Origin of the sequence: Streptomyces sp. NPDC058619, from assembly GCF_042717785.1 — a bacterium.
GTDB lineage: Bacteria > Actinomycetota > Actinomycetes > Streptomycetales > Streptomycetaceae > Streptomyces.
Genome location: NZ_JBHXQN010000005.1, coordinates 122415 through 236839, shown reverse-complemented (window position 1 = coordinate 236839; position 114425 = coordinate 122415). Strand labels below are relative to the sequence as shown.

The window sequence follows — 114425 nt, the reverse complement described above, 5'->3', positions numbered from 1 at the left end:
GCCGCCGTCGCCGTCTTCTACGGCGCCGTGGTCGCGGCCGACATGTTCACCATCAAGTGGGCGCTGTACCCGATCACCATCGCCGGTCTGATCATCCCGGTCGCGGTGCTCGTGCGCATCAAGCGGGACAAGGACCTCTCCGCCGGTGAGCAGACCCGGATGAGCGCCTACATCTGGTTCTTCGTGGCCGCCGCCGTCTTCTGGATGATCTACGACCAGGGCGGTTCGACCCTCTCGCTGTTCGGTGACAAGAGCTCCGAGCGCAACCTGCTCGGCTGGGAGGTTCCGACCGTCGTCTTCCAGTCGCTGAACCCGCTCTTCGTCGTGGCCCTGGCCCCGATCTTCGCCGCCGTGTGGGTGGCCCTGGCCCGCCGCAACCGCGAGCCCAGCACCATCGTGAAGTTCTCGATCGCCCTGGTCATCGTCGGCGCCTCGTTCTTCGTCTTCGCCGTGCCGCTGAGCCAGGTCGCGGGCAACGACACCAAGGTCACCATGTGGTGGCTGGTGCTGATCTTCCTGATGCACACGATCGCCGAGCTGTTCCTTTCGCCGGTCGGCCTGTCGGTCACGACGAAGATGGCGCCGCAGAAGTACGCCTCCCAGATGATGGGCGTCTGGTTCCTGGCCGTCACCGCCGGTGACTGCATCACCGGTCTGCTCAGCCTGGCCGACGTGAAGCTGAACGGCGTCGGGGTGATCCTCTTCCAGGCGGCCGCCGCCGTGCTCGCCGGTGTCGCGATCTACATGTACCGCAAGAAGGTCAACGCGCTGATGGGCGACGTGAACTGACACGTCCCCGCCCCGTGGGACGAACGGCCCGGCACACCGGAAGGTGTGCCGGGCCGTTCCCGTGCCGTGACCGCTCCTACCGGGTGCCGCGCAGGCGGCGCCACGGGGTGAAGGTGAAGACCGCCGCGCCGAGCAGGACCACCGTGCCGGCGACCAGGGCCAGGGCCTTGATGCCGCCCTCGTCCTCCGCGCCGGTCTCGGCGAGACCGCCCGAGGCGGCGGCGCCGCCGGAGCCGCCCGAGGTGGACGGGCCGCCCGAGCCGCCCTGCTGGGCGGTGGTGTCCAGTTCCAGCGAGACGGCGCTGGTGGCCGCCTTGCAGGGGACGCTGAGCGGGGTGGACCCCGCGACCATCGTGACCTCGATCGTCATGTCGGACGGGCTGAGGCTGACCTTGCCCGTCTTGCCGGGCTTGTAGGTGCCCGTCATGTCGCTGAGGCTGACGCCCGCGCCCTGGCCGATCGGCTCGGCGTTGGCCGGGCCGGTGACCTTGACCGCGCCGCTGTCGGCGCCGCCGAGCTTGATCTGCATCGAGGGCTTGAGCGCGCCCTTGGGCAGGGGCACCGGGGCCTTCATGGCGTCCTTGGCCGTCTTGACCGTCAGGTCGTAGCTGCCGCCGTTCTTCTTGGCGTTGACGGTGACCGGGGTGGTGATGCCGCCGGGGACCGTCTCGCCGCAGTCGAACTTCACGTCGACGGCCTTGCCCGGGAAGTCGGTCTGGCCGCCGCCCCCGGCGGTGGCGCCGCCGTTGGTGGCGCCTCCGTTCGTCGCCCCGCCGTTCGTGGCGCCCCCGTTCGTCGCGCCGCCGGTGGAGCCGGCCGACACGTCGATGGTCGCGCCGACGCCGACCGCGCCCGTCGGCGCGCACTTGGTGACGAACGTGCCGATGGAGAAGGTGACGGCGACGTCGTACTTGCCGGGGCTCAGGGTGATCTTCCCGGCCTTGGTGAGCTTCAGCTTGCCCTTCATGGCGGACATCACCATGGGGGCCTTCTTGGGGATCTCCGGGTTCTTCTTCTCCCCGACGACCTTGAGCTCGCCCATCCCGCCGCCGACCGCGATCCAGCCGGTGGGCAGGACGGAGTCCTTGGGGATCACCATCAGGTCGGTGTTGTTCGAGGCGGGCTTGACCGTCTCCCAGACCACGTCGACCTCGTCACCGACCTTGGCGGTGGCCGGAGCCGTGATCCTGGCCGTGGTGTCGCCCTCCACCGGGCTGCCACCGCCGGCCGGCGGGATGCACTTGACCTTGTACGTGGTCTCGGCAGCCAGGGCGGGAGAAGCCGCCAGGGCGATGCCCGCGCCGCCGAGCAGCAGCGCGACCGCGGCCGCGCTTACCCTCCGTTGGGTCTTCACGAATGTCCCTTCGTCGTCGAACGGTTCTCAGACGGTGCGGACGTCTGTGGTGCTGTCTCCGGCGCGCTGTCCGGGGTGAACCACGGCAGGACCGCCGTGGTGGTCTGTGGGGGCGGGGCGGGCGGCGGCTCCGGCTCGCCGCGGTCCGGCCGCGCGGGACGGCGTACGGCCGGGATCCGGGGCAGCCGGGCCGTGACGGCCGCGTCGGCGGCGCCGGCGCCGCGGTGGCGTCCGCCGGCGGGGGCGGCGCGCGGCCGGACCCTGTCGACGACGGCCATGCCGACGCGGAACACCGCGGCCGGGACCACCAGCAGGAGCAGGCCCCAGAAGAGCAGGACCCCGTACGGGCGGTCCACGCCCCAGGGCTGGGCGGCCACGACCGTCTCCCCGTACTTGAGGGAGATCGTGTAGTCCCCGTACGCGCCCGCGGTGAGGGCGACGTCCAGGGCGATCTCGGCCTTCCCGCCCGGCGGGATGGTGCCCTTCCAGCGGGCCTCCTCCCACAGGGGTGCGAACACCCCGTGGGCGATGCCGAGCTGGAAGACGGGGTCCTTGACCGGGGCGGAGCCGAGGTTGCCGACGGTGACCTTGAACTTCCGTGAGGGCGGGGAGCCGAACCAGGTCAGCACCCCGTCCCCGCCCTCCAGTTCCACCCCGGTGAGCATCGCGAGGCGGGCCGTGCCGGAGGCGGCGGGCAGCTCGGCCACCGGATGGTCGGTGATCTCCAGCGGGGCGGCGACGGTGGACTGGTCGCCGTTGACGGAGGTGACGTTCACGACGCACGGGCAGGGCTTGGGCGGGGCCACGACCGGCAGCTGGGCGGCGAAGCGGCCGTCGTCGGCGACCGCGACGGCGACCCCGTCGGCGTTGGCGCAGCTGTTGGTGCCGCCGATCATGTTCTCGCCGCAGACCAGCAGCATCACGAGCGTCTTGGGCCGCCAGCCGGTCCCGGTCACGGTGATCTCGGTGCCCTTCGCGGCCTCCTGGAGCGAGAGCGCCACCGCGGGCTTGCCCTCGTCGGCGACGGCCGGGGCCGCGGGCAGCAGCGCGAGGGCGCAGGCCGCCAGCCCGGCGGCGAGGAGGGCCGCGAGCCGGGCTGCGGCGCCGGGCGTGCGGGCGACCATGGCGCTCACGTGGAGGCTCCCGTCAGTTCGTGTTCCGGTGCGCGGGCCGTGCCGGGCCCGCCGGGCGTCCCGCCGTCCGCCGTTCCGCCGCCGCCCGCACCGCCGTCCGCGCCCCGCCCCGGGACCCGCTCCCGGGTCCCCCGGCCGCGTACGAGGAACAGCGCGGCCAGCGCGGTCCCGCCGAGGAGGAGCAGCCCGCCGCCCGTCCAGCCGGCCACCCGCCAGGGCACGAACCACGCGGAGGCCTCCGCCGTGGCCCGGGCGCCGCCGGGCGCGGTGGCGGTCAGGGTGAGGCGGACGTGGTCGAGGGCGGGGGCGCCGGGCCAGGGTTCGGTCAGCTCGACCCGCTGCCCCGGGAGCAGTTCCAGCGGCAGGGCGCGGGCGGTACGGCCGGGGACTTCGCCGAAGCGGCCCTCGGCGCGCAGGGACACCTCGGGGGCGAGGGCCACGTTCCCGCGGTTGACCAGGGTGTACGCGACCTCCGCGGCGGCGCCCCGGCCGCGCACGGACACGTCCTCGACGGTGAGGGCCGCCAGCGTCGGGCCGCTGACCCGCAGGTGGACCCGTACGCCCGCTTCGCGGCCGCCCTCGGCGGCGACCACGGCGGCGGGGTGGTCCCCGGGCGGGGAGGCGGGCGGCACGGTGACGGTGAAGGGGACCACCGCGCGGGTGCGGGGCGGGATCCTCACCGCGGAGCCGGCGCCGAAGCTGATCCACGACCCGGCTCCGGTCGACTCCCGGGCGGGGCGCACGGCGAAGGCGCCGTCGGCGGTGTTGTAGGCGTCGGCCCCGCGCAGGGTGACGGTCAGCTCCCGGTCGGTGGTGTTGGCGAGGGCGAGGCGGTCCTCCAGCACGGTGCCGGGGGCGCCGGCCAGGTAGTGGTACGGGCGCGCGCCGCCGGGGCGGGCGGCGCTGCCGGCGGCGGGCTCGGCGGTCCAGCCGGGCTCGTCGGCGGCGGCCGGGTGCGCGGAGCCCGCGTACAGGGCGGCGGCGGTGAGGAGGGCCGCGCCGAGGCGGGCGGTCCTCCCGGGGGTGTGGAGCACGGGCATGGCCGGGGTGCTCCGTTCAGGACCGGGCCCGCTGGCCGCGCCGGGTCAGCCAGAGCACGCCGGCGGCGCCGGAGAGCAGCACGGTGCCGCCGAGGGTGCCGAGGGCGAGGGCGGAGTCGGTGGGACCGGTCTGCGGCAGGGTCTCCTCGTCGCCGCCACCGGACTGGGGGGCGCTGCCCGCGGGGGCGGTGACCTCCAGTTCCAGGGAGGGTCCGGGGCTGTTGCCGGGGGTGCAGGTGGTGGTGGTGCCCATCGCCTTGATGGTGAGCACGCCGGCGGTGAAGGTGGCCTTGCCGCTCTTCTTGGGCGTGTAGGTGCCCGACAGGTCGCTGATCTTGATGGGGGTGTCGGCGGGCGCCGCCTCGGCGTTGGGCGGGCCGGCGACCGGCACGGACACCTTTTCGGCGCCGCCGACGAGGATGACCGCGCTGGGCGTCATCGCGCCCTTGCCGAGTTCGATGGGGCTGGACGAGACGCCCTTCTGGAAGGACATCGTCAGCTTGTAGGCGTCGCCCTCCTTGACCGCCTTGATGTCGATGGGTGACACGGCCGACTTGTCCCCGATGGGGGTCTTGCAGTCGTAGGCCACGTCGACGACGGCCGCACGGGCTGCGGGAGCGGCCAGCAGTACCGTCGATCCGGCCAGCGCGGAGGCCAGCGCGAGCGCGGTGGAGCGTTTCCGGTTGGACACCTTCGTCTTCCCCTCGGGCCACAAGTTACTGACGACACATCAGATTGGTGGCTCAAGGTACGCCGGGGGCCTTGCGGAGGGAAGACGCAGGACGACCCGGATCAACGGGCTTTCGGCCGCGCGGTTTCGGCCGGTCCGGCGGGGGGTGCGGTGACCGGCTCGTGCGGTCGGGGCGGGGGCGGCCGACCGGCTCGGCCCGCTCTCCCGGAGCCGGCCGGCCGTCCCCCGTGCGGTTCAGGAGGCGCGGACCCCGCGCTGCCAGACGGCCGAGACGAGCGGGACGCCCGGGCGGTACGCCAGGTGCACGTGGCTGGGCGCGTCCAGCAGCGCCAGGTCGGCGCGGGCGCCGGGGGTGAGCGTGCCGACGTCGGTGCGGCGCAGGGCGCGGGCGCCGCCGGCCGTGGCCGACCAGAGGGCCTCGTCGGGGGTCATCCGCATGTCCCGGACGGCGAGCGCGATGCAGAACGGCATGGAACTCGTGTAGGAGGAGCCGGGGTTGCAGTCCGTGGACAGGGCCACGGTCGCGCCCGCCTCGATCAGCCGCCGCGCGTCGGGCCACTGGGCGCGGGTGGAGAACTCGGCTCCGGGCAGCAGGGTGGCCACCGTCGTGGCCGCGGCCTGGCCGAGGGCGTCGACGTCCGCGTCGGTGAGGTGGGTGCAGTGGTCGGCGGAGGCCGCTTCGAGCTCCACGGCGAGCTGCACGCCGGGGCCGTGGCCGAGCTGGTTGGCGTGGATGCGCGGGATCAGCCCGGCGGCGGCGCCGGCGGTGAGGATCGCGCGCGCCTGGTCCCCGTCGAAGGCGCCCTTCTCACAGAAGACGTCCACCCAGCGGGCGTACGGGGCGCAGGCGGCCAGCATGTCGCCGGTGACGAGGTCGACGTAGCCGGCCGGGTCGTCGGCGTAGTCGGGGGAGACGATGTGCGCGCCGAGGTAGGTGACCTCCTCGGTGTGCGCGGCGGCGATCCGCAGGGCGCGGGCCTCGTCGTCGACGGTGAGGCCGTAGCCGGACTTGGTCTCGAAGGTGGTGGTGCCCTGGCGGCGGGCCTCGCGGAGGTGGCGCAGCAGGTTGGCCTCCAGCTCGGCGTCGGTGGCGGCGCGGGTCGCGGCGACGGTGGTGCGGATGCCGCCGGCCGAGTAACTGTGCCCCGACATACGGGCGTTGAACTCGGCGGTGCGGTCGCCCGCGAAGACCAGGTGCGAGTGGGAGTCGACGAAGCCGGGGATGACGGCGCGGCCCTGCGCGTCGTAGGTCTCGTCCGCGGGCGGGGCCTTGGCGGTCGGGCCGACCCAGGCGATGCGCTCGCCGTCGATGACGACCGCGGCGTCAGCGATCAGCCCGAGGGGGGAACCGTCCCCGACGGCGGGGTCGTTGGTGACGAGGCTGCCGATGTGGGTGATGACGGTGGTGGTCATGATTCCTCTCGGGGGTTGTCTGGGGCTCCGCCCCGGACCCCGCGCCTCAGACGCCGGCGGGGATTTTCGGCTGGTCAGGCGCGCAGTGCCGCGATGGCGTCGGCCAGGGCGGACGGGACGTTCTCGACCAGGGTGTGGTGGCCGTCGCGGACGACGTGGCGGCCGCCGACCACCGTGTGGCGGACGTCGGCGGCCGTGGCGGCGAAGACCGCCGTCTCGGCGCCGAGGCGGGGCAGGGTTCCCGCCGTCCGTACGGAGTCCAGGGCGACGGTGGTGAAGTCCGCGAGCGCACCGGCCTCCAGGCGCCCCGCGTCGGACCGGCCGAGGGCCGCGTGCCCGTCCTCGGTGGCGGCGGTGAGCAGCGCGTTCGCCGTCCAGTGGCCGCGGGTGCGGCTGCTGAGGCGCTCGTTCAGCTCCAGGGCACGGGCCTCTTCGAGCAGGTCGACCACGGCGTGGCTGTCGCTGCCCAGGGACAGCGGGCTGCCCGCGTGCTGGAGGCGGACGGCCGGGCCGATGCCGTCGGCGAGGTCGCGTTCGGTGGTGGGGCACATGCAGGTGCCGGTGGCGGCGGCGCCGATCAGGGCGATGTCGGCGTCCGTGAGGTGCGTGTTGTGGACGCCGGTGGTGCGCGGGCCGAGCACCCCGTGGTCGGCGAGCAGCTGGGTCGGCGTACACCCGTGGGCGGCCCGGCACGCGTCGTTCTCGGCGGTCTGCTCCGACAGGTGGACGTGCAGCGGGGCGCGGCGCTCCTCGGCCGAGCGGGCGACGGTGGCCAGCTGGTCGGCGGGCACGGCGCGCACCGAGTGGATCGCGGCGCCGATCAGGGCGTGCCCGCGGGGCTTCAGGGCGGAGGTCCGCTCGGCCCAGGCGTCGGCGGTGCCGTCGGAGAACCGCAGCTGGTGCGGGTTCGGGGCCTCGCCGAAGCCCGCCGCCAGGTACGCCGTGTCCAGCAGGGTGATCCGGATGCCGGCCGCGGCGGCGGCCTCGATCAGCGCTTCGCCCATGGCGTTCGGGTCGGCGTACGGGACGCCGCCGGGGGCGTGGTGGACGTAGTGGAACTCGCCGACGTTCGTGATGCCGGCCAGCGCCATCTCGGCGTACACCGCGCGCCCGAGCGCGAAGTACGTGTCGGGGGTGAGCTTCTGGGCCGCCTTGTACATGAAGTCGCGCCAGGTCCAGAAGGTGCCCGAGCCGACCTGGACCGTTCCGCGCAGGGCCCGGTGGAAGGCGTGGGAGTGCGCGTTGGCCAGACCCGGGAGGGTGAGGCCGCGCAGCACCTCCGCGCCGGGCGGGGGCGTCGCCGCCCCGGTGCCGAGAGCGGCGATGCGGCCGTCGGCCGTCACGTCGAGGGCGACGCCCGGCTCGACGTGGGTGCCGAGCCAGGCGTGCTCCAGCCAGTACGTCGTCACGGCGTGCGGGTCGAGCGGCATGCGAGGCCTTCCAGTACGTCGGCGAGGGCGAGGACTCCGGCCACGCAGTCGTCCTCGGCGGCGAACTCCCGCGGGGAGTGGGAGACGCCGGTCGGGTTCCGTACGAACAGCATCGCGGTCGGGACGGCCGCGGAGAGGATTCCGGCGTCGTGTCCCGCCCCCGTGCCGAGGACGGGCACGGACCCGCCGAGGATCCGGTTCATCTCGTCGCGCAGGGCGTGTTCGAACTCGACGACCGGGGTGAAGGACTCCCGGACGACGGCGAGGTCGATGCCGTCCTGGTCGGCGCGCTCGCGGGCGGCCTTCTCGACGGCGGTGACGACGGTGTCCAGGGTCGCCTGGTCGGCGGCGCGGGAGTCGAGCCAGCCGCGCACCAGCGAGGGGATGGCGTTGACCCCGTTGGGCTCGACTGCGATCTTCCCGAAGGTGGCGACGGCTCCGGCGAGGGCCGCCTCGGTCCGGGCGGCCAGCACGGTCGCCGCGTACGTGAGCATCGGGTCGCGGCGGTCCGCGAGGCGGGTGGTGCCGGCGTGGTTGGCCTCGCCGCGGAAGTCGAACCGCCAGCGGCCGTGCGGCCAGATCGCGGAGGCGATCCCGACCCGGTCGCCGGACAGGTCGAGGGCGCGGCCTTGTTCCACGTGGAGTTCGACGAACGCGCCGATCCGGGCGAGGCGTTCGGGGTCGGCCCCGATGGCGTCGGGGTCGTACCCGGCGGCCTCCATGGCCCCGGGCAGGCTGATCCCGTCGGCGTCGCGGAGCTCGTACGCCTTCTCCTTGGTGAGCTGCCCGGCCGCGAGCCGGGAGCCGACGCAGGCGAGGCCGAAGCGGGCCCCTTCCTCGTCGCCGAAGTTGGTGATGGCCAGGGGCCTGGCGAACTCCGCACCTCTCTGGCGGAGTTCGTCCAGGGCCGCGAAGGAGGACACCACCCCGAGGGGGCCGTCGAAGGCCCCGCCGTCGGGGACGGAGTCCAGGTGGGAGCCGGTGACGACGGCGTCCCCGGCGAGGGGGTCGCCGAGCCAGGCCCACTGGTTGCCGTTGCGGTCGGTCTCGTACGCCAGACCGCGCGCCTCGGCCTGCTCCTGGAACCAGGTCCGGCAGTCGGCGTCGGCGCCGGTCCAGGCGTAGCGGCGGTAGCCGCCGCTGCCGGCGTCCCGGCCGACGGGCGCGAGCTGCGCCCACATGCCGTGAAAGGTGGAGGCCTCGCTCACGCGTCGTCACCCTCGCGCATGGGGATGCGGACGTCGCGCTCGTCGGCGACGGTCTCGGCGATGTCGTAGCCGGCGTCGACGTGGCGGATGACGCCCATGCCCGGGTCGTTGGTGAGGACGCGGCGGATCTTCTCGCCGGCCAGCGGGGTGCCGTCGGCGACCGTGACCTGGCCCGCGTGGATGGAGCGGCCCATGCCGACGCCGCCGCCGTGGTGGATGGAGACCCAGGAGGCGCCGGAGGCGACGTTGACCATGGCGTTGAGCAGCGGCCAGTCGGCGATGGCGTCGGAGCCGTCGAGCATGGCCTCGGTCTCGCGGTACGGGGAGGCCACCGATCCGCAGTCGAGGTGGTCGCGGCCGATGACCAGCGGGGCGGCCAGTTCGCCGCTCGCGACCATGTCGTTGAAGCGCTCGCCGGCCCTGTCGCGCTCGCCGTAGCCGAGCCAGCAGATGCGGGCGGGCAGGCCCTGGAAGTGGACGCGCTCGCCGGCCATCTTGATCCAGCGGTGCAGGGACGCGTTCTGAGGGGAATCGGCCTCCGGGAAGAGCTCCAGCATCGCCTTGTCGGTCTTGTGGATGTCGGAGGCCTCACCGGACAGGGCCGCCCAGCGGAAGGGGCCCTTGCCCTCGCAGAACAGCGGCCGGATGTAGGCGGGGACGAAGCCGGGGAAGGCGAAGGCGCGGTCGTAGCCGGCCAGCTGGGCCTCGCCGCGGATGGAGTTGCCGTAGTCGAAGACCTCGGCGCCGGCGTCCATGAAGCCGACCATGGCCTCGACGTGCGTCGCCATGGACGCGCGGGCACGGGTGGTGAAGCCCGCCGGGTCCTTGGCCGCGTAGGAGGCCATGTCGTCGAAGTCGACGCCGACGGGGAGGTAGGCGAGCGGGTCGTGGGCGCTCGTCTGGTCGGTGACGATGTCGATCGGCGCGCCTTCGGCCAGCATCTGCGGGAGCAGGTCGGCGGCGTTGCCGAGGAGGCCGATGGAGAGCGGCTTGCGGGCGTCGCGGGCCTCGACGGCGAGCTGGAGGGCGTGGCGCAGGTTGTCGGCCCTGACGTCCAGGAAGCGGTGCTCGATGCGGCGGTCGATGGCGCGCGGGTCGACGTCGATGCAGATCGCGACGCCGTCGTTCATCGTCACGGCCAGCGGCTGGGCGCCGCCCATGCCGCCGAGGCCGGCGGTGAGGGTGATGGTGCCGGCGAGGGTGCCGCCGAACTTCTTCGCGGCGACGGCGGCGAAGGTCTCGTAGGTGCCCTGGAGGATGCCCTGGGTGCCGATGTAGATCCACGAACCGGCCGTCATCTGGCCGTACATGGTCAGGCCGAGGTTCTCCAGGCGGCGGAACTCCTCCCAGTTGGCCCAGTCGCCGACGAGGTTGGAGTTGGCGAGCAGGACGCGCGGCGCCCACTCGTGGGTCTGCATGACGCCGACCGGGCGGCCGGACTGGACGAGCATCGTCTCGTCCTGCTTGAGGGTCTGGAGGGTGCGGACCATGGCGTCGTACGAGCGCCAGTCGCGGGCGGCCTTGCCGGTGCCGCCGTAGACGACGAGCTTGTCGGGGTGCTCGGCGACCTCGGGGTCGAGGTTGTTCTGGAGCATCCGCAGCGCGGCCTCCTGCTGCCATCCCAGGGTGCTGAGTGCGGTACCGCGCGAGGCCCGTACGGGGCGAGGTCCTGACATGGCTGTGCCTCCTCCGATGTTGGTCAATCCATTCACATCCTGTCCCCATGAATAGATTCAGTCAACAGCTGCGGGCGGGTCGGTGTGGTGGTGGGATGGCGCCATGGCTGCCGACGGGAACGCGGAGACGGGCACGGAGGCCGGCACGGGACCGGGCGGGGACGCCGGTCCGGGGGCGCGGCCGGGCGCGGATGCGGGTGCCGGTCCGGGCGCGGCGGCGGGCGCGGGACCGGGGGCGAGTGCGGGTGCCGGTCCGGGCGCGGGGGCTGGCGCGGGGGCGGGCGCGGGCGCGGATGCGGGGCTGAGCGCCGCGTGCGCCGGTCCGGGCGCCGGGGCAAGCGCGGGCGCGGGTGCCGGTCCGGGCGCGGGTGCCGCGGGGGTCCGGGGCCGGCGCCGGGACCTGGCCGTGCGGGCCGCCGTCCGGCAGGGGCTGCTCGACTCCGAGCCGCTGGTCTGCCTGCTGGATACGGCCGGCATCCGGGCCTCGGCGGCCGCCCTGACCAGCGCGTTCGCGGCCGTGCTGCCGCCCGGCACGCCGGTCCTGCACGCCTTCGCCGTCAAGGCCGCCCCGCTCGTACCGGTCCTGCGGCTGCTCGCGGACTGCGGGCTCGGCTGCGAGGTGGCGAGCGCCGGCGAGCTGGCGCTGGCCCGGGCGGCCGGGGCCCTGCCGGAGCACACCGTCCTGGACTCCCCCGCCAAGACGACCGCCGAGCTGCGGGAGGCCCTCGCCCTCGGGATCGCCGTCAACGCCGACAACCACCAGGAGCTGGAGCGCCTCGACGCCCTGGTCGCTGCGGCGCCCACCTCGTCCCCGATCGGCGTCCGGATCAACCCCCAGACGGGCGCGGGCACGATCGGCGCCCTCTCCACCGCCACCGCCACCTCGAAGTTCGGCGTCGCCCTGCGCGACCCCGGCGCCCGCGCCCGGCTCGTCCGGGCCTTCCTGCACCGGCCGTGGCTGACGCGCCTGCACACCCACTCCGGCTCGCAGGGGGTCCCGCTCCCCCTGCTCGTGCAGGGCGTGCGGGAGCTGCACGAGCTGGCCGAGGAGATCAACGCGGCGGCCGGGCGCCGCCAGGTCGACACCCTCGACATCGGCGGCGGGCTGCCGGTGGACTTCACCTCGGACGAGGAGGCCCCGGCCTTCGCGGGGTACGCGGCCGCCCTGCGCGAGGCGGTACCCGGGCTCTTCGACGGCTCGTACGGCCTGGTGACGGAGTTCGGCCGGGCCCTGCTGGCCAAGCACGGGCTGATCCTCGCGCGGGTCGAGTACACCAAGACCACCGGGGGCCGCCCGATCGCCGTCACGCACGCCGGGGTCCAGCTGGCCACCCGGACCGTGTACGCGCCGGCCGCCTGGCCGGTCCGCGTCCTGGCGTACGACGCGAAGGGCGTCCCGAAGACCGGCGACCCGGTCGCCCAGGACGTCGCCGGGCCGGCCTGCTTCGCGGGCGACCTGCTCGCCACGGCCCGGGAGCTGCCCCTGCTGGCCCCGGGCGACCTGGTCGGGGTGCCGGACACGGGCGCGTACTTCTTCACGGCGCACTACGGCTACAACAGCCTTCCCCGCCCCGCGGTCCACGGGTACGCGGCCGGCCCGGACGGCGGCATCCGCTTCGCCCCGGTCCGCCCGGCGCAGGACCTCGCGGCCGTCGTCGCGGAAGCGGGCGCCGCCCACCGGGACGCCCTGCTCTGACGCCGCGGCTCGCGTGTCAGGGCGGCCGCGAGGGCCGGGGCGAGGCCCGAAACCGAGCGCGCCACCGACCGCCCCGCCGCCAGCCGCCGCGCCCCGCCCCCCGCGGCCGGTTCACTCCACGAACAGCCCCCGCGCCGCGGCCCGCGCGTCGAAGGCCTCCAGCCGTGCCTGCGCGTCCGGCAGCGCGTCCGCCATCGCCTCCAGCAGCACCCGGCCCAGCAGCATCGGGGCGCAGGCCGTGTCGAACGCCAGGCCGGTGCCGACGGGGGCCGGGATCAGCAGGTCCGAGTGGCGGGCGACCGGCGCGAACGCCGAGTCCGCCACGGTGACGACCGTCAGCCCGGCTCGCCGGGAGCGCTCCAGGGCGTCCACGACCTCCCGGGGGTGGCGGGGCAGCGCGAAGCACAGCAGCGCGGTGGCGCCCTCGTAGCGGGCCGCGTCGATGCGGTCCTCCAGCATCGAGCCGCCCTCGTCGAGCAGCCGTACGTCCGGGTGCACCTTGCCGGCGAAGTACGCGAACCCGCGCGCCTGCGAGGACGCCGCCCGCAGCCCGAGCACCGGCAGCGGGACCGAGGCGGCGAGCAGCCGGCCGGTCTCCTGGACCGGCGCGGGATCGGCGAGCATCGCCGACAGCTGCCGCAGGTTCTCGATCTCGCCCTGGACGGCCTGCTGGTACTCGTTGTACGCGTCCCCGTCCTCGGCCCCGGCCCGCTCGGCGGGGGCCACCTCGCGCAGGTGCCGGCGCAGCGCCGGGTACCCGTCGAAGCCCAGCGCCACCGCGAACCGGGTCACGGAGGGCTGGCTCACGCCCGCCAGTTCGGCGAGCTCCACGCTCGACAGGAACGGCACCTCGGCCGCCCCGCGCACCATGCAGTGCGCGATCCGCCGCTGGGTCGGCGTCAGCCGGTGCCCTTCGAACAGCGCCTGCAGCCGTGCGGCCGGGCCGTCGCTCATGGCCGTCCCCCTCCATCCCGTCCCCGGTCGAATATTCAGTCACGGAGCACTCTGCATGCGGTTATGCAGCGGGGCAACCCGCGCCCACGATGCGGAGGGGGCGGAGCGGGGCGGACGGGGTCCGCGGGGGGCCGGCGGGCGCGGAACCGGGGGGATAGCCCCAGTGCCGGAGCGCGGGCCGCTGCCTACCGTGGGGGGATGGACGCGCATGCCCGAGAGTTGAAGAAGGAACTCGACGCCACCCTGGACGCCCGGCGGGAGCTGGGTCCGGAGTACGAGGCCGAGCTGGTGGACTCGTTCGTCGAGAAGGTCGACACACAGGTCAGGCGCCGGCTGGCCGAGGAACGCCTGCGGGCGGCCCGCGGCGGGCCGGACGGCGGCCCGGCTTCGCCCGGGGCCGCGTTCGGGGAGCGGTTCGGCTTCGCCGTCATCACGCTGGTCCTGGCGATCCCGCTCTCGGCGATCGGCGCCGCGCACGCCCGCCTGAGCGGGCTGCTGGTGGTCTGGGCGGGCATCGTGGCGGTGAACTTCGTCCACGCCCACAAGTCCTTCGGCGGCCGCGGGAGCCGCGATCCGCTGGACTGACGGAGGTCGGCGGGGCCGATGGGCCGACGGGCCCGGAAAAGAGTTGGGCGGGGACCGCCGCACCCCGGTTGCCCGGGGGCGGGACGACGGCGGTCCCCGCGAAGGACACGGGCCGGGTCAGGGCCGTCCGCGTCCATGGCGCACACGGTCCGGGAGCCGCTCCGGAGTCGCGCAACGCCGTTCGTGGTGCCGGCCGGGTTTGGCGGTCTCCCGGTCTTCCCTGCCGACGACCACCACTGTGCCGGAGCCGTGTTAAGCCGGTGCTGCGCCCACGTGTCGGGCCCGTACCGGTTGCGCGTCGGACGCGCGGCACGGCCGGGGCAGCGGTGCGCGGCTGTAGTAGCCGCGCACCGCGGCGGTTACTTGGAGCCCTTGGCCAGGAAGGCCAGCAGGTCCTGGCGGCTGACGACGCCGGTCGGCTTGCCCTCGACCAGCACGATCGCCGCGTCGGCCTCGCCGAGCACGGACATCAGCTCGGAGACCGGCTCGCCCGAGCCGACCTGCGGCAGCGGCGCGCTCATGTGCTTCTCCAGCGGGTCGCCGAGCGAGGCGCGCTGCGCGAACAGCGCGGACAGCAGCTCCTTCTCGACGACGGAGCCGATGACCTCGGCGGCCATGACGTCGGGGTGGCCGGCGCCCGGCTTGACGATCGGCATCTGCGAGACGCCGTACTCGCGCAGGACCTCGATGGCCTGGCCGACGGTCTCCTCGGGGTGCATGTGGACGAGGGAGGGGATGCCGTCCTCCTTGTCATTCAGCACGTCGCCGATGCGCGCGGAGGGACCGGCCTCCTCCAGGAAGCCGTGGCCGGCCATCCACTCGTCGCTGAAGATCTTGCTGAGGTAGCCGCGGCCGCTGTCCGGCAGCAGGACGACGACGACGTCGTCCGGTCCCAGGCCCTCGGCGGCGCGCAGGGCGGCCACGACCGCCATGCCGCAGGAGCCGCCGACGAGCAGGCCCTCCTCCTTCGCGAGACGGCGGGTCATCTGGAAGGAGTCCTTGTCGGACACCGCGATGATCTCGTCGGTGACGTTGCGGTCGTAGGCGGTCGGCCAGAAGTCCTCGCCGACGCCCTCGACGAGGTACGGGCGGCCCGAGCCGCCGGAGTAGACCGAGCCCTCGGGGTCGGCGCCGATGACCTTGACCTTGCCGCCGGACACCTCCTTCAGGTAGCCGCCGGTGCCGGAGATCGTGCCGCCGGTGCCGACGCCCGCGACGAAGTGGGTGATCTTCCCGTCGGTCTGGTCCCAGAGCTCGGGACCGGTGGTCTCGTAGTGCGAACGGGGGTTGTTCGGGTTGCTGTACTGGTCGGGCTTCCAGGCGCCCGGCGTCTCGCGCACGAGGCGGTCGGAGACGTTGTAGTACGAGTCCGGGTGCTCCGGGTCGACCGCGGTCGGGCAGACCACGACGTCGGCCCCGTAGGCGCGCAGGACGTTGATCTTGTCCAGGGACACCTTGTCAGGACAGACGAAGATGCACTTGTAGCCCTTCTGCTGGGCCACGATGGCGAGTCCTACACCCGTGTTGCCGCTGGTCGGCTCCACGATGGTGCCACCGGGCTTGAGGGCTCCGCTCTGCTCGGCGGCCTCGATCATCCGTACGGCGATGCGGTCCTTCACCGACCCGCCGGGGTTGAAGTACTCGACCTTCGCAAGGACGGTGGCCTGCAGGCCTTCGGTCACACGGTTGAGCTTCACCAGCGGGGTGTTGCCGACGAGGCTGATCATCGAGTCGTGGAATTGCACCATGTTCTCCAAGGAGGGGACTCCACGGGTTCTCCGGGAGGTCTGGCCAGGGTATGCCGAAAGGGATTGGACGACCGTACGTACGGGGCAGGTAGGTCGTCGAGGGACGAGGAGGTGGCCTGAAGCGTGTCGAGGGCGAGAACGGCCCGCCGGATCGCGGCGGGAGCGGCGTACGGCGGAGGCGGCCTCGGACTGGTCGGGGCCGCGACGGTGGGCCTGGTGCTGGCGGAGGTCCAGTTCGCGAAGCGGACGGTGGGGACCGGGCTGCCGGATCCGCCGCGCGCGGACGGGCTGTACGGGAGCGAGTTCGGCGGACCCGAACAGAGCCCGGGGCCGCTGCGCCTGGGCATGCTGGGCGACTCCACGGCCGCTGGGCTGGGCGTACGGCGGGCCCGGCAGACGCCGGCGGCCCTGCTGGCCTCCGGGCTGGCGGCGGTGGCCGAGCGGCCCGTGGAGCTGCGCAACGTGGCCCTGTCGGGGGCGATGTCGGACGACCTCGACCGGCAGGTGGGCCTGCTGCTCGACGGGCCGGAGGGGCAGGAGGTGCCCCCGCCGGACGTCTGCGTGATCATGGTCGGCGCGAACGACGTGACCCGGCGGATGCCGCCGACCCACTCGGTGCGGTGCCTGACCTCGGCCGTACGCAGGCTGCGGCTGGCGGGCGCCGAGGTCGTCGTGGGCACCTGCCCGGACCTGGGCACGATCGAGCCGGTGTACCAGCCGCTGCGGTGGGTGGCCCGGCGGGTCTCGCGCCAGCTGGCGGCGGCCCAGACCATAGGCGTGGTCGCGCTGGGCGCCCGTACGGTCTCCATGGGGGACCTGCTGGGCGCCGAGTTCGCCGCGAACCCGCGCGAGATGTTCGGCCCCGACTCCTACCACCCGTCGGCGGAGGGGTACGCGACGGCCGCGATGGCGGTCCTCCCCACGCTGTGCGCGGCGCTCGGGGTGTGGCCCGAGTCGGACCGGCTGGACGTGTCCCGGGACGAGGACATGCTCCCGGTGGCCAAGGCCGCGTCGGCGGCCGCCGGCGAGGCGGGCACGGAGGTCACCGCGGCCCGCGGGCCCTGGGCCCTGCTCAAGCACCGCCGCCGCCGTCGGGTCCCGGGCGAGGACCTCGCCGCACCCCCGCCCGCCACCACCCCGAACCCGGAAACGGTCACGCGCCCGACCTGACGACCGGCGCCCACGCCCCCGGGCCGTCGACACGTACACGACGCGCGGCGGGGCAGGCCGGGCCGGTCAGGCAGGCGCCGCAGGGCGAGCCGGGCCCCCGGCAGACCAGCATGGCGCCGGGGGCCGCGGGGCAAGGCCGGGCCGCCGCCCCACGGGGGCCCTGGGGGAGGCCCGGGGGCCCTGCCCCAGGCCTCCGTCCGGCCGGGTGCCGGAGGCGGCTGCGCGCCGCCCCGGCACCCGGCCGGACGCCGGCGCCCCCGCGGGAGCGACCGGCATCACACCGCAAGGCCGGTGACCTCGACCGTACGGGGCGGTAACTTCGCTTGCGGTCCCGCAACGACGCACCCCATGGAGTCCCGATGCCCGAAGCCGTCATCGTTTCGACCGCCCGCTCGCCCATCGGACGCGCCTTCAAGGGGTCCCTCAAGGACGTCCGCCCGGACGACCTGACGGCGACGGTCATCCAGGCCGCGCTCGCCAAGGTTCCCGGGCTGGACCCGCGCGAGATCGACGACCTGATGCTCGGCTGCGGCCTCCCCGGCGGCGAGCAGGGCCACAACCTGGGCCGCATCGTCGCCGTGCAGATGGGCATGGACCACCTGCCGGGCTGCACGATCACCCGCTACTGCTCCTCCTCGCTCCAGACCTCGCGGATGGCCCTGCACGCCATCAAGGCGGGCGAGGGCGACGTCTTCATCTCGGCGGGCGTCGAGATGGTCTCCCGGTCCGTGAAGGGCTCCTCCGACGGCCTGCCGGACACGCACAACCCGCTCTTCGCCGACGCGGAGGCCCGTACGGCCGCCGTGGCGCAGAGCGAGGGGGCGTCCTGGCACGACCCGCGCCAGGACGGCCTGGTGCCGGACGCGTACATCGCGATGGGCCAGACCGCGGAGAACCTGGCCCGGCTGAAGGGCGTGACCCGCCAGGACATGGACGAGTTCGGCGTCCGCTCGCAGAACCTGGCCGAGGCCGCGGTCAAGAACGGCTTCTGGGAGCGCGAGATCACCCCGGTCACGACGCCGGACGGCACGGTCGTCTCCGCCGACGACGGCCCGCGCGCCGGTGTGACGCTGGAGGGCGTGCAGGGCCTCAAGCCCGTCTTCCGTCCCGACGGACTGATCACGGCCGCCAACTGCTGTCCGCTCAACGACGGCGCCGCCGCGCTGGTCATCATGAGCGACACCAAGGCGCGGGACCTGGGCCTGACGCCGCTGGCGCGGATCGTCTCCACCGGCGTCACCGGCCTCTCCCCCGAGATCATGGGCCTGGGCCCGGTCGAGGCGTCCAAGCAGGCCCTGAAGCGGGCCGGCCTGACCGTCGGGGACATCGACCTGTTCGAGATCAACGAGGCCTTCGCGGCGCAGGTCATCCCGTCCTACCGGGACCTGGAGATCCCGCTGGACAAGCTGAACGTCAACGGCGGGGCCATCGCCGTCGGTCACCCGTTCGGGATGACCGGTGCCCGGATCACCGGCACCCTGATCAACAGCCTGCAGTTCCACGACAAGCAGTTCGGCCTGGAGACGATGTGCGTCGGCGGCGGCCAGGGCATGGCCATGGTCATCGAGCGCCTGAGCTGAGCCGCAGCGGAGGCCCGGCTCAGCGCGACCACGAGAGGGAACGGCTGAGCCGAGCCGCCGCCGGCGTCCGAAACGGGCGCCGGCGCTCTGGGCTGGTCGTAGCGGAGGGTAGGGGCAGCGTCGCTCGTCCGATCGGGTGGGGCCGGGGCGGGGGGCGGCCCCGACGCCGTGGACCCCGGGCGCCGCAAGGGATCCGGCGCGGTCCCGCGTCCCGTACTGACGCCGGTTCTAACCCCGTCGCGGCCGACCTGTGACCGAATCTCCCCCAGGATGTGACCTTTGTCCTGGGGGATCGCCATATGCGCAGGTCAGCTGCTGTGCGGTCGGGACCTTCAGGACGAAAGCCCTGTCCAATTCATGACGTAATGCACTGCACGCCATTCCCAGGTCGGGACACTCTGATGTAGGAAGTCGGGGGATCGAAACAATCAGGAGTTAGCCAGTGAGCGCCATGTCTCTTGCCCTGCTGCTGACCACGGCCGCTGCCACGGCCGTGGGCGCTGCTGCGCTGCACGCCGTCCACGGCCTGCGCAGGCAGGTCACGGCCCTGCGCAGTGAGCTGTCGGCCCCGGTCCACCCCCGCGGTGTGACCGTGCCGCACGCCCGCAGCGCCGTGGAGTCCCCCGCCGCGGAAATACGAGCCGCCGTCGCCGAGGCCCTGGCCGAGGAGCGCGAGCGCGAGCTGGCCGAGGCGCGCGCCTTCTGGGCCGCGCAGGAGGCCCGCGACGCCGCCGACGCACCGTCGCTGCTGGGCGGCCTGCCCGGGCTCGGCGAGGACAGCCCGGTCTTCCTGCCCCGGCAGGCCGACCTGGTGGGCCTGGAGGCGGTGCTCGGCGAGGAGTCCTACGAGGAGTACACCGGCTACCCGGAGGATTCGGCCGAGCTGGCCGCCGCCCGCCGGCGCCACCCCTCGCACCCCGACTTCGTGCCGGCCCAGGCCGCGCACCCGGGCGCCGACCACGAGCGCACCGTCAGCCGCCTGGAGGAGCTCGCGGAGGCCCGTACGGCCCTCGCGGACGTCCGCCCGGGCCCCCTGGGCACGCTCGACGTGTACGTCTTCACCGACGGCACCACGCTCTGCATGACCCCCGGCCACCGGGAGACCGCGGAGCGCCTCGCCGAGGCCCTGCGCTCGGGCACGGCGCCGGTCCTGCTGGGCGGCTCGGGCATTTCCGGGGCGTACGCCCTGACCTTCTCCTGCGGCGACGCCGAGGACGCCGACAGCAACGTCTACATCCTCGCGGACCGCGTCATCGCATCGCTCTGACGTCCGCCTGCTCCACCAGCCGCACGGCCTCGTCCAGCACCACGGACGGGGCCTTCGTGCCGTCCCCGGCCCCCGCCCCGGCTGCCGCGGCGCCGCGCAGTGCCTCGGCGAGGTCCAGCCCGGCCACGGCCACCTGGTCGCCGACGACGAAGATCCCCGCGTCCGGCATCTCCCGCGCCGGGCCGGGCCCCTCCAGGACCTGCGCCCGTACGGAGAGCTCGCGGGCCAGTTCGAGGGCCACGGCGGCGGCACCCTGCTGCAGCCGGCTCTGCGGCGCGGCCCGCAGCCGGTCGGCGAAGCGTTCCACGACGGCGGTCAGGGGCGAAGTATCAAGCACCCGGCCGACCTTACGTGCCGCCGGGGCGCCATTGCCAACGGGCGGACTCTGCGGCACGGTGTCGTGAAGAGAACAGCACGGCGATACCTCCGGAGGCGCCCATATGTCCGTAGAGTTCTCCGAGCAGACCCACCGCAACATGATCGACAGAATCCCCCAGACCACCGGTCGTGACCTCTCCGACTGGCTCCGCACCGTCGACGAGGGCCCCTCCCTCGTCCGGTTCGAGGAGAAGGTCGGCTGGCTGCGCGGCGCGCACGAGCTGTCGTACGGCCAGGCCAAGGCAATCATCCACGAGTACGACCTGCGCAGAGCGGCGCGCCGCTTCGGCTGAGCCCTGAGGACACCGTTCCCGACCCCTGTCCCCCGCCGAACGCGGGGAGGCCCCGCGAGCACGGTGCTCGCGGGGCCTCCCCCTGCGTCGTGGACAGCCGGGACGGCTGCCGGTCCCGCTAGTCGTCGCCCGAGAGGATCGAGAAGATGCGGAGCATCTCCAGGTAGATCCACACGAGGGTCATGGTGAGGCCGAAGGCCGCCAGCCACGCCTCCTCGCGGGGGGCGCCGTACGCCACGCCGTCCTCGACCTGCTTGAAGTCCAGGGCGAGGAAGCAGGCGCCCAGGATGACGCCGATGACGCCGAACAGGATGCCGAGGCCGCCGCTGCGGAAGCCGAGGCCGTCACCGCCGGCGAAGACCGAGAACAGCAGGTTCGCCAGCATGAGCAGCATGAAGCCCATGGCGGCGGCCATCACGAAACCGGTGAAGCGCCGGTTCACGCGGATCCAGCGCATCTTGTACGCGAAGAGCACGGCGGCGAAGACGCACATCGTGCCCATCACGGCCTGGATGACGACGCCGGCGCCCAGGTAGGTGCTGACGGCCGCGCTGATCACGCCGAGGAAGACACCCTCGAAGGCCGCGTAGGCCAGGATGACCGGCGGCGAGGCCTTCCGCTTGAACGACTGGACCATGGCCAGGACGAACGCGACCAGGGCCGCGCCGATCGCGATGCCGTAGGACGTGCCGATGTTGGCCGGGTCGACGGGCAGCAGGACCCAGGCGAGCGTCGCCGTCAGGATGACCGTGCCGAGCGTCATGGCCGTACGGCTCACGACGTCGTCGATGGTCATCACATCGGTGCGCGCCGGCGCCTGCGGCATACCCGTGGCCGGGTCGGTCGCATACGGGTTCGTCGCGTACGGGTTGGTCGCGGCCCCGGCCTGCTGGTGCTGCTGGGCGTCGAAGCCCGCATGACCACCGTTGTCGCGGCTGAACCCCCGTCGCGAGAAGACCGGGTTACTGCTCCTCATCTCACTCCTCCGTGGCCACCGAGCGCGGCCTTGACTCAAGAGTAATGCGCTCGCAAAGAAAGCACCCTACTGCTGGAGGAGGATCTTAGGAGAAGGCATGGCGAAGCGCAGGAGATAAACGGACGGGGCTTCGCCACAGCGCGGAAGCGCCCGGAGCCGGAGTTGATCCGGCGATGACACTGGGGCCGACCTGCGGCGACACCTCCACCGCATGCAAGCCCCCGAAACGGATCCGGATAACCGGGCATCGGATCCGGATAAGGGGAGTATCAGCGGGGCCGTGCACCCGTAGCGGGCGCACGCGGACAGAGGCGCGAAAAAGGGCCGGCAGCAACTGCCGTGCCCTGCAAGGGAATTCACCCCGCTATGCGCACGCGGCAGGGCTTCTCGCTTCACCTTCCGCCCCCCGGCGGGGCGGTCCGTAGCGCGGGCCGTGATCATGACCTGCTCCGGCTGCGACCCTCACCACGGATATATCGCCCGGGCGGAGGGAGAGACATTCGTCCACTGGTGTCCCAGGTGCCCCCCGCCGCCCCTCACGGGCTGCTCTCCGGGCACGGCGGCGGCTGCGGGTTCGGCCGAGACGGCGTGGACCCGTCCCCCGCCCACGGATCTTTTCCCGGGGCGCGGCCAGCCATCGCCAGCCGTCGAACGTCCCGCCCTGCGGGGACCCGGGCAGGTCCACGACCGGCCCGGTGTACCCGTACGCACGCCAATGGATCATAGAGTTGACTTCCGTCGAGGGGAAGGGTGAAAGCTGCGCAGCACGACCCAGGCCCGCTGCTAGGCTCCGGCGCCATGCCTCCCGTGACCGCGGTGCGCCCCCGGAATCCTGTCGCTCCCCGCCACAGGCTGACCTTGCAGCCCTCCCGCCTGCCGGACGACGACCTGGCCGACGACGCGATGATCCGCAGCGTGGCGTACGACGGGGACGTGTTCGCCGGCCTGAGCGTCGAGTGCGCCGAGGTCGAGCAGTCCAGCTTCGAGAACGTCCGCTTCACCGGCCTGCGCACCCGGCAGGTGATCTTCTCCGACACCTCGTTCGGTACGTGCGACTTCGCGCAGCTCCGTGCAGAAGACACCTCACTCGTGCGGTCGACGGTCACCTCCAGCCGCATCACGGGCGCCTCCTGGTCCAAGAGCCACTTTGCCGACGTCACGTTCGAAGCCTGCCGCAGCGACATGTCCCTGTGGCGGCATTCCAAGTTCAAGGGCGTCGTCTTCACCGGCTGCAACCTCGTGCAGGCCGACTTCCAGTTCGCGGAAATGCGCGACGTGCTATTCACGGGGTGCGACCTCACGGGCGCCCAGTTCGCCCACCTCAAGGCGCAGCGGGTTCGCTTCGAGGAGTGCACGCTGATCGACGTTGGCGGGGCCGAGCACCTGAAAGGCGCCACCGTGCAGGGGCCCGGGGCGATGGAGCTTGCCCTGGCCCTGGCACGGGACGCCGGGATCAAGATCGAGCCGTAGAGGTCAGGCCGCCGCGCGCATGTCGTAGCTGGCGAACCGCGCACCCGACACGGACTCGGCTACGAGGTCCATGTCGTAGGTGTCGGTGAAGGCGCGCAGTTCCTGTACGAGGAGCTGTCCGTACGGCGTGAACAGGTCGAGCTTGTCGAGGAGGCCGTCCGTGCACTCCCTCAGGGAGCCGCGGAACTTGTCGACCAGCTCGGTTTCCCCGCGTCGGGACTGCATGAGCATGAGGGGCGGCGCGACCACCGCGGAGTGGAACGCTTTGTCGAGCGGGCGCATCTGCCCGAACTTCACCGCCGAGACGACCCGGTACTCCTCCGCCTCCAGCGCGGCCGCTGGCTTCGTGTACATCCCGTACGCCATGTCGGCGAGGAACACGTTCAGGTGCACCGCCTCGTGCACCACGCTCTCCGCGAAGTCGTGAACCTCCCACGCGTCCCCGGGGCTCATGGACACGAGGCCGGGCACGTGGCTGGCGGACCCGCCTCCCTTGTTCTTGCTGCTGAACATGACCACGTCGGTGACGATGAGGTCCACGAGCGCCCCGAGGTCCGGCAGGAGCTCACGCGTGTAGTCCACCGCGCGCTGGATGTCCCGGCCCCATGAGATCCGCTGGTCTGACGGGGTGTGGGTGAGGCCCTCCAGGATGTTCTCGAACACCTGGTTGTTCTCCAGGTGCCGGCCCCATGGGTCGTCGCGGAACGACACCCGGATGCCGGCCTGCGGGGCGTCGAGCGGTCGCCACTGGCTGATCATGCGCCGGTATGCGTGCGCAAGGTCCTCCTCTGCATGCCTCTCGCCGATGATGGCGGGGATGAGGCGGCCGATGGTCTCATGGGCGTGGTGGATGTTCAGGAGACGCACGGGTGCTCCTTGGTGGTGAGGACTGCAAGCAGGAGGGCCCGGAGCTGCCGACAGCTCCGGGCCCTGATGGTTCAGCGCGGACGGCCCGGTGCTACTCGGTCCAGCCGCCCATCATCGACTTGTTGCCGGCGGTGAAGAACGCTTCGACGTTGCCCTTGACCTCGCTGGTCTCGTTCGGCTCCTCGGTCTCGGCCTCCTGGTCGCCGTTGCGGTCGGCGGACAGGACCGCCTGCGCCGGGGTGATCTTGCTTCCCATGAGTGCCTCCTCGTACTGGACCCGCCGGGATCTCCGGCGGGGTGCTGCAAGCGGCGTCCCCCCAAGGGCGCCGCTTCCCGCCCGTCCGGCCAACGCGGCCGGTCCGGGCGGAAGCCTGTGGGCGGGGGATCCCGCCTAGGGGTGGAAGATCGCGAAGCAGAGAGAGGTGAGCAGCGCGGCGAGGGCCAGGCAGTAGACGACCTGCACGGCACGCTCACTCATCGGGCTTCGCCTCCGGGACGGTGAGCTCGCCCCACACGCGTTTCCCCCAGCGCAGCGGGTCCGTTCCCCACCGGCCGTCGCAGAGCGCGGCCACGATCGCCAGGCCCCGCCCGTGCTCGTCTGCCGGCCCGGAGGTGCGCGGCTCCGGCAGCGCGTGGGAGAAGTCCACGGCGGCGATCCGTACCGTGCGTTCCCCGGTCTTTGTCATGGTCACCCGGACCACGTCCCGGCAGGCGTACGCGACCGCGTTGGACACCAGCTCGGTGACGACCGCGGCCGCCGCGTCCTCGGCGTCGGCCAGGCCCCACACGTGGAGCGCGGCCGCCGTCAGCTGCCGGGCCGGGGACGCCGACGCAGCCTCGCGCGGCATCACCTGGGAGTAGGAGGGGTCACCGGTGCCTGCGGTCTCGATCATCCTCATGCGCGCGCCGTTCATCACGGGCCGGGGTGCAGCGCCTCCGGCCGCCTCCGGGCTTTCAGGTGCGGGGGTTTTACCCGGCAGCGTGCGGACGCTTACCTCGTTCACCTCAGGCACCGGCCTTACCTGCGGACGCGTCGCGGCCGAGGCCGACCAGTGCGGTGAGGCGGTCGGGCGGGCAGAGCAGCCCGGGGCGGTCGACGGGGACGACCCACCAGGGCAGTGCCGGCTAGTTGCCTGGCTCGCACCGCTCGGGAGCGGGGACCAGCAGGAGCGCCCGGTAGGGGTGCGCCACCGACGGGTGGACGCGCCACTGCAAGCCGGTGCTCGCCGGGACCAGCGCGGTGTACGCGGCGTCGGGGCCGTCATGGTCCGGCTCGTAGAAGAGGGGCCCGCCTTGCAGGGCCTCGGCGAGGGGCGCGGCGCACTCCTCGGGGCTGCTCACGCCGACGGCGGCGTGCACGAGGCTGGCGGGGATGGACACCGCGCCGAACAGGACGCCGGGCCGCAGCCAGGCGACGCCGTCGTCCCGCCACGCCGCAAATCCCTGAGCCATCGTCGGGGCGGCCGGCAGCAGCCAGTACCCGGAGGCACGCTGCCGCTCGGCGCGCGTCGTGACCGCGGAGGCGGTCAGGGGCTCGGTCGGTGTGGAGGCGGATGTCCCGTCATCTCGGGTGCGCATGCTCGGCATTGCTCTGCACTCCCCAGGGTGATGGCCTACGCGTCGGCGCGCCGGCTCCCTCTGCTACAAGCCAACTCCTCCCGGACGGTGCGCGGCGGACATTCAGCCGGACATTGGGCCGGACATTCGGCAGGACTTTTCGCTACGTCCGGTCTTCCGCATCCCGTGAATCTCGCTACCGTCAGGTTCGGTTAGATCACCGGAGGTGACGGGGTGCCAGAGCTGACGCCCTTCGAGCACGCGTGTATCGCACACGGCTGGGACTCCCCGGCCGCGTTCCTGCGGGCTTTTCAGCGAACCGCGGACGCCATCGGCGAAACGGTGACAGTGACCGACCGCCATTTCCGCCGGTGGCGCGTGCCCGAACCGGGCAAGCCGAGGCCGCGCGCCTGGCGGACATTGCACGCCATGTTCGGCTTCTGCCCAACCGAGTTGGGATTCCCCGGACCCCCGCCGAGTGCCACGGTGGGAGGTGCACCACTCCCAGCACAGAGAGGCACCTCCGTGGACCGACGCGCCTTCCTCACCGACTCAGTCGGCGTAGCAGCAGCGATGAGTCTTCCGCCTCACGTGCGGCCGCTGAGTCCGCCAGGAGCGTGCGGCTCGGTCGGCACGATGCACCTCCTCGAACTCCGTCAGGGCCTGCGGTCGCTGTTCCAGCTCGATGACGCGTACGGCGGCGGCGACGTCCGCTCGCTGGCCGTGCGACATCTGCGGCGCGTACGCAGAGTCGTCAATGGGGGGAGGTACCCAGAGGCCATCGGCCGTCAGCTGCAACTCCTGTCCGGGGAGATCGCAGAACACTGCGGGTGGCTGTACTACGACGCCGACGACCAGGACAGCGCCCGCCGCTACTGGGGTGAGGCACTGACCACGGCGACGATGCTGCGGGACTCCAACCTCGAAACCCTGATCTTCTCGTCCATGAGCTTGCAGGCCTGCCACGAGGGCCGGGCCCGTGACGGCCTCGACCTCGCACGGGCCGCGCAGGAGCGGGCGACGCGCCTGGGCTCGCCCGTCCTCCAGTCGGTCATCGCCGCCCGCGAGGCGCGCGCCCTGGCGCTACTGACCGATGAGAGCAGCGCCGGGGGCCGGATGTCCGCCGCGCTAAAACTGGTGGACCGCAGCGGCCGCAGCCGGCCCTCCCCGGAGTGGACCGCGTTCCACGGGCCGGCCGAACTCGACTACGCGCAGGGCCTGCTCTACACAGAGCTCGGCCACCACAGGGCGGCGACCACGTTCCTACGGGCCGCGCTCGCGCACCAGGAGCAGAACTACGGCCGCAACCGGGCGCTCTACCGGATCACCCTGGCGAAGGCGCTCGTCGCAGCCGGGGAGGTGGACGAGGGAGCAGCGCACGCCGTCGGTAGCGTGGAGCACCTGGAGGAGGTGGAGTCCGGGCGGGTCCTGCGCCGCCTGGGCGAGGTGGCCGACGCGCTCCACGACGTGGATGCCATGTCCGCCCGGGAAGCCGTCGAAAAGCTGACGGAGTACGCGCGAGCGAAGGGGGCGGCGTGATGCCCGCTGAGGTGACATACGAACGACACGACGAGGGGGCGGCGGCCGTACGGCTGGACGAGTTCCTGCCGGCGTACGAGGAGGTGTACGCCGACCCGCCGTACAGCGAGGGCCCCAGCGACGTCGCCGCGTTCATCGACCACTACCGGCTGCACGCCGAAAGGCCCGGCATGCGGCTGGTCCTTGCCCGGGACGGGGACGAGGTGGTCGGCTTCGCCTACGGCTACTACCTGCCGACGGGCACGGGCTGGTGGGACAGCATCACCGACCGGACCCTGACGGAGGATTTCACCCGCGAGGACGGCGCCCGCACGTGGGTAATCCTTGAGCTCGCCGTACGCAAGCCGTGGCGTCGGCGGGGCGTGGCGGCCGCACTGCACGCCGCGCTGCTGGCCGGGCTCGCTGCGGAGCGGGCCACACTCACCGTGCGCCCGGAACCCGAGGCCGCGCCCGCTCAGGCCGCGTACGAGGCGTGGGGGTACCAGCACGTCGGCACGGCGCATCCGTGGGACGGGGCCCCGCTCTACCGGGCACTGGTCCTGGACCTGGCCGCGGCTGGGAACGCTGCCTGACCGGGCGCGCTACGGTCCTTCGGGGTCCGTGTGCGCGGCGCCCACGTTGGCGGTGAGCACGCCGTGACGCGTCCCCAGAACTCGGTTGCCCGGGCTTCGGCGTTCGCAGAGATCGCGCGGTATATGGCCGCCGTCGACCCGATCGGGATACGAGCGGGGCGGCGGGCTCGGCGTCGGTCCGCCCCTCGTCCAGCCAGCCGCACCCGGGGAACCATCGCGGGCGCCGTCGGCCCGCCACTTCACCGGTAGCTGGAGACGTCGCCCTCCTTGTTCTTGTGCCCCACGATGTACGCCTGACCGAAGAGTAGGGGGGCGTGCACCCGTGGTGCACCCGTTCCACGCAGCAGGTCGGACCAGATCAGGCCGTTGTCGCAGTGCGAACACGGGTAAGCGCGGAGTGCCCGGAGCCGGACTTGAACCGGCACGGCCCGAGGGCCAGCGAGGTTTAAGCTCGCCGTGTCTGCATTCCACCATCCGGGCAAGGCGCGGCGGCCCCGTGAAAAAGCCTTGAACGCTGCGCCGAGCCTATCCGGAAGACGATCGACGCCAACGGGGCGTCTATCCGATGTTGTCTGATTTTATTGGCGCTTGAGGGTGCGTCAGACCCCAGAACGCACGGTGGGCACCTTCCGGAAGGCCGTCACGGGCCGTGTGGGAATGACGGGATTTCGATGGCATCCGCCACCCCGCACGCCACCCCCCGCCACCCCCGGACCGCCCCGCACCGGGGCCGGGCCGCGCGCCGCGGGTCCGTCGCGCGGCGGGGACTCCCGTCATACCAGAGGAGGAGTCCGGCGGCCCCGTGGTCAACCTGCGGTGGGCCAGGGAACGGGCACCACGGCTGATCCGGAGCGGGGGTGGGCCCGGTGAGGATGGGAACGTCCTTCCGATCCGTAGACCGCAGCCGGTCCGCAGCCCCAGGAGTCGCTCCCGTGACCACCATGAACTACGCCCCGCACACCACCCAGGCCGTGGCGGCCCGCGCCACCGGCCTCTCCAAGGTGTACGGCCAGGGCGAGACCCGGGTGGTCGCCCTGGACGACGTCAGCGTGAACTTCAACCAGGGCGAGTTCACCGCGATCATGGGCCCCTCGGGCTCCGGCAAGTCCACGCTGATGCACTGCGTCGCCGGACTGGACACCTTCTCCTCCGGCTCCGTGCGCATCGGCGACACGGAGCTGGGCTCCCTGAAGGACAAGCAGCTCACGCAGCTGCGCCGGGACAAGATCGGCTTCATCTTCCAGGCCTTCAACCTGCTGCCGACCCTGACCGCCCTGGAGAACATCACGCTCCCCATGGACATCGCCGGCCGCAAGCCCGACAAGCAGTGGCTGGACACCGTGATCGCCATGGTCGGCCTCTCCGACCGCCTCGGCCACCGCCCGACCCAGCTCTCCGGCGGCCAGCAGCAGCGCGTGGCCGTGGCCCGCGCCCTGGCCTCCCGCCCCGAGATCATCTTCGGTGACGAGCCCACCGGAAACCTCGACTCGCGCTCCGGCGCCGAGGTCCTGGGCTTCCTGCGCAACTCGGTGCGCGAGCTCGGCCAGACCGTCGTGATGGTCACCCACGACCCGGTAGCCGCGGCCTACGCGGACCGGGTCGTCTTCCTCGCCGACGGCAGCATCGTCGACCAGATGACGGCGCCCACCGCGGACGGCGTACTGGACCGCATGAAGGCGTTCGACGCCAAGGGCCGCACCAGCTGAGCCAGCTGTCTCCCCCGCCCGGCCTCCGCTGACCGCAACCGAACCCCTGGACTTTCCCTCATGTTCCGTACCGCCCTGCGCAACGTCCTCGCGCACAAGGCCCGGCTGCTGATGACGGTGCTCGCCGTCACCCTCGGCGTCGCCTTCGTCTCCGGCACCCTCGTCTTCACCGACACCCTCAAGAAGTCCCTCTCCGGCCAGTCCGCCAAGAGCTACGACGGCATCGCCGTCTCCGTCACCTCCTACGGCCAGGGCCGCGACGACGAGGGCCGCCCGGCGGGCGAGCCGGGCATCAGCCAGGCGACCCTCGACAAGGTCCGGGGCCTGGGCGGCGTCGACGCCGTCTCCGGCCGCGTCCAGGGCTTCGCCGGCGTCGGCGACGAGAACGGCAAGCTGATCGGCTCCGGCTGGTCCAACAAGGGCTCCAACTACGCCCCCGTCAAGGACGGCAAGGACCCGCGCTACGCCTTCACCACCGGCGCCGGCCCCGCCAAGGCCGACGAGATCGCCCTCGACCGGGCGACCGCGGACGCGGGCGGGTACGCGGTGGGCGACAAGGTCCGCGTCGCCACGAACGGCCCGGTCAAGGAGTACTCCCTCGCCGGTGTCTTCACCACCGAGGACGGCGCCGTCCAGGCCGGCGGCAGCCTGGTGCTCTTCGACACCAAGGTCGCCCAGGAGCTCTACCTCAAGCCCGGCTTCTTCCAGGAGCTGTCGGTGTCCGCCAAGGCCGGCGCCTCCGCCGACCAGCTGCTCACCGAGATCAAGCCGCTGGTCGACGGCGAGCGCACCAAGGCCCGGACCGGCGCCGAGCTCGCCCAGGAGCAGGCCAAGGACATCGAGCGGGAACTGAGCGGCATGAGCACCATGCTGCTCGCCTTCGCCGGCATCGCCCTCTTCGTCGGCGTCTTCCTCATCTACAACACCTTCACCATGCTGGTCACCCAGCGCACCAGGGAGCTGGCCCTGCTGCGCGCCGTCGGCGCCAACCGCGGCCAGGTCATGCGCTCGGTCCTCGCCGAGGCCCTCGTCGTAGGCGCCGTGTCCGCCGCCATCGGCCTGGTCAGCGGCATCGGCCTGGCCGTCGGCATGCGGTCCGTGATGGGCTCCTTCGGCGCCAAGCTCCCGGGCGGCGACCTGGTCATCGCCCCGGGCACCGTCGTCGCGGCCCTCGTCATCGGCATCCTGGTCACCACCCTGGCCGCCGTGCTCCCCGCCTGGCGCACCGGCCGGATCGCCCCGGTCGCCGCCATGGGCAGCGCCCACCTGCCGGCCAGCTCCAAGTCCCTGGTCCTGCGCAACGTGCTCGGCTCCGTCATCAGCCTCATCGGCATCGGCGTGGTCCTGCTCGGCGTGTCCATGGGCGGCGACGGCCGCATGGTCATCGGCGCCGGCGCGTTCTTCATGCTCATCGGCATGATCGTGCTGCTGCCGCTGCTCTCCAAGCCGGTCATCGCCTCCGTCCGCCCGGCCCTGCAGAAGCTGTTCGGGGTCCCCGGCAAGCTGGCCGCGCAGAACGCGGTGCGCAACCCGCGCCGCACCGCCGTCACCGCCGCCTCCCTCGCCATCGGCCTGACCCTGGTCACCACCCTGTCGGTGCTCGGCGTCACCATGGGCAAGGCCGTCGACCGGATGAGCACGGACAAGCTCAAGGCCGACTACAAGGTCTCGATGTCCGGCGGCTCGGGCTACCTCGACAAGTCGGTGCCCGAGACGCTGGCCAAGGCCCCCGGCATCAAGGCGGTCTCCCCGCAGATCGGCGGATCGCTGCGGATCGGCGGCGAGTTCGCGTCGACCTCGGGCGTCACCCCGGGCGCCATCGGCCAGCTGCTGAACATCGAGGTCCTCAGCGGTTCGCTCGACAGCCTCGGCAAGGGCGAGGTGGCCGTCGCGGAGAAGACGGCCACCTCGCAGAAGCTCGCGGTCGGCTCCCCGCTCCAGGTCCAGTACGAAGACGGCGAGAAGGGCTCGCTGAAGATCGGCGCGGTCTACAAGGACATGGAGGGCCTGCTCTCCCCGTACGTGATCGACGAGAAGATCCTGAACGCCCACTCCGACGAGCCGTTCATCAGCGAGGTCTACGTCAACGTCGACGGCGGCTCCTCCAAGGCCGCCCAGCAGACCGTGGTCGACGCCCTCGGCAAGAACCCGGCGATGACCGTGGCCACCCGGCAGGACATGCGGGACGAGATGGGCGGCATGATCAACATGGCGCTGAACATCATGTACGGCCTGCTCGGCATGGCCCTCATCATCTCCGTGCTCGGCGTGGTCAACACGCTGGCGATGTCCGTCTTCGAGCGGACCCAGGAGATCGGGATGCTGCGCGCCATCGGTCTCGACCGCAGCCGGGTCAAGAACATGATCCGCCTGGAGGCCGTGGTGATCTCGCTCTTCGGCGCGGTCCTCGGCATCGTCATCGGCGTCTTCCTCGCCTGGGCCGTCGGCACCACCGTCTCCAAGACGGTCCCGGACTACGCGCTGGTCCTGCCGTTCGACCGGATCGGCATCTTCCTCCTGCTCGCCGGCGTGGTCGGCGTCCTGGCCGCCATGTGGCCGGCCCGCAGCGCCGCCCGGCTGAACATGCTCACCGCCATCAAGACCGAGTAGCCGGTCCCGCGCCAGGTACAGCACGGGAGCACGGGGCGAGGGAGGGCCCCGGAAGACCGAACGGTCTTCCGGGGCCCTCCCTCGCACCCGGACGGACGGACCCCCTAGGCGGGCCCCGCGCCCCAGGTGCGCAGCCGCAACGGCAGTCCCGCGTCGCCGCCCGGCCCGGACTTCACGGCCAGCACCTGGTTGACGCCGAGCCGGCCGTGCTCGAAGGCGAGCGCCGAGGCCGCCATGTACAGCTGCCAGACGCGGGCCCGTCCCGGCGAGGTCAGCCGGACCGCCTCGTCCCAGCCGGCCTCCAGCCGCGCCACCCAGGCCCGCAGGGTGAGCGCGTAGTGCTCGCGCAGCGCCTCCACGTCCCGGACCTCGAAGCCGGCCCGTTCCAGCTCGCCGACGGTGGTGCCGAGCGGGGACAGCTCCCCGTCGGGGAAGACGTACGCGTCGATGAACTCGTTGATCCGGTACGCCTCCTCGTCGGGCTCCGGCCGGCGGGCGATCTGGTGGTTCAGCAGCCGCCCGCCGGGCCGCAGCAGGGCGTACAGGGTGCGGGCGTAGTCCCGGTAGCGGTCGGCGCCGACGTGCTCGGCCATCCCGATGGAGGACACGGCGTCGTACGGTCCGTCGTCCACGTCGCGGTAGTCCTGGATCCGGATCTCGACCAGGTCGGCGAGGCCCTCGCCCGCGACCCGCTTGCGGGCATAGGCCGCCTGTTCGCGCGAGAGGGTCACGCCGGTGACCCGGACGCCGTACTCGCGGGCGGCGTGCAGGGCCATCGAGCCCCAGCCGCAGCCGACGTCGAGGAGCCGGTCGCCGGGTCTCAGGGCCAGCTTGCGGCAGACGAGGTCGAGCTTGTCGTGCTGGGCGTCCTCCAGGGTCCCGCCGGGGCTCCAGTAGGCGCACGAGTAGACCATGGAGGGGCCGAGGACCCGCTCGTAGAAGTCGTTGCCGACGTCGTAGTGGTGGCTGACGGCCTGCCGGTCGCTGCCCTTGGAGTGGCGCGCGCCGCCGCGGCGGCGCGCCTCCTCCGGGGGCGCCGCGGGAGCCGGCCAGGGCCGGGCCAGGGCGGCCAGCTCCCGTACGGCGGCCCGCGCCCGAGGGTCGCGCAGCAGCGCGGCGGTGCCGGCGGCCCGGGAGAGCCGGTCGGGCAGCCGCGGGCGCCGCGCGACCGGCCCCCGCGGCCGGGACGCGGGGGCCGGGAGCACGGGGGCCGGGGGCGCGGGCGGCGGGGACGCGGGCGGCGGGGACGCGGGCTGCGATCCGTTCACCCGCAGCGGGACGGCGGCCACGGGGGGCCCGGGGACGGGCACCCGTGCCCAGAGCACGCCCCCCACCCGGTCCAGCAGCTCGAACAGGTCGCCGTCGACCGTCAGCTCCCCCGCCACCCAGGCCCGGGCCAGGCCCATCTCGCCGGGCTTCCAGAGCATGCGGCGCAGCGCCCGACGGGTGTGGACGACGAGGATCGGGGTCCCGGACGGGCCCGCTTCGCTGCCGTCCCACGCGCGCACGCGCACCGGCAGGGGGGTGCCCAACAGGGTCTCGGCAACAGCGGCCAGCCGCGGCGCGGCGTCGGTCATGGCGCACCTCCACAAAGCTCCGACGCCCCGGTCTACCCAACCCGGACCCTGCGTAAGCGGCCGGGCACGCCGAAGGGGCCGTCCGCACCACGGATGGCGGACGGCCCCTTCGGGTCGTACGGGTACTGCGGGTCGCGCTCAGCGCCTCACCGGCGGTGCCGGGTCAGGACGCCTTGGCCTTCTCGGCCGGAGCCGTGACGGCGGCGGCCGGAGCCGGCGCCGGCTTGGCGGCCTCGTAGAACTCCTCGCGGGGGGTCTCCAGCGCACCGAGGGAGACGACCTCGCGCTTGAGGAACATGCCGAGGGTCCAGTCGGCGAAGACGCGGATCTTGCGGTTCCAGGTCGGCATGGCCATGCCGTGGTAACCACGGTGCATGTACCAGGCGAGCCGGCCCTTGAGCTTGATCTTCATCTTGCCCATGACGATCATCGCGACGCCCTTGTGGAGGCCGAGGCCTGCCACCGCACCCTTGTTGGCGTGCGAGTACGGGCTCTGCGGGAAGCCGCGCATGCCCGAGATGACGTTGTCGCCGAGGACCTTGGCCTGGCGCAGCGCGTGCTGGGCGTTCGGCGGGCACCAGGCGTTCTCCACGCCGGCCTTGCGGGCGGCGAGGTCCGGCACCTGGGCGTTGTCGCCGGCGGTCCAGATGTAGTCGGTGCCCTTGACCTGGAGGGTCGGCTCCGCGTCCACGTGACCGCGCGGGCCCAGCGGCAGGCCGTAGCGGGCCAGCACCGGGTTGGGCTTGACGCCCGCGGTCCAGACGATGGTGCTGGAGTCGACCTCGAGGCCGTTCTTCAGCACCACGTGGCCGTCCACGCAGGAGTCCATGGAGGTGTTGAGGTAGATCTCGATGCCGCGGGACTCGAGGTGCTCCTTGCCCCAGGTGCCGAGCTTGGGCCCGACCTCGGGGAGGATCTTGTCGGCCGCGTCGACCAGGATGAAGCGCATGTCCTCGCGCTTGATGCTGGAGTAGTACTTCGCGGCGTCGCGGGCCATGTCCTCGACCTCGCCTATGGTCTCCGCGCCGGCGAAGCCGCCGCCGACGAAGACGAAGGTGAGGGCCTTGCGGCGGACGTCCTCGTCCGTCGTGGACTCGGCCTTGTCGAGCTGCTCGAGGACGTGGTTGCGCAGGCCGATGCCCTCTTCGACGCCCTTCATGCCGATGCCCTGTTCGGCGAGGCCGGGGATCGGGAAGGTGCGGGAAACGGCTCCGAGCGCAATCACCAGGTAGTCGAAGGGCAGCTCGTACGCCTCGCCCACCAGCGGCGTGACGACGGCGACCTTGCGGTCCTGGTCGATGGTCGTGACCCGGCCGGTGAGAACCTCTGCCTTGGGCAGCACGCGTCGCAGCGGGACGACGACGTGCCGAGGCGAGATGCTGCCTGCGGCCACTTCGGGGAGGAAGGGCTGGTAGGTCATGTACGAGCGCGGGTCGACGACCGTGACGGTCGCCTCGCCGTAGCGCATCTTCTTCATGATGCGCTTGGCTGCGTACAGGCCTACGTACCCACCTCCTACAACGAGGATCCTGGGACGCTCCGTGGTGCTCATGGAACGAGTATCCAGCACCCTCAGGGGTGACGCTCGTGAGCCCCTTCACAAGGTGTCCGGGACCCTCTGCTACACTCCGCCGCCCACGTGACCGAGGTCATGGTCCGCGACGGGAACCAGCGCGCAACGGGAATCGTTGTCCACCCGTCCTGAACTGGCCCGTAGGCCCTGAACCGGACTGGACCACCGGACTTCGTCCATTGCTCCGACACGGAACCCGTCGCGTCCGCTATTCGTACGAACGGGCACCCAAAGGGGCCCGGAGGCCTCCGGAGTGCCCCGGAAGGCCCCTCCGTTCGACCAACGGACCCCTTTTCCTTGTGAAGAACTTCACGAACTTCATGTGGATCACGGGATCGAAGCCCCCTCCAGACCCCTGTTCGACCGGCCGAAGGGACCCGCTCGCCTGGGAATCACGGTCCGCGGCCGCCAGCGCCGCGGGATCTGACGACGAAGGCGGCGCTCCGGTCGGATGACCGGGGCGCCGCCTCCGCGTGGGGTGCGGGTCAGGACCGCCGCTTGTCCGCCTCGACCGCTTCCGCGGTCTTGATCGCGATCCCGTCGAGGATGTCGTGCTCCGAGACCACGACCTCCCGGGCGCCGGTCCGCTCCATGATCGCCAGCAGGACGAGCACGCCCGCCCCGATCACGTCGACCCGGCCCGGGTGCATGGAGGGGATCGCGGCGCGCTCGGCGTGCGTCGACGTCAGCATGCGCTCGCTGATCTCGCGGACCCGGTCGTAGGAGATCCGGGAGTGGTGGATCGCCGCCGAGTCGTACTCCGGCAGCCCGAGCGCGATCGCGGCGACCGTGGTCACCGAGCCGGCCAGGCCCACCAGGGTGCGCGCCTCCTCCAGCGGGACCGTCGCGGCGGCCTGGTCCAGCGCCGCCTCGATGTCGGCCCGTACCGCCGCCACCTGCTCCCGCGTCGGCGGGTCGGTGACCCGGCCGTCCACCACCAGGTGGCGTTCGGTCATCCGGACGCAGCCGACGTCCACGGAAGCGGCGGCCCGCACCCGGTCGTCGCCGACCACGAACTCGGTCGAGCCGCCGCCGATGTCCACCACCAGGTACGGCGTGGCCAGGTCGTCCCGCCCGGTGAGCTCCTTCGTGGCTCCGGTGAAGGAGAACTCCGCCTCCTGGTCGCCGGAGATCACCTCGGGCTCGACGCCGATGGTCTCCAGCACGCCCCGGACGAAGTCGTCCCGGTTCTCGGCGTCCCGGGAGGCCGAGGTGGCCACGAAGCGCACGCGCTCCGCCCCGAGCTCCTTGATGACCGCGGCGTACTCGCGGCAGGCCGCGAAGGTGCGCTCCAGGGCCTCGGGGGCGAGCCGCCCGGTCCGGTCCACGCCCTGCCCCAGCCGGACGACGGTCATCCGCCGGTCCAGCTCGACCAGCTCGCCGGTGGCCGGGTCGACGTCGGCGACCAGCAGGCGGATGGAGTTCGTACCGCAGTCGACGGCGGCGACCCGGGTCACGGGGACTCCTCCCCGGCCTTCCGCTCCCCGCACGGGGTGACGCAGGCGCCCTTGGCCCACCACTCCGGCAGCATCGCGAGGGCCTCGTCGCCGAACGGGTTCACGCCCGGGCCGGCGGCCAGGGAGTGCCCGACCAGGACGTGCAGGCACTTCACGCGGTCCGGCATCCCGCCGGCGCTCGGGAAGTCCCGGAGCACGTCGATGGCGTCGCGGCGGCGGATGTAGTCCTCGTGCGCGGCCTGGTAGGCGGCGGCGAGCTCCGGGTCCTCCGCGAGCCGGGCCTGCATCTCCTTCATGACGCCGTTGGCCTCCAGCGTGCCGATCGCGGAGGCCGCGCGCGGGCACGTCAGGTAGTACAGCGTCGGGAAGGGGGTGCCGTCGGGGAGCCGCGGGGCGGTCTCCACCACGTCCGGCTGGCCGCAGGGGCAGCGGTGCGCGATGGCGCGCAGCCCGCGCGGCGGGCGGCCGAGCTGCTGCTCGAACGCCTCGATGTCCGCGTCGGTCGGCTCGGTCCGGTCGGTCTGGGGCGGGGGCGTCTGCATGCCTGGAGGAAGTCTCTTCGTTCGCGGTTCGTTGACGGGTGGTGCTGGCCGGTCAGTCGCCGGGCCGGTCGGCCTTGTCGACGCCGTCCCAGACGTTCGAGTACCAGGGCCGGTCGGAGCCTGCCTGGCCGGTCCGGGGCCGTTCGCGGCCTGCGGCGCCGGGGTCGCTCATGATGTAGCCGATCTCCCCCGGGCGCAGGAAGTGCAGGTGCTTGCGCGCCTGCTGCTCCGCGTACGCGTCGTCCTGCCAGCGGGCCTTCTCGTCGCGGAGCCGTTCCAGGCGGAGCCGCGCGGAGACGGCCGCCTTCTGCTGCTCCGCGATCTCCGAGCGCTGGGACACGTACTGGCGCATCGGATACGCGAGGGCGACGACCAGGGTACAGAGGACCAGTACCAGCAGTGCGGCCCGGCCGGTGAGCCGGCTGCGGCGGACCTGGCGGCGCGACTGCGAGCGGTAGACGTGGGCCGCGGTCCGCTCGCCGAGCTGCTTGAGCCTGGTCGCGGTGGAGAAGGTGGAGAACCGATCCCGGTTCCCGGCCATTGATCCCGCCTCCCCTATATACGCACTACGCAATACGTCCCCGCACACGGTACGGGACCGAGTGCGGGGACGTACGGAGGCGGGCGCCGCAAAAAGCGGGGGCGGCGGTCAGCCCCGGCCGCGCGGATCAGTTCGCGGGGCGGAAGCGCGGGAAGGCGGAGCGGCCCGCGTACACGGCGGCGTCGTCGAGGATCTCCTCGATGCGCAGCAGCTGGTTGTACTTGGCGACGCGGTCCGAGCGGGCCGGGGCGCCGGTCTTGATCTGGCCGCAGTTCACGGCGACGGCGAGGTCGGCGATGGTGACGTCCTCGGTCTCGCCGGAGCGGTGCGACATCATGCACTTGAAGCCGTTGCGCTGGGCCATCTCGACGGCGTCGAGGGTCTCGGTCAGCGAACCGATCTGGTTCACCTTCACGAGCAGGGCGTTCGCGGAGCCCTCTTCGATGCCGCGGGCCAGGCGCTCCGGGTTGGTGACGAAGAGGTCGTCGCCGACGATCTGGACCTTGGAGCCCAGGCGGTCGGTGAGGGTCTTCCAGCCGGCCCAGTCGTCCTCGTACAGCGGGTCCTCGATGGAGACCATCGGGTATGCGGAGACGAGCTCCTCGTAGTACTCGGTCATCTCGGCGGCCGAGCGGGACTGGCCCTCGAACTCGTACTTGCCGTCCTTGTAGAACTCGGACGCGGCGACGTCGAGCGCGAGCGCGATGTCCTTGCCCGGGACGTAGCCGGCCTGCTTGATGGCCTCGACGATGAGGTCGAGCGCGGCGCGGTTGGACTCCAGGTTCGGGGCGAAGCCGCCCTCGTCACCGAGGCCGGTGGACAGACCCTTGGTGTGGAGCACCTTCTTGAGGGTGTGGTAGACCTCGGCGCCCCAGCGCAGCGCCTCGGAGAAGGACTCCGCGCCGATCGGGGCGATCATGAACTCCTGGATGTCCACGTTGGAGTCGGCGTGCGACCCGCCGTTGAGGATGTTCATCATCGGGACGGGCAGCAGGTGCGCGTTCGGACCGCCGAGGTAGCGGAAGAGCGGCAGGTCCGAGGCTTCGGACGCGGCGTGCGCGACGGCGAGGGACACGCCGAGGATGGCGTTGGCGCCGAGGGAGCCCTTGTTGTCGGTGGCGTCCAGGTCGAACATGGCCTGGTCGATCAGGCGCTGCTCGGTGGCGTCGTAGCCGACGAGCTCCGGGCCGATCTGCTCGATGACGGCGAGGACGGCCTTCTCGACACCCTTGCCGAAGTAACGGTTGGGGTCACCGTCACGGAGCTCGATGGCCTCGAATGCACCGGTGGAAGCGCCGGACGGGACGGCAGCACGGCCGGTGCTGCCATCGTCGAGGCCCACCTCGACCTCGACCGTGGGATTGCCTCGGGAGTCCAGGATTTCCCGGGCTACGACGACGTCGATGGACGGCACGAGCATCTCCTTCTGGGATGTGACGCTGGGTGTGCGGTGGCGTGTCAGGCCGTGGGATGGCCTTGCCGCCTAGAGCCTAACCGGCTCCGGGCGCGAGGCCGGACGACCGCCCGGGTCCTGGGACGAAAAAGGGCCCGAATACCCCTCTTCCAGGACATAGGTCTCGCGATCGGCACGCCGTCAGCGCACACGACACCGCCCGGCGCGCGGAGGGAGGCGCGCCGGGCGATGGGGACCCTGCGTGGTTCAGCGGGTGGAGCGCGGGGGCTCCGGCGGCGGTTGCCGCGGGGTTCAGCTGAGCTTGAGCTTCTGGCCCGGGAAGATCAGGTCGGCGTCCGGGACGATGTCCTTGTTGAGCTCGAAGACCTTCTCCCAGCCGCCCTGGACGTTGTTGGCCTCGGCGATGGTGCCCAGCGTGTCACCGGACTTGACCTCGTACGAGCCGTTGCCGGTCTTCGGGGCCTGGGCCTTCGGCTTGGCGACCGGGGCCGGGGCCTCGGAGCGCTCGGAGCGCGTCGTCGGGGCCTGGGACCGCTTGGTCTCGACCTTCGGCGCGGTCTTCTTGGTCTCGGTCTTCTTGGTCTCGGTCTTCTTGTTCTGCTTCGGGGTCTGCGTCGAGCCGCCACCGGTGTAGGAGGAGTTCGACAGGCCCACGCCGCAGGACGGCCAGGCGCCCTTGCCCTGGCCCTTGAGGACCTTCTCCGCGATGGCTATCTGCTGCGACTTCGTGGCCTGGTTGGCCTGGGCGGCGTACGTCTTGCCACCGAACGCGGCCCACGTGGAGGACGAGAACTGCAGGCCGCCGTAGTAACCGTTGCCCGTGTTGATGGCCCAGTTGCCGCCCGCCTCGCACTGCGCGACCTTGTCCCATTCGGACGCGGTGGCGGCGCTGGCGGTGCCGGCGGCCATCAGGGGGGCGGCCACGGCCACACCGGCGACACCGGCGAGCGTGACGAGACGGACGGCCTTGGAACCGCGGCGGTGCTTGCCCTTGCCGGAAAGCAGCATGGAGTTTCTCCTCACCGACGCCTACGAGGTGAGCTGTCGGGTTCGGGCGAGTGAGTTGCCCGGCCGTGCGACCTTGCGCACGTCTTAACCCCTAGCCGGTGGCGTGACCGTCTCTCAACGGCCGCTCCCGGCGCCTACCTTGGTTCCCCCGCTCCTGCCTTCGGCGCTTGCGCGACGACTGTTCCCCCCGTCCGCCGGCAGGATTCGGCGATGCGGTCGAAGGAGCCCGCGGTGGCGAGCGATTCAGAAGGTAGACGGCTCCCTCCCCGATGTTCAACGAGCGACATCGGGGAGAAACGCCCCTACTTGCGTCCCTCCCGGGAGCGTTTGCGCAGGTGAGGACGGGGTTTGCGCGAGCTCCGGGGCGGGACACGCCAGTTGATGGGAAGAGACACATGTCTCACTTACAGAAAACGGACAATCAATCCTTTAACGGGTGCCCGAAGTGCCCCTATTTCGCGCTTAGATCCAGGTTCTGGCCGGGCTTGATCAGGTTGGCGTCCTCGCCGATGACCTGCTCGTTGGCGGCGTAGAGCGCGTTCCAGCCGCCCTTGAGTCCGTTGGCGTCCGCGATGGCGGTCAGGCTGTCGCCCGACTTCACGGTGTACGAGGGCTCCGACGCGGCGTCAGACGCCCCGAGCGCCTCGACATCGGGCGTTCCGCGGTGCTTGCCGTTCCCCTCCGCCGGAAGGGCGGGCGGGACCGACGGGTCGGTGGAGGCGCCCCGAGTGGTCTGGGGCGTCGGACCGGTGGACGCGCCGGGAGCGGGGCTCGTCGGCGCACCCGGGGCGGCCGGGGCCGTCGGGTCGGCCGGGGCGGTCGGCGCGGTGGGGTCGACGGGGGCCGTCGGGTCCACCGGGGCCGTCGGGTCGGCGGGGGTCGTGCCCGGGCCGCCGGGCGTCACGGGGGCCGTCGGGGCGGCCGGGGCCGTCGTCGGGTCGTCCGGCGCCGGCATGACGGGAAGTCCGCCGGGCGGCGCGAGCGGGCCGTCGGGGATGGTGAACGCCGGGGTGCCCGACGGGGTCGGGGTCGGCGCCCCGAAGTCCCTGGCGGGGTCGGATCCGTGGACGGGCACCTCGGCGTCCGGGCGGTTCGGCGTAGGCGACGCGGACCCGGCGGGGCCGGGCAGGCCGGGGTCCACCTCCGCGGCGGGGCTCTGCCGGGTCAGCCCGGCGGAGGCCCCGCACAGCGGCCACGCCTCGGGACCCTGGGAGGCCAGCACCCGCTCGGCGACGGCGATCTGCTGGGACCGGCTCGCGAGGTCGGGCCGCTCGGCGAAGTCGAGTCCGCCGGCGCCGCGCCACTGGTCCTGGGTGAACTGCAGCCCGCCGTACGCGCCGCCGCCGGAGTTGGCGCTCCAGCTCCCGCCGCTCTCGCACTCGGCGACCCTGTCCCACGTGGAGGTGTCGGCGGCCGTGGCGTTGGTGGCCGCGAGCAGCGGCAGGGCCAGCGCTGAGCCAGTGACTCCGGCTGTGACTACCAGCGCGGGGACCTGGCGGGGGCGTCTGTGGCGGCCGTTCCCGGAACGCATGTAGGTGCACCTTTCGCATAACGGCGGGGTAACGGCAGAACTTAGCGGCCTTTGCGCGATTGTCACAAGTTCCGACCGCAGCCGACTATGCGTCAGGTGTTCCTCCGATGTTTGGGGCTGCGAAGCGGACGGGAAGCGTGCGCAGGCCACGCATGATCAGTCCGCCGCGCCAGCGCAGCTCCTCGGGCGGAACGGCGAGTTCCAGGTCCGGCAGACGCGTCAGCAAAGTCGCAAGCGCGGTCTGACCCTCCAGCCGGGCGAGCGGAGCACCCAGGCAGTAGTGGATGCCGTGCCCGTATCCGAGGTGCTGGTTGTCGGTGCGCGAGAGGTCGAGCGCGTCCGGGTCGGCGAAGCGGTCGGGGTCCCGGTCGGCGGCCGCCAGGACGACCAGTACCGGGTCCCCGGCCTCCACCGGCCGGCCTCCGAGGGTCAGCGCCTCGGTGGCGAACCGCCAGGTGGCGAGCTCCACGGGCCCGTCGTAGCGCAGCAGCTCCTCGACGCCGGTCTCCAGCAGGCCGCGCTCCCCGGCGGCGAGGGAGCGCTGGAGGCGCTCGCGCTGGTCCGGGTTCATGAAGAGGGAGTGGACGCCGTTGCCGATGAGGTTCACGGTCGTCTCGAAGCCGGCGAACAGCAGGATGAAGGCCATCGCGGTGGCCTCACCCTCCGTCAGGTGGTCCCCGTGGTCGCTCGCCCGGATCAGGTCGGAGATCAGATCGTCGCCCAGATCGTCCCTTTTACGGTGGATGAGCTCGCCGAGGTACGTGCGCATCTGCTTGACCGCACGCCCCACGCCGCCGCGCGGGCCCCCGCCGTGCCGGATCATCATCCCGGCCCAGTCGCGGAAGTCGTCCTGGTCCTCGCGCGGGACCCCGAGCATCTCGCAGATGGCGTAGATGGGGAGCGGGAAGGCGAACTCGTGGATGAGGTCGGCCTCCCCCGTCGCGGCGCCCCGGGACTTCTCCACGATCCGGTCGATGAGGTGGTCGGTGAGCTCCTGCACGCGCGGGGCGAACTCGGCCACCCTGCGCGGGGTGAACGCCTTCGACACCAGCCGCCGCAGCCGGGTGTGGTCCGGCGGGTCGATGTTGAGCAGGTGCGTCATCAGCTCGGCCTTGCGCTCGCCCGGAATGCCCGTCTTGCCCTTGGCGTGGGGGGATTCCGCGTGGTGCGCCGGGTTCTTGCTGAGCCGCTGGTCGGCGAGGGCCTGGCGGGCGTCGGCGTAGCGGGTGACCAACCAGGCCTCGACTCCGCTGGGGAGCGTGGTGCGGTGCACCGGGGAGTGCTCGCGCAGCCAGGCGTAGGCCGGGTACGGATCGGTCGCGAACTCCCAGTCGAACAGGGTCGGGCCCTGGGCGGGCGGGGTCTCGGCTGGCGTTGCGGGGGTCTGCTCATGCACCCGACGACCGTATCCCGCGTTCACCCGCCACCCCATATGGGCGCTTCGTCGCGGCTGTCCGTAGATCCGCCATCACTTGACCTCAGGTGCGCGGACATTCCTACTTTCGGTTTTGTGGACGTGAGGATCTTGAAGAGCAGTTTCGCGGTGGTGGAGAGAAGGGCCGAGCACGCGGTCAAGTTCTTCTACTCCCACCTGTTCTGGCACAACCCCGGGATCCGCGCGCTCTTCCCCGCGTCCGCCGAGGACATGGAACGCCAACGGGACCGGCTCTTCGCCGCGCTCACGCACGTCGTCGCCGAGCTGGAGAGCGAGGCCCTCCTCCCCTACCTCCGCGACCTCGGACGCGACCACCGCAAGTTCCTGGCCGGCCCCGAGCACTACGCGGCCGTCGGCGCCAGCCTGATCGCCGCGCTCGCCGAAACCTCCGGCAGCGCCTGGACCCCCCGGGCGGAGAAGGCCTGGACCGAGGCGTACCAGATGATCGCCGACGCGATGGCCGAGGGCGCCGGCGCCGACGACGACCCGCCCTGGTGGGACGCGGAGGTCGTCCGCCACCTCCAGTACGGGCAGGACATCGGCGTCGTGACCCTCAAGCCGCTGCTCCCCTTCCCCTACCTCCCCGGCCAGTACGCGAGCGTGAGCAGCGAGCGGGTGCCGACGACCTGGCGCACGTACTCCCTCGGCAACGCGCCCCGCCCCGACGGCACCGTCGACCTGCACGTCAGCCGGATCGAGGACGGCCGCCTCAGCACCGCCCTGGTCCGCGACACGCGGCCCGGCGACATGCTGCGCCTCGGCGCCGCCGGCGGGCAGCTCGTCCTGCGCCGCGAGGACCGCCCCGTGAGCCTGATCGCCGCCGGTACCGGCTGGGCGCCGGTCCGGGCCCTGCTGGAGGAGCTCGTGGAGCATCCCCCCGATCAGGACGTACGCCTCTTCGTCGTCGCCCGGGACTCCGCGCACCTCTACGACCGGCCGCTCATCGACGCGTACGCCGAAGCGTGCGCCTGGCTGGGCGTCACCTACATCACGCCCGCCCCCGGGCAGCACCGCAACCAGGCCACCGACCGGCTGGCCACCGCGCTCAGCAACCGCGCGCTCTGGCCCGACCAGGACGTCTACCTCGGCGGACCGGCCCCGTTCATCGAGGAGACCGCGTACCTCCTGGAGGAGCTGGGCGCCCGGCCCGGCCGGATCTTCCACGACACGGTGCCCGGCGCGGGCCGGGGCAACGGCCCCGGCGGCCGCCCGCTGGGCTTCGGCGAGTGGTTCCTGAACCGCCCGGCGCCGCACTGGCACAACCCCTCGGGCCGCGCACCGCGCCCGTGAGCGGGCTCCCCCGGCACTGCCCGGCCTACGGTCCGACGCCCTCGGCGGCCCGGATCGCGTCCCGGTAGGCGCGGGCCGCCGCGCGCAGGGCGGTCTCGGGGTCGGTCCCCGCCGCCTCGGCGCGCGCCGCCAGTTCCAGCAGCTCGTACCCGATGCCCTCGCCGCGGGGCGGCTCCACGGCCAGCCCGGCCGTACGGACCCGGCCGGCGAGCTTGGCCGCGAGCGCGAGGCCCGGCTGCCCGAGCGGGATCCCGTCGGTGAGCGACTCCCGCTGCTTCTCGACCGCCTTGGTCCGCAGCCAGTGCGCCTTGACCTCTTCCGGGGTGTCCGCCCTCGCGTCGCCGAAGACGTGCGGGTGGCGGCGGACCAGCTTCTCCACGAGCGTCCCGGCGACGTCGTCGATGGAGAACGGCCCCTCGGCGTCTTCGCCCTCTTCGACCTCTTCGCCCTCCGCCTCCGCGCGGAACTCCTCGGCGATGCGCGCGTGGAAGACGACCTGGAGGAGCACGTCGCCGAGCTCCTCGCGCAGCTCCGTCCGGTCCCCGTCCTCGATGGCCTCGACGAGCTCGTACGCCTCCTCGATGCCGTACTTGGCCAGGCCCCGGTGGGTCTGGCGGGAGGACCACGGGCACTCGCGCCGGATCCGGTCCATCACCTGGACCAGGTCGAGCAGGCGCGCGCCCGGCAGGTCGTACGAGCCCGGCAGCAGTTCCAGGTCCGGCATGGAGACCCGGCCCGAGCCCGCGAGCCGGGCCAGGCCGTCGGTCAGCCGCCGGTCGCCCTCGCCGCCCGGGAGCACCACGACGGTCCGCCCGCCCGCGCAGGCCTCGACCAGCGCGGGCGCGTCCGGGGCCGCCTGCTCGACCTCGACGCCCGCGTCCCGCAGGTACGGCAGCTGCGGGTGGGCCGGATCGGCGCACAGCACCCGGTCCGCGGCGTGCAGGACCTGCCAGGCGGGCCAGGACAGCACGCCCGGGGCGACGCGGTGGCTCGTGGTCAGCAGGACGATGCGGCCGGTGGGCTCGGCGGGGGCGGGCTCGGCGGGTACGTGGTCGGTCACCCGGCGAACCTACCTCCGGCGGCCGGGGTCAGGCTCCGGCGGGGGCCTGCTCGGGGCGGGTCTTCTGGGTGATCCAGGGGGTCTGCGCCTCGCCGAGCTGGACCTGCGCGGCGTCCCACGCCCCGTAGCGCGGGTTCACCTCGATGTCGAGCGCCTTCGCGGCGGCCGCGGCGGGCTCGGCGAGCTTGCCGTTGCCGTACTTGGCGTTCAGCTTCGCGAGCAGCACCCGGTCGTTAAGGAACCGGTCCGACTGGCCGGGGGCGGTAGCAGCCTTCTGCAGGAGCAGCGCCTCGAACTGGGCGGCGCCGCCGTTGCCCTCGGCGAACGCCTTGCGCTCGTCCTCGATCTCCTTGGTGGTGGCCGTGAGACCGGCGGAGCCGGCCATCTTGTCGATGATGCGGCTCTGGAGCATCGAGCCGAGCTTGAGCCGTTCCAGGTTGGGGGTCGCCGCGATGAGTTCGGCGGCGGCCTGCCCGGAACGGTTCTGCGCGGCGCGCACGTCGTTCACCTGGGCCTGGAGCGCGGAGGTGGTGATCCGCTCCCCGCCCACGACGGCCGCGGTGCCCGCGTGGGGCTGTCCATCCGAACAGGCGGACAGCAGGGGGGCCGCCAGGAGCAGGGCGGCGGAGACGGAGAGCGCTGCGCGACGGTGCAAAGGAGCCTCCAGGGCCGGGAGATTGTGCTTCGGTGCACAAGCCTTGCGGTGATCGATGGTATGCAGTCAGGGTGGTCCGGGCCACCGGTTCGACCAACGATTCCCGAGGTGTTGGGGTGCGTGTTCACCCGGTGGCCATCCTTCGGACCTCCGGCGCTGCCAGGGTCGGCCCACCATGTCGACACCGCACCGCTCGCCGCGCCGCCGGAGCCTGCTCGGCTCGGCCGCCGCCGCCCTGCTCACGGCGGTGGCCGTGGGCGCGGGGGACGCCGTCGCCCGCGTCTTCCCGTACGGGCCGCGCCACCGCAGCGTCAACGACCTCGGCAACCAGTTCGTCCCCTTCCACGCGCACCTGTGGGACCTGCTGCACGGCCGTGCCCGGGGCGGGCTGCTGTTCAACTGGCAGTCCGGGTACGGGACGAGTTTCCTGCCGGACCTCGGCACCTACCTGACCAGTCCGTTCGCCCTCCTCGTCGGGGTCTTCCCGCGCGACGGCATCGACCTCGCGGTGTACGTGGTCACCGTGCTGAAGACGGCCGCGGCCGCGGCGGCGATGGCCTGGCTGCTGCGCACGCAGGCCCGCGGCCCGTGGTGGGCGGCGGGGCTGCTGGGCGCCTCCTACGGGCTGTGCGGCTGGTCGGTGGTCGAGGCCTCGTGCAACCCGATGTGGCTGGACGGGCTGATCGCCTTCCCGCTCCTGTGTCTGACGGGTGAATGGGCCCTGCGGGGGCGCCGGCCCGTCCTCGGGGTGCTGGTGGTGGCGGTGTGCTGGACGGCGAACTTCTACACCGCCTACATGGCGACGCTCGGCGCGGTGCTGGTCCTGGTCGTACGGGTGGTGCTGACGCGGGAGGGGGCGGGGCCCCGGCTGCGGGCCGTCGGGCGGGCCGCCGCGACGGCCGCGCTGGGCCTCGCGCTCGCGGCGCCGGTCCTGGTCCCGCTGTTCCTCAGCTCCGGGCAGGCGTACCCGGGGTGGTCCCGGGAGTTCCGGCCGGTGCCGTGGGCGGACGTCTTCGCGCGGCTGCTGCCCGCCACGTACTCCTTCTCCTCCCCCGCGGTCTTCGTCGGCACCGGCACGCTGCTGCTGGTGGCCGCGCTGCCGTTCCACCGGGGGGTGCCCGCGCGGACCCGGTGGGGGTGGGCGGGGCTGACGGCGACGGTGGCGCTGTCCCTCCAGTGGGCTCCGGCGCACCTGGCCTGGCACCTGTTCGCGACCCCGAACGGGAGCCCGTACCGGCAGACCTTCGTGCTGGCCGGGATCGCCGTGATCGCCGCCTGGACCGGGCTGGCGGCGGGTCCTCCGCCGCCGCGGGCGCTCGCGGCCGGGGCCGGGCTGCTGGCGGCCGCGGCGCTGTGGGCGCGCGGCAGCGCCCTGACGACGGCGTGGGGGTACGGGCTGTTCTGCGGCGGGCTGGCGGCGGCGGCCCTCGCCTGGTGGGCGCTGCGGCGGCCGCGGTTGCTGCTGCCGGCCGCCGGGCTGCTGGCCGGCGTGCTCCTCGCGCAGGCGGCCGCGACGGGGGCCCAGGGCCACCGGGGCAAGCTCGGCGGGCTGGACGACTACCCCGCGTGGGGCGCGGCGCACACCGCGCGCGCCGCGGCGCTGTCGGCCGCGGGGGGCTGGCCGGCGTACCGCACCGACGCGGGGCGGCCCGCCCTGTCGGGCAACGACCCGATGCTGCTGGGCGGGGAGGGCGGCGCGTACTACAGCAGCCACACGCCGAAGGTCTTCACCGACACGATGGCGGCGCTCGGGGCGGGCTGGACCTCGCGCGGGCGCAACGTGCAGAGCATCGACAACCCGGTGACGGACGCGGTCTTCGCCGTCGGGGCGCGGCTGCGGCCGGACGGCACGGTCGGCCGGGCGGAGGTCCCGCCGCTGGTCACCGTGCGCCCGCCGGGCCCCGCGCCGGTGTACGGGGACTCCCCCTTCGCCAACCAGGAGGCACTGCTGGGCGCGCGGGTGTACGAGGACCCCCTCGCGCCCGGGGTGTGCCGCGCGGGCACGGAGGCCTTCCTCTGGGCCCCGGAGTACAACGCGACGGCCCGGCGCGCGGACGGGCCCCCGTTCCGGCTGAACGGCGCGGCCCCCCGCAACCGGGCGGCCGTGCAGCCGCTGGGCGTCTCCCGGGGGGCGTCCTCGGCGCTGGTCTTCGACGCGGCCCCGCCCGCCCGGTGGTCGCTGTCCTGCCTGGACCGGGCCCGGCTCGCACCGGCGGTGGCCGCCCTGCGGGCCTCGGGGGCGGTGTCCGTACGGGTGGGTTCCGCGGACGTCCGGGCCGTGCTGCCCCCGGGGAGCACGGGCACGGCGGTCCTCTCCGTGCCGGCGGTCGCGGGCTGGAGCTGCAACGGCCGTCCGGCGGCGGCGTACCTGGGCCTGGTGGCCGTACCGCTCGACGGCCGCACCGGGGCGTTGGCCTGCTCCTTCCGCCCACCGGGCCTGGTCCCGGGCGCGGCGGTGGCGGCTGCGGCGGCGCTGACCCTGGTCGCCCTGGTAGGGCGCTCGCGGCGGCGCGGCAAGGCCCCGGTCACTCGTTCGGACGAAAGCACCCTTCCGGCGTAGAACGCGGCGTTCTACGCTGGCAGCATGGACCGCATTCCCGTACGTGAACTCAACCAGCACACCAGCGCCGTGCTCGCACGGGTACAGCGCGGCGAGTCCTTGGAGGTCACCGTGAGCGGAACAGCCGTAGCCCGGCTCGTCCCCGTCACAGCGACGCAGTCCCTGCTCGACCGTCTGATCGCGGAGGGGCGTGCCACCGCGCCTCTCTCCAGCGGCCCCGTTCCGCTTCCCCCGGTCCTGGGCGACCCTGAGATCGATGTCGCCGCAGAGCTGTCCGCCGTGCGCGACGAGGAGCGCTGGTGATCTATCTCGACTCCGCGGCCGTGGTGAAACTGGTGCGCCGGGAACACGGCAGCGCCGAGCTGGTGGCCTGGCTCGCCGAACGGCCTGATGAACCCCTGGTCTCGTCCTCCCTTGTCGAGATCGAGGTTCCGCGCGCCCTGCGCCGTTCTGCTCCGCAGGCGCTGGCCGGGGTGCCCGGCGCTCTGACCCGTCTGTACCGGCTGGAGGTCGACCACGCCGTACGGGCGACGGCCGCTGCTTACACCGATCCGCTCCTGCGATCGCTCGATTCCATCCACCTGGCCACTGCACAGCTCCTGGCCGGACAGCCCGGCGCCGAGCAGCTCACCTTCGTGACGTACCACCAGCGCCTGCTCAAAGCCGCCGACTCGCTGGGGCTGGCCATTGCCGCACCGGGCGCCTGAGCAGGCCCCGTCAGCGGACCTGACCGAGCCAGTGCAGGGTGCGGCGGACCTCCGTCGGGAACGGGTGGGCCGGGCCGTGCAGCCGGTCCGCGTCGAAGAGCAGGCGGACCAGGGTGGCGTGGGCCGCGGGCCGGTCGCCGAGGGAGAGCAGCAGGTGCGCTATCCGGCGGCGGACCTCCAGGGGGAGGCCGGGGTCCGGGTTGGCGTAGTGGTTCTCGAACAGCGGCAGCAGGGAGCGGTACTCCGCCAGGGCGGCGGCCGGTTCGCCGAGTTGCTCCAGGCACTGCGCCGAGTCGTAGCGGAAGCGCAGGGACTGGGGGTCGCCGGCCGGGAACTGGTCGGCGAGGCGGCGCAGTTCGGGCAGGGCCCGGCGGTACTGGCCGTCGTCCATCAGCGTGGCCGCGTACTGCTTGCGCAGGGAGCGGACCACCGGGGAGTTCTCGCCGTGCTGGGACACGGCCGCCGGGAGGATGCCTCCGAGGATGTCGACGGCCTGGGTCAGCTGCCCCTGGTCCAGGAGCGTGCGGGCCTCGTCCACCGCCCCGGGGATGTCCGGCCGCGGGGGCGTCGGCGGGTCGGCGGGCCGCGGCGGGATCACCGTGGCCCGGTCCGGCCAGGGCGCGTGGGGGCGCAGGAAGGGGCGCGTGGGGTCGAGCGGGCCGGAGGGGGCGGCGCTGCCGCGCGCGGGCAGCAGCGGCACGAGGGCCTCGTACACCTCCTGGGCGGACGAGGGGCGGTCCTGGGGGTCCTTGGCGAGGAGGCGCAGCAGGACGGCCTCCAGCTCCGCCGGGACCTCCGGGCGGAGCTGGCGGACCGGGAGCGGGGGCTCGTACAGGTGGCGGTGCAGGACGCCGAGCGCGGTGGACCCCGCGAAGGGGACGTTCCCGCTGAGGAGTTCGTACAGCAGCACGCCGAGGGCGTAGAGGTCGGTGTACGGGCCGACCGCGCCGCCCATGGCCTGCTCGGGGGCCATGTAGGCGGGGCTGCCGATGGGCGATCCGGTGCTGGTGAGGCGGGTGGTGTCGGTGTCCATCACCGAGGCGACGCCGAGGTCCAGGACCAGGACGGTGCCGTCGGGCCGGACCATGACGTTGCGCGGCTTCAGGTCGCGGTGGACGATCGGCACCGCGTGCACGGCCGACAGGACGGCGCACAGCTGCGCGACGATCGCGACGGCCCACGGCCAGGGGTACGGGTCGTGCTCCGCGAGGTGGTCGGCGAGGTCGGCGCCCTCGACGTAGCCCATGACCAGGTAGAGCTCGTCGCCGTCGCTGCCCGCGTCGTGCACGGTGACCAGGCCGGGGTGGTCCACCTGCGCCGTGACCCGGCACTCGCGCACGAAGCGGCGGCGCAGTTCCTCGGCGACCGTGCCGGGGCCGGCCACCTTGTCGGGGCGCAGCAGCTTGACGGCGACCCGCCGGTCCAGGCGCTGGTCGTAGGCCGTCCAGACCTGTCCCATGCCGCCCTGGCCCAGGATGGTCGCAAGCTGGTAGCGGTCTCCGATGAGCCGTTCGGTCACCTGGTCGGATCCTCGTCGCGGGGCGGCTGGTTGCGCAGGAGCTCACTGAGCTCGTCGAGTTCGGCCCGCACCTGCCCGATCCGCGGCGGCGAGGTGGCGTGCGGCGGCTGCTGGGGCGGGGCGGGGTTCTGCGACTGGGCGGCACGGGAGGCCTGCGCCTGGTGCGGGTAGCCGTATCCCTGGGACTGCTGGGGTTGCTGCGGCAGGTGCGGCGGGAGGTAGGGGGCGGGCTGGGCCCCGTACCAGTGCGCGGACTGGGCCGCCGACTTCGCCTCGTAGTGCTTGATGTCGGCGACCAGGAAGTACACGCAGACCGCGAAGGCGGTGAGGATCGTGCCGCCGGCGCCGAGGTTGCCCTGCCAGCCGTTGGTCTCGGCGGTGGGGTCGAGCTGGATCAGCGTCATCCAGAGCACGGCGAGGCCGCCGCTGACCAGCAGCAGCACCCAGTCGCGGGTTTTGCGGGTGACCAGCGCGAGCCGCAGCATCGACCCCCAGGCGAGGAAACCGCAGCTCAGGATGGGCAGCAGCGCGAACAGCACGCGCAGCGTCACGACACCCCCGGAACTGGGTTGGTGACCGTGCTGCGGCGGGAGGCCGGGGCCGTGCATCGCTGCTCCTGACGGGCCGTGCGGAAGAAGATTCGGATCGAAGGGTATACAGCCTTACCGGCCACCGGTGAGGGGATGGGCCCAACCGTTGCAGGGTCGCCGCACAGCGGGTGCTACGGCGTGACAGTGCCGTCCGAGAGGCCGTCGTAGAGGCCCTGTACGAGTTGCTCCCCGAGCCGCCCGGCCTCGCGCAGCGCGTCCTCGAACTCGGCGAGCGCCCGGAAGCGGTCGCCGTAGCGCTGCTGCTGCTCCGGCGGCAGCCGGGGCAGCCGGAGCCGGCGGACGTCGAGGCGGGTGGCCGTGGAGGCGTGGCTGCTGGCCCGGCGGTGGTTGGCGGTGCCGCGCAGGAATCCGGCCAGGAACCAGGGGTCGAGCTCCCCGGGGTCGGGACGCAGCAGCTGCAGGCCCCGGCCCGGCACCGCGCCTGCGGTGGCCGCGTCCACGACCCGGGCGACGGAGGCACCGCCGGCGACGGGGACGAGGACGTCGCCGGGGGCGGTCAGCAGGGGTGCGTCGGCGGTGGGGGCCAGGGTGCCGGAGGGGCCGCGTCCGGCGTACACGTCCCGCGCGGTGAGGACGGGCGCCGTCCCGGTGCCGCTGCCGGTGCCGGTGTGCAGCGACAGGGCTCCGGCGCGGGCGAGTTCGCCGACGGTGGTCAGCGGCGGCCGGCCGGTCGGCCCGGCGGGCGGGTCGGCGGGCCCGTCGGCAGGCGGATCGGCGGGCGGATCGGCGGGCGGATCGGCGGGCGGCGGAGCGAGCCGCGCCGCGCGGGCGAGGGTCTCGTCGAGCCGGCCGCGCACGGCGCCGAGTCCGGCCGCTCCGCCGCCGGCGGCGGGCGGCGGGAGGTGGCGGGCGGGGGTGAGGTCCACGTCGTCGTCCAGCAGCTCGATGACGGGCACGACGCGGCTGACGCCCGGCACCTCCTCGACCGTGCCGGTGCGTTCGTACGCGGTCCAGGCGGCCTCCGCCGTGCCGTGCACGGCGGGCCACGCGGTCCGGGAGCGCCCGTCGGCGGCGGCCACGGCGGTGTCGACGAGCAGCAGCCCGGCGGGGGGCGCCGCGACCGGGGCGGGGCGGCGGAGCACCCACAGGTGCAGGGGGATGCCGTACGGCGGGGCCGCGCCGGCCGGGAGGGCGACGACCGCCCGCAGCGCCCCGCGGCGCAGCAGGTCGGCGCGGATGCGGCGGCCCGAGCGGCGGGCGGCGACGGCGGGCGGCATGAGCAGCACGGCGGTGCCGCCCTCGCGGAGGTGGGCCAGGGCGTGCTGGACCCAGGCGAGTTCCGACTCGGTGCGGGCCGGGAAGCCGTACTCCCAGCGGGGGTCGTAGGCCAGCTCCTCGTGGCCCCAGTTGCGTTCGTTGAACGGCGGGTGGCAGAGCACGGCGTCGACGGGCGGCCGCGGATGCGCGTCGGCGCGCAGGCTGTCGGCGGCGGCGGCGCGGACCTGGGCGGAGCCGTGCAGGGCGAGGCGCAGCGTGGCCAGGGCGGCGAGTTCGGGCGAGGAGTCCTGCGCGTACAGGGCGGTGGCGCCGGGGACGGCCCGCAGCAGGGTGCCGGTGCCGCAGGCGGGGTCGAGCACGGTGCGGGCGCCGGGTCCGGCGAGGGCGGCCATGAGCTCGGCCAGGCCGTCGGGGGTGAGCGTGTACTGGCGGGGGCTGGCGTCGAGGTGCCGGCGGAGCAGGAACTCGAAACCCTTGCGGGCGCCGAGTTCGGCGGCGAGCCGGGCGGCGGCGCGCAGCAGCGGCATCGCGGCCGGCCGGGGCGCCGCGGCGGCGAGCGGGTGGCCGGCGCCGAGCCGCGCGGCGAGCACCTGGCCGAGGACGGGCCGCAGCAGGACGGCCATCCGCGCGTCGGAGACGGCGGTCAGCTCCAGCCAGTCGGTGGGCCGGTCGCGTACGACGAGCAGCGCGGCGCCGGCTTCGACGAGCGCGGGCACGGCCCCGCCGGGGTGGGCGCAGATCTGCTGCCAGACCCGTTCGCGCAGCGGGACCTCGGCGAGCTTGCCCTGGGCGCGGAGCCAGTCCTCGACTTCGGCGAGGGCGAAGGAGGGACTGGTCTCGGTGCCGCCGGCGGGCTTGGGGAAGTCGGCGTGGCGGCGCCGCCAGTTGCTGACGGCGGCGCGGCCGACGCCTGCCAGGCGGGCGACCTCGGCGGCAGTGACCTCGGCGCCTGCGGCGCTCTCCTCAAGCATGCGGGGAGCATACCTCTGCGAACAGACCCGTTCACAGCGTGAACCGCACATCCCCCGCGAAGCGTGTTGACTCGATTCACGGGTCCACCGGGCCGGCGGAGGCCGGGAGCCCGTCGGGCTGTCGGCCTCCGCCGGGCTCAGGACCCGAGGATGGTGGTGAGGAACTCCCCCGTCCAGGCCAGCAGTTCCCGTCCGACCAGCGGCTTCCCGCCGACCCTGCCCGTCTTCGGGCGCGGGATCAGCACCTGCGAGGTGGCCGGCTTGAGGACCGCCCCGGGGTACAGCCGCTTCAGCCGCAGCTCCTGCGACTCGCGCAACTCCACGGGCCCGAAGCGGATGTTGGGCCCCTGGAGGGTGATGTCACCGACGCCGCAGGCGCGCGCGAGCATCCGCAGGCCCGCCACCATCAGCAGGTTCTCCACCGGCTCCGGCAGCTTGCCGTAGCGGTCGGTCAGCTCCTCCCGTACGGCCTTGATGTCGGCCTCGGAAACGGCGGCCGCGATCGACCGGTAGGCCTGGAGACGCAGCCGCTCGCCGGGCGCGTAGTCGTGCGGGACGTGCGCGTCGACGGGCAGCTCGATCTTGACCTCCAGCGCGGGCTCCTCCTCCACCCCGCCCTCGACGGCCGCCCGGTAGTCGGCGACGGCCGCGCCGACCATGCGGATGTACAGGTCGAAGCCGACGCCCGCGATGTGGCCGGACTGCTCGCCGCCGAGCAGGTTGCCGGCGCCGCGGATCTCCAGGTCCTTCATGGCCACGTACATGCCGGCGCCCATCTCGGTGTGCTGGGCGATCGTCGCGAGCCGCTCGTGCGCGGTCTCGGTCAGCGGCTTCTCCGGCGGGTACAGGAAGTAGGAGTACCCGCGCTCGCGGCCGCGGCCCACGCGGCCGCGGAGCTGGTGCAGCTGGGAGAGGCCGAAGGTGTCGCCGCGCTCCACGATCAGCGTGTTGGCGTTGGAGATGTCGATGCCGGACTCGACGATCGTGGTCGACACCAGCACGTCGAACTTCTTCTCCCAGAAGTCCACGACGACCTGTTCCAGGGCCTGTTCGGACATCTGGCCGTGGGCGGTCGCGATCCGCGCCTCGGGCACGATCTCCCGCAGCCTGGCGGCCGCCCGGTCGATCGAGTCGACGCGGTTGTGGATGTAGAAGCACTGGCCCTCGCGCAGCAGTTCGCGGCGGACGGCCGCGCCGATCTGCTTCTCCTCGTACGGGCCGACGAAGGTGAGCACCGGGTGCCGCTCCTCCGGCGGGGTGGTGATCGTCGACATCTCGCGGATGCCGGTCACCGCCATCTCCAGGGTGCGCGGGATGGGCGTCGCGGACATGGTCAGCACGTCGACGTTGGCGCGGAGCTTCTTCAGCTGCTCCTTGTGCTCGACGCCGAACCGCTGCTCCTCGTCGACGATGACCAGGCCCAGGTCCTTGAACTTCGTCTCCTGCGAGAACAGCCGGTGGGTGCCGATGACCAGGTCGACCGTCCCCTCGCGCAGGCCCTCCAGGGTGGCCTTGGACTCGGTTTCGCCCTGGAAGCGCGAGAGCGCCCGCACGGTGACGGGGAACTGGCTGTAACGCTCGGAGAAGGTCCCGAAGTGCTGCTGGACCAGGAGGGTCGTCGGTACGAGGACGGCGACCTGCTTGCCGTCCTGGACCGCCTTGAACGCGGCGCGGACCGCGATCTCGGTCTTGCCGTAGCCGACGTCGCCGCAGATCAGCCGGTCCATCGGGACGGACTTCTCCATGTCCTCCTTGACCTCGGCGATGGTGGTGAGCTGGTCGGGCGTCTCCGCGTACGGGAAGGCGTCCTCCAGCTCGCGCTGCCAGGGGGTGTCCGGGCCGAAGGTGTGCCCGGGGGCCGCCATGCGGGCGCTGTAGAGCTTGATGAGGTCGGCGGCGATCTCCTTGACCGCCTTCTTCGCGCGCGCCTTGGTCTTGGTCCAGTCGGCGCCGCCGAGCCGGTGCAGGGTCGGGGACTCGCCGCCGACGTACTTCGTGACCTGCTCCAGCTGGTCGGTCGGGATGTACAGCCGGTCGCCGGGCTGGCCCCGCTTGGCCGGGGCGTACTCGACGAGCAGGTACTCGCGGGTGGCGCCTTGGACGGTGCGCTGCACCATCTCGATGTAACGGCCGACGCCGTGCTGCTCGTGGACGATGTAGTCGCCGGCCTCCAGGGTCAGCGGGTCGATCGACTTGCGGCGCCGGGTCGGCATCCGGCCGAGGTCCTTGGTGGCGGTGCGCTGTCCGGTCAGGTCGGTCTCGGTCAGCACGGCCAGTTTCAGCGCCGGGTCGACGAAGCCGTTGGCGATCGAGCCGCAGGCGACGTGCACGAGCGAGGGCTCCAGGAGGCGCAGGTCGGCCTCCAGGCGGGCCGGGATGCCCTCGCCGCCGAGGACCTCGACGGTACGGACGGCCGGGCCGTGGCCCTCGGTGAGGTAGACGGTGTGCCAGCCGTCGGCGATCCACGCCTTGGTGTCGGCGAGCGCCCGGGGGGTGTCGCCCCGGTAGGCCTCCGGGGCGTGCATGCCGAGCTTGAGGGTGTCCGAGCCCGTCACGTCTTCGTCGGCGGCGAAGGGGGACACCGACCACCACATCATGCCGAGCTCGCGGGCGTGCTCGCGGACGTCCGCGATCCCGCGCAGGGAGGCCGCGCCGACGTCGATGGGGGCCTCGCCGCCGCCGGCGGTGGCCGCCCAGGAGGCCATCAGGAACTCCTGCGAGGTCGCCACCAGGTCGGAGGCGCGGGTGCGGACCCGCTCGGGGTCGCAGACCACGGCCATCGCCCCGGCGGGCAGCACGTCGATCAGCAGTTCCATGTCGTCGACGAGGACCGGGGCGAGTGACTCCATGCCCTCGACGGCGATCCCCTCGGCGATCTTGTTCAGCAGCTCGCCGAGCTCGGGGTGGGCCTCGGCGAGGGCCGCCGCCCGCTCCCGGACCTCGTCGGTCAGCAGCAGCTCGCGGCAGGGCGGCGCCCACAGCCCGTGCTCGGCGATCTCCAGCGACCGCTGGTCGGCGACCTTGAAGTAGCGGATCTCCTCGACGTCGTCGCCCCAGAACTCCACGCGCAGCGGGTGCTCCTCGGTGGGCGGGAACACGTCGAGGATGCCGCCGCGCACGGCGAACTCGCCGCGCTTCTCGACCAGCTCCACGCGCGCGTACGCGGCCGCCGCCAAGGCTGAGGTGATCTCGCCGAGGTCGACTCCCTGCCCTTGGCGCAGGCTCACCGGTACGAGGTCCCCGAGCCCCTTGACCTGCGGCTGGAGCACGGAGCGGATGGGGGCGACGACAACGCTGACGGGGCCCGTGGCCGGGTCGTCCTTGCTGGGGTGCGCGAGCCGGCGCAGGACGGCGATGCGGCGCCCCACGGTGTCGCTGCGCGGGCTGAGCCGTTCGTGCGGCAGCGTTTCCCAGGACGGGTAGTCCACGACCTCGTCGGGCGGCAGCAGCGAGCGCAGGGCGGCCGCCAGGTCCTCGGCCTCGCGGCCGGTGGCGGTGACCGCGAGGACGGTCCGCTCGGTGCGCCGGGCCAGCGCGGCGATCGCGAACGGCCGCGCGGCGGGCGGGCCGACGAGGTCCACGTACATGCGGTTGCCGTCCCCGGCCGCGGTGACCGCCTCGGCGAGGGCGGGGTCCCGGGTGACGGCGTCGAGCAGTCCGTGCAGGCTCATGGAGTGGGCTTTCCGTCCGGTGGAGGGCGTCAGGGCGCAACGCGAAGGGCCCGACACGTCGAACGGGCCGGGGGCTCCCACCCTACGACGCGTGCCGCCCCCGTGCGCGGGGGATTCAGGACGCCGCGGGAGTGGCGCGCGAACGCCCCCGCGCGGGGCGCACGGGGGATCCGGACCGGCGGGCCGCCGCTCTACGATGTCCCCGTAACGACCGCATTGACCGTCTGAGCTCGCCGCGCCACCGTCCGCAGGAGTTCACGCCGCCCGGCCGAGGAGCACGAGACCGTGACGAGCGACGCGATAACCCGACCTGCACCCGCGGCCCCCGCCGCGGTGGGGCAGGTCAGGGCCCGGTGGGCCGGTCCCCACGCGGTGGCCGCCGGGCTGTTCCCCGTCTACCTGGTCCTGTCCGTCGGGCGGTTCCGCCGGATGGACTGGGCCTCCTGGGACCTGGGGATCTTCGAGCAGGCCATCCGGGCCTACGCCCACTTCCGGGAGCCCGTCGCCGATCTGAAGGGGCCCGGTGCCAACATCCTCGGGGACCACTTCAGTCCGATCATCGCGCTCGTCGCCCCCGTCTACCGGGTCTTCCCCGGGCCCGTGACCCTGCTCGTCGTGCAGGCCGCGCTGTTCGCGCTCTCCGCCGTGCCGGTCACCCGGGCCGCCGGGCGGCTGCTGGGCCGGCCGCGCGGGGTCGCGCTCGGGGTGGCGTACGGGCTGTCCTGGGGCGTCCAGCGGGCCGTCGAGTTCGACTTCCACGAGATCGCCTTCGCCGTGCCCCTGATCGCCTTCGCCCTGGAGGCGGTCCTGGCCCGGCGCTGGCGGGCCGCCCTGCTGTGGGGGCTGCCGCTGGTCCTCGTGAAGGAGGACCTCGGGTTCACGCTGGCCGCCCTGGCCGTGGTGGTGGCCTGGCGGGCGTGGCCCCTGGACCGGCGGGCCGTGCGCCTCGCGCTCGGTGTCGCCGCCGGGGCCACGGTCTTCGCGGTCCTCGTGTTCACCGTGTTCGTACCGGCCTTCGCCACCGCGGGCTACGGCTACTGGGACAAGATCGACGGCGACGGGCCGCTCGCGGGCCTCGGCACGAAGCTCGCCACCCTGGGCTGGGTCCTGATCCCCACCGCCGGGCTGCTCGCGCTGCGCTCGCCGCTGCTGCTGGTCGCCGCCCCCACCCTCGGCTGGCGGTTCCTGTCCGGGGACGACCACTACTGGTCCACCGACTGGCACTACAGCGCCGTGCTGATGCCCGTGGTGACCCTTGCCCTCGTCGACGCCGTCGACACCGTCCGGCGCGGCGATCGCCCGTGGCTGCGGGCGTACGCGCTCCAGCTGCCGACCGCCGTGCTCGCCGCCGGCCTGGCCCTGGCCGCGACCAGCATGCCGAGCGCCAAGCTGATGGAAGCCCGTACGTACGAGCGGCCGGCCCGCGTCGGCGCGATCGAGCGGCTCCTGGAGCGGATCCCCGACGGGGCGAGCGTCGAGGCGGACACCACGCCGCTGACCCGGCTGACCTCGCGCTGCCGCGTGTTCTGGATCGGCGGCACCCAGGGCGTGGTCCCGGACTGGATCACCATCGACAACGCCTCCAAGTGGGCCGGCGAGGACCCGACCGTCTACGCCGCCCAGCTGCACCCCGGCGAGCGGTTCACCGTGGTGGGCGAGGCCGAGGGCATCGTGCTGATGCGCCGCGGCTGACGCCGCCGCCGCCCGGTACAGCGGACGCGGCGCGGTACCGCGGACGCGGCGCGGACGATGACCCGGCGCGGACGCGGCGCGGCCCCGGGCCGGCCCTCTCGGGCGGGTCCGGGGCCGTCCCCCGTTGTCTCCCCCGTACGACCGCGCGGCGGTGCTACTCGCTCGCGATCGCGTTCAGTACGTTCATCCGCCCTGCCCGGAAGGCCGGGACCAGCGCGGCGAACAGGCCCACGAGGGCCGAGGCGGCGAACACCCCGAGGATCGTCGGCCAGGGGATCTCCAGCACCTTCAGGCCCTCCAGCGCGAGCAGCTGCTGCGCGCTGGCCCCCCAGCCCATGCCCAGTCCGAGGCCCAGCAGGGCGCCGAAGAGGGCGATGACCACGGACTCCAGGCGGATCATGCGGCGCAGCTGGCGGCGGGAGAGGCCGATGGCGCGCATCAGGCCGATCTCGCGGGTCCGCTCGACGACCGACAGGGCGAGGGTGTTCACGACGCCGAGGACGGCGACGACGATGGCGAGGCCGAGCAGCCCGTAGACCATGTTCAGCAGCTGGCCGACCTGGTCCTTCAGGGCCTGCTTGTAGTCGGCCTGGTTGAGCACCTTGTACTGCGGGTACTCCGCCAGCGCCGCCTTGACCTCCTTGTACGCGGCCGCGTCGGACTGCCCGTCCTTGGCGCTGGCCAGCAGCATGAAGGGGCGCGGCATCCGGTCGGCCGGGACGTTGGCCTCGGCGACGGCGGTGCTGATGTACTTCATGCCCTTGTCGAGGTTGCCCTCGTCGCTGGTGATCGCGGCAACCTTCAGCTTGACGGTGTTCCCGCCGGTGAAGGCGACCGTCAGCGCGTCGCCGAGCTTGATCCCGTGCGCGGTGGCGTACTCCGAGCCGACCGACATGGAGTCCTTGCCGTACGCCGCCGCGTGCTCGCCCGCGACCATCGTGCGCCGGATGTCCTGGGCGTACGCCGGGTCGGTGGCGCCGAGGCCCTCCCCCTTCTCGGTGGTGCCGTCCGGGGCGGTGACCGCCGCCTCGACCTCGCGGTAGGCGGTCACGTGGTCCAGGCCCGGGGCGGCGCGCAGCGCCTGTTCGGCCTGGGGCATGACGGGCTGCCCGGTCATGGAGTTGACGACGTAGTCCGCGCCGACCGACTTGTCGAGCTCGTCGGTGGCGGAGGCCACCATCGAGGAGCCGACCACCGACAGGCAGGCGACCAGGGCCAGGCCGATCATCAGCGCGGCGGCGGTGGCGCCGGTTCGGCGCGGGTTGCGCAGGGCGTTGCGTTCGGCGAGGCGGCCCACGGACCCGAAGGGCCGCAGGACGGCGCCGGAGAGCACCCGCACCACGCCGGCGGCGAGGAGCGGTCCGATGACGATGAAGCCGATGAGGGTGAAGACGACGCCCAGGCCGAGCCACAGCGATCCGGGTCCGGCCTCGTCGGCGGTGGTGGTGAGGTACAGCCCGGCGCCGCCGATGCCGGTGAGGGTCAGGCCGAGGACGGCGCGGACGATGCCGGCCTTGCGGTCGCCGGGGGTGCCGGACTCGCGCAGGGCTGCCATCGGGGAGACCTTGCCGGCCCGGCGGGCCGGGACGAAGGCGGCGACGACGGTGACGACGACGCCGAGGAAGACGCCTATGGCCGGGGTGGTCCAGGCGACGGTCAGGTCTTCGGTGGACAGGTGCATGCCCATCTGGCCCATGAGCTCCATGAGTCCGACGGCCAGGCCCACGCCCGCGCCGACGCCCAGGACGGAGCCCACGACGCCGAGGAGGAAGGCCTCGACGACGACGGACTTGAGGACCTGTCCGCTGTCGGCGCCGATGGCGCGCATCAGCCCGATCTCGCGGGTCCGCTGGGCGACCAGCATCGAGAAGGTGTTGAAGATGAGGAAGATGCCGACGAGGAAGGCGATCCCGGCGAAGCCGAGCATCACGTACTTCATGACGTCGAGGAAGGCGCCGACGTCCTTGCGGTTGGCGTCCGCGGCCTCCTTGGAGGTCTGCAGCTTGTAGGTGTCAGCGCCGACGGCGGCGGCGACGTTCGCCTTGAGCTGCTCGTCGCTCACCCCGTCCTTCGCGGTGACGTTGACGTGGGTGAAGGCGCCGGCGGCGCCGAGCAGCTGCCGCTGCGCGGTGGCGGTGTCGAAGTAGACGACGGCCGCGCCCGGGTTGGTGACGGTGAAGGCGGCGAGGCCGGTGATGGTGGCGCGGATGTCACCGGTGACGGCGATGGTGCGCAGCTCGTCGCCGATCCCCAGACCGTGCTTCTTCGCGGTGTCGGCGTCGACCATCACCTCGGTGGGGCCGCGCGGCGCGTGACCGGCGGTGATCTTCATGGACTTGAGCTCGTTGTCGTTCCAGTTGCCCGCGATGGTCGGGGCGCCGGTGGTCGAGCCCATGTTCTCGTTCTTGGAGTTGACCACCGTGACGGACATCGAGAGGACGCCGCCCTCGGCGCTCTTGACGCCCTCGGCCGCGGCGACCTTCCCGACGACCGCGCCGTCCAGCACCTCGGGCTTGCCGCGGTCGGGGGTCTCCTCCCCGTCCACGGCCGACTTCGGGCTGACGGTCACGTCGGAGTTGGTGACGGCGAAGAGCTTGTCGAAGGTGGTGTTCATCGTGTCGGTGAACACCAGCGTGCCGCAGACGAAGGCGACGGACAGCAGGACAGCGACGGCGGAGAGCGCCATCCGCCCCTTGTGCGCGACGAAGTTGCGCCGCGAGGTCTTCAGGACCATGCCGCTCATGAGGTCCGCCCGCGCGCGTCGAAGTCCTTCATGCGGTCGAGGACCTGCTCGGCGGTGGGCCCGTACATCTCGTCGACGATGCGGCCGTCGGCGAGGAAGACGACGCGGTCCGCGTAGGAGGCGGCGACCGGGTCGTGCGTGACCATGACGATGGTCTGGCCGAGCTCGTCGACCGAGCGGCGCAGGAACCCGAGGATCTCGGCGCCGGCCCGGGAGTCCAGGTTTCCGGTCGGCTCGTCACCGAAGATGATCTGCGGCCGGGCGGCGAGGGCGCGGGCGACCGCCACGCGCTGCTGCTGGCCGCCGGAGAGCTCGGTGGGCCGGTGCTTCAGGCGCCCGGCGAGACCCACGGTCTCCACGACCCGGTTCAGCCACTCCGCGTCGGGGCGGCGTCCCGCGATGTCCATGGGGAGGGTGATGTTCTCCAGGGCGTTCAGCGTGGGCAGCAGGTTGAAGGCCTGGAAGATGAAGCCGATCCGGTCGCGCCGCAGCTGCGTGAGCTTCTTGTCCTTGAGGCCGGTGATCTCGGTGTCGTCGAGGTGGATCTGACCGCTGGTCACCGTGTCGAGTCCGGCGAGGCAGTGCATCAGCGTGGACTTGCCGGACCCCGAGGGGCCCATGATCGCGGTGAACTGTCCGCGGCGGATGTCCACGTCCACCTCGTCCAGGGCGACGACGCGCGTCTCGCCGGAGCCGTAGGCCTTGACGACCTTCCGCGCCCGGGCCGCGACGGCTTCATGCCCTCCAGTGCCTCCGTGCCTGGTCTCGGTCATAGCCGTTGTCACGGTGCTTCTCCTCGGTAGGTGTGCGTCGTCCGCGTGCATGCGTCGCCGTCGTGAAGTCTGGTGGGGCCGGGGGTGCGGCGCGCTGGTGCCCGTCGCCGTATCCGCCCGGGGGTTAACCCCACCCCCCGGAGCTCCCGGCCCATGTGAACCAGTTAAGGACGCGGTGGGACCCCGCACCTCATCCGCCAGGACGAAAGACCCCTGGCCCCTTCTGCGGAGCACCCCCTAGGGGTTCTCCGACCTCCGGCGGAGAGGGTCTGGGGGATACCACCCGGTACGCCGCCGGTGAGAAGGTGTTCCCCGCAACTGTGTGCAGGCGGAAGGAATCCGGTGGGGTCAGGGGAGGGCGCGGGCACCGCCGCGGCCGGGACGGCCGCGGGAGGGGCGACGGCGGGCGGGGCGACGGCGGGAACGGCCGCGGGCCGGCCGCCCTCGGCGGTGGTCGCCTCGCTGATGCTCTGCATGTCCCTGGTCGCCCTGGACAGCACCATCGTCGCGACCGCCGTCCCGCAGATCGTCGGCGACCTCGGCGGCTTCTCCGTGTTCTCCTGGCTGTTCTCCGGCTACCTGCTGGCGGTCACCGTCACCCTGCCCGTGTACGGGAAGCTGGCGGACACCTTCGGCCGCAAACCGGTCCTCCTCTTCGGGATCGGCCTCTTCCTCGTCGGCTCGCTGCTGTGCGGGCTCGCCTGGAACATGGGTGCGCTGATCGCCTTCCGGATCGTCCAGGGGCTGGGCGGCGGAGCCCTCCAGGGCACGGTCCAGACCCTGGCCGCCGACCTCTACCCCTTGAAGGACCGGCCGCGGATCCAGGCCCGCATGTCCGCCGTGTGGGCCGCCTCGTCCGTGGCCGGCCCGGCGGTCGGCGGGCTGCTCGCCGCGTACGCCCACTGGCGCTGGATCTTCCTGCTCAACCTGCCGCTGGCCGCGCTCGCCCTGTGGATGGTCGCCCGCCACCTGGTGCAGCCCGTACGGTCCCCCGGGCGCCGGGGGCCGGTCGACTGGGCCGGGGCGCTCGCCGTGTTCGCCTGCGGCGGGGTGCTGCTCTTCGCGCTGGTCCAGGGCGGGGTGGCCTGGCCCTGGCTGTCCGCGCCCTCGCTGGGCCTGCTGGCCGGGAGCGCGGTGCTGGCCGCGGTGGTGGTGTGGGTGGAGCGCCGGGCGGCGGAGCCGATCCTGCCCGGCTGGGTGTGGCGGCGGCGCACCATCGCCGCCGTGAACCTGGCGATGGCGGTGTTCGGGCTGCTGATGGTCGCCCCGATGGTGTTCATGCCGACGTACGCCCAGTCCGTACTGGGGCTCGACCCCATCGCCGCCGGGTTCGTGATGTCCGTGATGACCCTGAGCTGGCCGCTGTCCGCCGCCCTCAGCCAGCACGTCTACCGGCGCATCGGGTTCCGGAACACCGCGGCCGTGGGGATCTCCCTGGCCGCCGTGATCCTGTACTCCTTCACCCTGCTCCCGCACCCCGCCCGCCCCTGGCAGCCCGCGCTGGTCATGCTGGTGCTGGGGGCGGCCCTCGGCCTCTTCCAACTGCCGCTGATGATCGGGGTACAGGCCACCGTGGGCTGGGCGGAGCGGGGCACCGCCACCGCCTCGGTGCTGTTCTGCCGGCAGGTCGGCCAGAGCGTCGGGGCGGCCCTCCTCGCGGCCGTCGCCAACGCCACCCTCGCGTCCCGGCTGGCGGGCGCCTCCGCCCCCGGGCTGCCGGACGGCCTGGACGACGTGGCGAAGGCACTGGAGCGGCCGGAGCTGCTCCCCCCGGCCGCCGCCGAGGAGCTGCGCGCGGCCGTGGCCGCCGCCGTCGACCACATCTTCCTCGGGGCGGCCGTGGCCGCCCTCGTCGCGCTGCTGATCCTGCTGCTGGCGGCCCCGCGGAGGTTCCCCGTCCTCCCGGAGGACTGAGGGGGCCGGAGGGCCACGGTCCGGGTTGTCATGAACCGATCCGATGGGTGACCCTCGTGCCCAGGACCGTTTTCCGGGGGGATCACATGGCTTCCGCACTCTTCGCCCTTGCGCTGCTCGTCGCGCTGGCCGGGCCGCTCGCCCTGCGGCTGCGCCGCAGCCCGGGCTTCGTCACCGGCCGCGACGGCCGGCTCTCCACCTCCACCGTGCTGGCCCTGGCGTGGACGGTGACCCTGTTCTGGCTGCTCCTCGCCCTCCTCGCGTACGGGCTCACGGCGGGCGGCGGCATCGGCTGGTTCCAGGGCGAGCACGGCCCGCTGTCCACCCTGACGTCGGTCTACCTGCCGCTGCTCGGCGGCCCGTACGTGGCGATGATCGCCGCGAAGACGGTCGTGGGCCTGCGCGTGGAGAACGGCACCATGGCCAAACCGGCCCCCAAGCCGACCGCGTCGGGGCGGCGCCCGCTGCGGGAGCTCATCGCGAACGACAGCGGCCGGACCGACCTCGTCGACCTCCAGTACGTCGCGCTCAGCGCCGTCACCATGCTCTACGTGGTGCTCTTCTTCCTCTCCGACGTCGGCGGCGGACTGCCGCGCCTGCCCCACGAGATCTGGGCGCTGACCGGCGCGCCCGCGGGGGCGTACCTGGTGAACAAACTGGCCATCCGCGCCACCCCGGTGATCACCGACGTCCGCGTCCACGACGGGCTGCTCACCGTCGAGGGCGGCGGCTTCGCCCCCGGCCCGGCGGGCCAGGCGACCCGCGTCACGGTGGACGAGACCGTGCTCCCGGCGGCGGCGGACCCGCTGACCGGCGCCCTGACCGCGCCGCTCCCGGGCGCCGCGACGGCGCCGTTCACCGTGGTCGTCACGGCCCGCGGCCTGCGCAGCGACCCGTACTGCTACGAGGGGGCACCGGCGCAGGCCGCCCCGGCTCCGTAGCCGGGGGCGCCGCCGCGGCGGCCACGTGCGGCGGCTACTTGTGGCGGCTACTTGTGGCGGCTACGCACGGCGGCTACTTGTGGCGGGCGTAATAGCGGGCCACCCGGGCCCGGTTGCCGCACGCCGCCGCCACGCACCAGCGCCGGCGCGGATGCGCGGGCAGGAACAGCAGCACGCAGTCCTGGGCCTCGCACGCCCGCACCGCCGCCACCCGGGGGTCGGTCAGCAGCTCGGCGACCGCCCCGGCCAACTCCGCGGCGAGCCGCAGGGGCGGTGCGGCGTCCCGGCGCGACACCGCCGCCAGGCCCGTCTCCGCGTCCCAGAGCAGCTCGCGGCGCACCGGCGCGGCCGCCAGGGCCGCGTTCAGCGCGCGCAGGGCGCCGGCCGGCGGACGCGCGCCGTGGCGCACGGCCTCCAGTGCCGGGCGCGCGGCCTCCCGTACGCCCGCCACGGCGGCCACCTCGGCCGGGCCCACGGCGGCGACCGGGGTCAGCCGCCCGGCCTGCGTCGCCAGCCAGGCGGCGAGACCGGACGGCCCCGCGACGAGGTCGTCCCCGGCGGTACGGGTGTTGAGGAGGTCCAGGGCGAGGGGCTCACCGGTGAGCGGGAAGGTCACTGTCACCTGACTAATGCTACTCCCCCCTCTTGACCCATTAGCAAAAAGCGGGCAAGACTAATGGGACCAAGACCCAAGGAGCCATGTGATGACCGCTCTCCGCACCGCTGTTCCGTCCGTCCGGCACCTCGACGTCGAGGTGGACGGCGTCCGCGTCGCCTACCGCGAGAGCGGCCCCGCCGACGGCCCGGTCCTGCTGCTCCTGCACGGGTTCCCCACCTCCTCGCACCAGTTCGCCCGCCTGATGGACGCGCTCGGGGACACCCCGTACCGGCTGATCGCACCCGACTACCCCGGCTCCGGCCGCACCGGGGCCCCGGCCGGTTTCACGTACACCTTCGACCGGCTCGCCGACGTCGTGGAGGGCTTCGCCGACGCCCTCGGCCTGGACCGGTTCGCCCTCTACGTCTTCGACTTCGGCGCGCCCGTCGGCCTCCGGGTCGCCGCGCGGCGGCCGGAGCGGGTGACGGGCCTGATCGTGCAGAACGGCAACGCCTACGAGGAGGGCCTCTCGGACGCGGCCCGCGCCTTCGCCGGCCTGCGCCGCGAGGTCCCGGGCGACGAGGAGCGCGTCCGCGGCCTGTTCACCGCGGAGGGCACCCGCTTCCAGTACGAGACCGGCGTCGCCGACCCCGGCCTCCTCTCCCCCGACGGCTGGACCCTCGACGTCCACTACCTCGGCCTGCCGGGCCGCGCCGACGCCCAGGCCGACCTGGCCTTCGACTACGCCTCGAACGTCGCCCACTACCCCGTCTGGCAGGCCTGGCTGCGCTCGGCGGGCCTGCCGGTGCTGGTCGTCTGGGGTGCGGGAGACCCCTTCTTCACCCCGGCGGGCGCCGAGGCGTACCGCCGGGACGTGCCGGACGCGGAGGTCCACGTCTTCGACGGCGCGGGCCACTTCGCCCTGGAGACCCACCTTCCGGAGATCGCCCCGCTGATCGCCGCGTTCCTCGCGAAACTCCCCTGACCGACGCGCCGGACCTTCCGGCCGTGCCCCGACGCGCGGGGCGGGCTCTGGGTCCCGACGCGCAACCCGGTCTGCGGCAGACCCCGGCCCGCGTCGCCCGGCAGCCGCGCGCGTCCGGCCCCGCTCCGCGTCGGCCGATCCGCCCGGCAACCGTACGCACCCGGCCCGGCCCGGGTCCCGAGGGATCCCGGACGGGGCCGTCGGCGTCCGGCCCGCCCCCGGCACGCGTCGGCCGAGCCTCCGGCAGGGAACGCGCGGCGGCTCAGCCCTCCGCCGGGGCCCGGCCCGCCGGGGCCCGGCCCGTCAGGGCCGCCAGGCTGGAGCGGACGTGGTTCATGTGGGCCCGCATCTCCTCCTGGGACTCCGCGTGCTCCCGCAGGACCCGCTCCGTCTCCCGGCCCACGCGCTCCTCCTGGACCCTGGCCTCCGCGATCACCTCGGCGGCCGCCGCCTCGGCGTCCTCCTGCCCGTGCCGCGCCGACTCCTCCGCCTCGGCGAACGCGCGCCGCGCCTCGGCCAGCCGTGCCTCCGCGTGCCGTTCCAGCTCCGCCTGGCGCGCCGCCAGCTCCGCGTCCCGCGCCGCCAGCTCCCGCTCGGAGGCGTCCCACCGGTCCGTCTGCTCCTGCTCGCGCTCCGCCAGCAGTGCTTCCGACCGCCGCCGCATCCCGTCCAGCGCGGCCTGGCCCTCCGCGCGCCACGCCTCCGCGTCGTCCCGTGCCCCCGCCCGCGCGTCGTCCGCCTCCCGCTGCGCGCGCAACAGTCCCTGCCGGGCCCGTACCTCGGTCTGCTCGCGTACCGCCTCCGCGTCGTGGCGGGCCAGCCCCGCGACCCGCTCGGCGTGCGCGCCGGCCGCGTCGCGGATCTGGGCCGCGTCCGCCCGCGCGTCCGCCCCCAGCGCCCGCGACTCCTCCTGCGCGAGCAGCAGGATCCGCCGGGCCCGCTCGCTCAGCTCGTCGTACGTCTGCGGGGCCAGCCCGGCCACCTCCTCGCGGAGCCGCGCCGCCTCCCCCTCCATCTGCTTGGCCAGGACGGTCAGCCGTGCCACCCGCTCCCAGGCCTCGTCACGGCTGCCGGAGAGCCGGGCGAGATACCGGTCGACCTCTTCCGTGCGGTAGCCGCGGCCGCGCACGGTCGCAATGGGTGCACTCATCCTGGAAGCGCCTCTCTCGCGGGGATTCCTGTCAAGGATGCGTCATTTGCGAGCAGAAGCCGGAATGGCCGGGCCGAGACCCTGTTCGAAGGTCTCGCCCCGGCCATTCAACCGATCTTCGGATCAGCCCGTGATCACAGCAGTCCGTCCCACATCTGCTCCAGCAGCACCGACCACCAGTTCTCCGGCGACGCCAGCGCGGCGCTGTCGAGCCCCGCCAGATTCGCCTGGAAATCGACGGTCCAGCGGCCCGCCTGCTCCGGCGTCAGATGCTGTCGCAGCCGCCACATGTGACCCAGCATCGCCAGGGACCGTACGAACTGCGGCAGGCTGGAGTTCACGAACTGCGGCGGGACCGGGGCGCCGCCCGGACCGCCCTCCACCGGCACCGCCACGATGCTCGCGGTCCCGTACTGCACGCAGAGCGCCTTGCCGAAGTCGCTGCCGACGACGAGGTACGAGCCCGCGTCCGACGCCGGCTGCACCTGTCGCTGCCCGGCCAACTCGGCCAACGTCGGCACGGGCTGGCCCGGAACCGCCTGGCCCCAGAAGAACGGCCCGAAGTCGACGGGTACGCCCGCCCACATCAGGGTCTGCGCCACGATCTCCGGCACGCCCTGCCGGGACACGGCCCGCTGCTCGAAGCGGAACACGCCCTGCGGGCCGAAGGCCCCCGCCAGTTCCTGCGCGATCGCGTCCAGCGGGATCGCCGGCTGGAGCGGAACCTGCGGCAGGGGGGCCCGCACCGGCGCGGGGCGCGCCGGGCCGTCGGCCACCTGGTGCAGCTCCCCCTGGTGGGTGAGCAGGTGCCGCATGCCCTGCTGGCGGCCCGCGTGGTCCGTCCCGTACGGGGCCACGCTGGTGATCCGCACCTGAGGCCAGGTCTCCCGGATCATCCGGGCGCAGTAACCGCCGGGCAGTTCGCAGGACGCCAGCTCGGTGTGCAGCTCCAGCACCTGCTGCGGCGGCACGTTCATCGCGCGGAGCTCGTACAGGATCTGCCACTCCGGGTGCGGCGTACCCGGCGCCGAGCGGCGGATCAGCTGCTGCTCGGAGCCGTCGGGCGCGCGGTAGCGGAGCACCGCCTGGTAGCCGGGACCCACCGTGGGCGCGCCGGTGGGCACCGGCGGCGGCGCCGCGGGTCCGCCCGGCGGCGGGCCGGGGGGCGCGGGCGCCCGGCCCACGGCGGGCCCGGCCAGCATGGTCGCGGCGTGGTCGATCCCGCCGGCCGGGGTGCCGGGGGCACCCGGCGGACCGGGCGGCTGCGGCACACCGGGGCCGGCCAGCATCGTCGCCGCGTGGTGCGCTCCCCCGCCGGGAGCACCCGGCGGACCCGGAGGAGCAGGCGGCTGACCCGCACCGGGCGCACCGGGTGCGCCGGGCGGCCCCGGGGGCTGCGGCACACCGGGGCCGGCCAGCATCGTCGCCGCGTGGTCGAAGCCGCCGGCCGGGGTGCCGGGGGCACCCGGCGGACCGGGCGGCTGCGGCACACCGGGACCGGCCAGCATCGTCGCCGCGTGGTGCGCTCCCCCGCCGGGAGCACCCGGCGGACCCGGAGGAGCAGGCGGCTGACCCGTACCCGGAACCCCGGGACCGGCCAGCATCGTCGCGGCATGGTTCGCCCCGGCACCAGGGGCGCCCGGGGAACCGGGGGCGGCGGGCGGCTGCCCGCCGCCCGAAGCACCGGGCGCGCCGGGAGCACCGGGCGGGCCCGGCGGCATGGGCGTGTGGCCGGAGCCGCGCGAGCCCGGCCGGGAGATCTGGGCCTTGCTGGTCGGCGCGTCGGCGATGTCGCCCGCCTGGGACCCGAGCGCGGGCCCGACCGCCGTGGCCGGGAGCCGGCTCCCCCCGGCCATGAGCCTGGTCTGCGCCTCCGGGGCCACCCCGGAGGGGGGCCCGTCCTCCAGGTCCGACCCGGAGAGCGGGGGCGCGAACACGGTCGCGGGCAGCGGCACGGACGCGTCGTCCGCCCCGGGGGTCACGTCGGTACCGGCCCAGGGCGTCGCCCCGGACGGCACGGCCGACGGGACACCGTCGTTGGCGGTCGGCTCGTACGGGATCTCGCCCCCGCGCCGCAGCGGCACCGCGTCCACGGACGCCGGCGGACCGCCGGCGGGCTCCGCCGAGGCCGCCGCAGCGGGCACGGAGGCCTCCGGGTCCACCGCATCCGGCGAGGAGAAGGAAGAAGAAGGGGAGGAAGAGGAAGAGGAAGAGGAAGACGACGAGGACGCCGGTCCCCGCGGGATCCCGGCCCGGTCCGCCGCCTCCTGCAGCCACTCCGGCGGACTCAGCATGAACGAGGTCTGCTCCGAGTCGATCCGCGGCGGCGGAACGGAGGCCTCCGATGCCGCGGCCACGGCCGTCGCCCCGTACTCCTCCTCGTACCGGCGGATCACCTCACCCACCGGCAGCCCCGGCCACAGCGTCACCTCCCCGCTGTCCCGGGCGATGACCAGCCGCTGCCGGCCGCCCCCGGACACCGGACCGGCCGCCCGGTCCTCCGCCCACACCACGAACCCGAGCCCGAACTCCCGGACCCGCACCTCGCGGTGCTGGTAACCGGGCACGTCCCCGTTGATCCACTCCTCGGCGCGCTCCTGCGCCTGCGCAAACGTCACCACCGCGCCGTCACCCCTCATCCGAACCGGCGAGCGCCACGGGAACCGACCGTGCGAATCCGCCGTCCACCATCAGACCGGCCACCGTCTCCAGCTCCGGCGGATTGCCCGCGAGCCGCTCCAGGAAGGCATCGAAATCAGCGCCGCACGGCAGCAACAACCGCTCCACGCGCTCCTGCACCGACCATCCGTCCCGGTCGCGGGCGTCGTCGTACGGGGAGAACCACACCGAACCGGTGCCCTCGCCCCTCACCTTCAGCGCGAGCAGCCCGCCCTGGACGAAGGCCACGCACAGGTAGTCCTTCGTCAGGTGGTCCCGCAGGCACTTGTTGACGTACACGAGGTCGTTGACCGACGCCTCCTCGCGCACCGTGAAGAACGGCTGGTCCACCAGCAGACCGAGGTCCACGTCCAGGCCCGCGCCGACCGGCGCGCAGCCGCCCGCGGCCTTCAGGAACGAGCGGTACGCCTCCGGCAGCCGGTAGCCGAGGTCCTCCTCGACGCCCTGCACCTGCTCCTCGGACACCGACACCACCGACTTCGGCAGCCCCAGGTGCACCGGGCGCACTTCCTGGAGGGCCCGCGTCCCGCGCTTGTCGTGGTCCACCGGAGCCGTCGCCAGTCCCGCGTGGTGCCGCAGCAGCGCCTTCACCTCGACCGGGACCAGCTCCATGCGCCGCGAACCCGACACGTGGTGCCAGGTCCAGCCGTGCGGGGTCGCCACCGGCCCGACCGTGTCCCACAGCTCGTGCCCGGCGGCCCGCATCGCGGCGTTCGCGGACACGCAGTCCGTCAGCCGCAGCTCGTCCACGCCGAAGCCCTCGGGGGGGTCGGCGATCTCGACCGCCGCGCGCGCGTAGGCGGAGAAGTCCGGATGGCCGTTGCCGTCCATCCGCACACCGTGGGGATGCCGAGCGGCCCGGACGGGGTCCGGGAAATGCACGACCTGCCCCGAGTAAGCGGCGTTGGGTGGCGCGGCCTGCTGCCCGAGCCGACCTGTCGTCATGGCGGTAGCCCCCTGCTGGATCTGGCTGGTTCGCCACAGCCTATGCGCTGGGGCAAGAGGCTCACCCGCGCGTAGGCCACGCCTCCGGGCTCGGGCCAGGAACATCCGAATTGATACGAAAATTCGACCCCGCTTCCGCATGACAGGTGACATTTGGCAGGCTGTCCCCGCGGCACGGGGGCGTGCGCGACAGCGGCCACCACCGCCGCCACGGGAGGGAAAGCGCGACCATGCACCACACGGCAACACGGCCGGATCCGGCCGAGACCGCCGCGGGAGTCCCGGGAACACCGGGAGACCGAGCGGCGGCGCAAGCACCCGAAGGCACACCGGCACAGGAAGGGACGAGGCCCACGCAAGAGCGGGAAACGGCACCGGAAGGCCGGGGAGCACCCGCGGGCGCCGCCGAGGCGGGCGGTCCCGCCGGCGATCCCCGCCTGCGCTGGGGTAGCGCCGACGGCCGGCCGACCCCGCCCGTCCTGCGGTTCCGCCGCGACGGGATCCTGCCCACGGTCGCCGCCGCCCTCTCCGTACGCGGCGAGACCCTCACCGGCACCGCGGGCAAGGCCGACCAGCCCCCCGCACTGCACCCCCTCGTCCAGGACTTCCTCGACACCCTCACCAGCGGCCAGCGCGAACGGTTCACCGGCCGATGTCCGGAGGCGCTCCTCCTCTCCCGCCACCTGGCGGCCGTCGAGGGCGCCCGCTCCAAGCGCGCCTCCCGCAAGCCCCTGGCCGCCAGCGAGGCCCGCCGCTCCCTCAAGCACGCGAAGATCACCGCCCGCCGCATCCGTGAGGACGGCGACCCCCTCCACGGCAGCTACGCACCCCCCTGCCGCTCCTGCGAGGCCCTCCTAGCCCACTTCGGCGTACGCTCCGTCGACCTCACCCCAGCCGAGTAGCCATGACCAGCACCTCCGCGTCCTACGACCGCTCCTCGGCCACCCGCTTCCCGGTCGCCGTGAACTCCGCCCTGCGCATCGCCGGCTGGGAACCCGGCCGCTGGGACATCAAGCAGGCCGAGTACTGGGCCGACGCACTCCGGGACCACACCACCCCCGCCGGGCACCGGCACACGGTGTTCCCGGCCGCCGTCGAGGCCTGGGCCGAATTCGGCGGCCTCACGGTCACCGCCCCGGGCCCGGGCCGCCAGATAGCGCCGGTCCCCGTCCGGATCGACCCGCTCACCGGCCTGCACCTGGCCCGTACGTTCGCCGACCTCGGCCGCGCCCTGTCCACCACGCTCTGCCCGCTCGGCGTCGAGTCCGACGGCGGCTCCCACCTCGCGGTCGACGCCGAGGGCCGGGTGTACGGCATCGACCACACCGGCGACTGGTACCTCGGGGCGAGCGTGGACGAGGCCCTGACGCTCCTCCTGACGGGCCTCCAGCCCACCCGCCTCACCACCGGCTGACCGGCGGGGGGCGGGCAGGGCCGGGGGCCGGGGCCGGACGGGGACCCTCCGCCGAGGCCGCGCCCAGGCGGGCGGGACCGTCCGCCGAGGCCGCGCCTAGCGGACCGGCAGGACCGCCGACACCTTGAAGCCGCCCTCGTCCGTCGGCCCCGACACGAAGACCCCGCCCAGCCCGAGCACCCGCTCCCGCATCCCGACGAGCCCGTTGCCCCCGCTCGGCAGCCCGTGCTCGGCGGAGGAGCCGTCGCAGGGCCCGTTCTCCACCTGCATCGCGACCTCCCCGTCGCGGTGCGCGAGCCGCACCACGACGCGTGCGCCCGGGGCGTGCTTGTGGCAGTTGGTCAGCGCCTCCTGCACCACCCGGTACGCCGTCTGTTCCACCTCCGCCGCGTACGCCGCCCCCTCGCCGTGCACCACCATCTCCACGGCCATCCCGGCCGTCCGCGACTGTCCGACCAGCGTCTCCAGCTCGCCGAGCGTGGGTCCGTCCTCGACGCTCCCGGCCGGCGCCGCGGTCACGGCCGCGGCGGCCGCCACGGGCGCCGGGGCCGGCTTCGGCTTCCCGGCGGCCCGCAGCACGCCGAGCATCTCCCGCAGCTCGGTCAGCGCCTGACGCCCCATGTCCCCCACCAGGGCGGCGTTCTTCGCGGCCCGCGCCGGGTCCTTCAGCGCCACCGCCTCCAGCGCCGCGGCGTGCACCACCATCAGGCTGACCCGGTGCGCGACCACGTCGTGCATCTCCCGCGCGATCCGGGTCCGCTCCTCGGTCCGGGCCCACTCGGCCCGCTCCTCCGCCCGGTCGGCCAGCAGCGACAGTTCCCGTTCCAGGGAGTCCGCGCGTTCCTGGAGGCTCTCCATGAGCCGCCGCCGGGCCCCGATGTACAGCCCGAACAGCACGGGCGGCACGGTCAGCGCCACCGCCACGAACCCGGACAGCACCACCACCAGCGTCGGATCGGCCTCCACGTCCCCGCGGGTCCGCATGTACATCACCGCGAAGGTCGCGGCGAGCGACATGGAGGTCAGCGTCGCGATGATCCGCCGGGGCACCTCGGAGGAGGCCAGCGTGTACAGCCCCACCACTCCGAGCAGGAACCCCATCGAGGCCGGCGCCACGGCGATCCCGACCAGCACCACGGCGATCGGCCAGCGCCGCCGCAGCACGATCACGGCGCCCACCACGATGCCGAACAGCACCCCCACCGCGATCGGCAGCCCCGCCTCGCGCGCGAAGAGCACGCCCTCCCACCCGCACTCGACGACGGACAGCCCGCCGAGCGTCAGGTCCATCCATAGGTCCCGGCGCCGCACCCACCACAAAGGCGGCCCAGCCCGGCCTTTCACTTCCCCCGTACCGGTCATGCGCTCCACCCTAGCCAGCGCCCCCAGCACGCCCGCCACCGGAATTCCCGCACACCGCCGGTCATCGCACGAACCGCAGGAACATCGGCGACACCTGTCGCGGTCGTCTCGCGGTGCGCGTCCTGCAAGGTGGCGATCCATACCGTCGCGTTGAGGGGTGGTGGTGCGGCATAGTAGGTGCCGTCGACTCGACCATGAAGCCGCAATGTCCGGTTTAGTCGCAAATAATCCCCTGTGGTGTAATTGGCAGCACTGAGGCTTTTGGTGCCTTATGTCCGGGTTCGAGTCCTGGCGGGGGAGCCTTGCACGTTCGGGTCCTGACCTCCACGGTCGGGACCCGCCTTCGTGGGGGGCCTCGGGCCCCCCGCTATCCTTCACGGGTCCACCCCCGAAGCCGAAGGGCCCACCCGTGAGCGCCAACCGCCCGGCAGCCGTCGTCGTACTCGCAGCGGGGGAAGGCACCCGCATGAAGTCGGCCACCCCCAAGGTCCTGCACGAGATCTGCGGGCGCTCGCTCGTGGGTCACGTCGTCGCCGCCTCCCGCGAGCTGGACCCCGACCACCTCGTCGTCGTCGTCGGACACGCCCGCGAGCAGGTCACCGCGCACCTCTCCACCGTCGACGCCGAGGTCCGCACCGCCGTCCAGTACGAGCAGAACGGCACGGGCCACGCGGTCCGGATGGCCCTGGAGGAGCTCGGCGGGAACGTCACCGGCACCGTGATCGTCGTCTGCGGCGACACCCCGCTGCTGACCGGCGAGACGCTCCGCCGGCTCGCGGACACGCACGAGGCCGACGGCAACGCCGTCACCGTGCTCACCGCCGAGGTGCCCGACTCCACCGGCTACGGGCGGATCATCCGGGGCGCCGACGGCGCCGTGACCGGCATCGTCGAGCACAAGGACGCCACCGACGCCCAGCGCGCCGTCCGCGAGATCAACTCCGGGGTCTTCGCCTTCGACGGCACCCTCCTCGCGGACGCCCTCGGCAAGGTCCGGACCGACAACAGCCAGGGCGAGGAGTACCTCACCGACGTCCTCGGCATCCTGCGCGAGGCCGGGCACCGCGTCGGCGCCTCGGTCGGCGGCGACCACCGCCAGATCCTCGGCATCAACAACCGCGTGCAGCTCGCGGAGGCCCGCGCGCTGCTGAACGCGCGCCTGCTGGAGCAGGCCATGCTCGCGGGCGTGACGGTCGTGGACCCGGCCAGTACGTTCGTGGACGTGACCGTCACCTTCGGGCAGGACGCGCTGATCCACCCCGGCACCCAGCTTCTCGGCGCCACGCACGTCGCGGAGCGGGCGGAGGTGGGCCCCAACACCCGCCTCAAGGACACGACCGTCCACGCGGGCGCCCGCGTGGACAACACGGTGGCCGACAGCGCGGTCGTGGGCGAGTCGGCGACCGTGGGGCCGTTCGCGTACCTGCGCCCGGGCACGCACCTCGGCGCGAAGGCCAAGGCCGGCACGTACGTCGAGATGAAGAACGCGACGATCGGCGAGGGCACCAAGGTGCCGCACCTCTCGTACGTGGGCGACGCGACGATCGGCGAGTACACCAACATCGGCGCGGCCAGCGTGTTCGTGAACTACGACGGCGAACACAAGCACCACACGACCATCGGCTCGCACTGCAAGACGGGCTCGGACAACATGTTTGTGGCACCCGTCACCATCGGGGACGGCGCCTACACGGCGGCCGGCTCCGTGATCACCAAGGACGTGCCGCCCGGCGCCCTGGCCGTGGCCCGCGGCCAGCAGCGCAATATCGAGGGGTGGGTGGCCCGCAAGCGCCCGGGCAGCGCCGCCGCGGCCGCGGCGCATTCGGCGGCCCCGGAGGACCCCGGCCACCACTGAGGTGAACTGACCGGAAACAGGGGCGCCCGCGACGGCGTACCGTGATAGGTGCACGCAATTCGGCTGGCTCACCGTGTGCGGGACGGACGCACGCGGGGGCGAGCAGCTTTCAACACGTCTGAGGAGACAGTGCTGTGACCGGGATCAAGACGACCGGCGAGAAGAAGCTGATGCTCTTCTCCGGCCGCGCCCACCCCGAGCTGGCCGAGGAGGTCGCACACCAGCTGGGAGTCGGCCTCGTGCCGACCAAGGCTTTCGACTTCGCGAACGGCGAGATCTACGTCCGCTTCCAGGAGTCGGCTCGCGGCGCGGACTGCTTCCTGATCCAGAGCCACACGGCTCCGATCAACAAGTGGATCATGGAGCAGCTGATCATGATCGACGCGCTGAAGCGCGCGTCGGCACGTTCCATCACCGTGATCGTCCCGTCCTACGGCTACGCCCGCCAGGACAAGAAGCACAAGGGCCGCGAGCCGATCTCGGCCCGCCTGATCGCCGACCTGCTGAAGACCGCGGGTGCGGACCGCATCCTCACGGTCGACCTGCACACGGACCAGATCCAGGGCTTCTTCGACGGCCCGGTGGACCACCTTTCGGCCCTGTCGGTCCTCGCGGACTACGTCGGCGCCAAGGTGGACCGCACGAAGCTGACGATCGTCTCCCCGGACGCCGGCCGCGTGCGCGTGGCCGACCGCTGGTGCGACCGTCTGGACGCGCCGCTGGCCATCGTGCACAAGCGACGTGACAAGGACGTCGCCAACCAGGTGACCGTCCACGAGGTCGTCGGCGAGGTCAAGGGCCGCGTCTGCGTCCTGGTCGACGACATGATCGACACCGGTGGCACCATCTGCGCCGCGGCCGACGCGCTCTTCGCGCACGGCGCGGAGGACGTCATCGTGACGGCCACGCACGGCATCCTGTCGGGCCCGGCCGCCGACCGCCTGAAGAACTCCAAGGTCAGCGAGTTCGTGTTCACGAACACCCTGCCGGACCCGTCCGACCTGGAGCTCGACAAGATCACGGTGCTCTCGATCGCCCCGATGGTCGCCCGCGCGGTGCGCGAGGTCTTCGAGGACGGTTCGGTCACCAGCCTGTTCGAAGAGCAGCAGTAACCGTTCGCCAGCGGACGCGGTAGATCCTTTTTGGTACGGCCTCCCCCGCCGGGTACACTCCATGAGTTGCTCGGCGAGGGAGGCCGTACCTGTTTCCGGTACGGATGCTCCGTTATCGACGCGCTCTTCGTAGCAGGCCGTTCCGGCCGGGTGACCAGTCCGTTCTTCCGTCACCCCACGAGGAGTGAGCATGTCCGAGGTCAAGCTTTCCGCCGAGGTCCGCACGTCGTTCGGCAAGGGCTCCGCCCGCCAGGCCCGCATCGCGGGCAAGGTTCCCGGCGTCATCTACGGTCACGGCACCGCCCCCCAGCACGTCGACGTCGAGGGCCACGGCCTGCTGCTCGCGCTGCGCACCCCGAACGTCCTGCTCTCCCTGGACATCGCGGGCGCCGGCACCGAGCTGGTCATCCCGAAGGCCGTGCAGCGTCACCCGCTGAAGCGATCGATCTCCCACGTCGACTTCCTGATCGTCAAGAAGGGCGAGAAGGTCACCGTCGACGTCGCGATCGTCACCGAGGGCGAGCTGGCCGTCGGCGGCAACATGCTGGAGACCCTCCAGAACACCATCTCCGTCGAGGCCGAGGCCACGCACATCCCGACCGAGGTCACCGTCTCGATCGCGGGCCTCCAGGCCGGCGACACCATCCACGCCAAGGACCTGGTCCTCCCCAAGGGCACCACCCTGGCCGTCGACGGCGACATCGCCGTCCTCCAGGTCGTCGCCCCGCAGGCCGAGGAGCCGGCCGCCGAGGCCGAGGGCACCGAGGCCTGAGCCTCCCCCTCCCCCCTCAGCAGTTGCTGACCGACCGCCGTCCGGCTCCACTGGAGCGGGACGGCGGTCGTTCCCGCTTAAGGAGCTTTTGATGTCGGACGACGCGGCGCCCTGGCTGATCGTCGGCCTCGGCAACCCCGGACCGGAGTACGCGGGCAACCGCCACAACATCGGGTTCATGGTGGCCGACCTGCTGGCGGACCGGATCCGCGGGAAGTTCAAGGCGCACAAGGCCCGGGCCCAGGTGGTCGAGGGCCGCATCGGACCGCCCGGACCGGCGGGCAGCCGGGTCGTGCTGGCCAAGCCGATGACGTACATGAACCTGTCCGGCGGCCCGGTGACGGCCCTGCGCGACTTCTACAAGGTGCCGCTGGACCGGATCGTCGCGGTCCACGACGAGCTGGACATCGACTACCCGACGCTGCGGCTGAAGCTGGGCGGCGGAGACAACGGCCACAACGGCCTGAAGTCGATGACGAAGTCGATGGGTCCCGACTACCACCGGGTCCGCTGCGGCATCGGCCGGCCCCCGGGCCGGATGCAGGTCGCGGACTTCGTGCTGAAGGACTTCTCCTCGACGGAGCGCAAGGAGCTCGACTGGTTCGTGGACCGGGCGGCCGACTCCGTGGAGAGCCTGGTCTCCGAGGGCCTGGAGCGCGCGCAGTCCACGTACAACGCGTAGGAACGGACGTACGGGAGCCCTCGCACCGGAAGGGTGCGGGGGCTCCCGTGTGCCGTGGTGCGGGGGTCAGCCGGTGTTGCGCAGGCCCGCGGCGACACCGTTGACGGTGAGCAGCAGGGCGCGGGCGAGCAGCGGGTCCGCCTCCTCGCCGCGGGCGGCGGCGGCGCGCTGGCGGGCCAGCAGGGAGACCTGGAGGTAGGAGATGGGGTCCAGGTAGGCGTCGCGGACGGAGAAGGTCTGCTGGAGCACCGGGTGGGAGTCCAGGAGCTTCTCGCCGCCGGTGATGCGCAGGACCTCGCGGACGGTCAGCTCGTGCTCGGCCTCGATGCGGGCGAAGACGTGCTTGAGGTGGTCGGGTACGAGGGTGTCGACGTAGTGCCGGGCGATCCGCAGGTCGGTCTTGGCCAGCGTCATCTCGACGTTGGACAGGAAGTTGCGGAAGAAGTGCCAGCGCTCGCCCATCTCGGTCAGTGCGTCCGCGTGGCCGGACTCGCGCAGGGCCTTGAGGCCGGAGCCGACGCCGTACCAGCCGGGGACGATCTGGCGGGACTGGGTCCAGCCGAAGACCCACGGGATGGCGCGCAGGCCGTCGAGGCCGGCGCCGGAGTCGGGGCGGCGCGAGGGGCGCGAGCCCAGGTGCAGGTCGGCGAGCTGGTCGACGGGGGTGGCCGCGAAGAAGTACGCGGGCAGGTCCGGGTCCTCTACGAGCGCGCGGTACGCGGCGTGGGCGGCGTCGGAGACGGTGTCCATGGCCGCGTCCCAGCGGGCGAGGGCCTCGTCGGACTGGCGGGGCGCGGTGTGCAGGGCGGATGCCTGCAGGGTGGCCGCGACGGTCAGTTCGAGGTTCTCGCGGGCCAGGGACGGGACGAGGTACTTGTCGGAGATGACCTCGCCCTGCTCGGTGACCTTGATCTCGCCTTCCAGGGTGCCCCAGGGCTGCGCGAGGATCGCGTCGTGCGAGGGGCCGCCGCCGCGGCCGACGGTGCCGCCGCGGCCGTGGAAGAGGCGCAGCCGCACGCCGTAGCGGTGTGCGACGTCGCGCAGCCGGCGCTGGGCGCGGTGGATCTCCCACTGGCTGGTGGTGATGCCGCCGAACTTGGAGGAGTCGGAGTAGCCGAGCATGACCTCCTGGACGTCGCCGCGCAGCGAGACCAGGCGCCGGTAGGACGGGTCGGCGAGCATCTCGTCGAGGATGACGTCGGCGGCGCGCAGCTCGTCGGTGGTCTCCAGGAGCGGCACGATGCCGATCTTGGCCCAGCCGCCGTGCAGGTCGATGAGGCCGGCCTCGCGGGCGAGGACGGCGGCGGCGAAGACGTCGTCGGCGCCCTGGCACATCGAGATGATGTACGACTCGATGACCTCGGGGCCGAACTTCTCGAAGGCGTCCTTGATGGCGCCGAAGACGCCGAGGGTCTTCTGGCCGGCCGCGTCGAGCGGCGCCGGGGTGGGGGCCAGCGGGCGCCGGGAGCGGAGCTCCTTGGCGAGGAGCTTTCCGCGGTACTCGCGCGGCATGTCGGCGTAGCGCCAGGACTCCTCGCCGAGCCGGTCGAAGAGCTGGCCCAGCGCGTGGTGGTGCGCGTCGGCGTGCTCGCGCACGTCCATGGTGGCGAGCTGGAGGCCGAAGGCGGCCAGGGTGCGGATGGTGCGGTCCATGCGGCCGTCGGCGAAGAGCGCGCCGCGGTGTTCGCGCAGGGAGGTCTGGATGAGGGTGAGGTCGGCGAGCAGCTCGGCGGTGCCGAGGTAGTCGCGGCCCTCCTCGTGGGAGGTGCCCCGGGCGAGGCGCTCGCGGGTGTTGACGAGCTTCTGCCGGATGCAGGTGGCCTTGAGGCGGTACGGCTCCTCGGCGTTCAGCCGCTTGTAGCGCGGGCTGATCTCGGGGAGGCGTTCCAGGTCGGCCTGGAGCGAGGCGAGGAGCTCCTCGGTGGCGCCGGTGTAACGGATGGAGTTGGACAGCAGCCCGCGCAGGAAGTCGACGAGTTCGAGGGCGTCGGTGATGCCGTGCTCGTGCTGCAGGATCAGCACGTCCCGGGTGACGTCGGGGGTGACGTTCGGGTTGCCGTCGCGGTCGCCGCCGATCCAGGTGCCGAAGGTCAGGGGGCGGGTGCCGGGGGGCAGCTCGACGCCGACGCGCTGGAGTTCGGCGGCGAGGTCCTCCAGGACGTCGCCCACCGCGCCGGCGTGCAGCTCGTCGAGGTAGTAGATGGCGTTGCGGGCCTCGTCGGCGGGCTCGGGGCGGACCACGCGGAGCTCGTCGGTCTGCCAGACGAGGTCGATGTTCTCGGCGAGGCGCAGGTCGTGGCGGCGGCGGTCGCCGGCGCCGGTGACGGGCTCCTCCAGCAGCGCGGCGATACGGCGCAGCTTGTTGAGGACGCTGCGGCGGGCCGCCTCGGTGGGGTGCGCGGTGAAGACCGGGCGGACGTTGAGGTTCCTGACCGTCGCGCGCAGGTGCTCGGGGTCGGCGTCCTTGAGCATGTCCGCGGTGCGGGCGAGGAGCCCGCCCTCGGCGGCGCGGTGGGCGCGCAGCTCCTTGCCGCGGTGCACCTGCTCGGTGACGTTGGCGAGGTGGAAGTAGGTGGAGAAGGCGCGCACCAGCTTGGCGGCGGTCTCCAGGTCGATGTCACCGAGCAGCTCGGCGGCGGCCTCGCCGTCGGTGCGGGTGAGGGCGCGGACGCGTTCGACGAGGTCGAGGAGGTCTTGGCCCTCCTGGCGTACGAGCGTCTCCCCGAGGAGATCGCCGAGGCGGCGGATGTCCGCGCGCAGTTCTGCGTTCGCGGTGGCGGCCGGGGTGAGGGGGGCTGCCGGCTGGGAGGCCCGGGGGGCCTGGTCAGCACTGCTCACAGGTGCGGCTCCTTGCAGTGTTTCGAGCGCTACTGGGCGGTGGGCTCCCGGTCGCACGCGGCACTGCCGCTCCTGATGCGCAGCCCGGGCTGCCCGTACGGACCGCGCTGTCCGACGAGAACAGGATAGGTGTCCGATCCCCGTGTCCGGTCAGTTGTCTCGCGAGGCGGCCGCGACGAGGGCCGTGCACGGCCTGTGGACGTCGCGCGTACGGGGTGTGCACGGCCTGTGGCGACTCGCTCTGTGGCCGCGCTCCTCTTGCCCTCGCCCCTTGATTTGCCATACTTACGATGCCGTAGGTTACGGGTCCGTAGGCTCCGTGCCCTCCCGGTTCCCCCAGCAGCGCTGGGTGGTGCCCCCTCGCCGACTCCTCACCCCCAGGGGACCCCCATGACCACCAGTCCCGATCTGATCGAGGACGCCTCGGCGTCCTCCGACACCTCCTCGCCGTCGGCGACGCTCGGCGGTGAGAACAAGCGGTCCGTCGAGCAGATCGCCCTCCTGCTGTTCATCACCGTCCCGTTCCTGGCGCTGCTGGCGGCGGTGCCGCTGGCCTGGGGCTGGGGGGTGAGCTGGCTGGATCTCGGCCTGATGGTCTTCATGTACTTCCTGGCGTGTCACGGGATCACCATCGGGTTCCACCGCTACTTCACGCACGGTTCCTTCAAGGCGAAGCGGCCGCTGCGGATCGCCCTGGCCGTCATGGGGTCCATGGCGGTGGAGGGCCCGCTGGTGCGCTGGGTGGCGGACCACCGCAAGCACCACAAGTTCTCGGACCACGAGGGCGACCCGCATTCGCCGTGGCGGTTCGGCGAGACGCTTCCCGCTCTGATGAAGGGCCTGTGGTGGGCGCACATCGGGTGGCTCTTCGACGAGGAGCAGACCGACCAGCAGAAGTACGCCCCGGACCTGATCAAGGATCCGGCGATCCGGCGGATCTCCCGTGACTTCATCTTCTGGACGATGTTCTCGCTGGCGATCCCGCCGCTGGTGGGCGGCCTGGTGACGATGTCCTGGTGGGGCGCGTTCACGGCGTTCTTCTGGGGTTCGCTGGTGCGCGTGGCGCTGCTGCACCACGTGACGTGGTCGATCAACTCGATCTGCCACGCGGTGGGCAAGCGGCCGTTCAAGTCCCGGGACCGCTCGGGCAACGTGTGGTGGCTGGCGGTGCTGTCCTGCGGTGAGTCCTGGCACAACCTGCACCACGCCGACCCGACCTCGGCCCGGCACGGGGTGCTGCGCGGCCAGGTCGACTCCAGTGCGCGGCTGATCCGCTGGTTCGAGCAGCTGGGCTGGGCCACGGACGTGCGCTGGCCGTCCGCCGCCCGCATCGACGCCCGGCGCAGGGAAAACCAGTCGAACGCGGCATGATGGGGGGTGTGGCGATCGACGGCGGTAATTCCAGCAGCGACAAGCCCCGGCGCGGTCGCCGGGTGCGGATGACGGGCGCGGAGCGGCGTCAGCAGCTGCTGGACATCGGCCGGACCCTGTTCGCGGAGAAGGGCTTCGAGGGCACCTCGGTCGAGGAGATCGCGGCGAAGGCCGGGGTGTCCAAGCCGGTGGTGTACGAGCACTTCGGCGGCAAGGAGGGCCTGTACGCGGTCGTCGTGGACCGGGAGATGCGCCAGTTGCTGGACGGGGTGACGGGCGCGTTGACGGCCGGGCACCCGCGGGAGCTGCTGGAGCAGGCGGCGTTCGCGCTGCTGGACTACATCGAGTCCTACACGGACGGGTTCCGGATCCTGGTGCGCGATTCCCCCGTCGCGCAGTCGACGGGCACCTTCGCGTCGCTGATCAGCGACATCGCCACGCAGGTGGAGGACATCCTCGGTCTGGAGTTCAAGGCCCGGGGCTTCGACCCGAAGCTGGCCCCGCTGTACGCGCAGGCGCTGGTCGGGATGGTGGCGCTGACCGGGCAGTGGTGGCTGGACGTCCGCCGCCCGCCGAAGGCGGAGGTCGCCGCGCACCTGGTGAACCTGGCCTGGCACGGGCTGGACCGCCTGGAGTCCAAGCCGCAGCTGGTGGGCCGGCGCAAGAACTGACGTCCGCGGGCGGGCGGGCACGGCGGACACGGGCGGCGCCCCGTCACCGGAAGGCTCCGGCGGCGGGGCGCCGTCGTGCGGTCAGGCCTCCTTGCGGGCCACGGCGAAGATCCGGCGGAACGGGAAGACGGTGCCGCGCGGGCCGGGCGGATAGGCCTCGCGCAGCCGGTCCCGGTACTCGGCGAGCAGGGCGTCGACGGCGTCCCGGTCGTCGCCGAGGGCGGTGAGGACGGGCCTCAGGGCGGTGCCCTTGACCCAGTCGAGCACCGGGTCGGGGCCTTGGAGGAGCTGGAGGTACGTGGTCTCCCAGACCTCGACGGCGCAGCCGAGCTCGGTCAGCCGGGCCAGGTACTCGGCGGGTTCGAGGAGGTGGACGTAGTGGGCGCCGTGCCCGGCGAGCCGGGAGCGCCAGCGGGGGGCGTCGCAGATCTCGGCGAGCAGGGCGTGGCTGGGGGCGGTGAAGTTGCCGGGGATCTGGAAGGCGAAGGTGCCGCCGGGGCGCAGGCCGTTGATCCACGGCCCGAAGGAGGCGGGGTGGCTCGGGACCCACTGCAGGGCGGCGTTGGAGACGATCAGGTCGTACGGCTCCTCGGGGAGCCAGGAGGCCAGGTCCCCGTGCCGGAAGTCGAGGCTGCCGCCGCCCGCGGTGGGGCCGGCGTACTCCCCGGTGGCGCGGTGGAGCATCTCCGGGGAGAGGTCGAAGCCGGTGATGCGGGCGTCGGGCCAGCGGTCGGCGAGGAGGGTGGTGACGTTGCCGGGGCCGCAGCCGAGGTCGGCGATGCGGGCGGGCCGGCCCGGCAGCTCGGGTATCCGGGCCAGGAGGTCTGCGAACGGGCGGGCGCGGTGCCCGGCGTGCCGGAGGTACTGCTGGGGGTCCCAGGTGGGCGCGGAGGATGCGGTGGCCGTGGGGGTCCGGTCCTGCGCGGTATCGGAATGCATGTGCGAGCCTCCCTGCTGGCGGGGTGGTCGGAAGCGGAAGCGGTTCCGGACCCCTCCCTGCCCATGGTCGACCCGTTTATATCTCGATGTCAAGATACTTGATATCGAGATACATGACGGGAAGAGACTTCACGTCGACAGACGCCTTACACTGATCCGCATGGAGGACGAGGTCGACCGATTGGTCGCGGCTTGGCGGCGGGAGCGCCCTGACCTCGACGTGGAACCGCTCGAAGTGCTGAGCCGCGTCAGCAGGCTCGCGCGCCACCTCGACCGCGCCCGCCGGCTCGCTTTCTCCGAGCACGGCCTGGAGCCGTGGGAGTTCGACGTCCTCACCTCGCTGCGGCGCGCCGGCGCGCCCTACCAGCTCTCCCCGGGTCAGCTGCTGACCCAGACCCTGGTCACCTCCGGCACCATGACCAACCGCATCGACCGGCTCGCCAAGAAGGGCCTCGTCGAGCGGCTCCCGGACCCCAGCGACCGCCGCGGGGTCCTGGTGCGGCTGACCCCCGAGGGGCGGGACCGCGCCGACCAGGCCCTCGCCGGACTGCTGGCCCAGGAGCGGGCGATCCTCGCCCAGCTCTCCCAGAGCCAGCGGGGCGACCTCGCCGGGCTGCTACGCCAGTTGACCGCTCCGTTCGACAACGTCCCCGGCTAGCTCCGCGGGACGTACGCCGGCCCGCCTGGCCAGTGCCACCGCGGCGAGCGTCGAGTGCACGCCGAGTTTGCCCAGCACGTTCTGCATGTGGGTGCGGACCGTGTGCGGGGACAGGAACAGCCGCGCCGCCACGTCCTTGCGCCCCAGCCCCGCCACCATGCAGCGCAGCACCTCGTGCTCGCGCGGGGTCAGCGACTCCACGAGCCGCTCGCTGTCCGTACGGTGCTTGCGGGCCGCGGTCAGCTCGCGGAGCACTCCCGTGAGCAGTGCGGGCGGGAGGTGCGTCTCCTCGCGCAGCACGCCGCGGACGACGGCCAGCAGCCGCGAGAGGGAGCAGTCCTTCGCCACCCAGCCCGAGGCCCCCGCCTGCAACGCCATGGCGGCCCGGCGGGGTTCGTCCCGCTCGGCAAGGACCACCGTGCGGACCCCGGGATGGGACACCCGCACCCCCGCGACCAGGGCGATCCCGTCCGGGGCGCCCGGCGGCGGTCCCGAACCCGCCTCGCGCTGGGCGGGTACGGCCCCGGCCGCGGCGCCGAGATCGGCGTCGACCAGCAGGACGTCGAAGCGGCGGCCCTCGGCCACCGCGCGTTCGAGGCAGCGCAGCGCGGCGGGGCCGCTGCCGGCCGCGGACACGTCCACGTCCGGCTCGGCCGCGAGCGCGGCTGCGAGCGATTCGGCGAAGATGCGGTGATCGTCGACCACGAGAACCCGGATACGAACCACAAAACCCCCAAGGGTAGGGGAACGGACGGCGGCGGGTACGGCGCCCGGACCGGGTGATCCGCAGCTGTCACGGCCGCCGCCGAGACACCTCTGCACTACCCCGGACCGGACGCCGTACCCGACTTGTCTCGACCCCTGAATCAACACCGGCCCCCACCGGTGCCACGCAACAGCGTAGGGCCGGGGCGGCCGGCAGTTGGCCGAATTGCAGAAGTTTTCCCAGGGATTTTCCCGCGCGGCCGTTCCGAACGGGCTTTGTCATGGCTTGAATTCGACTGCACCGAAGGTCCGGATGGCCCTTTCCGGCCCCGCCTGTGCCGCGGGCAGTTGCACGGGGGGCATGTCACCCCGCGCGTGCACGCCGGGCGCCCGCGCACAGCTCTCGCTCACGGCGCTCGGCGCACACGCGTACGCCCCCCGCACCCGAGGGTGCGGAGGGCGTGCGCGACAGCGGGTTCCGGTGGGCCCGGCGGCGGCGGTGGGTCAGGAGGCGTGCGTGCGCGCGAAGTTCCACGCGTCAGAGATGATGCCGGTGAGGTCCGAGCGGTTCGGCGTCCAGCCGAGGCGCTCGTGGGCCGTGCGGGCGGAGGCGACCAGGACGGCGGGGTCTCCGGCCCGGCGCGGGGCGACGACCTCGGGGATCTCCTTGCCGGTGACCTTGCGGACCGTCTCGACGACCTCGCGGACCGAGAAGCCGCTGCCGTTGCCGAGGTTGCAGATCAGGTGCTCGCCGGCGGTGGCGTTCTCCAGCGCGGCCAGGTGGGCCTCCGCGAGGTCCGCGACGTGGATGTAGTCGCGCACGCAGGTGCCGTCCGGGGTCGGGTAGTCCTCGCCGAACACCGAGATCGACTCCCGCTCGCCGAGCGCGACCTGCAGGACCAGCGGGATCAGGTGGGTCTCGGGGGCGTGCCGCTCCCCGAACCGCCCGTACGCGCCCGCCACGTTGAAGTAGCGCAGGGAGACGGCGGCCAGGCCGTGCGCCGCGCACTCCCCCGCGATCATGTGGTCCACCGCGAGCTTCGTGGCCCCGTACGGGTTGGTCGGCGCGGTGACGGACGCCTCCGTCAGCATGCCCTCCGTCGGCTCTCCGTAGGTCGCGGCGGTGGAGGAGAAGACCAGCTTGCGCAAGCCGGCGCCGCGCATGGCGTTCAGCAGCGCGAGGGTGCCGCCGACGTTGTTCTCCCAGTACTTGGCCGGGTTCGCCACCGACTCGCCGACCTGCGAGGAGGCCGCGAAGTGCAGCACCGCCTCGTAGGAGTCGTCGAGGTGCTCGGCGGCGTCCTGGATCCGGCCTTCGATGAAGGTGGCCCCCTCCGGGACGCCCGCGCGGAAGCCCGTGCTGAGGTCGTCGAGGACGGTGACCTCGTGGCCGGCCTCCAGGAGGTGGGCAGCGACCACGCTGCCGACGTATCCGGCGCCACCGGTTACCAGGTACTTGCTCACTCGCCTACTGCCTCTCGCGGGGAAACGCGCGCTGGGTGCGTGCGCGTGCTGGAGACTGGCTTACCCGATCGGACGCCCGCAGGGAAATCGGCGGCCCGATCCGCTCAGCCGCGGGCTCCGGCGGGCGGCTGCGCCGAAGCCGCCCGGTCCAGCAGTCCGGTACGGGCGGCCAGTGCCGCCGCCTCCAGGCGGGACCCCACGCCCAGCTTCATCAGCACCCGCTGCACGTGCGTGCGGGCGGTGCTGGGCGCGATCTCCATCCCCGCCGCGATCAGCCTGGTGTCCTCGCCCTCGGCGACCCGGACCAGGACCTCCACCTCGCGCGGGGTCAGCAGGCGCAGCAGCCGGCTGCCCTCGTCGTCGGGCTGGACGGCCGGGTTGAGGAGTTCCGCGAAGGCGCCCTGGAGGAGTTGCGGGGAGATCGCCACCTCGCCGGCCCGCGCCTTGGCCAGGGCCCGCTCCACGCCCTCGATCCGCTCGTCCTGGCGTACGTACCCCGAGGCGCCGGCGGCGAAGGCGGCCGCGATCCCGCGCGGGCTGGGCACCGGGCCGAGGACGACCACGGCGATCTGCGGGCGCTCCCGCTTGACGCGGAGCACGGGTTCGAAGACGCCCGGCTCGGCCGGGGAGGCGGTGCCGAAGAGGCAGACCTCCGGGGCCCGGCTGATCACCAGCTCGGCGGCGCCCGCGGCCGGGGCGGCCGCGGCGAGCACCCGGTGCCCGCGCAGTTTCAGGGCCGAGGCGAGCGCCTCGGCCAGCAGGCGGTGCTCGTCGACCACCACGACCCGTACGCCCATGAAGGCACCCACCCCCGACCCTTCTGACCCGGCAAGCTACACGCTTGTTCGACGGTGCGAGGGGGATACCGCGCAGAAGCCCCCGGAAGGCGGACCTTCCGGGGGCTCCGGGGCGGCGCGGGTCCGGCGGGGCCGGGACGCGGGTGCGGTCAGCTCGCCGTGAAGGAGACGAAGAGGTACTCGGGGTCGCTCTTGTCCGAGTACGGCTTGCGGGCCGTCGTGCGCGAGATGAACAGCTTGCCGTTGTGGTAGCGGTACTCGGAGTACTCGGGCGAGAAGGCCGTCTCGATGCGCTGGCTCGCCTTCTCCGACGGGTTCTGCATGAGGAGGGTCTCCTTCATGGTCGTCCCGTCGATGCTGACGACCTGGCCGCCCTTGTCGTACGGGGGCTCCTTGTAGGCGATGACGTTCGACCCGTCCATGCGCAGCGGGAACATCGTGAACCCGTCGCCCGCGTCGGCGCGGTCGGTGGTCTGCTTGCCGGTCTCCAGGTCGAAGGAGAGCAGCTCGTTGGTGCGGCCGCTGGAGGACTGGCCGCCCTGGTGCTCGTAGGAGGGCACGTAGATCTTGCCGTTGCCGACGACCATGTTGGTGCACTTCTCGACCTCGGTGGACGCGCACTTGCCGGCGAACGTGCCGTCGGCGAGCGAGATGCGCGCCTTCAGCTCGCCCGTGGGCGCGATGACGAAGAGGTCGCTGACGCCGGTGGCGTTCTTGGCGGTCTTGCCGACGTCGGCCCCGACGATGAGGGGCTTGGTGGAGACGATGCCGGCGTACTCGATGCCCGGGGCGAGCTTGTACGAGGCCGTGGGCGCGCCGGTGGCCGGGTCGAGGAGCTGCGCGTGCAGGGTCGGGCTGGAGCTCTGGCCGCACTTGCGGATGACGCCGAGGGCCTCGCCGCCCGCGTATCCCGCGTCGCGGCAGCCTTCGCCGTCGACCTTGGGCAGCCACAGGGACTTGCCGTCTGCGAGGTTCCAGGCGGCGCCGCCGGCGGTGCCCGCGGCGGCGACGGTCTGGCCGCTGATGGTGACCTCGTAGTAGGCGACGGGCTTGTCGCCGCTGGTGGCGCCCTTGGCGTTGCCGGACCAGACGAGCTTGCCGGTCTCCAGGTCGATCACGCCGACCTCGGTGCACTGCGGGTACTTGGCCTCGGGCGTGGGCATGGTCGCCTTGAACAGGACGGCCGTCTTGTTCTCGCTGACGTGCCGGGTGGCGCCGCAGAGCTCGCCCGGGAAGGGCAGCTCCCACTTCTTGCCGCCGTCGACGACGTTGTAGCCGACCACCTTGGCCACGTCGGACTTGACGTAGGTGGAGTCGGTCAGCCAGGAGCCGGCGACGTTGGCGATGTCGGCCGGCTGCGGGCTCGGCTGGTTGAACAGCGGCTTCGACTTGGGGTTGCCGGGCACCTTCTCGGAGCCGGGCGCGCCCTGGGGCTTGCCGTCGGGTCCCGCGCTGGGGCTGCCGTTCGCGGTGGGCTCTGCGCCGGTGCCGCCGCCGTCGCCGGAGACGTACCAGAGGCCGCCTCCGACGATCATGACGATGGCGAGCAGGGCCGCGCCGACGATCATCAGCTGGGTGCGCTTGTCGTTGCCGCCGGCCGGGGGCCGGGCGGCCTGGACCGGCACGGTGGGCGGCTGGCCGTACGGCGGGGCGGTGGGCGGCTGGCCGTACGGCGGCGGCGGGGTGCCGGGGCCGGGCTGCTGCTGCGGGTATCCGTACCCGGCCGGGGGCTGCTGCGGGGGCGCCGGGGGCGCGGGCGGCTGGGCGGGCGCGCCGAATCCGCCCGGCGGGGGATCCTGCGGCGCTCCGAAGCCGCCGGACGGCGGCTGGCTGGGGGGCGGCGGGGTGCTCATCGGTTGCTACTGCCTCTCGGTGGGCGGCTCGTTGGACGCGTTCACTTGCCGAAGACCATCAGGAACTTCTCGTCCTTGCCCCGGGCCTGCAGGCGCGATACGGAGAGGAAGAACCGCCCGTCGACGTAGTCGAGCCTGGGGGTGTGGAAGGCGCTCTCGACCGGAGCCGCCGCACCCGACGGGTTGCGCAGGAGCGCGGTGGGGGTGGCGCCGCCGGCCGGGACCGAGAGGATCTCGCCGCCCTTGTCGTACTCGGCCTTGCGGTAGGCGATGAGCTGGCCGCCGGCGGCCTTGAGCGGGGTGAGGGTGCGCTTGGCCCCGGCCGGGGTGCGCCACTTCTCCTTGCCGGTGGACAGGTCGAAGGCGACGACGGCGTTGCCCGCGGCGGCGTCGGGGGCGGTCGCGAGGTAGAGGGCCCCGCCGTCGACGACGGCGGAGGAGCAGACGGAGAGGGACCGGAAGATGCCGGTGTCCCCGCAGCCGAGCGGGAACTTGCCCTCGGCGGAGAGGTTGGGTCCCTGCTTCCCGTCGGCTCCGATCACCGTGATGACGCGTTCCTTCGTCGCCTCGTTGCCGAGGTCGACGACGAGCGGGTCCAGCGAGTAGACGCTGGTGACCTTGAAGCCCTTGGGGACCCGGTACGTCCAGCCGCGCTTGCCGGTGACCGGGTCGGCGCCCTGGATCTCGGCGGTCTTGTCTTCGTCGAGGCAGGTGGCGAGGCCGACCATCCTGCCGTTGCCGGCCGCGTAGGAGCTGGGCTTGCAGCCCTCGGCCTGGGTGCTGGCGAAGAGCTTGTCACCGCTGCTGATCTTGAAGGCGCTGGCGGTGCCGGCGCGGCTGATGGCCACGGTGTCGCCGGTGATGGCGACGGTCGGGCTGGTGAAGATGTCGAAGAGCTGCTCCTTGGGCACCTCCTTGGACCAGACCTCCTTGCCCGACGCGAGGTCGACCACGCGCATCTGCGTGCAGGCGGCGGACTCCGCCTCGCTCTCCCGGTACATGACGACCGTCTTGTTGTCGGCGGTGGCCTGCGGGGTGACGGAGCAGACCGCGGCGGGGAAGGGAAGCGTCCACTTCTCCTTGCCGTCGGCGACGCCGTAGCCGGTGAGGGACTTCCAGACGCTCTTGACGACGGTGTCGCCGACGACCCACTGGCCCTCGGACTCGACTCCCATGCCGGGGCCGTCGATCTTGGCGGTCTTCAGCCACAGGACCTTGTCCTCGCCCTGCTGCCGGCCGGCGTTGAGGTCGCCCTCCCCGCCGCCGTTGCCGGCGCCGTCGCCCTTGTCGGCCTCGGCCGAGGCCGAGGGCTTGGGGTCGGCGGGGGTGGACCCCTGCGCCACGGGCTGCTTGGGGTCCGCGTCACCGTCGCCGAAGAAGGCGAAGTACGCGCCGGTGCCGAGGACGAGGACGCCCGCGACGGCGGCCGCGATCAGGACGGTCGCCTTCTTCCTCGGCGGGGTGCCGGGGCCGCCGACTGCCTGTCCCGCGGGCACGGTCGGGGGCTGCGGCGGGTAGGCGTAGCCGGGCGGGGGCGGCTGCTGGGGGTACTGCGGGAGCTGCTGCGGCTGCGGCTGCGGCTGCGGCTGCGGCTGGCCGTACGGCGGTTGCTGCGCGTACGGGTTCGCGCCCTGCGGCGGATTTCCGTAGCCGGGCTGGGGCGGACCGGGCAGGTGACCGTAACCGGAAGGTGTCGGCGGCTGGTTCGGCGGCTGGGGCGGCTCGGTCATCAGCGCAGCTTTCGGCTTCGGGGAGGTCGTGGGGGATGCCTTTCTATCACTCACGCCTTCCTTATGCCGGGCCGGTCCGTCCCCTGTTCCCAAGGGAGGACCAGCCCGTGACGCCGTCGTTATCCGGCCAGTCGGCCCGCAGGACGGCCGGAGGCTACGCCTCCTCCGCCAGCTCCAGCCAGCGCATCTCCAAGTCGTCGCGGTCGGAGAGGAGTTCCCTCAGCTCCGCGTCGAGCTTGGCCACCTTGTCGTAGTCGGTGGAGTTCTCGGCGATCTGCGCGTGCAGGCTGCTCTCGCGGTCGGAGAGCTTGTTCAGCTGCCGCTCGATCTTCTGGAGCTCCTTCTTCGCGGCGCGGGAATCGCCGGAGGCGGACGTCTTGACCCCGGCGGACGCGGGGGCGGGCGCCGGCGCGGCCGCCTCGATCATCTTCCGGCGGCGCTCCAGGTACTCGTCCAGGCCGCGCGGCAGCATCCGCAGGCTGGCGTCGCCGAGCAGGGCCATCACCGTGTCGGTGGTGCGCTCGATGAAGAACCGGTCGTGGGAGATCACGATCATCGAGCCGGGCCAGCCGTCGAGGAGGTCCTCCAGCTGGGTCAGGGTCTCGATGTCGAGGTCGTTGGTGGGCTCGTCGAGGAAGAGGACGTTCGGCTCGTCCATCAGCAGGCGCAGGATCTGCAGCCGGCGCCGCTCGCCGCCGGAGAGGTCGCCGACGGGCGTCCACTGCTTCTCCTTGGTGAACCCGAACTGCTCGCACAGCTGGCCCGCCGTCATCTCGCGGCCCTTGCCGAGGTCGACGCGGTCGCGCACCCGCTGGACGGCTTCCAGCACCCGCAGGGAGGGGTCGAGTTCGCCGACCTCCTGGGAGAGGTAGGCGAGCTTGACGGTCCTGCCCACGGTGACCTTGCCCTGGGCGGGCTGGACCTCGCCCTGGGTGCGGGCGGCCTCGGCGAGGGCGCGCAGCAGGGAGGTCTTGCCGGCGCCGTTGACGCCGACCAGGCCGACGCGGTCGCCGGGGCCGAGGTGCCAGGTCAGGTGCTCCAGGAGGGTCTTCGGGCCGGCCTGGACGGTGACGTCCTCCAGGTCGAAGACCGTCTTGCCGAGGCGGGCGTTGGCGAACTTCATCAGCTCGGAGGTGTCGCGGGGCGGCGGCACGTCGGCGATGAGCTCGTTGGCGGCCTCGATGCGGTAGCGGGGCTTCGAGGTCCGGGCGGGGGCGCCGCGGCGCAGCCAGGCCAGCTCCTTGCGCATCAGGTTCTGCCGCTTGGACTCCTCGGTGGCGGCGATGCGGTCGCGCTCGGCGCGGGCGAAGACGTAGTCGCTGTAGCCGCCCTCGTACTCGTGCACGTCGCCGCGCTGCACGTCCCACATGCGGGTGCAGACCTGGTCGAGGAACCAGCGGTCGTGGGTGACGCAGACGAGCGCGGAGCGGCGCTCCTGGAGGTGCTTGGCGAGCCAGGAGATGCCCTCGACGTCGAGGTGGTTGGTGGGCTCGTCGAGGATCAGCAGGTCCTGGTCGGCGATGAGCAGCTGGGCCAGGGCGATCCGGCGGCGCTCGCCACCGGAGAGCGGGCCGATGACGGTGTCCAGGCCCTGACCGAAGCCGGGCAGGTCCAGCCCGCCGAAGAGGCCCGTGAGCACGTCGCGGATCTTGGCGTTGCCGGCCCACTCGTGGTCGGCCATGTCCCCGATGATCTCGTGACGGACGGTGGCCGCGGGGTCGAGGGAGTCGTGCTGGGTGAGGACCCCCATGCGCAGGCCGCTGTTCTGGGTGACCCGTCCGCTGTCGGGCTCCTCCAGTTTGGCGATCATGCGGATGAGGGTGGTCTTCCCGTCGCCGTTGCGACCGACGACGCCGATCCGGTCCCCCTCGGACACGCCGAGGGAGATGCCGTCGAGCAAGGTACGTGTGCCGTACACCTTGCTGACTGCCTCGACATTGACCAGATTGACGGCCATCAGACGCGCTCCAGGGAAGGGGTGTGGATCAGCCCCTCAGCCTAACCCTCCGGGCCGGGCCCGACCGTTCCACCAGGAGCCAGCCCCCGAGCGTCATGCCGATCGCGGCGGGCGCGGTGACCGGGACGGCGATCAGGGTGGCGCTGTGGCCCTCCAGCAGGCCCCCGAGGCCGGTCATGGACAGGCCGAGGACGCCGAGGAGGCAGAGCGTGACGCCGAGGGCGGCCACCGGCCCACCACCGGCCGGGGTGCTCCCCGGGGCCACGGCGGGACCGGGCCGGGCCGGGGCCTCGAAGCGGCGGAACACCGCGACGAGCAGCGCGGTCAGCAGGGCCGCGAGGGCGATCCGTACGGGAACCTGCGCCCACCAGTCCGCGCCGGCCGGCTCCGGGAGGGCGAGGCCCAGGGCGAGCTGGGCCGCGTACACCCCCAGCATCGCGGTGAGGTGCCAGAGGAAGGCGGTCATGGCGATCCCGTTGGCGGCGACGACCCCGCGCCAGACGCGCGGGCGGCGCAGCCGGGCGGTGGCGGGCCCGGCGAGGAGCTGGACGGCGCCGACGAGCCACAGGCCGTGGCAGAGCAGGGCGAGGGTGGGCGGCGCCATGTTGGACACCTTCTCGCCGGGCATCCCGACCATGGAGAGCGGGTACGGCCCGTACGCGACGAGCAGCACGGCTCCGCCGAGTCCGGCGGCGGCCAGGGCGGCGGGCCGGCGCAGGCCGCCCAGGCGGCCGTCGGCGCGCAGGAAGCCCAGCTGGTGCACGGCGAGCCAGACGAAGGCGAAGTTCAGGAACTCCGCGTACGGGACCCCCAGCGCGAAGCGCAGCACGTCGACGAGGGCGGCGGCCCCGGCCAGCCCGGCGAAGGCGCCCCAGCCGAAGCGCTCGTGGAGCCGCAGCAGCGGCGGGGTGAAGGCGACCATGGCGAGGTAGATCCCGATGAACCACAGCGGCTGGGTGACCAGCCGCAGGGCGGCTCCGGTCAGCCGCCCGCCGCCGGCGCCGGCGAGCTGGAGCGCGAGGGCGGCCGCGCCCCAGACGAGGACGAACACGAGGGTGGGCCGCAGCAGCCGCCTGAGGCGGGCCCGCAGGAAGTCCGCGTAGACGCCGCCGTCCGTCCGGCGGGCGAGGGAGCGGTAGGACAGGGCGTGCGAGAAGCCGCCGACGAAGAAGAAGACGGGCATGACCTGCAGCACCCAGGTGAGGACCTGGAGCCCGGGCACGACGGCGAGCAGGTTCCCCATGCCGTCGCTGCTGACGGCCGCCATGAGCCAGTGCCCGCACACGACGGTGCCGAGGGAGGCGACGCGGAGCAGGTCGACGTACCGGTCCCGCGTGGCGGGGGTGGCGGCGGCCACGGTGCTGGAGCTGACTGTCATGGCCCCAACATCGCCGCCGACGGGGGCCCGCGACAGGGTACGGGTACTCAGTTCCGGCCTGGGTACGCCCGCCCGCCGCTCCCCGGGGCCCGTTGCCGGGGCCCCGGGCGGGGGAACCCGGGGCGAGGGAGCCCCGGGTGAGCGGGGTTCAGGCCGGGAGGACCGTGGCGCCGGGGGCCGGGCCGGACGCCACGTGGGCGGCCCGGCAGGTCCCGGAGGCGTCGAGCCCGGCGGCGACCTTGGCGGCGGCCTCCGCGTCCCGGACGAGGAACGCCGTGGTCGGGCCCGATCCGGAGACCAGCCCGGCCAGCGCTCCGGCATCGGCCCCCGCGGCCAGTACGCCGGCCAGCCGCGGCCGCAGCGAGAGGGCGGCGGGCTGCAGGTCGTTGGCCAGGGTGGCGGCCAGCGCGTCCGGGTCGCCCGACGCGAGGGCGGCCAGCAGCTCCGGCGACGCGACCGGCGCGGGGACCTCCGTACCCGCGGCGGCGGCGAGGCGGTCGAACTCGCGGAAGACGGCCGGGGTGGACAGTCCGCCGTCGGCGACCGCGAACACCCAGTGGAAGGTGCCCGCGTCCACCGGGGTCAGCAGCTCGCCGCGGCCGGTGCCGAGCGCGGCGCCGCCCACCAGGCTGAACGGGACGTCGCTGCCCAGGGCCGTGCAGATGTCGAGGAGTTCGGCGCGCGGGGTGTCCAGGCCCCACAGGGCGTCGCAGGCCAGCAGGGCCGCGGCGCCGTCGGCGCTGCCGCCCGCCATGCCGCCCGCCACCGGGATGCGCTTGTCGATGTGCAGGTGGACGGCCGGGTCGAGTCCGGCGCGCTCCGCCAGCATCTCGGCGGCGCGCGCCGCGAGGTTCGTGCGGTCCAGCGGAACCTTGTGCGCGTCGGGGCCCTCGCAGGTCACCGTCAGCGCGTCGGCCGCCGTGGCCGTCACCTCGTCGAAGAGGGAGACTGCCAGGAAGACGGTGGCCAGGTCGTGGAAGCCGTCGGGGCGGGCCGCGCCCACCGCGAGGCGCACGTTGACCTTCGCGGGGACCCGTACGGTCACGGCGCCGCTCACAGCACGGGCTCCCGCACCGCCGGCTTGTGCTCGGCGATCGCCGCGAACTCCTCCACCGTCAGCGACTCCCCGCGCGCCTGCGGCGAGACGCCGGCGGCGACCAGGGCCGCCTCGGCGCCGGCCGCCGAACCGGCCCAGCCGGCCAGGGCGGCGCGCAGCGTCTTGCGGCGCTGGGCGAAGGCCGCGTCCACGACCGCGAAGACCTCGGCCTTGGTGGCGGTGGTCTGGACGGGCTCCGTGCGGCGGACGAGCGAGACGAGGCCGGAGTCGACGTTCGGCGCGGGCCAGAAGACCTTGCGGCCGATGGACCCGGCGCGCTTGACGTGCGCGTACCAGTTGGCCTTCACGGAGGGGACTCCGTAGACCTTGTTGCCGGGCTCGGCGGCGAGCCGGTCGGCGACCTCGGCCTGCACCATGACCAGGGTCCGCTCGATGCTCGGGAAGCGGTCGAGCATCGTGAGCAGCACGGGCACGGCCACGTTGTACGGCAGGTTCGCGACGAGCGCGGTGGGCGGCGGGCCGGGCAGCTCCGTGACCAGCATCGCGTCGGAGTGGACCAGCGCGAAGCGGTCCTGGCGCGCGGGCATGCGGGCCTCGATGGTGGCGGGCAGCGCCGCCGCGAGGATGTCGTCGATCTCCACCGCGACGACCCGGTCCGCGGCTTCGAGCAGCGCGAGCGTCAGCGAGCCCAGGCCCGGGCCGACCTCGACCACCACGTCGTCGGGGCGGACCCCGGCGGTGCGCACGATCCGGCGGACCGTGTTGGCGTCGATGACGAAGTTCTGGCCCTTCTGCTTCGTCGGGCGTACGCCGAGGGCCGCGGCCAGCTCCCGGATGTCGGCGGGGCCGAGGAGGGAGTCGGATGCGGGGGTCTCGGGGTTCTCGGGCTGCTGCTCTGCGGTGCTCACCGGTAAAGCGTCTCAGATCGAGCGGGCGGTCCCGCGCCGGACCCGGCGTGCCCGCCGGTGGCGGGGAAGGGACGGGGAAGGGGCGGGCCTACAGTCTGCTGCCGCAGTGGGGCCAGGGGCTCGCGCCCCGCTGGACGTAGAGCTTCTTGGCCCGGAACGTCTGCTCCGATCCCGAGGCGTCCTGCGGGCGCCCGCTCCCGCCGAGCCCCTGCCAGGTGCGGACGTCGAACTGGTAGAGGCCGCCGTAGGTGCCCGAGGGGTCGGTTGCGGAGGGGCGGCCGCCGGACTCGCACTGGGCCAGCGCCGCCCAGTCGAGGCCGTCCGCGCCGGCGACCGAGGTCGGCAGCGGCTTCGTGCCCACCTTGACGAGCTGCCCGACGGGCTCGCGGACGGTCTCCTCGGCGATCCGGCGGGGCTTCTGCCGGACCCCGTTGACGGTGCGCAGGCTGTACGTGACCCGGCGGGCTCCGGACCGGCCGGACCGCTCGACGACCTCGGTGCCGGCGAACAGGGTGGGGTCCTTGACCCGCTCCACCGCGTACGGGATGCGCTCCTCGCGGACCTCGCGGCTCCCGGTGATCCGGAGCACGGTGACGGTCTGGCCGTCGCGCGGGAAGGCGGTGGGGGGCACGGAGGTGGTGTCCTCGCCGCGCAGGGTGATGCCGGCCTGGTCGAGGGCCTCCCGGACGGTGGCGGCATTGGTGCGGATCGTGCGCTCGCGGCCGTCGGCCAGGAAGGTGACGCTGCGCTCGGTACGGACGCTGAGGGCGAGGCCGGCGCGCGGGACCGGCGCGGTGCGGGGAGCGGAGAGGTAGGCGCCCTCGGCGCGGATGCCGAACTGGCGCAGGGCGCCCTCGACGGTGCGGGCGGTGGTCCACACCTCGCGCTGCCGGCCGTCGAGGGTGAGGCGCAGCGGGCGGCCGTAGCGGACGACGATCTCCTCGCCGTCGTCGAGGTGGGCGCCGGGGGCGGGGGCGACGAGGTCGTGGGGGCCGATGCCGAGGCCTTCGGAGGCGAGCAGTTCGCCGATGTCGTCGGCGAAGGTGTGCAGGTCGCGGGGGACCCCGTCGACGGTGAGGCGTACGGCCTTGTCGGCGGCGACGAACGCGGTGGTGCCGCCGGCGAGGAAGGCGACGACCAGCGCCTGCGGGACGATCCGCCGCCAGGTCGCGCCGAAGGCGGAGGGCCCCGCCGTACGGGCGCCGCGCCGACGGCCTGCGCCGGGAGCCCCGACCGGCACGGCGGTCGGCGGCGCGGGGACGGCCGGCGCGGGCGCGGGGACAGCCGGCGCGGGGGCGGGGACGACCGGCGCGGGGACCGCCGGTGCGAACGGGGCCGCCACCGCCTCGGCGGGACCCCGGCGGCGGCCGGAGCCGGAACCGGCCATCGGTACGTCGGGCCGGCCGCCCCGGCGCCGGCCGGGTCCGGCGGGCGCGGGCAGGACCCCCGGCCCCGCGGCCTCGGCGGCGCTGCCCCGGCGTCTGCCGGAGCCGGACGGGGCGGCCGACGCCGCGGCGGGCTCCCCGGCTCCGCGGCGGCGGCCCGTGCCCGGTTCGCCGGCGGGGGCGGGGATGGTCACGGCGCCGGGGAGCGTCACGGCGGCGGCCGGGGCTTCGCGGCCGCGGCCCCGGCGGCGGCCCGCCGGGGCGTCCGGGGCCGCCGCAGCCCCCGCCGGGGCGTCCGCCTCCGCCGGATCCCACGGGTCGGCCGGCCCGCCCGGGGGCTCGTCCTCGTACGCCTCCGGGACGGGACCGCCACGGCGGTGACTGCCCTGCGTATCGCTCACGACGCTCGCTCCACTGGTCCGGCCCCCGCTGGTTCGGGCACGGCACCTTAACGGAGGATGCGTCACGCTCCAAAGCTGTCCGATCACACAGCGTGGCGGTCGAGTGGGCGTCCGGTGCGGGGTTCCGGCAGTCCGGCGGGGTGGGTCCGGCCGGCGTCAGTAGGCGAAGGCGCGCGCCGTGTTGGCGGCCAGGGCGGTGGCCATGGCGTCCTCGCCGAGGCCCCGGACGGCGGCCATCGCCCGTACGGTCAGCGGAATGAGGTAGGGCGCGTTGGGCCGTCCGCGGTACGGCGCCGGGGTCAGATAGGGGGCGTCCGTCTCGACGAGCACCAGCTCCAGCGGGGCCACGGCGAGGGCTTCGCGCAGCGGCGCGGCGTTCTTGAAGGTGAGGGTCCCGGCGAAGGACATGTAGTACCCGGCGGCCGCGCACGCGCGGGCCATCTCGGCGTCCCCCGAGTAGCAGTGGAAGACGGTCCGTTCGGGGGCGCCCTCCTCGCGCAGGACGCGCAGCACGTCCGCGTGGGCGTCCCGGTCGTGGATGACCAGGGCCTTGCCCTGCCGCTTGGCGATCTCGATGTGGGCGCGGAAGGAACGCTCCTGCGCGGCCGCCCCCTCCGGGCCGGTCCGGAAGTAGTCCAGTCCGGTCTCGCCGACCGCCTTCACGTGGTCGAGCGCGGCGAGCGCCTCGATCTCGGCGAGCGCGTCGTCGAGCGCGGCCTCGCCGCCACCGGTCCGGGCGCCCTGCCGCGACCAGCCGTCGGGGTCCCCGTGGACGATGCGGGGGGCTTCGTTCGGGTGAAGTGCCACCGCGGCGTGGACGTTCGGGTACCGGGCCGCGGTCTCGGCGGCCCAGCGGGAGCCCTTCACGTCGCAGCCCACCTGGACGACCGTGGTCACGCCCACCGACGCGGCCTTGGCGAGGCCTTCGTCGACGGTGCCGGCCTGCATGTCGAGGTGGGTGTGCGAGTCGGCCACCGCCACCCGCAGCGGTTCGGGCAGCGGCGGCGGGGCGTCCTTCGAAGCGGTGCTCATGCGGCCGATCCTATGACCGGCGGAAGAGCCCCTTCAGCCGGGCGAGCAGTCCCCCGCGCTCGCCGGCGGCGTCCACGGCGACCGGTCCGGGGGCGTCGTGGAGCCGGGAGGCCTTGCGTGGCTTCGGGGCCCTGGGGGGCTTGGGCGCCTTCGGGGCCCTGGGGACGTTCTGCCCCGCCGGGACGGGTCCGGCGATGCCGGGGGCGACGGGGTGGTGGTAGAGCTGGTCGATCATCCCGAGCACGGAGGAGACCTGGCCCGCCCGCATGATCCGTACGACGTGCCCGCCGCAGTTCAGGCAGGTCGGGTTCGACAGCGGGGAGGGCACCCGCTCCTGGTTGGCCGTGTAGGTGACGAACGGGCGTCCCGCGCCGTCGACGCGGTGCTCAATCTCGTACGCCTGCTCCCAGCCGTAGCCGCACCGCATGCACGCGAACGAGTACGCCTCGTGCACGACCTGCACGGCGGGGGTGGACACGGCGCGGGGAACCGCGGCGGCGACGGGTACCGGGGTGTCTGCGATCTCACTCATGCCAGCTCCTCTTGTTCCACTGGTGCCATGGCCAGTGGACGCCTCTTCGGGCGGGAGCGCATCAGGCTCGGTCGAGTGTTGGACGGTCCTTGGGCGACTCATGCCCCAAAGCGCCCGGTGCGCGGTCTGGGCTTTGCCTTTCAGGTTAGTCCTTTACCGGACGAGGGCACCTTTCGAGCCTCATTCTTTGCCGCCACCACCGCATCGAAGACCTCGCGCTTGGGTACCCCGGCCTCGGCCGCGACCGCCGCGATGGCCTCCTTGCGCCGCTCCCCCGCCTCCTCGCGCACCCGCACCCTGCGCACCAGCTCCTCGGCGTCCACGTCGCCGGGCCCGGCCGCCGGCGCGCCCTCGACGACGACGGTGATCTCGCCGCGGACGCCCTCGGCGGCCCAGGCCGCGAGCTCGCCGAGCCCGCCGCGCTTGACCTCCTCGTACGTCTTGGTCAGCTCGCGGCACACGGCCGCCCGCCGGTCGGCGCCGAAGACCTCCGCCATGGCGGCCAGGGTGTCGTCGAGCCGGTGCGGGGCCTCGAAGTAGACGAGCGTGCGCCGCTCGCCCTCGACCTCGCGCAGCCGGCCCAGTCGCTCGCCCGCCTTGCGCGGCAGGAAGCCCTCGAAGCAGAACCGGTCCACCGGCAGTCCGGAGAGCGCGAGCGCGGTGAGCACCGCGGACGGGCCGGGCACGGCGGTGACCTTGATGTCCTTCTGCACGGCGGCGGCGACCAGCCGGTAGCCGGGGTCCGAGACGGAGGGCATGCCCGCGTCGGTCACCAGCAGCACCCGCTTGCCCGCTTCCAGAGCCTCGACCAGCTCCGGGGTGCGGGCCGACTCGTTGCCCTCGAAGTACGACAGCACGCGCCCGGTGGTGTACACCCCGAGCCCCTGCGTGAGCCGGCGCAGCCGCCGGGTGTCCTCGGCGGCGATCACGTCCGCCCGCTCCAGCTCGGCGCCGAGCCGCGGCGGGGCGTCCGCCAGGTCGCCGATCGGGGTCCCGGCGAGGACGAGGACGCCCGCGTGGCCGGCGGGCGTGTGGACGGGTTCGGTGCCGCGGGGCTGGTCAGCTGTCACCGCCACATCCTCTCAGCCCGCCCGCCCGGCCCGGCCCGCGGCGGGGACGGGGGGCGGGGCAGGAGGCCGGGCCGACCGGGACGCAGGCGGCTCCTCGGGGGTGGTTCCGGGGCCGCGTCCGCCCGCTGCCGGAGGTCCGGCTCGCCCGGCGGGCCCGCGGCGGCTGGGGCTCCCACAGATCGGTTCCCTACCATGACCCGGTGACCAGTACCGCGACGCCGCCGCCCAGCCCCGCGGGGGCCCCGCCCGCCCCGCCCGCGGGACGCGCAGAAGAGCCGCCCACGTGGCTGCGCCGCCTGCGCGGTTTCGGCTACGCGCCCCCGGCGGGGACCGGGCCGCGCCCGGACGCCCGCACCCGCCTGGTGCCCCCGTACGCCAAGCCGTCGGCGCAGCTGTGGGCGACCTTGGGGCTGCCGCCCGAGGTGTGGGGCACGTGGCAGCGCATCGTCGCGTGGGCCGGTCCGCTGCTGGTGGCGCTGGTCGCCGGCGTGCTGCGGTTCGTGCACCTGGGCAGCCCGAAGGCGGTGATATTCGACGAGACGTACTACGCCAAGGACGCCTGGGCCACGATCCGGCAGGGCTACGAGGCCAGCTGGCCCAAGGACATCGACAAGTCGATCCTCGCCAACCCGGACGGGGTGCCGCTGCCGGTCGACCCCGGCTACGTGGTGCACCCGCCGGTCGGCAAGTGGGTCATCGGGCTCGGCGAGTGGATGTTCGGCCTCACCCCCTTCGGCTGGCGGTTCATGACCGCCGTGCTCGGCACGCTGTCGGTGCTGATGCTGTGCCGGATCGGGCGCCGCCTCTTCCGCTCCACGTTCCTCGGCTGCCTGGCGGGCGCGCTGCTGGCGGTGGACGGCCTGCACCTGGTGATGAGCCGGACCGCGCTGCTCGACCTGGTGCTGATGTTCTTCGTGCTGGCCGCCTTCGGGGCGCTGCTCATCGACCGGGACCGGGCCCGGGCCAGACTCTCCGGCGCGCTGCCGGTGGACGAGGAGGGCCGGACCCGGCCCGACATGAAGATCGCCGAGACGCTGGGGCTGGGCTGGCGGCCGTACCGCATCCTGGCCGGCGTCTGCCTGGGCCTGGCCGCGGGCACGAAGTGGAACGGCTTCATCGCGCTGGCCTTCTTCGGCGTCCTGACCGTCCTGTGGGACGCGGCCGCGCGCCGCACCGCGGGCGCGGGCGCCCCGTACGCCGCGATGCTGCGGCGCGACGCGCTGCCCGCGTTCGTGTCGACGGTCCCGGTGGCGGTGGCGACGTACGTGGCCTCCTGGTCGGGCTGGATCCTCAGCCCGGACAACGGCAAGGGCGGCTACCTGCGCGACTGGGCCGCCAAGTACGACCGGGGCAGCACGCTGTCGTTCCTGCCGGAGTGGGTGCGCAGCCTGTGGCACTACGAGACCGAGGTCTACAAGTTCCACGTCGGCCTGACCTCCGGGCACACCTACGAGTCCAACCCGTGGAGCTGGCTGGTCCTGGGCCGGCCCGTCTCCTTCTTCTACGAGTCCCCCGGCCCCGGCACGGACGGCTGCCCGGCGACGGAGGCGGGCAAGTGCGCCCGCGAGGTCCTGGCCCTGGGCACCCCGCTGCTGTGGTGGGCGGGCTGCTTCGCGCTCCTGTACGTGCTGTGGCGGTGGTTCTTCCGGCGCGACTGGCGGGCGGGCGCGATCGCGTGCGCGCTGGGCGCGGGCCTGCTGCCCTGGTTCAACTACCAGGAGCGGACGATCTTCTTCTTCTACTCGGTCGTCTTCGTCCCGTACCTGTGCCTGGCGGTGGCGATGATGATCGGCGCCCTGCTGGGCCCGGCGGGCTCGTCGGAACGCCGACGGGCGCTGGGCGCGATCGGGGCGGGCGTGCTGGTCCTGCTGATCGTGTGGAACTTCATCTACTTCTGGCCCATCTACACCGGCCAGACCCTCCCGATGGACTCCTGGCGCCACCGCATGTGGCTGGACACCTGGGTCTAGCGGGTCGACCCTCCACGAGACCGTCGCCGGCGGCGGCAGGCGGGGCTCAGACGGGGCTCACGAGGGGTTCAGGAGGGTCGTGATCCGGGCCTCGGTCCAGTGGCCGGCCGCGCCCGGGCAGCGGGCGAGGTACGCGGCGACGGAGCGCTCGTCCCACGCGCCGGACTCCAGCAGGCCCGTCGCCAGGAGCCGCACGTACGCGGCGGAGGGCTCGACCCAGGGCACGTCCCCCATGGCCCACGGCGCCGTGAACGTCAGCACCGGGACGCCCTCCAGCGCGCCGGGGCAGACCAGCGTCTCGTACCGGCCGGGCCCCAGCACGTCGCGGCCCGTGCGCAGGACCGTGGTCAGGTCGAGGTCGGCGCCCGGCTCCCGGTACATCTCCTGGGCCGCGATGTCGGAGAACTGCCGCGCCGACACCAGGTGGGCCCGCGCCCGGGTCCGGCCCGGCGGCGCCGGGTCGTAGAAGCCCCGGCCGCCGGTCCACACCGCGGACTCCGTGGCGAAGTACAGCCGGCCCGGCAGTTCGACGGGGACCGACCGCGCCGGGGCGCGCCGGTCGCGGCACCCGGGGTGGCGGTGCGAGGACCCCGGAGGGGCGCCGCCGGCGATGTAGGAGTTCAGGCGGTCCAGGTGCATGTTCGAGCCGTACGCCGTGTACCAGACCAGGCCCGGCGCGGGCCCGTCCGTGCGGGCCGCTTCCACCTCGTGCACGACGCTCATGGGGCTCCTGGGAGATGTTCCGGTCCGGTAACAAGGGTGAACGACTGTGTATGCACAGCGTAAGGTCTGCACCTGAGGTTCTTTGAACATGTTCAGAGAAGCGATGTGTTTCCCGGGGGAGGGACCAGTAGTGAACGGGGCAGCGAAGAGTGCCGTCATCGGCGGGGTGTTCCTGGCGATGGTGGGCGGGACCGCGTACGGGGTGTACGCGCTGGTGGGGGACGACGGCGGGGGCGGTGACGCGTCCGGCGGCACCGGGGTGCGGTCGGAGAAGGGCAGCGGGCCGGTCGGCGAGAAGGAGGCCGCCGCGACCGCGAAGGCCTTCCTGTCGGCGTGGGCGGCGGGCGACGGCAGGGCCGCCGCGGACCTGACGAACAACGCCGCGGCCGCACAGACCGCGCTGGGCGACTTCGCGGCCAAGGCGTACGTGTCGAAGGCCGTGATCACCCCCGGCCCGCCCGCCGGGACCACCGTGCCCTTCAAGGTCGCGGCGGAGATCACGTACGAGGGTGTCACCAAGCCCCTCGCCTACGACTCCAAGCTGACCGTGGTGCGCGGCCTGACCAGCGGCAAGCCCCTGATCGACTGGCAGTCCTCGATCGTCCACCCGGAGCTGGGCGCCAACGAGACGCTGCGCGCCGGCGCGCCCGCGAGCCCGCCGGTGAAGGCCGTGGACCGCAACGGCGAGGAACTGACGGCGGAGAAGTACCCCTCGCTGCGGACGGTCCTGGCCCAGCTGCGCGAGACGTACGGTGCCAAGGGCGGCGGCAAGGCCGGCGCCGAGCTGTGGATCGAGCCCGCCGGCGGGAGCGGCACCCGGCGGACCCTGCTGACGCTGGTGGAGGGCGAGCCGAGCACCCTCAAGACGTACCTGGACACCAAGGTGCAGGCGGCGGCCGAGCAGGCCGTCGCCAAGTACCCCGAGGCGTCGGTGGTCGCCGTCAAGCCGAGCAACGGGCACATCCTGGCCATCGCCAACCACCGCGCGGACGGCTACGACGCGGCGATGACGGGCAACCGGGCGCCGGGCTCGACCATGAAGGTCGTGACGGCCGCGATGCTGCTCGACCGCGGCCTGGTCGCGGCCGACAAGCCGGCGGAGTGCACGAAGGACGTGGTCTGGGGCGGCCGCACCTTCCACAACCTGAAGAACTTCGAGCTGCCCGGCGCGACCTTCGCGAAGAGCTTCGCCCAGTCCTGCAACACCGCCTTCATCAAGCCGATCGACGGCGTGCGCGACGACGCGGCGCTGTCGAAGGAGGCCCAGGAGGTGTTCGGCATCGGCCTGGACTGGAAGACGGGCATCAAGTCCACGGACGGCAAGGTCCCGACGGCGACGGGCGCGGAGGAGGCCGCCGCGTACATCGGGCAGGGCCGGATCACCATGAACCCCCTGAACGTCGCGTCGGTCACCGCGACCGCGCGCACCGGGGTGTTCCGCCAGCCGCTGCTGGTCTCCCCGGACCTCGACGGGCGTACGGTCGCGACGGCCGAGCGGCGGATGAAGCCGGCGGTGCAGCAGCAGCTGGTGTCGATGATGCGGCTGACGGCGACCAGCGGTACGGGCGCCAGGGCGATGGCGCCGGTCGGCGGCGACAAGGGCGCGAAGACCGGTTCCGCGGAGGTCGACGGCGCGGGCAGCCCGGACAGCTGGTTCACCGGGTTCAGCGGCGACGTGGCCGCGGCGGCGATGGTCGAGGGCGGCGGCCACGGCGGCGACGCGGCCGGCCCGATCGTCGCCTCGGTCCTCACCCCCCGCTGACCCACCCGACGCCCCCGGCCCCCGGGCCCCCAGGGCCCCCTCAGCCCCGCCCGGCATGTGAGGCGCGGGAGCCCACCAACAACCGGGGGCGAAGCGCCACCCCCTTCAGCCCCGCCGGCGCTCACGGCGCGGGGGTCCGGGGCCGCGCCACGCCGACACGCACCGCAGCCCACCAGGAACCGGGGGCGAAGCGCCACCCCCTTCAGCCCCGCCGGCGTTTGAGGCGCGGGGGTCCGGGGGCAGGGCCCCCGGCAGCGGCGCCGCACACTGTGTTCCCGCTGCCCCCGAGGGAGCTCGTCGCGCACGCGGGAGCCGTACTGGCCGGCGTACGCGAACGGCCGGCCACCACCTGACGGCAGGACCGGGGCCGGGGCCGGGGCCGGGGCACGGACCGGCGGCCGGCCACCGCCTAGAGGCAGGCGCGCACCGCCCGGACCAGGGCCTGCGCCCGCGGGTCGGCGGTGACCGACTTGGCCAGGGCGTTCGTGACGTACCCGAAGCCGACGCCCGCCTCCGGATCGGCGAAGGCCAGCGAACCCCCGCGCCCCGGGTGCCCGAAGGAGGCCGGGGACAGCAGCGGTGAGGCGGCGCCGTGCAGCATGTAGCCGGGGCCGAAGCGGGTGTTCACCACGAGCACCCGGTCCGGGCCCGCGGACAGCTCCGAGCCGGCGAGGGCGGTGGTCCGCGGGGTGAACAGGCGGCCGCCGTCCTCGGTGTCGTCCAGCAGCGCCGCGTAGAAGCCGGCCAGTGCCCGCGCCGTGCCGGTGCCCGCCGAGGCGGGGAGTTCGGCGGCCCGGTACTCCGGGGCGTTCTCGTCCGGCAGCGGGTCGATGGCGGCGAAGGCGCGCCGGGTCAGGGAGGCGGGGTCGGCGTACGCCTCGGAAACGTTCCTGCGCGGCCGGATCCGCAGCGAGCCCGCCCGCTCCGGCGGTTCCACCGGGGCGACGCGGCCCACCCGGCCGGCCGCCGCCTCGGCTTCGGGCAGGCCGATCCAGAAGTCCAGCCCCAGCGGGCCCGTGACCTCGGCCGCCAGCCAGTGGCCGATCGAGGTGCCGGTCACCCGCAGCACCAGCTCCGACAGCAGCCAGCTGTACGTCTGCGCGTGGTAGCCGTGGTCGGTGCCGGGCTCCCAGAAGGGCCGCTGTCCGGCGACGGCGCGCGGCCCGGACGTCCCGTCGACGGCCTCGGCCGGGGTCAGGCTCCGGTCCAGCGCGGGTATCCCGGCCCGGTGCGCGAGCAGGTCCCGTACGAGCACCCGGTCCTTGCCGCCCGCCTTGAACTCGGGCCAGTACGAGCCCACCGGCGCGTCCAGGTCCAGCAGCCCCCGCTGGTGCAGCAGCAGCGGCACGGCGGCCGCGACCCCCTTGGTGGCCGACCGGACCACCTGCGCGGTCCCCGCACCCCACGGCTCCGCGGATCCCCCGGCGAACGCCCCGTCCGCGTCCTTCGGCCCCGCCCACAGGTCGACGACCCGGCGCCCGTCCCGGTACACGGCCACGGCCGCGCCCCGGTCCCCCAGCACCTCGAAGTTGCGTACGAATGCCTCGCGGACGGCCTCGAAACCCTCCGCCACCTCACCCTGGATGTTCACGAGCGGTCCAACACCCGGCGCCGCGCCCTTATGCCACGTGCACGGAGCGCGGGTCGAAGCCGAACGGCAGCTCCAGGCGGTGGGACCGCATCAGCTGCTCGTCGCACAGCAGGTCCTGGGTGCGGCCGTCGGCCGCGATGACGCCCTCGCTGAGGATCACGGCCCGCGGGCACAGCTCCAGCGCGTACGGCAGGTCGTGCGTGACCATCAGCACCGTCACGTCCAGGGACCGCAGGACGTCGGCGAGCTCGCGCCGCGAGGCCGGGTCCAGGTTGGACGAGGGCTCGTCCAGGACGAGGATCTCGGGCCGCATGGCCAGGACGGTCGCCACCGCGACCCGGCGGCGCTGCCCGAAGGACAGGTGGTGCGGGGGCCGGTCGGCGAAGCCGGCCATGCCGACCTGCTCCAGGGCGCCGTGGATCCGCTCCTCCAGCTCCGCGCCGCGCAGGCCGGCCGCCGCCGGGCCGAAGGCGACGTCCTCCCGGACGGTGGGCATGAACAGCTGGTCGTCGGGGTCCTGGAAGACGATCCCGACCCGGCGCCTGACCTCGGCGAAGTTCCGCTTCTCCACGGGCAGCCCGGCCACGGTGACGGAGCCGACGCCGCCGGCCAGGATGCCGTTGAGGTGCAGGACGAGGGTGGTCTTGCCGGCGCCGTTGGGGCCGAGCAGGGCGACGCGCTCGCCGCGCCCGACGGTCAGGTCCACTCCGAAGAGGGCCTGGTGGCCGTCGGGGTAGGCGTAGGCGAGGCCGGAGATCTCCAGCGAGGGTGGGGTCGTCACAGTGTCCATCCCATCAGACAGACGGCGAGCGCCGTCACCGGGAGCACGGCGGCGTACGCCCACTGGGTGCGCGTGGCCGTCACCTCGTCGATCACCGGCATCGAGCCGGCGTAGCCGCGGCTGACCATTGCCAGGTAGACCCGCTCGCCGCGCTCGTAGGAGCGGATGAACAGGGCCCCGGCCGTCTTGGCCAGCACGCCCCAGTGCCGGACGCCGCGGGCCTCGAAGCCGCGCGAGCGCCGCGCGACGGACATTCGGCGCAGCTCGTCGGTGACCACGTCGCCGTAGCGGATCATGAAGGAGGCGATCTGTACGAGCAGCGGCGGCAGCTTCAGCCGCTGGAGGCCGAGCAGCAGCGCCCGCAGTTCGGTGGTGGAGGCGAGGAGCACGGAGGCGGCGACGCCGAGGGTGCCCTTGGCCAGGACGTTCCAGGCGCCCCAGAGCCCGGAGACACTGAGTGACATGCCGAGTACGCCGACCCGTTCGCCCTCCGCCACGAAGGGCATGAGGACGGCGAACGCGACGAACGGGACCTCGATCACGAGCCGCCGGAGCAGGAAGCCCGCGGGGATGCGGGCCACGGCGGCGGCGCCCGCGACGAGGACGGCGTACAGGCCGAAGGCCCACACCGCCTCGCGCGGTGTGGACACGACGACCAGCACGAAGGCGAAGGTCGCGGCGAGCTTGCAGTGCGGCGGGAGGCGGTGGACCGGCGAGTGCCCGTGCCGGTAGAGCGTGTGGGCGTGGCCGGCTCCCATGTCAGCCCGCCGTGGGGGGCGCCGTGGAGGCGGCGGTGAGCTCGTCGGAGCGGCGGCGGCGGGACACGACGATGAAGATGCCGGTCCCGACGGCGACGGTCGCGCCGACGCCGATGACCCCGGCGAGGCCGCCGGACATGCGCGGGTCCTCGACGTCCTCGACGCCGTAGTCGGCGAGCGGGGAGCCGGCGGCCGCGTGGTCCTCGACCTTCGCGTCGATGCCCTTGTCGGCGGCGACCTTCTCCAGGCCGTCGGGGCTGGCGGAGGCGTAGAAGGAGACGAATCCGGCGAGGACGAGGGCGGTGACCAGCCCGGTGGCCCAGAACTTCCGGGTGGAGCGGTGGGCCGCCGGCGCGGGGGCCTCGGCGGCCGGGACGTCGACGAGCTCGCCGCCGACGCGCAGCTTCAGCGGCGTGTGCAGCCCGCGCGCGCCGTGCACCAGGTCGGGGCGTACGGCGATCACGGCGCCGACGGTGGCGGCGGTGATGGCGGCCTCGCCGATGCCGATGAGGACGTGCACGCCGACCATGGCGGTGAGGACCTTGCCGAGCGGGACGTCGGTGGTGCCGCCGACGGCGTAGACGGCGGTGAAGGCCGCGGCGGCCGCCGGGACCGAGACGAGGGCGCCGGTGAAGGCGGCGACGGTCACGGACCGGCGGGTGGGCGGCAGCACCTTGAGCAGCCCGCGGAAGATCGCGTACGCGACGACCACGGTGACGACGCCCATGACGGTGATGTTCACGCCGAGGGCGGTCAGCCCTCCGTCGGCGAAGAGGATGCCCTGCATGAGGAGCACCACGGAGACGCACAGCACCCCGGTGTAGGGGCCGACGAGTATCGCGGCGAGCGCCCCGCCCAGCAGGTGGCCGCTGGTGCCGGCCGCGACCGGGAAGTTGAGCATCTGGACGGCGAAGACGAAGGCGGCGACGAGGCCGGCGAGCGGGGCGGTGCGCTCTCCCCCAGAGCCTTCGGCCTGGGAGGGGCCCCCCAGTTCGCGGCGCGCGCCGCGCAGGCTGACGCCCACCGCGGCGACGGCCACCACTCCGGCGGCCACCGAGACGGGTGCGTTGATGAATCCGTCGGGCACATGCATGGAATGGCTCCGCTTCCTCACACAGACTTACAAAGTCTTTAACCGCTTAAGAATAGTGCCTACTTGCGAACCGTTGGCAAGAGCGTCGCTGTCACAAATAGAGCGGTGCGCTTTCGTGGGAATGTGCGAGGCTTGACGGACAAACGGACTCATATGTTCCGATTTCGAGGAGTCGTGTCGATGTCAGCGACCGCCGAGAATCCGCCCGCCGCCGGAGCGGCCACCGCGACCGCGGCCGCCGTCGAGGAACGCGTCAGGGCCCGCGTGATCACCGACGACCCGTTCTACCGGACCGTCCCGGCCTTCCTCCGCTTCGACCCCGACGAACCGCTGGCCGTCCGGATCGTCTTCCCCGCGGACCTCTCCCCCGAGGGCACGGACAACGAGTGGGTCTTCCCCCGCGCCCTGCTGGAGGCCGGTCTGGTGACCCCGACGGGGAGCGGGGACGTACGCGTCTGGCCCTGCGGCCGCGTCCAGGCGGTCGTCGAGTTCCACTCCCCCGAGGGCGTCGCGGTGGTGCAGTTCGACATCGCCGTGCTGCGCCGCTTCCTGCGCCGTACGTACGCCTCCGCCACCCGGTAGGCGCAAACGGCCCGGCCCCGTACCACCCTGGCGATCAGGCGGTACGGGGCCGGGCCGTCGTGCGGGAGCCGTCCGGTCAGACGTTGACGAGCTCGCGGTCCTTGTCCGGACCCTCCGGCGGGGTGGAGGTGCCGGCGAGGTGCTTGCGCAGGCTCTCGCCCTCCACGTCCACGTTCGGCAGCAGCTTGTCCAGCCACTTCGGCAGCCACCAGGCCTTGTGCCCGAGCAGGGCGAGGACGGCCGGGACGATGGCCATGCGGACCACGAAGGCGTCGAAGAAGACGGCGACGGCCAGCCCGAAGCCGATCATCTTCACCATCTGCTCACTGGCCCCGATGAAGCCCGCGAACACCGCGATCATGATGACGGCGGCGGCCACGACGACCCGGGCGCTGTACTGGAAGCCGGTCACGACCGCCTGGCCGGGACGCTCACCGTGGACGTACGCCTCGCGCATGCGGGTGACGAGGAAGACCTCGTAGTCCATGGCCAGGCCGAAGACCACGCCCACCATGAAGATCGGCATCATCGACATGATCGGGCCGGTCTGCTCCACCCCGAACAGCGAGCCGAGCCAGCCCCACTGGAAGACCGCGACGACCGCGCCGAGGGCCGCGACGACCGACAGCAGGAAGCCGAGGGCGGCCTTGAGCGGAACCAGGATCGAGCGGAACACCAGCATCAGGAGCAGGAAGGCGAGGCCGACCACGAGCGCCAGGTAGGGCAGCAGCGCGTCGTTCATCTTCTGCGAGAAGTCGATGTTCATCGCGGTGGCGCCGGTGACGAGGACCTCGTCGCCGCTGACCGCGCGGATCTCGTGGACCAGCTCCTCGGTCTGCGTCGAGGACGGGCGGTCCTTCGGGATGACGGTGATGACGCCCGCGTCGCCGGCCTCGTTGAGGTTCGGCGGGGTGACCGCGGCCACGCCCTCCAGCCCCTTGATCTGGTCGACGGTCTTGTCGGCGAGCGCCTTGTCGCCGTCGACGACCACCATCAGCGGGCCGTTGAAGCCCGGACCGAAGCCGTCGGACAGCAGGTCGTACGCCTGGCGCTGGCTGGTGGAGACCGGCTGGGCGCCGTCGTCCGGCAGGCCCATCTCCAGCTTGCTCGCCGGGATCGCGATGATCCCGAGGCCGATCACGCCGGCCAGCAGCACCATGACGGGGCGGCGCAGGACGAAGCGGGCCCAGCGGGTGCCGCCGTTGGCCTTGGGCTCTGCATCGGCCGGGCGGCCCTTGCCGAACAGCCTGCTCTTCGTACCGGCGGGAAGGACCTTCCTGCCCGCGAAGCCGAGGATGGCCGGGACCAGGGTCAGGGCGACCAGGACCGCGATGACCACCGTTCCGGCGGCCGCGAAGCCCATCTTGGTCAGCATCGGGATGTTGACGACGGCCAGGCCCACGAGGGCGATGACCACGGTCAGACCGGCGAAGACGACGGCGGAGCCGGCGGTTCCGGCGGCCCGGCCGGCGGCCTCGTCGCGCTCACGGCCCTCGGCGAGCTCCGCGCGGTAGCGGGAGACGATGAAGAGGGCGTAGTCGATGCCGACCGCGAGGCCGATCATCATCGCGAGGGTGGAGGTGGTCGAGCCGAGGTCCAGCACGTTGGCCAGCGCGGTGATGGAGGAGACGCCGATGCCCACGCCGATCAGCGCGGTCAGCAGCGGCAGACCGGCCGCGATCAGCGAGCCGAAGGTGATGACGAGGACGATCGCGGCGACCGCGATGCCGATGATCTCGCCGGACCCGGTCTCCGGGGCGGCCATCAGGGCGTCGCCGCCGATCTGGACGTTCAGCCCAGCGGCGGTGGCCTCCTTGCCGGAGTCCTTCAGCGCGTCGCGCGTCTCGTCCTTCAGCTCCATGCCGCTGACGTCGTACTTGACGCTGACGTAGGCGGTGGAACCGTCCTGGCTCACGGCCTGGGACTGGTACGGGTCGGCGACCGAGGAGATCTGCTGCGCGCCCGGGCCGGACTTCAGCTCGGAGACGATCTTCTCGACCTCGGACTTGGTGCCCGGGTCGGTGACCTTGGCGCCCTCGGGGGCCTTGATGACGATACGGGCGGTGGCGCCGTCGGCGGCCATGCCCGGGAAGCGCTGGTCCAGCAGGTCGAAGGCCTTCTGGGCCTCCGTGCCGGGTATGGAGAAGGAGCCGGAGGTGGGCGCGGACGCCGATGCGGCACCGAAGCCGGCGACGAACAGCAGCGCCACCCAGACGAGGGCGACGAGGCGGCGGCGCCGGAAGGCGCCCCGGCCGAGCCGGTAGAGGAAGGTGGCCACGTCGTGGTTCTCCCGTTCAGGTCGTGGGATGGATCCGAGACGGATCAGGGCATGGTGAGCCGGCCCGACGACGAGAGCGGCGTGTCAGGAGCAGCGGGAGGCGGTGGTGGGGACGGGGAGGGTCAGACGCCGAGGGCGGGGAACACCACGGCGTCGATGAAGTCACCGAGGAACGCCCGGTCCACCGGCCGGTCCTCGATCAGCGGGAGCGCGATGAACGCCCCGATGAGCATGTGGGGTACGAAATCCAGAGCGGGACAGTCCGGGCGGATCTCGCCCCGGTCCACCGCGCGCTGCAGCATGTGCTGGAGACCGTTGATCTCCGGGTCGACCAGCAGGTCCCGCAGCGCCTGGTGGAGTTCCGGGCTCTCGTGGACGGCGTGGGCCAGGCCCCGCATCAGCGCGGTGTCCTTGGCCATCTGCGCGTCGTCCGAGTGCTCCACCATGCGCGCGAAGTCCCCGCGCAGGGTGCCCGTGTCGATTTCGCGCAGCGAGACGGGCTGCGTGCACCGCAGGGCCTTGGCGACCAGTTCCGGCTTGCTCCCCCACTGGCGGTAGAGGGTGGCCTTGCTGGACTTCGTCCGGGCGGCGACCGCGTCCATGGTCAGCGCCTCGTAGCCGACGTCACGCAGGAGGTCGAGGACCGCCTCGTGCAGTTCGGCCTGCCGTTCGGGGGTGATCCGGCTACGCCGAGCCGCCATCGCCTCGGTCATGTCCGTCACCCTCCGTCCGAGCGAAACTGTTCCGTACGCTTAGACCATACCCCCACGTCTAGCGAAACGAAACCGTACCGTTTCGCTTCGGGGCGTGGCGTGGATCACCTGTACGAGTTGCCGGGCCCCCCTGCCGCGGAAAGCATTGGGGGGTGAGTCACGACGTCGCGTACCTCCGGTTCCCGCACCTGCACGACGACCTGCTGTGTTTCGCCACCGAGGACGACCTCTGGGTCGCCCCCCTGGTCCCCGACGGACAGACCCCCGGCCGGGCCTGGCGGATCACCGTCGACCGGACCCGGGTCAGCCACCCCCGCTTCTCCCCCGACGGCCGGCACATCGCCTTCACCACCTGGCGTAGCCTCGACCCCGAGATCCACCTCGCCCCCGTGGACGGCGGCCCGGCCCGCCAGCTCAGCTACTGGGGCGCCACCGACACCCGCGTCTGCGGCTGGACCCCGCCCGACGAGGAGGGCCGCAGCGACATCCTGGCCGTCTCCTCGCACGGCCAGCCCTTCTCCTACTTCGCCTGGGCGTACAGCCTCCCCACCGACGGCAGCCCCGGCGGACGCCTGCCCTGGGGGCCGGTCTCCGACCTCCAGGTGCACATCGGCGAGGACGGCGAGCGGCGCACCCTGCTGCTCACCGGAAAGCCCCCGCACGAGCCGGCCGCCTGGAAGCGCTACCGCGGCGGCGCCACGGGCCGGCTCTGGCTGCACGGCGCGCGGCTCCTGGAGGACATCGAGGGCCACCTGGACTCCCCGATGTT

93 protein-coding genes, 2 tRNA genes and 1 riboswitch (2 of these 96 cut by a window edge) are annotated in these 114425 nt (G+C 73.3%); of the genes, 34 read left to right on the top strand and 61 right to left on the bottom strand.

Features of this window, described 5'->3' with window-relative positions; all coding sequences use genetic code 11:
* On the top strand, positions 1-789 hold the 3' portion of the coding sequence (locus tag ACFWTC_RS08025; protein WP_384027146.1) for a peptide MFS transporter. It extends 732 nt beyond the left edge of the window; only the last 789 of its 1521 coding nucleotides appear in the window; its start codon lies off the left edge, out of view; it ends in the stop codon at positions 787-789.
* Between the two features lie 76 nt (positions 790-865).
* Here the strand turns inward: ACFWTC_RS08025 and ACFWTC_RS08020 are convergent, their stop codons facing one another.
* From ACFWTC_RS08020 to hutU, 8 genes are all read right to left on the bottom strand, one after another.
* Positions 866-2143 carry a hypothetical protein gene (locus ACFWTC_RS08020; protein ID WP_383920731.1) on the bottom strand — a complete coding sequence of 426 codons (1278 nt, stop codon included), beginning with the start codon at positions 2141-2143 and terminating at the stop codon, positions 866-868.
* Positions 2140-3267 carry a hypothetical protein gene (locus tag ACFWTC_RS08015; protein ID WP_384027258.1) on the bottom strand — a complete coding sequence of 376 codons (1128 nt, stop codon included), beginning with the start codon at positions 3265-3267 and terminating at the stop codon, positions 2140-2142. The genes ACFWTC_RS08020 and ACFWTC_RS08015 overlap by 4 nt, the downstream gene beginning before the upstream one ends.
* A 5-nt stretch (positions 3268-3272) precedes the next feature.
* Complete coding sequence (locus ACFWTC_RS08010) at positions 3273-4316, bottom strand: hypothetical protein (RefSeq protein WP_384027148.1); 1044 nt, start codon at positions 4314-4316, stop codon at positions 3273-3275.
* A 16-nt stretch (positions 4317-4332) separates the two neighbouring features.
* Positions 4333-5007 (bottom strand): LPXTG cell wall anchor domain-containing protein, encoded by a 675-nt coding sequence (locus ACFWTC_RS08005; RefSeq protein ID WP_384027150.1) that lies wholly within the window; start codon positions 5005-5007, stop codon positions 4333-4335.
* A 234-nt stretch (positions 5008-5241) separates the two neighbouring features.
* On the bottom strand, positions 5242-6420 hold the full coding sequence (hutI, locus tag ACFWTC_RS08000) for an imidazolonepropionase (RefSeq protein ID WP_383920722.1): 1179 nt from the start codon (positions 6418-6420) through the stop codon (positions 5242-5244).
* 74 nt (positions 6421-6494) lie between these two features.
* Positions 6495-7850: a formimidoylglutamate deiminase gene (locus ACFWTC_RS07995; protein ID WP_384027151.1), complete on the bottom strand. Its 1356-nt coding sequence runs from the start codon at positions 7848-7850 to the stop codon at positions 6495-6497.
* Positions 7826-9031: an allantoate amidohydrolase gene (locus ACFWTC_RS07990; RefSeq protein WP_383920843.1), complete on the bottom strand. Its 1206-nt coding sequence runs from the start codon at positions 9029-9031 to the stop codon at positions 7826-7828. The genes ACFWTC_RS07995 and ACFWTC_RS07990 overlap by 25 nt, the downstream gene beginning before the upstream one ends.
* Before the next feature lie 23 nt (positions 9032-9054).
* Positions 9055-10734, bottom strand: coding sequence for a urocanate hydratase (gene hutU, locus ACFWTC_RS07985; RefSeq protein ID WP_383920716.1), 1680 nt, complete (start codon positions 10732-10734; stop codon positions 9055-9057).
* 406 nt (positions 10735-11140) lie between these two features.
* Here hutU and ACFWTC_RS07980 point away from each other — a divergent pair, with 406 nt between their 5' ends.
* A complete protein-coding gene (locus ACFWTC_RS07980; protein WP_383920713.1) occupies positions 11141-12430 on the top strand; it encodes a diaminopimelate decarboxylase in 1290 nt (429 codons plus the stop codon).
* A 111-nt stretch (positions 12431-12541) separates the two neighbouring features.
* Here ACFWTC_RS07980 and ACFWTC_RS07975 read toward each other — a convergent pair whose 3' ends face one another.
* Complete coding sequence (locus ACFWTC_RS07975; protein WP_384027153.1) at positions 12542-13384, bottom strand: MurR/RpiR family transcriptional regulator; 843 nt, start codon at positions 13382-13384, stop codon at positions 12542-12544.
* Positions 13385-13582: 198 nt separating this feature from the next.
* Here ACFWTC_RS07975 and ACFWTC_RS07970 point away from each other — a divergent pair, with 198 nt between their 5' ends.
* On the top strand, positions 13583-13969 hold the full coding sequence (locus ACFWTC_RS07970) for a hypothetical protein (RefSeq protein ID WP_384027155.1): 387 nt from the start codon (positions 13583-13585) through the stop codon (positions 13967-13969).
* Between the two features lie 359 nt (positions 13970-14328).
* Here ACFWTC_RS07970 and ACFWTC_RS07965 read toward each other — a convergent pair whose 3' ends face one another.
* Positions 14329-15714, bottom strand: a complete 1386-nt coding sequence (locus ACFWTC_RS07965; protein ID WP_383920837.1) for a cystathionine beta-synthase — start codon at positions 15712-15714, stop codon at positions 14329-14331.
* 126 nt (positions 15715-15840) lie between these two features.
* Between ACFWTC_RS07965 and ACFWTC_RS07960 the strand changes: the two genes are divergently transcribed.
* From ACFWTC_RS07960 to ACFWTC_RS07950, 3 genes are all read left to right on the top strand, one after another.
* The gene (locus ACFWTC_RS07960; RefSeq protein ID WP_383920659.1) at positions 15841-16887 is read left to right on the top strand and encodes an SGNH/GDSL hydrolase family protein; all 1047 of its coding nucleotides are present in this window, start codon (positions 15841-15843) and stop codon (positions 16885-16887) included.
* Positions 16888-17246: 359 nt separating this feature from the next.
* Complete coding sequence (locus ACFWTC_RS07955) at positions 17247-18467, top strand: acetyl-CoA C-acetyltransferase (protein ID WP_383925690.1); 1221 nt, start codon at positions 17247-17249, stop codon at positions 18465-18467.
* A gap of 451 nt (positions 18468-18918) precedes the next feature.
* Positions 18919-19734, top strand: coding sequence for a hypothetical protein (locus ACFWTC_RS07950; RefSeq protein ID WP_383925797.1), 816 nt, complete (start codon positions 18919-18921; stop codon positions 19732-19734).
* On the opposite strand, the gene ACFWTC_RS07945 is transcribed toward ACFWTC_RS07950, so the two are convergent.
* Positions 19718-20071, bottom strand: a complete 354-nt coding sequence (locus ACFWTC_RS07945) for a hypothetical protein (protein ID WP_383925692.1) — start codon at positions 20069-20071, stop codon at positions 19718-19720. The genes ACFWTC_RS07950 and ACFWTC_RS07945 overlap by 17 nt on opposite strands.
* Positions 20072-20174: 103 nt before the next feature.
* Between ACFWTC_RS07945 and ACFWTC_RS07940 the strand changes: the two genes are divergently transcribed.
* Positions 20175-20405, top strand: coding sequence for a DUF4287 domain-containing protein (locus tag ACFWTC_RS07940; protein ID WP_383925695.1), 231 nt, complete (start codon positions 20175-20177; stop codon positions 20403-20405).
* Positions 20406-20523: 118 nt separating this feature from the next.
* Here the strand turns inward: ACFWTC_RS07940 and ACFWTC_RS07935 are convergent, their stop codons facing one another.
* Positions 20524-21381, bottom strand: coding sequence for a Bax inhibitor-1/YccA family protein (locus tag ACFWTC_RS07935; protein WP_384027157.1), 858 nt, complete (start codon positions 21379-21381; stop codon positions 20524-20526).
* Between the two features lie 858 nt (positions 21382-22239).
* On the opposite strand from ACFWTC_RS07935, the gene ACFWTC_RS07930 reads away from it, so the two are divergent.
* Complete coding sequence (locus tag ACFWTC_RS07930; protein WP_383925700.1) at positions 22240-22851, top strand: pentapeptide repeat-containing protein; 612 nt, start codon at positions 22240-22242, stop codon at positions 22849-22851.
* 3 nt (positions 22852-22854) lie between these two features.
* On the opposite strand, the gene ACFWTC_RS07925 is transcribed toward ACFWTC_RS07930, so the two are convergent.
* The 4 genes from ACFWTC_RS07925 to ACFWTC_RS07910 form a co-directional block, all read right to left on the bottom strand.
* Complete coding sequence (locus tag ACFWTC_RS07925) at positions 22855-23718, bottom strand: aKG-HExxH-type peptide beta-hydroxylase (RefSeq protein ID WP_384027159.1); 864 nt, start codon at positions 23716-23718, stop codon at positions 22855-22857.
* 91 nt (positions 23719-23809) lie between these two features.
* Entirely contained in the window at positions 23810-23974 is a 165-nt protein-coding gene (locus ACFWTC_RS07920; RefSeq protein WP_383925706.1) for a hypothetical protein, read from the bottom strand.
* A 214-nt stretch (positions 23975-24188) separates the two neighbouring features.
* Positions 24189-24617: an ATP-binding protein gene (locus ACFWTC_RS07915; RefSeq protein ID WP_384027160.1), complete on the bottom strand. Its 429-nt coding sequence runs from the start codon at positions 24615-24617 to the stop codon at positions 24189-24191.
* 226 nt (positions 24618-24843) lie between these two features.
* Entirely contained in the window at positions 24844-25296 is a 453-nt protein-coding gene (locus ACFWTC_RS07910) for a hypothetical protein (protein ID WP_384027162.1), read from the bottom strand.
* A 615-nt stretch (positions 25297-25911) separates the two neighbouring features.
* On the opposite strand from ACFWTC_RS07910, the gene ACFWTC_RS07905 reads away from it, so the two are divergent.
* On the top strand, positions 25912-26814 hold the full coding sequence (locus ACFWTC_RS07905; RefSeq protein ID WP_384027164.1) for a hypothetical protein: 903 nt from the start codon (positions 25912-25914) through the stop codon (positions 26812-26814).
* On the top strand, positions 26814-27386 hold the full coding sequence (locus ACFWTC_RS07900; RefSeq protein ID WP_383925718.1) for a GNAT family N-acetyltransferase: 573 nt from the start codon (positions 26814-26816) through the stop codon (positions 27384-27386). The genes ACFWTC_RS07905 and ACFWTC_RS07900 overlap by 1 nt, the downstream gene beginning before the upstream one ends.
* 398 nt (positions 27387-27784) lie before the next feature.
* Here the strand turns inward: ACFWTC_RS07900 and ACFWTC_RS07895 are convergent.
* A tRNA-Leu gene (locus ACFWTC_RS07895) sits at positions 27785-27866 on the bottom strand.
* Positions 27867-28327: 461 nt separating this feature from the next.
* On the opposite strand from ACFWTC_RS07895, the gene ACFWTC_RS07890 reads away from it, so the two are divergent.
* Both ACFWTC_RS07890 and ACFWTC_RS07885 read left to right on the top strand, forming a co-directional pair.
* Positions 28328-29092 carry an ABC transporter ATP-binding protein gene (locus ACFWTC_RS07890; RefSeq protein ID WP_383925800.1) on the top strand — a complete coding sequence of 255 codons (765 nt, stop codon included), beginning with the start codon at positions 28328-28330 and terminating at the stop codon, positions 29090-29092.
* A gap of 60 nt (positions 29093-29152) precedes the next feature.
* Complete coding sequence (locus ACFWTC_RS07885; protein WP_384027166.1) at positions 29153-31702, top strand: ABC transporter permease; 2550 nt, start codon at positions 29153-29155, stop codon at positions 31700-31702.
* Positions 31703-31806: 104 nt separating this feature from the next.
* Here ACFWTC_RS07885 and ACFWTC_RS07880 read toward each other — a convergent pair whose 3' ends face one another.
* From ACFWTC_RS07880 to ACFWTC_RS07840, 9 genes are all read right to left on the bottom strand, one after another.
* Positions 31807-33279, bottom strand: coding sequence for a class I SAM-dependent methyltransferase (locus ACFWTC_RS07880; protein WP_384027168.1), 1473 nt, complete (start codon positions 33277-33279; stop codon positions 31807-31809).
* A 163-nt stretch (positions 33280-33442) separates the two neighbouring features.
* The gene (locus ACFWTC_RS07875; protein ID WP_384027170.1) at positions 33443-34831 is read right to left on the bottom strand and encodes an NAD(P)/FAD-dependent oxidoreductase; all 1389 of its coding nucleotides are present in this window, start codon (positions 34829-34831) and stop codon (positions 33443-33445) included.
* 506 nt (positions 34832-35337) lie between these two features.
* Positions 35338-36309 carry an exopolyphosphatase gene (locus ACFWTC_RS07870; RefSeq protein WP_383925730.1) on the bottom strand — a complete coding sequence of 324 codons (972 nt, stop codon included), beginning with the start codon at positions 36307-36309 and terminating at the stop codon, positions 35338-35340.
* Positions 36306-36851, bottom strand: coding sequence for a DUF501 domain-containing protein (locus ACFWTC_RS07865; protein ID WP_383925733.1), 546 nt, complete (start codon positions 36849-36851; stop codon positions 36306-36308). Before ACFWTC_RS07865 ends, ACFWTC_RS07870 begins: the two co-directional genes overlap by 4 nt.
* Before the next feature lie 52 nt (positions 36852-36903).
* The gene (locus ACFWTC_RS07860; protein ID WP_383925735.1) at positions 36904-37392 is read right to left on the bottom strand and encodes a septum formation initiator family protein; all 489 of its coding nucleotides are present in this window, start codon (positions 37390-37392) and stop codon (positions 36904-36906) included.
* 127 nt (positions 37393-37519) lie between these two features.
* Entirely contained in the window at positions 37520-38812 is a 1293-nt protein-coding gene (gene eno, locus ACFWTC_RS07855; RefSeq protein WP_383925737.1) for a phosphopyruvate hydratase, read from the bottom strand.
* 285 nt (positions 38813-39097) lie between these two features.
* Positions 39098-39814, bottom strand: a complete 717-nt coding sequence (locus ACFWTC_RS07850; RefSeq protein ID WP_383925740.1) for a transglycosylase family protein — start codon at positions 39812-39814, stop codon at positions 39098-39100.
* Between the two features lie 3 nt (positions 39815-39817).
* Positions 39818-39990, bottom strand: a riboswitch (cyclic di-AMP (ydaO/yuaA leader).
* Positions 39991-40265: 275 nt separating this feature from the next.
* Complete coding sequence (locus ACFWTC_RS07845) at positions 40266-41345, bottom strand: transglycosylase family protein (protein WP_383925743.1); 1080 nt, start codon at positions 41343-41345, stop codon at positions 40266-40268.
* Positions 41346-41430: 85 nt separating this feature from the next.
* A complete protein-coding gene (locus tag ACFWTC_RS07840; RefSeq protein ID WP_384027172.1) occupies positions 41431-42741 on the bottom strand; it encodes a cytochrome P450 in 1311 nt (436 codons plus the stop codon).
* Positions 42742-42861: 120 nt separating this feature from the next.
* On the opposite strand from ACFWTC_RS07840, the gene ACFWTC_RS07835 reads away from it, so the two are divergent.
* Positions 42862-44070 (top strand): globin domain-containing protein, encoded by a 1209-nt coding sequence (locus tag ACFWTC_RS07835; protein ID WP_383925749.1) that lies wholly within the window; start codon positions 42862-42864, stop codon positions 44068-44070.
* Positions 44071-44095: 25 nt separating this feature from the next.
* Here the strand turns inward: ACFWTC_RS07835 and ACFWTC_RS07830 are convergent, their stop codons facing one another.
* Positions 44096-45130, bottom strand: a complete 1035-nt coding sequence (locus ACFWTC_RS07830) for a nucleoside triphosphate pyrophosphohydrolase (protein WP_383925752.1) — start codon at positions 45128-45130, stop codon at positions 44096-44098.
* Between the two features lie 28 nt (positions 45131-45158).
* Positions 45159-45785 carry a SurA N-terminal domain-containing protein gene (locus tag ACFWTC_RS07825; protein WP_383925755.1) on the bottom strand — a complete coding sequence of 209 codons (627 nt, stop codon included), beginning with the start codon at positions 45783-45785 and terminating at the stop codon, positions 45159-45161.
* Positions 45786-45960: 175 nt separating this feature from the next.
* On the opposite strand from ACFWTC_RS07825, the gene ACFWTC_RS07820 reads away from it, so the two are divergent.
* The 3 genes from ACFWTC_RS07820 to ACFWTC_RS07810 are packed head-to-tail and all read left to right on the top strand — an operon-like array spanning position 45961 to position 49052.
* Positions 45961-48345 carry a YfhO family protein gene (locus ACFWTC_RS07820; protein ID WP_384027174.1) on the top strand — a complete coding sequence of 795 codons (2385 nt, stop codon included), beginning with the start codon at positions 45961-45963 and terminating at the stop codon, positions 48343-48345.
* Between the two features lie 24 nt (positions 48346-48369).
* Positions 48370-48648 carry a type II toxin-antitoxin system Phd/YefM family antitoxin gene (locus ACFWTC_RS07815; RefSeq protein WP_383925759.1) on the top strand — a complete coding sequence of 93 codons (279 nt, stop codon included), beginning with the start codon at positions 48370-48372 and terminating at the stop codon, positions 48646-48648.
* Positions 48645-49052 carry a type II toxin-antitoxin system VapC family toxin gene (locus ACFWTC_RS07810; protein ID WP_384027175.1) on the top strand — a complete coding sequence of 136 codons (408 nt, stop codon included), beginning with the start codon at positions 48645-48647 and terminating at the stop codon, positions 49050-49052. Before ACFWTC_RS07815 ends, ACFWTC_RS07810 begins: the two co-directional genes overlap by 4 nt.
* Positions 49053-49062: 10 nt before the next feature.
* On the opposite strand, the gene ACFWTC_RS07805 is transcribed toward ACFWTC_RS07810, so the two are convergent.
* From ACFWTC_RS07805 to mfd, 4 genes are all read right to left on the bottom strand, one after another.
* On the bottom strand, positions 49063-50571 hold the full coding sequence (locus ACFWTC_RS07805) for a protein kinase (RefSeq protein ID WP_383925765.1): 1509 nt from the start codon (positions 50569-50571) through the stop codon (positions 49063-49065).
* The gene (locus tag ACFWTC_RS07800; RefSeq protein ID WP_383925768.1) at positions 50568-51122 is read right to left on the bottom strand and encodes a hypothetical protein; all 555 of its coding nucleotides are present in this window, start codon (positions 51120-51122) and stop codon (positions 50568-50570) included. The genes ACFWTC_RS07805 and ACFWTC_RS07800 overlap by 4 nt, the downstream gene beginning before the upstream one ends.
* Before the next feature lie 170 nt (positions 51123-51292).
* Positions 51293-53371, bottom strand: a complete 2079-nt coding sequence (locus ACFWTC_RS07795) for an N-6 DNA methylase (RefSeq protein WP_384027177.1) — start codon at positions 53369-53371, stop codon at positions 51293-51295.
* A gap of 137 nt (positions 53372-53508) precedes the next feature.
* Complete coding sequence (gene mfd / locus ACFWTC_RS07790; RefSeq protein ID WP_384027179.1) at positions 53509-57042, bottom strand: transcription-repair coupling factor; 3534 nt, start codon at positions 57040-57042, stop codon at positions 53509-53511.
* A gap of 285 nt (positions 57043-57327) precedes the next feature.
* Here mfd and ACFWTC_RS07785 point away from each other — a divergent pair, with 285 nt between their 5' ends.
* Entirely contained in the window at positions 57328-58734 is a 1407-nt protein-coding gene (locus tag ACFWTC_RS07785; protein ID WP_383925776.1) for a DUF2079 domain-containing protein, read from the top strand.
* A 154-nt stretch (positions 58735-58888) separates the two neighbouring features.
* On the opposite strand, the gene ACFWTC_RS07780 is transcribed toward ACFWTC_RS07785, so the two are convergent.
* Together ACFWTC_RS07780 and ACFWTC_RS07775 are read right to left on the bottom strand one after the other, a co-directional pair.
* Positions 58889-61477: an ABC transporter permease gene (locus ACFWTC_RS07780; RefSeq protein ID WP_383925780.1), complete on the bottom strand. Its 2589-nt coding sequence runs from the start codon at positions 61475-61477 to the stop codon at positions 58889-58891.
* Positions 61474-62250, bottom strand: a complete 777-nt coding sequence (locus ACFWTC_RS07775) for an ABC transporter ATP-binding protein (RefSeq protein ID WP_383925803.1) — start codon at positions 62248-62250, stop codon at positions 61474-61476. Before ACFWTC_RS07775 ends, ACFWTC_RS07780 begins: the two co-directional genes overlap by 4 nt.
* Positions 62251-62568: 318 nt before the next feature.
* On the opposite strand from ACFWTC_RS07775, the gene ACFWTC_RS07770 reads away from it, so the two are divergent.
* Both ACFWTC_RS07770 and ACFWTC_RS07765 read left to right on the top strand, forming a co-directional pair.
* Positions 62569-64164, top strand: a complete 1596-nt coding sequence (locus ACFWTC_RS07770) for an MFS transporter (protein ID WP_384027259.1) — start codon at positions 62569-62571, stop codon at positions 64162-64164.
* An 86-nt stretch (positions 64165-64250) separates the two neighbouring features.
* Positions 64251-65105 (top strand): hypothetical protein, encoded by an 855-nt coding sequence (locus tag ACFWTC_RS07765; RefSeq protein ID WP_383925783.1) that lies wholly within the window; start codon positions 64251-64253, stop codon positions 65103-65105.
* Between the two features lie 73 nt (positions 65106-65178).
* Here the strand turns inward: ACFWTC_RS07765 and ACFWTC_RS07760 are convergent, their stop codons facing one another.
* Positions 65179-65727, bottom strand: coding sequence for a CGNR zinc finger domain-containing protein (locus tag ACFWTC_RS07760; RefSeq protein WP_383925786.1), 549 nt, complete (start codon positions 65725-65727; stop codon positions 65179-65181).
* 82 nt (positions 65728-65809) lie between these two features.
* Here ACFWTC_RS07760 and ACFWTC_RS07755 point away from each other — a divergent pair, with 82 nt between their 5' ends.
* Positions 65810-66688: an alpha/beta fold hydrolase gene (locus tag ACFWTC_RS07755; RefSeq protein WP_384027181.1), complete on the top strand. Its 879-nt coding sequence runs from the start codon at positions 65810-65812 to the stop codon at positions 66686-66688.
* A gap of 262 nt (positions 66689-66950) precedes the next feature.
* Here the strand turns inward: ACFWTC_RS07755 and ACFWTC_RS07750 are convergent, their stop codons facing one another.
* From ACFWTC_RS07750 to ACFWTC_RS07740, 3 genes are all read right to left on the bottom strand, one after another.
* Positions 66951-67838: a cellulose-binding protein gene (locus ACFWTC_RS07750; RefSeq protein WP_384027183.1), complete on the bottom strand. Its 888-nt coding sequence runs from the start codon at positions 67836-67838 to the stop codon at positions 66951-66953.
* Between the two features lie 134 nt (positions 67839-67972).
* Complete coding sequence (locus ACFWTC_RS07745; protein ID WP_384074108.1) at positions 67973-70459, bottom strand: SUKH-4 family immunity protein; 2487 nt, start codon at positions 70457-70459, stop codon at positions 67973-67975.
* Positions 70460-70466: 7 nt separating this feature from the next.
* Complete coding sequence (locus tag ACFWTC_RS07740; protein ID WP_384027187.1) at positions 70467-71462, bottom strand: SMI1/KNR4 family protein; 996 nt, start codon at positions 71460-71462, stop codon at positions 70467-70469.
* A gap of 437 nt (positions 71463-71899) precedes the next feature.
* Between ACFWTC_RS07740 and ACFWTC_RS07735 the strand changes: the two genes are divergently transcribed.
* Both ACFWTC_RS07735 and ACFWTC_RS07730 read left to right on the top strand, forming a co-directional pair.
* On the top strand, positions 71900-72364 hold the full coding sequence (locus tag ACFWTC_RS07735; protein WP_383929634.1) for a YwqJ-related putative deaminase: 465 nt from the start codon (positions 71900-71902) through the stop codon (positions 72362-72364).
* Between the two features lie 2 nt (positions 72365-72366).
* Positions 72367-72876, top strand: a complete 510-nt coding sequence (locus ACFWTC_RS07730; RefSeq protein ID WP_383929625.1) for an SUKH-3 domain-containing protein — start codon at positions 72367-72369, stop codon at positions 72874-72876.
* A 96-nt stretch (positions 72877-72972) separates the two neighbouring features.
* Here the strand turns inward: ACFWTC_RS07730 and ACFWTC_RS07725 are convergent, their stop codons facing one another.
* Complete coding sequence (locus tag ACFWTC_RS07725; protein WP_383929623.1) at positions 72973-74238, bottom strand: sensor histidine kinase; 1266 nt, start codon at positions 74236-74238, stop codon at positions 72973-72975.
* 228 nt (positions 74239-74466) lie between these two features.
* Here ACFWTC_RS07725 and ACFWTC_RS07720 point away from each other — a divergent pair.
* The 5 genes from ACFWTC_RS07720 to pth all read left to right on the top strand — a co-directional run bounded on the left by ACFWTC_RS07720 (position 74467) and on the right by pth (position 78659).
* Positions 74467-74538, top strand: a tRNA-Gln gene (locus ACFWTC_RS07720).
* 109 nt (positions 74539-74647) lie between these two features.
* On the top strand, positions 74648-76093 hold the full coding sequence (glmU, locus tag ACFWTC_RS07715; protein WP_383929620.1) for a bifunctional UDP-N-acetylglucosamine diphosphorylase/glucosamine-1-phosphate N-acetyltransferase GlmU: 1446 nt from the start codon (positions 74648-74650) through the stop codon (positions 76091-76093).
* Positions 76094-76227: 134 nt separating this feature from the next.
* Positions 76228-77205 carry a ribose-phosphate diphosphokinase gene (locus tag ACFWTC_RS07710; protein ID WP_383929618.1) on the top strand — a complete coding sequence of 326 codons (978 nt, stop codon included), beginning with the start codon at positions 76228-76230 and terminating at the stop codon, positions 77203-77205.
* 190 nt (positions 77206-77395) lie between these two features.
* Positions 77396-77977, top strand: coding sequence for a 50S ribosomal protein L25/general stress protein Ctc (locus tag ACFWTC_RS07705; RefSeq protein ID WP_383908123.1), 582 nt, complete (start codon positions 77396-77398; stop codon positions 77975-77977).
* Between the two features lie 91 nt (positions 77978-78068).
* Positions 78069-78659, top strand: a complete 591-nt coding sequence (gene pth, locus ACFWTC_RS07700; protein WP_383929615.1) for an aminoacyl-tRNA hydrolase — start codon at positions 78069-78071, stop codon at positions 78657-78659.
* A gap of 66 nt (positions 78660-78725) precedes the next feature.
* Here the strand turns inward: pth and ppc are convergent, their stop codons facing one another.
* Positions 78726-81497: a phosphoenolpyruvate carboxylase gene (gene ppc / locus ACFWTC_RS07695; protein ID WP_383929612.1), complete on the bottom strand. Its 2772-nt coding sequence runs from the start codon at positions 81495-81497 to the stop codon at positions 78726-78728.
* A 390-nt stretch (positions 81498-81887) separates the two neighbouring features.
* Between ppc and ACFWTC_RS07690 the strand changes: the two genes are divergently transcribed.
* Both ACFWTC_RS07690 and ACFWTC_RS07685 read left to right on the top strand, forming a co-directional pair.
* Positions 81888-82868, top strand: a complete 981-nt coding sequence (locus tag ACFWTC_RS07690; RefSeq protein ID WP_383929609.1) for an acyl-CoA desaturase — start codon at positions 81888-81890, stop codon at positions 82866-82868.
* Positions 82865-83539 carry a TetR family transcriptional regulator gene (locus tag ACFWTC_RS07685; protein WP_383929607.1) on the top strand — a complete coding sequence of 225 codons (675 nt, stop codon included), beginning with the start codon at positions 82865-82867 and terminating at the stop codon, positions 83537-83539. The genes ACFWTC_RS07690 and ACFWTC_RS07685 overlap by 4 nt, the downstream gene beginning before the upstream one ends.
* A gap of 81 nt (positions 83540-83620) precedes the next feature.
* Here ACFWTC_RS07685 and ACFWTC_RS07680 read toward each other — a convergent pair whose 3' ends face one another.
* On the bottom strand, positions 83621-84478 hold the full coding sequence (locus ACFWTC_RS07680) for a trans-aconitate 2-methyltransferase (RefSeq protein ID WP_383929604.1): 858 nt from the start codon (positions 84476-84478) through the stop codon (positions 83621-83623).
* Between the two features lie 160 nt (positions 84479-84638).
* Between ACFWTC_RS07680 and ACFWTC_RS07675 the strand changes: the two genes are divergently transcribed.
* On the top strand, positions 84639-85136 hold the full coding sequence (locus ACFWTC_RS07675; RefSeq protein WP_383929601.1) for a MarR family winged helix-turn-helix transcriptional regulator: 498 nt from the start codon (positions 84639-84641) through the stop codon (positions 85134-85136).
* Here ACFWTC_RS07675 and ACFWTC_RS07670 read toward each other — a convergent pair.
* From ACFWTC_RS07670 to rsmI, 13 genes are all read right to left on the bottom strand, one after another.
* Positions 85095-85862 (bottom strand): LuxR C-terminal-related transcriptional regulator, encoded by a 768-nt coding sequence (locus tag ACFWTC_RS07670; protein WP_383929598.1) that lies wholly within the window; start codon positions 85860-85862, stop codon positions 85095-85097. The two genes, ACFWTC_RS07675 and ACFWTC_RS07670, sit on opposite strands and share 42 nt — an antisense overlap.
* 483 nt (positions 85863-86345) lie before the next feature.
* On the bottom strand, positions 86346-87305 hold the full coding sequence (galE, locus tag ACFWTC_RS07665; protein ID WP_383929595.1) for a UDP-glucose 4-epimerase GalE: 960 nt from the start codon (positions 87303-87305) through the stop codon (positions 86346-86348).
* 104 nt (positions 87306-87409) lie between these two features.
* The gene (locus ACFWTC_RS07660; RefSeq protein WP_383929631.1) at positions 87410-88102 is read right to left on the bottom strand and encodes a response regulator transcription factor; all 693 of its coding nucleotides are present in this window, start codon (positions 88100-88102) and stop codon (positions 87410-87412) included.
* Positions 88103-88251: 149 nt separating this feature from the next.
* Positions 88252-89955 carry a PQQ-binding-like beta-propeller repeat protein gene (locus tag ACFWTC_RS07655; RefSeq protein WP_384027189.1) on the bottom strand — a complete coding sequence of 568 codons (1704 nt, stop codon included), beginning with the start codon at positions 89953-89955 and terminating at the stop codon, positions 88252-88254.
* A gap of 41 nt (positions 89956-89996) precedes the next feature.
* Positions 89997-91685 carry a PQQ-binding-like beta-propeller repeat protein gene (locus ACFWTC_RS07650; RefSeq protein WP_384027191.1) on the bottom strand — a complete coding sequence of 563 codons (1689 nt, stop codon included), beginning with the start codon at positions 91683-91685 and terminating at the stop codon, positions 89997-89999.
* A 154-nt stretch (positions 91686-91839) separates the two neighbouring features.
* A complete protein-coding gene (locus ACFWTC_RS07645; protein WP_383929588.1) occupies positions 91840-93642 on the bottom strand; it encodes an ABC-F family ATP-binding cassette domain-containing protein in 1803 nt (600 codons plus the stop codon).
* Positions 93643-93670: 28 nt separating this feature from the next.
* Positions 93671-95020 carry an acyltransferase gene (locus ACFWTC_RS07640; protein WP_383929585.1) on the bottom strand — a complete coding sequence of 450 codons (1350 nt, stop codon included), beginning with the start codon at positions 95018-95020 and terminating at the stop codon, positions 93671-93673.
* Between the two features lie 148 nt (positions 95021-95168).
* Positions 95169-96077, bottom strand: coding sequence for a 4-(cytidine 5'-diphospho)-2-C-methyl-D-erythritol kinase (locus tag ACFWTC_RS07635; protein WP_383929582.1), 909 nt, complete (start codon positions 96075-96077; stop codon positions 95169-95171).
* Positions 96074-96985 carry a 16S rRNA (adenine(1518)-N(6)/adenine(1519)-N(6))-dimethyltransferase RsmA gene (gene rsmA, locus ACFWTC_RS07630; protein ID WP_383929579.1) on the bottom strand — a complete coding sequence of 304 codons (912 nt, stop codon included), beginning with the start codon at positions 96983-96985 and terminating at the stop codon, positions 96074-96076. The genes ACFWTC_RS07635 and rsmA overlap by 4 nt, the downstream gene beginning before the upstream one ends.
* 88 nt (positions 96986-97073) lie before the next feature.
* Positions 97074-98372 carry a ubiquitin-like domain-containing protein gene (locus ACFWTC_RS07625; RefSeq protein WP_384027261.1) on the bottom strand — a complete coding sequence of 433 codons (1299 nt, stop codon included), beginning with the start codon at positions 98370-98372 and terminating at the stop codon, positions 97074-97076.
* Positions 98373-98927: 555 nt separating this feature from the next.
* Complete coding sequence (locus ACFWTC_RS07620; protein ID WP_383922080.1) at positions 98928-99803, bottom strand: TatD family hydrolase; 876 nt, start codon at positions 99801-99803, stop codon at positions 98928-98930.
* Positions 99804-99813: 10 nt separating this feature from the next.
* Positions 99814-100335 (bottom strand): hypothetical protein, encoded by a 522-nt coding sequence (locus ACFWTC_RS07615; RefSeq protein WP_383922077.1) that lies wholly within the window; start codon positions 100333-100335, stop codon positions 99814-99816.
* Between the two features lie 140 nt (positions 100336-100475).
* Positions 100476-101405, bottom strand: a complete 930-nt coding sequence (gene rsmI, locus ACFWTC_RS07610) for a 16S rRNA (cytidine(1402)-2'-O)-methyltransferase (RefSeq protein ID WP_384027193.1) — start codon at positions 101403-101405, stop codon at positions 100476-100478.
* A gap of 200 nt (positions 101406-101605) precedes the next feature.
* Between rsmI and ACFWTC_RS07605 the strand changes: the two genes are divergently transcribed.
* The gene (locus ACFWTC_RS07605; RefSeq protein WP_383922071.1) at positions 101606-103375 is read left to right on the top strand and encodes a dolichyl-phosphate-mannose--protein mannosyltransferase; all 1770 of its coding nucleotides are present in this window, start codon (positions 101606-101608) and stop codon (positions 103373-103375) included.
* Positions 103376-103432: 57 nt separating this feature from the next.
* Here the strand turns inward: ACFWTC_RS07605 and ACFWTC_RS07600 are convergent, their stop codons facing one another.
* Positions 103433-104098 (bottom strand): histone deacetylase, encoded by a 666-nt coding sequence (locus ACFWTC_RS07600; RefSeq protein WP_383922068.1) that lies wholly within the window; start codon positions 104096-104098, stop codon positions 103433-103435.
* Positions 104099-104228: 130 nt separating this feature from the next.
* On the opposite strand from ACFWTC_RS07600, the gene ACFWTC_RS07595 reads away from it, so the two are divergent.
* A complete protein-coding gene (locus ACFWTC_RS07595; RefSeq protein WP_384027195.1) occupies positions 104229-105860 on the top strand; it encodes a penicillin-binding transpeptidase domain-containing protein in 1632 nt (543 codons plus the stop codon).
* A 409-nt stretch (positions 105861-106269) separates the two neighbouring features.
* Here the strand turns inward: ACFWTC_RS07595 and ACFWTC_RS07590 are convergent, their stop codons facing one another.
* The 4 genes from ACFWTC_RS07590 to ACFWTC_RS07575 are packed head-to-tail and all read right to left on the bottom strand — an operon-like array spanning position 106270 to position 110083.
* Entirely contained in the window at positions 106270-107451 is a 1182-nt protein-coding gene (locus ACFWTC_RS07590) for a serine hydrolase domain-containing protein (protein WP_383922063.1), read from the bottom strand.
* 28 nt (positions 107452-107479) lie between these two features.
* Positions 107480-108241, bottom strand: a complete 762-nt coding sequence (locus tag ACFWTC_RS07585; RefSeq protein WP_383922059.1) for an energy-coupling factor ABC transporter ATP-binding protein — start codon at positions 108239-108241, stop codon at positions 107480-107482.
* Positions 108229-108990 (bottom strand): cobalt ECF transporter T component CbiQ, encoded by a 762-nt coding sequence (gene cbiQ, locus ACFWTC_RS07580; RefSeq protein WP_383922056.1) that lies wholly within the window; start codon positions 108988-108990, stop codon positions 108229-108231. Before cbiQ ends, ACFWTC_RS07585 begins: the two co-directional genes overlap by 13 nt.
* 1 nt (position 108991) lies before the next feature.
* The gene (locus ACFWTC_RS07575; protein WP_384027197.1) at positions 108992-110083 is read right to left on the bottom strand and encodes an energy-coupling factor ABC transporter permease; all 1092 of its coding nucleotides are present in this window, start codon (positions 110081-110083) and stop codon (positions 108992-108994) included.
* A gap of 180 nt (positions 110084-110263) precedes the next feature.
* Between ACFWTC_RS07575 and ACFWTC_RS07570 the strand changes: the two genes are divergently transcribed.
* Positions 110264-110665 carry an SsgA family sporulation/cell division regulator gene (locus ACFWTC_RS07570; protein WP_383922050.1) on the top strand — a complete coding sequence of 134 codons (402 nt, stop codon included), beginning with the start codon at positions 110264-110266 and terminating at the stop codon, positions 110663-110665.
* A 76-nt stretch (positions 110666-110741) separates the two neighbouring features.
* Here the strand turns inward: ACFWTC_RS07570 and ACFWTC_RS07565 are convergent, their stop codons facing one another.
* Both ACFWTC_RS07565 and ACFWTC_RS07560 read right to left on the bottom strand, forming a co-directional pair.
* The gene (locus ACFWTC_RS07565; protein WP_383922047.1) at positions 110742-112943 is read right to left on the bottom strand and encodes an MMPL family transporter; all 2202 of its coding nucleotides are present in this window, start codon (positions 112941-112943) and stop codon (positions 110742-110744) included.
* A 122-nt stretch (positions 112944-113065) separates the two neighbouring features.
* Positions 113066-113656 (bottom strand): TetR/AcrR family transcriptional regulator, encoded by a 591-nt coding sequence (locus ACFWTC_RS07560; RefSeq protein WP_383922044.1) that lies wholly within the window; start codon positions 113654-113656, stop codon positions 113066-113068.
* A gap of 152 nt (positions 113657-113808) precedes the next feature.
* Here ACFWTC_RS07560 and ACFWTC_RS07555 point away from each other — a divergent pair, with 152 nt between their 5' ends.
* Positions 113809-114425: the 5' end (the start) of a S41 family peptidase gene (locus ACFWTC_RS07555; RefSeq protein WP_384027199.1), read on the top strand. The gene runs 2665 nt beyond the window's last position; only the first 617 of its 3282 coding nucleotides appear in the window; it begins with the start codon at positions 113809-113811; its stop codon lies off the right edge, out of view.

Excerpts from the sequence above, each read along its gene's own strand:
- ACFWTC_RS07920 (WP_383925706.1), bottom strand. The coding sequence starts at position 23,974 with ATGGGAAGCAAGATCACCCCGGCGCAGGCGGTCCTGTCCGCCGACCGC.
- ACFWTC_RS07705 (WP_383908123.1), top strand. The coding sequence starts at position 77,396 with ATGTCCGAGGTCAAGCTTTCCGCCGAGGTCCGCACGTCGTTCGGCAAG.
- ACFWTC_RS07995 (WP_384027151.1), bottom strand. The coding sequence starts at position 7,850 with ATGCCGCTCGACCCGCACGCCGTGACGACGTACTGGCTGGAGCACGCC.
- ACFWTC_RS07585 (WP_383922059.1), bottom strand. The coding sequence starts at position 108,241 with ATGGACACTGTGACGACCCCACCCTCGCTGGAGATCTCCGGCCTCGCC.
- ACFWTC_RS07570 (WP_383922050.1), top strand. The coding sequence starts at position 110,264 with ATGTCAGCGACCGCCGAGAATCCGCCCGCCGCCGGAGCGGCCACCGCG.
- ACFWTC_RS07815 (WP_383925759.1), top strand. The coding sequence starts at position 48,370 with ATGGACCGCATTCCCGTACGTGAACTCAACCAGCACACCAGCGCCGTG.
- ACFWTC_RS07860 (WP_383925735.1), bottom strand. The coding sequence starts at position 37,392 with ATGGCCGGGAACCGGGATCGGTTCTCCACCTTCTCCACCGCGACCAGG.
- ACFWTC_RS07975 (WP_384027153.1), bottom strand. The coding sequence starts at position 13,384 with ATGAGCGACGGCCCGGCCGCACGGCTGCAGGCGCTGTTCGAAGGGCAC.
- ACFWTC_RS07955 (WP_383925690.1), top strand. The coding sequence starts at position 17,247 with ATGCCCGAAGCCGTCATCGTTTCGACCGCCCGCTCGCCCATCGGACGC.
- ACFWTC_RS07680 (WP_383929604.1), bottom strand. The coding sequence starts at position 84,478 with ATGCATTCCGATACCGCGCAGGACCGGACCCCCACGGCCACCGCATCC.
- ACFWTC_RS07620 (WP_383922080.1), bottom strand. The coding sequence starts at position 99,803 with ATGAGCACCGCTTCGAAGGACGCCCCGCCGCCGCTGCCCGAACCGCTG.
- ACFWTC_RS07970 (WP_384027155.1), top strand. The coding sequence starts at position 13,583 with ATGGACGCGCATGCCCGAGAGTTGAAGAAGGAACTCGACGCCACCCTG.
- ACFWTC_RS07575 (WP_384027197.1), bottom strand. The coding sequence starts at position 110,083 with ATGCATGTGCCCGACGGATTCATCAACGCACCCGTCTCGGTGGCCGCC.
- ACFWTC_RS07845 (WP_383925743.1), bottom strand. The coding sequence starts at position 41,345 with ATGCGTTCCGGGAACGGCCGCCACAGACGCCCCCGCCAGGTCCCCGCG.
- eno (WP_383925737.1), bottom strand. The coding sequence starts at position 38,812 with ATGCTCGTGCCGTCCATCGACGTCGTCGTAGCCCGGGAAATCCTGGAC.
- ACFWTC_RS07560 (WP_383922044.1), bottom strand. The coding sequence starts at position 113,656 with ATGACCGAGGCGATGGCGGCTCGGCGTAGCCGGATCACCCCCGAACGG.
- ACFWTC_RS07685 (WP_383929607.1), top strand. The coding sequence starts at position 82,865 with ATGATGGGGGGTGTGGCGATCGACGGCGGTAATTCCAGCAGCGACAAG.
- ACFWTC_RS07795 (WP_384027177.1), bottom strand. The coding sequence starts at position 53,371 with ATGCTTGAGGAGAGCGCCGCAGGCGCCGAGGTCACTGCCGCCGAGGTC.
- ACFWTC_RS07850 (WP_383925740.1), bottom strand. The coding sequence starts at position 39,814 with ATGCTGCTTTCCGGCAAGGGCAAGCACCGCCGCGGTTCCAAGGCCGTC.
- ACFWTC_RS07915 (WP_384027160.1), bottom strand. The coding sequence starts at position 24,617 with ATGAGGATGATCGAGACCGCAGGCACCGGTGACCCCTCCTACTCCCAG.
- ACFWTC_RS07625 (WP_384027261.1), bottom strand. The coding sequence starts at position 98,372 with ATGGCCGGTTCCGGCTCCGGCCGCCGCCGGGGTCCCGCCGAGGCGGTG.
- ACFWTC_RS07655 (WP_384027189.1), bottom strand. The coding sequence starts at position 89,955 with ATGAGCACCCCGCCGCCCCCCAGCCAGCCGCCGTCCGGCGGCTTCGGA.
- ACFWTC_RS07950 (WP_383925797.1), top strand. The coding sequence starts at position 18,919 with ATGTCTCTTGCCCTGCTGCTGACCACGGCCGCTGCCACGGCCGTGGGC.
- ACFWTC_RS07890 (WP_383925800.1), top strand. The coding sequence starts at position 28,328 with ATGAACTACGCCCCGCACACCACCCAGGCCGTGGCGGCCCGCGCCACC.
- ACFWTC_RS07900 (WP_383925718.1), top strand. The coding sequence starts at position 26,814 with ATGCCCGCTGAGGTGACATACGAACGACACGACGAGGGGGCGGCGGCC.
- ACFWTC_RS07775 (WP_383925803.1), bottom strand. The coding sequence starts at position 62,250 with ATGACCGAGACCAGGCACGGAGGCACTGGAGGGCATGAAGCCGTCGCG.
- ACFWTC_RS07940 (WP_383925695.1), top strand. The coding sequence starts at position 20,175 with ATGTCCGTAGAGTTCTCCGAGCAGACCCACCGCAACATGATCGACAGA.
- ACFWTC_RS07750 (WP_384027183.1), bottom strand. The coding sequence starts at position 67,838 with ATGAGTGCACCCATTGCGACCGTGCGCGGCCGCGGCTACCGCACGGAA.
- ACFWTC_RS07660 (WP_383929631.1), bottom strand. The coding sequence starts at position 88,102 with ATGGGCGTACGGGTCGTGGTGGTCGACGAGCACCGCCTGCTGGCCGAG.
- hutI (WP_383920722.1), bottom strand. The coding sequence starts at position 6,420 with ATGACCACCACCGTCATCACCCACATCGGCAGCCTCGTCACCAACGAC.
- ACFWTC_RS07755 (WP_384027181.1), top strand. The coding sequence starts at position 65,810 with ATGACCGCTCTCCGCACCGCTGTTCCGTCCGTCCGGCACCTCGACGTC.
- ACFWTC_RS07725 (WP_383929623.1), bottom strand. The coding sequence starts at position 74,238 with ATGACCGGTACGGGGGAAGTGAAAGGCCGGGCTGGGCCGCCTTTGTGG.
- ACFWTC_RS07730 (WP_383929625.1), top strand. The coding sequence starts at position 72,367 with ATGACCAGCACCTCCGCGTCCTACGACCGCTCCTCGGCCACCCGCTTC.
- ACFWTC_RS07675 (WP_383929601.1), top strand. The coding sequence starts at position 84,639 with ATGGAGGACGAGGTCGACCGATTGGTCGCGGCTTGGCGGCGGGAGCGC.
- ACFWTC_RS07885 (WP_384027166.1), top strand. The coding sequence starts at position 29,153 with ATGTTCCGTACCGCCCTGCGCAACGTCCTCGCGCACAAGGCCCGGCTG.
- ACFWTC_RS07740 (WP_384027187.1), bottom strand. The coding sequence starts at position 71,462 with ATGACGACAGGTCGGCTCGGGCAGCAGGCCGCGCCACCCAACGCCGCT.
- ACFWTC_RS07645 (WP_383929588.1), bottom strand. The coding sequence starts at position 93,642 with ATGGCCGTCAATCTGGTCAATGTCGAGGCAGTCAGCAAGGTGTACGGC.
- ACFWTC_RS07865 (WP_383925733.1), bottom strand. The coding sequence starts at position 36,851 with ATGCAGACGCCCCCGCCCCAGACCGACCGGACCGAGCCGACCGACGCG.
- ACFWTC_RS07650 (WP_384027191.1), bottom strand. The coding sequence starts at position 91,685 with ATGACCGAGCCGCCCCAGCCGCCGAACCAGCCGCCGACACCTTCCGGT.
- ACFWTC_RS08010 (WP_384027148.1), bottom strand. The coding sequence starts at position 4,316 with ATGCCCGTGCTCCACACCCCCGGGAGGACCGCCCGCCTCGGCGCGGCC.
- cbiQ (WP_383922056.1), bottom strand. The coding sequence starts at position 108,990 with ATGGGAGCCGGCCACGCCCACACGCTCTACCGGCACGGGCACTCGCCG.
- ACFWTC_RS07765 (WP_383925783.1), top strand. The coding sequence starts at position 64,251 with ATGGCTTCCGCACTCTTCGCCCTTGCGCTGCTCGTCGCGCTGGCCGGG.
- ACFWTC_RS07600 (WP_383922068.1), bottom strand. The coding sequence starts at position 104,098 with ATGAGCGTCGTGCACGAGGTGGAAGCGGCCCGCACGGACGGGCCCGCG.
- ACFWTC_RS07615 (WP_383922077.1), bottom strand. The coding sequence starts at position 100,335 with ATGAGTGAGATCGCAGACACCCCGGTACCCGTCGCCGCCGCGGTTCCC.
- mfd (WP_384027179.1), bottom strand. The coding sequence starts at position 57,042 with ATGAGCCTGCACGGACTGCTCGACGCCGTCACCCGGGACCCCGCCCTC.
- ACFWTC_RS07690 (WP_383929609.1), top strand. The coding sequence starts at position 81,888 with ATGACCACCAGTCCCGATCTGATCGAGGACGCCTCGGCGTCCTCCGAC.
- ACFWTC_RS07875 (WP_384027170.1), bottom strand. The coding sequence starts at position 34,831 with ATGAGCACCACGGAGCGTCCCAGGATCCTCGTTGTAGGAGGTGGGTAC.
- ACFWTC_RS07935 (WP_384027157.1), bottom strand. The coding sequence starts at position 21,381 with ATGAGGAGCAGTAACCCGGTCTTCTCGCGACGGGGGTTCAGCCGCGAC.
- ACFWTC_RS07880 (WP_384027168.1), bottom strand. The coding sequence starts at position 33,279 with ATGACCGACGCCGCGCCGCGGCTGGCCGCTGTTGCCGAGACCCTGTTG.
- pth (WP_383929615.1), top strand. The coding sequence starts at position 78,069 with ATGTCGGACGACGCGGCGCCCTGGCTGATCGTCGGCCTCGGCAACCCC.
- ACFWTC_RS07910 (WP_384027162.1), bottom strand. The coding sequence starts at position 25,296 with ATGCGCACCCGAGATGACGGGACATCCGCCTCCACACCGACCGAGCCC.
- ACFWTC_RS07780 (WP_383925780.1), bottom strand. The coding sequence starts at position 61,477 with ATGAGCGGCATGGTCCTGAAGACCTCGCGGCGCAACTTCGTCGCGCAC.
- ACFWTC_RS07820 (WP_384027174.1), top strand. The coding sequence starts at position 45,961 with ATGTCGACACCGCACCGCTCGCCGCGCCGCCGGAGCCTGCTCGGCTCG.
- ACFWTC_RS07640 (WP_383929585.1), bottom strand. The coding sequence starts at position 95,020 with ATGACAGTCAGCTCCAGCACCGTGGCCGCCGCCACCCCCGCCACGCGG.
- hutU (WP_383920716.1), bottom strand. The coding sequence starts at position 10,734 with ATGTCAGGACCTCGCCCCGTACGGGCCTCGCGCGGTACCGCACTCAGC.
- ACFWTC_RS08015 (WP_384027258.1), bottom strand. The coding sequence starts at position 3,267 with ATGGTCGCCCGCACGCCCGGCGCCGCAGCCCGGCTCGCGGCCCTCCTC.
- ACFWTC_RS07905 (WP_384027164.1), top strand. The coding sequence starts at position 25,912 with ATGCACCTCCTCGAACTCCGTCAGGGCCTGCGGTCGCTGTTCCAGCTC.
- ACFWTC_RS07990 (WP_383920843.1), bottom strand. The coding sequence starts at position 9,031 with ATGTGGGCGCAGCTCGCGCCCGTCGGCCGGGACGCCGGCAGCGGCGGC.